Annotated in this window: 81 protein-coding genes, 2 tRNA genes and 4 pseudogenes (1 of these 87 running past the window's edge); 64 read left to right on the top strand and 23 right to left on the bottom strand. The window is 50.7% G+C overall.

The features are described 5' to 3' along the window. On the top strand, positions 1 to 605 hold the 3' portion of the coding sequence (locus F4Y64_08245; GenBank protein ID MXX97584.1) for a metal-dependent transcriptional regulator. 43 nt of this gene lie to the left of the window's left edge; only the last 605 of its 648 coding nucleotides appear in the window; its start codon lies off the left edge, out of view; it ends in the stop codon at positions 603 to 605. Here the strand turns inward: F4Y64_08245 and rocF are convergent. Then, positions 602 to 1495, bottom strand: a complete 894-nt coding sequence (gene rocF, locus F4Y64_08240; GenBank protein ID MXX97583.1) for an arginase — start codon at positions 1493 to 1495, stop codon at positions 602 to 604. The two genes, F4Y64_08245 and rocF, sit on opposite strands and share 4 nt — an antisense overlap. Positions 1496 to 1597: 102 nt before the next feature. Between rocF and F4Y64_08235 the strand changes: the two genes are divergently transcribed. The 11 genes from F4Y64_08235 to F4Y64_08185 all read left to right on the top strand — a co-directional run bounded on the left by F4Y64_08235 (position 1598) and on the right by F4Y64_08185 (position 13708). Beyond that, positions 1598 to 3400 carry an ABC transporter ATP-binding protein gene (locus F4Y64_08235; GenBank protein ID MXX97582.1) on the top strand — a complete coding sequence of 601 codons (1803 nt, stop codon included), beginning with the start codon at positions 1598 to 1600 and terminating at the stop codon, positions 3398 to 3400. Further along, positions 3315 to 4352: a ribonuclease Z gene (locus F4Y64_08230; protein MXX97581.1), complete on the top strand. Its 1038-nt coding sequence runs from the start codon at positions 3315 to 3317 to the stop codon at positions 4350 to 4352. The genes F4Y64_08235 and F4Y64_08230 overlap by 86 nt, the downstream gene beginning before the upstream one ends. After that, positions 4345 to 6129: an ABC transporter ATP-binding protein gene (locus F4Y64_08225; protein MXX97580.1), complete on the top strand. Its 1785-nt coding sequence runs from the start codon at positions 4345 to 4347 to the stop codon at positions 6127 to 6129. The genes F4Y64_08230 and F4Y64_08225 overlap by 8 nt, the downstream gene beginning before the upstream one ends. Positions 6130 to 6227: 98 nt before the next feature. Further along, the gene (locus tag F4Y64_08220; protein MXX97579.1) at positions 6228 to 6968 is read left to right on the top strand and encodes a methyltransferase domain-containing protein; all 741 of its coding nucleotides are present in this window, start codon (positions 6228 to 6230) and stop codon (positions 6966 to 6968) included. Positions 6969 to 6979: 11 nt separating this feature from the next. Next, positions 6980 to 7312, top strand: coding sequence for a 4-carboxymuconolactone decarboxylase (locus tag F4Y64_08215; protein MXX97578.1), 333 nt, complete (start codon positions 6980 to 6982; stop codon positions 7310 to 7312). Between the two features lie 26 nt (positions 7313 to 7338). After that, on the top strand, positions 7339 to 8430 hold the full coding sequence (locus F4Y64_08210; protein MXX97577.1) for a radical SAM/Cys-rich domain protein: 1092 nt from the start codon (positions 7339 to 7341) through the stop codon (positions 8428 to 8430). A gap of 226 nt (positions 8431 to 8656) precedes the next feature. Beyond that, entirely contained in the window at positions 8657 to 9541 is an 885-nt protein-coding gene (locus tag F4Y64_08205) for a T9SS type A sorting domain-containing protein (GenBank protein MXX97576.1), read from the top strand. 280 nt (positions 9542 to 9821) lie between these two features. Beyond that, complete coding sequence (locus F4Y64_08200; protein ID MXX97575.1) at positions 9822 to 10775, top strand: manganese transporter; 954 nt, start codon at positions 9822 to 9824, stop codon at positions 10773 to 10775. Beyond that, entirely contained in the window at positions 10750 to 11484 is a 735-nt protein-coding gene (locus F4Y64_08195) for a metal ABC transporter ATP-binding protein (GenBank protein ID MXX97574.1), read from the top strand. Before F4Y64_08200 ends, F4Y64_08195 begins: the two co-directional genes overlap by 26 nt. Before the next feature lie 2 nt (positions 11485 to 11486). Then, a complete protein-coding gene (locus F4Y64_08190) occupies positions 11487 to 12599 on the top strand; it encodes a metal ABC transporter permease (GenBank protein ID MXX97573.1) in 1113 nt (370 codons plus the stop codon). Continuing rightward, positions 12596 to 13708, top strand: a complete 1113-nt coding sequence (locus F4Y64_08185; protein MXX97572.1) for a metal ABC transporter permease — start codon at positions 12596 to 12598, stop codon at positions 13706 to 13708. Before F4Y64_08190 ends, F4Y64_08185 begins: the two co-directional genes overlap by 4 nt. A 21-nt stretch (positions 13709 to 13729) precedes the next feature. Here F4Y64_08185 and F4Y64_08180 read toward each other — a convergent pair whose 3' ends face one another. The 6 genes and pseudogenes from F4Y64_08180 to F4Y64_08155 form a co-directional block, all read right to left on the bottom strand. Continuing rightward, a complete protein-coding gene (locus F4Y64_08180; protein ID MXX97571.1) occupies positions 13730 to 16120 on the bottom strand; it encodes a cytochrome C assembly protein in 2391 nt (796 codons plus the stop codon). Continuing rightward, positions 16121 to 17584, bottom strand: a complete 1464-nt coding sequence (locus F4Y64_08175; protein ID MXX97570.1) for a UDP-N-acetylmuramate:L-alanyl-gamma-D-glutamyl-meso-diaminopimelate ligase — start codon at positions 17582 to 17584, stop codon at positions 16121 to 16123. A 2137-nt stretch (positions 17585 to 19721) separates the two neighbouring features. Continuing rightward, a pseudogene (locus F4Y64_08170) lies at positions 19722 to 21905 on the bottom strand (efflux RND transporter permease subunit). Next, positions 21905 to 23080 carry an efflux RND transporter periplasmic adaptor subunit gene (locus F4Y64_08165; GenBank protein MXX97569.1) on the bottom strand — a complete coding sequence of 392 codons (1176 nt, stop codon included), beginning with the start codon at positions 23078 to 23080 and terminating at the stop codon, positions 21905 to 21907. The pseudogene F4Y64_08170 and the gene F4Y64_08165 overlap by 1 nt, the downstream one beginning before the upstream one ends. 12 nt (positions 23081 to 23092) lie before the next feature. Then, positions 23093 to 24721 carry a TolC family protein gene (locus tag F4Y64_08160; protein MXX97568.1) on the bottom strand — a complete coding sequence of 543 codons (1629 nt, stop codon included), beginning with the start codon at positions 24719 to 24721 and terminating at the stop codon, positions 23093 to 23095. Between the two features lie 103 nt (positions 24722 to 24824). Then, positions 24825 to 25892 (bottom strand): mannose-1-phosphate guanylyltransferase, encoded by a 1068-nt coding sequence (locus F4Y64_08155; GenBank protein MXX97567.1) that lies wholly within the window; start codon positions 25890 to 25892, stop codon positions 24825 to 24827. Between the two features lie 319 nt (positions 25893 to 26211). Here F4Y64_08155 and F4Y64_08150 point away from each other — a divergent pair, with 319 nt between their 5' ends. From F4Y64_08150 to F4Y64_08135, 4 genes are all read left to right on the top strand, one after another. Beyond that, a complete protein-coding gene (locus F4Y64_08150) occupies positions 26212 to 27552 on the top strand; it encodes a UDP-glucose/GDP-mannose dehydrogenase family protein (GenBank protein MXX97566.1) in 1341 nt (446 codons plus the stop codon). A 25-nt stretch (positions 27553 to 27577) separates the two neighbouring features. Next, positions 27578 to 29341 carry an SLC13 family permease gene (locus tag F4Y64_08145; GenBank protein ID MXX97565.1) on the top strand — a complete coding sequence of 588 codons (1764 nt, stop codon included), beginning with the start codon at positions 27578 to 27580 and terminating at the stop codon, positions 29339 to 29341. 134 nt (positions 29342 to 29475) lie between these two features. Beyond that, positions 29476 to 31188: a bifunctional sulfate adenylyltransferase/adenylylsulfate kinase gene (locus tag F4Y64_08140; GenBank protein ID MXX97564.1), complete on the top strand. Its 1713-nt coding sequence runs from the start codon at positions 29476 to 29478 to the stop codon at positions 31186 to 31188. Between the two features lie 6 nt (positions 31189 to 31194). Beyond that, positions 31195 to 32532, top strand: coding sequence for a nucleotide sugar dehydrogenase (locus F4Y64_08135; GenBank protein ID MXX97563.1), 1338 nt, complete (start codon positions 31195 to 31197; stop codon positions 32530 to 32532). 481 nt (positions 32533 to 33013) lie between these two features. Here the strand turns inward: F4Y64_08135 and F4Y64_08130 are convergent, their stop codons facing one another. The 4 genes from F4Y64_08130 to F4Y64_08115 all read right to left on the bottom strand — a co-directional run bounded on the left by F4Y64_08130 (position 33014) and on the right by F4Y64_08115 (position 38631). Continuing rightward, positions 33014 to 34123 (bottom strand): hypothetical protein, encoded by a 1110-nt coding sequence (locus tag F4Y64_08130; GenBank protein MXX97562.1) that lies wholly within the window; start codon positions 34121 to 34123, stop codon positions 33014 to 33016. A 1-nt stretch (position 34124) separates the two neighbouring features. Beyond that, positions 34125 to 34952 (bottom strand): UDP-2,3-diacylglucosamine diphosphatase, encoded by an 828-nt coding sequence (locus F4Y64_08125; protein MXX97561.1) that lies wholly within the window; start codon positions 34950 to 34952, stop codon positions 34125 to 34127. A gap of 53 nt (positions 34953 to 35005) precedes the next feature. Further along, the gene (locus tag F4Y64_08120) at positions 35006 to 35368 is read right to left on the bottom strand and encodes a hypothetical protein (GenBank protein ID MXX97560.1); all 363 of its coding nucleotides are present in this window, start codon (positions 35366 to 35368) and stop codon (positions 35006 to 35008) included. 407 nt (positions 35369 to 35775) lie between these two features. After that, the gene (locus tag F4Y64_08115; protein MXX97559.1) at positions 35776 to 38631 is read right to left on the bottom strand and encodes an outer membrane beta-barrel protein; all 2856 of its coding nucleotides are present in this window, start codon (positions 38629 to 38631) and stop codon (positions 35776 to 35778) included. A 267-nt stretch (positions 38632 to 38898) separates the two neighbouring features. Here F4Y64_08115 and F4Y64_08110 point away from each other — a divergent pair, with 267 nt between their 5' ends. Continuing rightward, entirely contained in the window at positions 38899 to 42153 is a 3255-nt protein-coding gene (locus F4Y64_08110) for a T9SS type A sorting domain-containing protein (GenBank protein ID MXX97558.1), read from the top strand. Positions 42154 to 42292: 139 nt separating this feature from the next. Here F4Y64_08110 and F4Y64_08105 read toward each other — a convergent pair whose 3' ends face one another. The 3 genes from F4Y64_08105 to F4Y64_08095 all read right to left on the bottom strand — a co-directional run bounded on the left by F4Y64_08105 (position 42293) and on the right by F4Y64_08095 (position 43864). Beyond that, positions 42293 to 42490 carry a PspC domain-containing protein gene (locus F4Y64_08105; GenBank protein ID MXX97557.1) on the bottom strand — a complete coding sequence of 66 codons (198 nt, stop codon included), beginning with the start codon at positions 42488 to 42490 and terminating at the stop codon, positions 42293 to 42295. Positions 42491 to 42695: 205 nt separating this feature from the next. Next, positions 42696 to 43325 carry a PspC domain-containing protein gene (locus tag F4Y64_08100; GenBank protein ID MXX97556.1) on the bottom strand — a complete coding sequence of 210 codons (630 nt, stop codon included), beginning with the start codon at positions 43323 to 43325 and terminating at the stop codon, positions 42696 to 42698. A 5-nt stretch (positions 43326 to 43330) separates the two neighbouring features. Continuing rightward, the gene (locus F4Y64_08095; protein ID MXX97555.1) at positions 43331 to 43864 is read right to left on the bottom strand and encodes a 5-formyltetrahydrofolate cyclo-ligase; all 534 of its coding nucleotides are present in this window, start codon (positions 43862 to 43864) and stop codon (positions 43331 to 43333) included. A 190-nt stretch (positions 43865 to 44054) separates the two neighbouring features. Here F4Y64_08095 and F4Y64_08090 point away from each other — a divergent pair, with 190 nt between their 5' ends. The 8 genes from F4Y64_08090 to F4Y64_08055 are packed head-to-tail and all read left to right on the top strand — an operon-like array spanning position 44055 to position 50133. Beyond that, entirely contained in the window at positions 44055 to 45410 is a 1356-nt protein-coding gene (locus F4Y64_08090) for a signal recognition particle protein (GenBank protein ID MXX97554.1), read from the top strand. Between the two features lie 25 nt (positions 45411 to 45435). After that, positions 45436 to 46032, top strand: coding sequence for a 30S ribosomal protein S16 (gene rpsP / locus F4Y64_08085; GenBank protein MXX97553.1), 597 nt, complete (start codon positions 45436 to 45438; stop codon positions 46030 to 46032). A gap of 12 nt (positions 46033 to 46044) precedes the next feature. Beyond that, on the top strand, positions 46045 to 46590 hold the full coding sequence (rimM, locus tag F4Y64_08080; protein ID MXX97552.1) for a 16S rRNA processing protein RimM: 546 nt from the start codon (positions 46045 to 46047) through the stop codon (positions 46588 to 46590). Between the two features lie 7 nt (positions 46591 to 46597). Then, entirely contained in the window at positions 46598 to 47284 is a 687-nt protein-coding gene (gene trmD, locus F4Y64_08075) for a tRNA (guanosine(37)-N1)-methyltransferase TrmD (protein ID MXX97551.1), read from the top strand. Positions 47285 to 47301: 17 nt separating this feature from the next. Continuing rightward, positions 47302 to 47661, top strand: coding sequence for a 50S ribosomal protein L19 (gene rplS, locus F4Y64_08070; protein MXX97550.1), 360 nt, complete (start codon positions 47302 to 47304; stop codon positions 47659 to 47661). 8 nt (positions 47662 to 47669) lie between these two features. Then, the gene (locus F4Y64_08065) at positions 47670 to 48461 is read left to right on the top strand and encodes a hypothetical protein (GenBank protein ID MXX97549.1); all 792 of its coding nucleotides are present in this window, start codon (positions 47670 to 47672) and stop codon (positions 48459 to 48461) included. A 3-nt stretch (positions 48462 to 48464) separates the two neighbouring features. Continuing rightward, positions 48465 to 48920: an SsrA-binding protein SmpB gene (smpB, locus tag F4Y64_08060; protein ID MXX97548.1), complete on the top strand. Its 456-nt coding sequence runs from the start codon at positions 48465 to 48467 to the stop codon at positions 48918 to 48920. 1 nt (position 48921) lies between these two features. Next, entirely contained in the window at positions 48922 to 50133 is a 1212-nt protein-coding gene (locus F4Y64_08055; GenBank protein MXX97547.1) for a tyrosine--tRNA ligase, read from the top strand. Between the two features lie 105 nt (positions 50134 to 50238). Here the strand turns inward: F4Y64_08055 and F4Y64_08050 are convergent, their stop codons facing one another. From F4Y64_08050 to F4Y64_08040, 3 genes are all read right to left on the bottom strand, one after another. Next, positions 50239 to 52407, bottom strand: a complete 2169-nt coding sequence (locus F4Y64_08050; GenBank protein MXX97546.1) for a tungsten formylmethanofuran dehydrogenase — start codon at positions 52405 to 52407, stop codon at positions 50239 to 50241. Between the two features lie 242 nt (positions 52408 to 52649). Beyond that, positions 52650 to 54107, bottom strand: coding sequence for a HAMP domain-containing histidine kinase (locus F4Y64_08045; protein MXX97545.1), 1458 nt, complete (start codon positions 54105 to 54107; stop codon positions 52650 to 52652). Then, positions 54082 to 54852 (bottom strand): response regulator transcription factor, encoded by a 771-nt coding sequence (locus tag F4Y64_08040; GenBank protein MXX97544.1) that lies wholly within the window; start codon positions 54850 to 54852, stop codon positions 54082 to 54084. Before F4Y64_08040 ends, F4Y64_08045 begins: the two co-directional genes overlap by 26 nt. Before the next feature lie 516 nt (positions 54853 to 55368). On the opposite strand from F4Y64_08040, the gene F4Y64_08035 reads away from it, so the two are divergent. From F4Y64_08035 to nhaC, 8 genes are all read left to right on the top strand, one after another. Further along, positions 55369 to 56655 carry a dihydroorotase gene (locus F4Y64_08035; protein ID MXX97543.1) on the top strand — a complete coding sequence of 429 codons (1287 nt, stop codon included), beginning with the start codon at positions 55369 to 55371 and terminating at the stop codon, positions 56653 to 56655. A gap of 20 nt (positions 56656 to 56675) precedes the next feature. After that, positions 56676 to 57743 (top strand): D-alanine--D-alanine ligase, encoded by a 1068-nt coding sequence (locus F4Y64_08030; protein ID MXX97542.1) that lies wholly within the window; start codon positions 56676 to 56678, stop codon positions 57741 to 57743. After that, complete coding sequence (locus F4Y64_08025; protein MXX97541.1) at positions 57743 to 59044, top strand: UDP-N-acetylmuramoyl-tripeptide--D-alanyl-D-alanine ligase; 1302 nt, start codon at positions 57743 to 57745, stop codon at positions 59042 to 59044. The genes F4Y64_08030 and F4Y64_08025 overlap by 1 nt, the downstream gene beginning before the upstream one ends. Before the next feature lie 199 nt (positions 59045 to 59243). Further along, a complete protein-coding gene (locus F4Y64_08020; protein ID MXX97540.1) occupies positions 59244 to 60290 on the top strand; it encodes a bifunctional oligoribonuclease/PAP phosphatase NrnA in 1047 nt (348 codons plus the stop codon). Then, the gene (locus tag F4Y64_08015) at positions 60287 to 61786 is read left to right on the top strand and encodes a leucyl aminopeptidase (GenBank protein MXX97539.1); all 1500 of its coding nucleotides are present in this window, start codon (positions 60287 to 60289) and stop codon (positions 61784 to 61786) included. Before F4Y64_08020 ends, F4Y64_08015 begins: the two co-directional genes overlap by 4 nt. Before the next feature lie 28 nt (positions 61787 to 61814). After that, positions 61815 to 62807: a 4-hydroxythreonine-4-phosphate dehydrogenase PdxA gene (pdxA, locus tag F4Y64_08010; GenBank protein ID MXX97538.1), complete on the top strand. Its 993-nt coding sequence runs from the start codon at positions 61815 to 61817 to the stop codon at positions 62805 to 62807. Positions 62808 to 62844: 37 nt separating this feature from the next. Continuing rightward, complete coding sequence (locus tag F4Y64_08005) at positions 62845 to 64563, top strand: sodium:alanine symporter family protein (protein MXX97537.1); 1719 nt, start codon at positions 62845 to 62847, stop codon at positions 64561 to 64563. Position 64564: 1 nt separating this feature from the next. Then, positions 64565 to 66034, top strand: coding sequence for a Na+/H+ antiporter NhaC (nhaC, locus tag F4Y64_08000; GenBank protein MXX97536.1), 1470 nt, complete (start codon positions 64565 to 64567; stop codon positions 66032 to 66034). Positions 66035 to 66120: 86 nt separating this feature from the next. On the opposite strand, the gene F4Y64_07995 is transcribed toward nhaC, so the two are convergent. After that, positions 66121 to 67545: a sulfatase-like hydrolase/transferase gene (locus F4Y64_07995; GenBank protein MXX97535.1), complete on the bottom strand. Its 1425-nt coding sequence runs from the start codon at positions 67543 to 67545 to the stop codon at positions 66121 to 66123. 317 nt (positions 67546 to 67862) lie between these two features. Here F4Y64_07995 and F4Y64_07990 point away from each other — a divergent pair, with 317 nt between their 5' ends. The 5 genes from F4Y64_07990 to F4Y64_07970 all read left to right on the top strand — a co-directional run bounded on the left by F4Y64_07990 (position 67863) and on the right by F4Y64_07970 (position 76183). Next, entirely contained in the window at positions 67863 to 72176 is a 4314-nt protein-coding gene (locus F4Y64_07990) for a leucine-rich repeat protein (GenBank protein MXX97534.1), read from the top strand. 922 nt (positions 72177 to 73098) lie between these two features. After that, a complete protein-coding gene (locus F4Y64_07985; GenBank protein MXX97533.1) occupies positions 73099 to 73632 on the top strand; it encodes a 6,7-dimethyl-8-ribityllumazine synthase in 534 nt (177 codons plus the stop codon). Further along, positions 73629 to 75974 (top strand): regulator, encoded by a 2346-nt coding sequence (locus tag F4Y64_07980; protein MXX97532.1) that lies wholly within the window; start codon positions 73629 to 73631, stop codon positions 75972 to 75974. The genes F4Y64_07985 and F4Y64_07980 overlap by 4 nt, the downstream gene beginning before the upstream one ends. Before the next feature lie 49 nt (positions 75975 to 76023). Continuing rightward, positions 76024 to 76097, top strand: a tRNA-His gene (locus tag F4Y64_07975). Positions 76098 to 76110: 13 nt separating this feature from the next. Further along, positions 76111 to 76183: transfer RNA gene (locus F4Y64_07970), tRNA-Glu, on the top strand. Here the strand turns inward: F4Y64_07970 and F4Y64_07965 are convergent. Then, positions 76146 to 77333: a DUF4105 domain-containing protein gene (locus tag F4Y64_07965; GenBank protein MXX97531.1), complete on the bottom strand. Its 1188-nt coding sequence runs from the start codon at positions 77331 to 77333 to the stop codon at positions 76146 to 76148. The genes F4Y64_07970 and F4Y64_07965 overlap by 38 nt on opposite strands. A 15-nt stretch (positions 77334 to 77348) precedes the next feature. On the opposite strand from F4Y64_07965, the gene nth reads away from it, so the two are divergent. Together nth and F4Y64_07955 are read left to right on the top strand one after the other, a co-directional pair. Further along, the gene (gene nth / locus F4Y64_07960) at positions 77349 to 78200 is read left to right on the top strand and encodes an endonuclease III (protein ID MXX97530.1); all 852 of its coding nucleotides are present in this window, start codon (positions 77349 to 77351) and stop codon (positions 78198 to 78200) included. A 16-nt stretch (positions 78201 to 78216) separates the two neighbouring features. Beyond that, positions 78217 to 79731 (top strand): 2,3-bisphosphoglycerate-independent phosphoglycerate mutase, encoded by a 1515-nt coding sequence (locus tag F4Y64_07955; GenBank protein MXX97529.1) that lies wholly within the window; start codon positions 78217 to 78219, stop codon positions 79729 to 79731. A 199-nt stretch (positions 79732 to 79930) separates the two neighbouring features. On the opposite strand, the pseudogene F4Y64_07950 reads toward F4Y64_07955, so the two are convergent. Then, positions 79931 to 80926, bottom strand: a pseudogene (locus tag F4Y64_07950) (ATP-binding protein). Between the two features lie 213 nt (positions 80927 to 81139). Here F4Y64_07950 and F4Y64_07945 point away from each other — a divergent pair. From F4Y64_07945 to F4Y64_07925, 5 genes are all read left to right on the top strand, one after another. Further along, positions 81140 to 82696, top strand: a complete 1557-nt coding sequence (locus tag F4Y64_07945) for an SAM-dependent DNA methyltransferase (GenBank protein MXX97528.1) — start codon at positions 81140 to 81142, stop codon at positions 82694 to 82696. Next, positions 82693 to 83940, top strand: coding sequence for a restriction endonuclease subunit S (locus F4Y64_07940; GenBank protein ID MXX97527.1), 1248 nt, complete (start codon positions 82693 to 82695; stop codon positions 83938 to 83940). Before F4Y64_07945 ends, F4Y64_07940 begins: the two co-directional genes overlap by 4 nt. Beyond that, positions 83937 to 85091 carry an ImmA/IrrE family metallo-endopeptidase gene (locus F4Y64_07935; GenBank protein MXX97526.1) on the top strand — a complete coding sequence of 385 codons (1155 nt, stop codon included), beginning with the start codon at positions 83937 to 83939 and terminating at the stop codon, positions 85089 to 85091. Before F4Y64_07940 ends, F4Y64_07935 begins: the two co-directional genes overlap by 4 nt. Next, positions 85088 to 85582 carry a DUF4411 family protein gene (locus F4Y64_07930; protein ID MXX97525.1) on the top strand — a complete coding sequence of 165 codons (495 nt, stop codon included), beginning with the start codon at positions 85088 to 85090 and terminating at the stop codon, positions 85580 to 85582. The genes F4Y64_07935 and F4Y64_07930 overlap by 4 nt, the downstream gene beginning before the upstream one ends. Before the next feature lie 234 nt (positions 85583 to 85816). After that, positions 85817 to 88996, top strand: coding sequence for a type I restriction endonuclease subunit R (locus F4Y64_07925; protein MXX97524.1), 3180 nt, complete (start codon positions 85817 to 85819; stop codon positions 88994 to 88996). 222 nt (positions 88997 to 89218) lie between these two features. Here F4Y64_07925 and F4Y64_07920 read toward each other — a convergent pair. After that, positions 89219 to 89782: pseudogene (locus F4Y64_07920) on the bottom strand (hypothetical protein). Positions 89783 to 89970: 188 nt separating this feature from the next. Here F4Y64_07920 and F4Y64_07915 point away from each other — a divergent pair. Then, the gene (locus F4Y64_07915) at positions 89971 to 91983 is read left to right on the top strand and encodes a glycoside hydrolase family 3 protein (protein MXX97523.1); all 2013 of its coding nucleotides are present in this window, start codon (positions 89971 to 89973) and stop codon (positions 91981 to 91983) included. A gap of 50 nt (positions 91984 to 92033) precedes the next feature. Beyond that, positions 92034 to 93155 (top strand): hypothetical protein, encoded by a 1122-nt coding sequence (locus F4Y64_07910; protein ID MXX97522.1) that lies wholly within the window; start codon positions 92034 to 92036, stop codon positions 93153 to 93155. Between the two features lie 202 nt (positions 93156 to 93357). Here F4Y64_07910 and sppA read toward each other — a convergent pair whose 3' ends face one another. Next, entirely contained in the window at positions 93358 to 95232 is a 1875-nt protein-coding gene (gene sppA / locus F4Y64_07905; GenBank protein MXX97521.1) for a signal peptide peptidase SppA, read from the bottom strand. Between the two features lie 76 nt (positions 95233 to 95308). Here sppA and hrcA point away from each other — a divergent pair, with 76 nt between their 5' ends. From hrcA to F4Y64_07825, 16 genes are all read left to right on the top strand, one after another. Then, positions 95309 to 96415, top strand: coding sequence for a heat-inducible transcription repressor HrcA (gene hrcA, locus F4Y64_07900; protein ID MXX97520.1), 1107 nt, complete (start codon positions 95309 to 95311; stop codon positions 96413 to 96415). Next, on the top strand, positions 96408 to 97028 hold the full coding sequence (locus F4Y64_07895) for a nucleotide exchange factor GrpE (protein MXX97519.1): 621 nt from the start codon (positions 96408 to 96410) through the stop codon (positions 97026 to 97028). Before hrcA ends, F4Y64_07895 begins: the two co-directional genes overlap by 8 nt. After that, complete coding sequence (gene dnaJ, locus F4Y64_07890) at positions 97025 to 98182, top strand: molecular chaperone DnaJ (GenBank protein ID MXX97518.1); 1158 nt, start codon at positions 97025 to 97027, stop codon at positions 98180 to 98182. Before F4Y64_07895 ends, dnaJ begins: the two co-directional genes overlap by 4 nt. Positions 98183 to 98276: 94 nt before the next feature. After that, complete coding sequence (locus F4Y64_07885; protein ID MXX97517.1) at positions 98277 to 100874, top strand: leucine--tRNA ligase; 2598 nt, start codon at positions 98277 to 98279, stop codon at positions 100872 to 100874. Beyond that, entirely contained in the window at positions 100874 to 101614 is a 741-nt protein-coding gene (gene bshB1, locus F4Y64_07880) for a bacillithiol biosynthesis deacetylase BshB1 (protein MXX97516.1), read from the top strand. The genes F4Y64_07885 and bshB1 overlap by 1 nt, the downstream gene beginning before the upstream one ends. Positions 101615 to 101701: 87 nt before the next feature. Then, positions 101702 to 102268, top strand: coding sequence for an elongation factor P (gene efp / locus F4Y64_07875; GenBank protein MXX97515.1), 567 nt, complete (start codon positions 101702 to 101704; stop codon positions 102266 to 102268). A 96-nt stretch (positions 102269 to 102364) separates the two neighbouring features. After that, positions 102365 to 102811 (top strand): acetyl-CoA carboxylase biotin carboxyl carrier protein, encoded by a 447-nt coding sequence (gene accB / locus F4Y64_07870; protein MXX97514.1) that lies wholly within the window; start codon positions 102365 to 102367, stop codon positions 102809 to 102811. Between the two features lie 13 nt (positions 102812 to 102824). Beyond that, on the top strand, positions 102825 to 104168 hold the full coding sequence (accC, locus tag F4Y64_07865) for an acetyl-CoA carboxylase biotin carboxylase subunit (GenBank protein ID MXX97513.1): 1344 nt from the start codon (positions 102825 to 102827) through the stop codon (positions 104166 to 104168). A gap of 12 nt (positions 104169 to 104180) precedes the next feature. Further along, positions 104181 to 104564: a glycine cleavage system protein GcvH gene (gcvH, locus tag F4Y64_07860; GenBank protein MXX97512.1), complete on the top strand. Its 384-nt coding sequence runs from the start codon at positions 104181 to 104183 to the stop codon at positions 104562 to 104564. Positions 104565 to 104578: 14 nt separating this feature from the next. Next, complete coding sequence (gene guaA / locus F4Y64_07855) at positions 104579 to 106150, top strand: glutamine-hydrolyzing GMP synthase (GenBank protein MXX97511.1); 1572 nt, start codon at positions 104579 to 104581, stop codon at positions 106148 to 106150. A gap of 7 nt (positions 106151 to 106157) precedes the next feature. After that, a complete protein-coding gene (locus tag F4Y64_07850) occupies positions 106158 to 107567 on the top strand; it encodes an ABC transporter substrate-binding protein (protein MXX97510.1) in 1410 nt (469 codons plus the stop codon). 102 nt (positions 107568 to 107669) lie between these two features. After that, positions 107670 to 108470 carry an outer membrane protein assembly factor BamD gene (gene bamD, locus F4Y64_07845; GenBank protein ID MXX97509.1) on the top strand — a complete coding sequence of 267 codons (801 nt, stop codon included), beginning with the start codon at positions 107670 to 107672 and terminating at the stop codon, positions 108468 to 108470. 1 nt (position 108471) lies between these two features. Beyond that, entirely contained in the window at positions 108472 to 109107 is a 636-nt protein-coding gene (gene nadD, locus F4Y64_07840; GenBank protein MXX97508.1) for a nicotinate (nicotinamide) nucleotide adenylyltransferase, read from the top strand. Beyond that, the gene (locus F4Y64_07835; protein MXX97507.1) at positions 109107 to 109757 is read left to right on the top strand and encodes a hypothetical protein; all 651 of its coding nucleotides are present in this window, start codon (positions 109107 to 109109) and stop codon (positions 109755 to 109757) included. The genes nadD and F4Y64_07835 overlap by 1 nt, the downstream gene beginning before the upstream one ends. Positions 109758 to 109841: 84 nt before the next feature. Beyond that, complete coding sequence (locus F4Y64_07830; GenBank protein MXX97506.1) at positions 109842 to 110405, top strand: thioredoxin family protein; 564 nt, start codon at positions 109842 to 109844, stop codon at positions 110403 to 110405. A gap of 8 nt (positions 110406 to 110413) precedes the next feature. Beyond that, the gene (locus F4Y64_07825) at positions 110414 to 111835 is read left to right on the top strand and encodes a sodium:proton antiporter (protein MXX97505.1); all 1422 of its coding nucleotides are present in this window, start codon (positions 110414 to 110416) and stop codon (positions 111833 to 111835) included. Positions 111836 to 111964: 129 nt separating this feature from the next. On the opposite strand, the pseudogene F4Y64_07820 reads toward F4Y64_07825, so the two are convergent. Then, positions 111965 to 112188: pseudogene (locus tag F4Y64_07820) on the bottom strand (peptidase S51). A gap of 487 nt (positions 112189 to 112675) precedes the next feature. On the opposite strand from F4Y64_07820, the gene F4Y64_07815 reads away from it, so the two are divergent. Continuing rightward, on the top strand, positions 112676 to 115343 hold a 2668-nt coding region (locus F4Y64_07815; GenBank protein ID MXX97504.1), incomplete at its 3' end, for a hypothetical protein.

Raw genomic sequence — 115343 nt, 5'->3', positions numbered from 1 at the left:
TGATCCAGGAAGAGAATGTTGTGGTCACGACCACGGATATTGCTCGTGCAATGAATGTGTCAGCCGCATCTGTGACAGGTATGATTAAGCGCCTGGATAGAATGAAGCTAGTAGTGCATGAATCCTATAAGGGAGTCACGCTCACAGAGGCCGGAGAAAAAATTGCGTTGGAAATCATTCGCCATCACCGACTCCTAGAAACCTACCTCAGAGAAATCCTGGGTTACTCCTGGGAAAAGATGCATGATGAGGCAGAACATCTGGAGCATCATATATCTGAGGATTTTGAAGAGCGCATAGATGCTCTGTTGGGGTATCCAACCCATGACCCGCATGGGCATCCGATTCCGACACAGGATCTCAAGATGGTCCGTGCAAAGACCGTCGCACTCTCAGATGCTCCCACCGCTCAGCCGCTGGCGATTCATCACCTCTCGGATACAGATACAAGCTTATTGGGTTTGTTGGAAGATATTGGCCTAATGCCAGGATGTGAGGTCCGTATCGTTAGACGACAGAGGAATGGGATGATCGTTAGAGTCGAGAATCGGGGAGAAGTGTCGATCACGGAAAAAATTTCTGGCAGCGTATATGTGATGGCTTAGAGGATCGTTTTCCCCAAGAGGGATGCCAAAAGGTTGGCAGCCAGTTCGGCAGTACGGTTCCGCTCATCGATAATGGGGTTGATCTCGACGACTTCTGCCGAGGCCAAGCGACCATCTTCTGCAATCAGTTCCATCAGCAGGTGTGCTTCTCGTGGGCGGAGACCACCCTCAACGGGCGTTCCGACTCCTGGTGCAAAATATGGATCGACGCTGTCTACGTCAAAGCTGACATGCAGACTTTCACAGTGTTCAAGCTGGTTGAGGGCCGATTTTACAACCGCGGCAATGCCACGCTCATCAATGTCCCGCATCGTATAGATGCCCATCCGGGATTCCTGCAAAATGCGGCGCTCTGCTACGTCCAGATCGCGCAGCGCAATCATTGCAATATCTTCTGAGCGCAGTTTTGGGCCGGAGCGCCCCACGCTGGTCAATCGCTCGGATCCAGATCCGCAAAGAACTGCCATTGGCATTCCATGAATATTTCCGCTGGGTGAAGATGCGGGAGTATTATAATCTGCATGCGCATCAATCCAGATAATCCCTTTCGGTCCATCATGGGTTGCCCCTCCGATACTTCCAATCGCAATTGAATGATCGCCTCCCATGACCAGAGGGAATTGTCCCCGAGCGAGTGTACGGCGAACCTCTTTATACAACAGATTGCAGGTATCCCGGATCGGTTCAACATAGTCATCATACGCATCGAGCGAGGCCCGAAGTGCGGTAGGAATGTTTCCGCAATCAGTCACTCGATGTCCCAATCGGCGTAGACGATCTGCAAGCCCAGCATAACGAAGTGCACTGGGTCCCACATCTACTCCACGTAAATCTTGGCCCAGATCCATTGGGACTCCAATCAGACGGATATCTCGAAGTTGTTGATTCATGGATCTTAATTAGTTTGGTGTGATCAAAACCGGGCTTATTCTTTAGCTTTACGGATCCGAATTCGCCTACACTGCGTTTGCCGTCAATCCAGTTCCATTTCAATGCAATCCCTCTCCCGGCTAAACCACTACTTTATACGCTACTGGCGGTTGTTCGTACCGGGCCTCCTATTTACGATGATCTCTGCAATTTTTGCAATTGCAGTGCCCGTCGTGGTTCGGCAAGCCATTGATAGCCTTCCCCGTTTTGAGAGACTTTACCGGCAATTTGAAGCAACTGCCCTACAACACACATTGTACTGGGATTTTTTCTGGACGCTTCTGATTTTCGGTCTGATCATCATTGGCCTGAGTTTGGCAAACGGAGCATTTACGTTTTTGATGCGGCAGACCGTGATCGTAGCTTCACGCCATATCGAATTCGATATGCGCAATGCATTGTATGATCACCTGCAAAAACTCTCAGCCAATTTCTATCACCGGGCAAGGACTGGAGACGTAATTACACGTGCGACAAGCGATATTGAGCAGGTACGCCGCTATATCGGACCGGCGATCATGTACTCTACCAGAGCCCTCGTGATTGTGATTACTGCGATTACGGCCATGCTCATTATCTCGCCGACATTGACATTTTATGCACTCATGCCAATGTCTATTCTTGCCGTGTCAATGTTCATTATTGCACACTTTGTGCATAAGCGTAGCGAGGCACTTCAGCGTCAGTACGCACAACTCACAAGCCGTGTTCAGGAAACACTTTCAGGGATTCGGTTGGTGAAAGCCTATGCGCGGGAAGAGACGGAGACCCAGGCATTCGAGAAAGAAAGCCGTTCCTACAAGACGAGAATGCTCGGTCTTGCGCGAGTAGAGTCGGCGTGGAGACCGGCTTTTGTGATTGTCGTCGGGTTGTCGGAAATCGCGGTCGTCTGGATGGGTGGACGTCTGGTCTCCGAGGGAATTATTACAATAGGAAACATTGCAGAATACATTATCTATGTTGCGCTCATGACATGGCCGGTCGCTGCATTTGGTCTTGTTATTTCTATGATGCAGCGGGCTAGCGCTTCTTCAGAGCGAATTTATGACGTCTTGGATCAGGAGCCAGATATATCGGATGGTTCCCTTACGAATCATTCGATCAGAAAGATTGACGGACGAGTCACTTTTCAAAATGTATCATTCCGGTACGAAGAGCATCTTCCGTATGCACTTCGGGATTTATCCTTTGATGTGCCTGCCGGAAAGAGTCTTGCCATTGTTGGGAAAACAGGATCAGGGAAGTCAACCTTGATAGATCTGATTGGTCGTCTGGCGGAGCCAACGAGGGGGCGGGTCTTGATTGATGGCCGAGATGTACAAAAATTGCCACTCAGTGTGCTCAGGGAAAAGATTGGGTATGTTCCGCAGGATGTATTTCTGTTCAGCGATTCGATAGGGAATAATATTGCTTTTGGAACGGTGGATGCATCGGAAGAAGAAATCCGTCAGGCGGCATTTGAAGCGGAGCTTCTCGAAACCGTTCTGGAATTTCCAGAAGGACTCAATAGTGGGGTGGGGGAACGAGGGGTCTCACTCTCCGGCGGACAAGCCCAGCGAACGACCATCGCTCGTGCATTGATCCGGCAGCCACGAATATTCATTTTAGATGATGCGCTCAGCAGTGTAGATACAAACACTGAGTCTCGTATCCTTGAGCATCTGCGTAAAAGGCAGGGGCATCATACCATGGTCATGATCAGTCATCGCATTTCAAGTATAAAGGGGGTAGATCAGATCATTGTACTTGATCAGGGGCGTATTGTAGAGCGTGGGACGCATGAGTCTCTTATGCAGCAGAATGGACTCTATGCACAGATGTATCAGCGCCAATTACTTGAAGAAAGGCTCGAAGCATTGCAGTAAGTTGATGGAATTAATACCATTGGGGACATCTTCAGCGACGATTGTTCAGGATCGGGGATTATCTGCCTATGTGCTCCGAAGCCGGGGAAAGGTGCTCCTTTTTGATTGTGGGGACGGGACGCAGTTCCGTCTCCTGAAAGCAGGGATTCGTAGGAGTCGTATCCGGGCAATCTTTATTTCGCACTTGCATGGAGATCATTATCTGGGGATTTTTGGGCTCCTGATCTCAATGTCCCTGGAGCGACGCGAGCCCCCACTTACGATCGTAGCTCCCCGGGAGCTTATAGATATCATAGGAGCGATCCCAGGACTTCGACCGGGGGAAATTCATTTTCAAATTCAATACGTAGTACTGGAGGAAGACTGTAAATCGCAAGAAGTCTACCGGGGGCATGGGCTACAGGTCCGTGCTGCGCCATTGGATCACGGCAGATTCTGTGTTGGTTATCGTGTGGAAAAAATAGATGGGCCAAACCAAATTGATGGTGTGTTGGCACATGCGCACGGGATAGATCAGCAAGAACAGTTTCAAAGGCTAGCTGCGGGGCATACTATTCAGCTACCAGATGGGCGAACGGTTTCTCCCGATCAGGTGAAGAAGCGGTCACGGGGAGCCTTCGCATATGTCACTGATACACGTCCATGTGAGGGGGGATTGGATCTTGCCGGGGATGCAGATTTACTGGTGCATGATGCCACGTTCAGTCAGGAGGATACAGAGCGTGCCTCCTCCACCGGGCATAGTACAGCACGTGATGCGGCGTTACTGGCGAAGACAGCTGGTGCAGGTAAGTTGCTACTGACTCATTTCAGTGCCAGATATTCAGACGTGACGCTTCTCAGGCAAGAGGCAATAGCGGTTTTCTATAACACGGAGATTGCGGAAGAATATCGCGAGTATTCTATCGTTTTCGAAGGTGACACATCACAGACCGATTCCCCGAATGAATAAAGCAAAAGGTCTGGATCGGAGATTATTAAGGCGCATCATCGGATACCTGATACCCTATAAGCATTGGGTAATTCTTGCATTTTGCCTGGTGCTTCTGGCTTCGTTTTTGGGTCCACTCCGCCCGTGGTTGATTCGTTTGGCGATTGACCATCACATTGTCCCCGGCGAACTGGACGGTTTATCTTTATTAATCACTGCCCTGTTGGGAGCGATAGCATTGGAGGGGGCATTGGTGTATACGAATGCGTACTTCACCCAGTGGATTGGGCAGCAGGCGATTTACGATGTGCGTGTACGTGTTTTTCGCCATGTACAGAGGCAATCCCTCTCTTTCTTTGATCGGACGCCCATCGGGCGACTGATCACCCGTACGACATCGGATGTGGAGGCGCTAGCGGATGTACTTTCCGCGGGAATTGTAGTGATTATGGGGGATATGTTCAAACTGGTGTTCATTGCGGCATTCATGTTCAGCCTCAACTGGGTTCTTGCACTGGTTACGTTGTGCGTGATGCCGTTCATGCTGTTGGTGACGCTATGGTTTAAACGAAACGTTCGAGGACAATACCGGGAGACGCGTAAGCAGGTCGCACGTCTGAATTCGTTCATGCAGGAGCATGTAACGGGGATGCTGATTGTACAGCTTTTCGGTCGGGAGAAGGTGGAGATGGAACGTTTTGAAAAAATCAATGATGAGCATCAGACCGCGCAGCTCAAAACAGTCTTTTACCACTCACTCTTTTGGCCTGCGGTGGACATCATTGCATCAACCGCGATAGGATTTGTGCTATGGACAGGTGGGGTCAGTGCAATCGGCGGTGCACTGACCGTTGGGATTCTGATTGCCTTCATTCAATACTGTCGACAATTCTTTGAGCCGATTCGGAATTTATCAGAGCAGTTTAATACGCTTCAAGGTGCGATGGCGGGTGCAGAACGTATTTTCGACGTGCTTGACAATGATCAGTCACTGCCCGATGTGGAAGTGCAGGATCCTCCACAAAGGTTTGAAGGAGATATTGTTTTTGATGATGTCTGGTTTGCCTATAAAAACTTGGATGATGGAACGCCAGATTGGGTATTACGGGGGGTATCGTTTACGATTAGTAGAGGGCAGAATGCAGCAATTGTAGGAGCAACAGGTAGCGGAAAAACAACGATTATCAGCCTCCTCATGCGTTTTTATGATATTCAGAAGGGACAAATCCTTCTGGATGGGAAGGATATCCGTACACTCCGAATCAAGTATCTGCGGTGGCGTATTGGTTTGGTGTTACAGGATGTTTTTCTATTCTCGGGATCGATATGTCGCAATATTTCGCTGGGAAACCCTGATATTTCCCTCGCTCAGGTGAAGCAGGCTGCAAGCGCGATCGGAGCAGATCAATTCATTGAACAGCTTCCGAAACAGTACCACCATGATGTAGGTGAGCGGGGAGTATCCCTTTCACAGGGACAAAGGCAATTACTCTCATTTGTTCGTGTCCTAGCACATGATCCAGATATCTTAGTACTCGACGAAGCGACCTCCAGTATTGATACGGAAACGGAACATATCATCCAACACGCTCTTGAAAGGGTACTGGAAGGGAGGACCTCCTTGGTCATTGCCCATCGACTGTCAACAATCCGTCACTCGGATACCATCCTTGTGCTTCACAAAGGAATTTTAAGAGAGCAGGGAACGCATGACGAATTAGTTGCAGCTGGCGGCCTCTACCAGACGCTCTATGAATTGCAGTATCAGGAGCAGGAAAAGACCATGGAGGTATACTAGGGAATGAAGCGGGGGCTGTTATGAGATGGTAAAGCCATAAGGCTCTCTTTGGAGGTCACTGAAGAAATAAAATGAGGCTCATCAACAGATAAATGGAGATGTTACAGTCTGATCAAGCATGCTGCACAGTCAAAGAAACTGTGCGTGAAAAGTACGATGCAATTGCCCGGGGGGAGCGGGATTGTGGATGCCGCATGGTGGATGAATTTGCTTATCAGGATACTCCCGGTTACCAGGTAGAGGCTGACTTGGGATTGGGTTGTGGGACTCCGGTGGATTATGCAGACCTGAAACCGGGAGAGACCGTACTCGACTTGGGATCTGGTGCTGGCCTTGATGCAATGATTGCTGCACCACTCGTAGGAAAAAAAGGAAAGGTTCTTGGTGTCGATTTGGCTCCATCCATGGTTGCAAAGGCAAAAGAAAATGCAATTGCTGTGGAAATGGATAATACGTTTTTCCAAGAGGGGGATATTGAGGATCTTCCAATTCAAGATGCTTCCATTGATGTTGTCATCAGCAATTGCACACTGAATCTGGTCCCGGATAAAGAAAAAGCTTACTCGGAGATCGCCCGTGTACTGCGGCCAGGTGGCCGCTTCATCATCTCAGATGTGGTGACGGTTGGGAATCCAGATCCTGGACTGATAAGGAAGGCAGAGGAAGCTGCCGGTTGCGTTGCCGGGGCGGCGGAAAAAGACGCCTATCTGGAATTGATTGCACAGGCAGGATTCACGGAGCCGGAAGTCGTACGCTTCCGGCCTCTTGAAATTATTAACAAGCAGGATGGACTTGCAAGCCTTACCATCCGAGCCCGGCGGCAATCTCAAGACCTCTAATCACATCGTTCATGGATCATTATTATCATCGTTCACACCTACCCCGGTTCGGAGAGATTGCTGAGGGAAATCAGGAATTGGCCGACGCATTCTTCACCTACTACAACAAGGTATTTGAGGAAGGAGCCTTAACAGCCAGGGAGAAGGCATTGATTGCCTTGGCAGTGGCCAACACCGTTCAATGCCCATACTGCATTGATGCGTACACGACGGCATGTCTGGAAACGGGTTCGGATTTAGAACAGATGACCGAAGCAGTACATGTGGCGACTGCAATTCGAGGCGGTGCGGCATTGGTGCATGGAGTGCAGATGCTCGACCAGGTGAAGCGCTTAACGATGTAATTTTGGATGGGACTCAGATCTGAGAGATGATTGCTTTGAATACACTTCCTCAGGGCCCACGTGCCACGTCTTCGCTGTCTGCTCGGGTTGCTCCACTGGCACATCCCGAGGAGCAATTGAAGGTGCTTAACGCTGTACGTACGACCGGAGGGCCAACAAACAGCGGTCAGTTTGAGCTTGATTTAGCTTCCTGCGGGTGGCCACGGCTGAAGCCGGACAGGTTGGAGATTGTGCAGATCAACCTTGGTAAGCTTTGTAATATGACCTGCCGACACTGTCATGTTGATGCAGGGCCGGATCGTACCCATGAGAACATGGACCGGGAGACCGTTGATGCTTGCCTGCGGGCGATTGACCGATCTGGGGCCCAGGCAGTTGACCTTACGGGCGGAGCTCCTGAACTTAACTCTAATTTTGAGTATCTCGTTGAGGAATGTGTGCACCGAGGGCTTCGTGTTCTTGATCGATGTAACCTCACGATTTTGCTTACTCGCCCCTATGAACATTTACCTGAATGGTTTGCAGACCGGGGCGTAGAAGTTGTTTGTTCGTTGCCCCATTACCGCAAAATCGGTACCGATGCGCAGCGTGGAGATGGGACGTACCGCAAATCCATCCAGGCACTCCAGCGCTTGAATCAGGCCGGGTATGGGCAGGGAGACCCGCGTCGCAAATTGGTCTTGGTGACAAATCCTGTTGGAGCGTTCCTGTCAGGGAATCAGTCCTCCCTGGAAGCAGAATGGAAGACGGCTTTGGCACGCAATTACGAGGTCAGTTTTGATCAACTGCTGACGCTCAATAACTTGCCAATGTCACGATACCTGGAGTGGCTTGTAGACACGAATCAGGTAAAGCTTTACTTGAACAGACTGTTGCAAGCATTCAATCCTTCGACAATTGCAGGGTTGATGTGTCGAAATACACTCTCCATAAGCTGGGATGGATATTTATATGATTGTGATTTTAATCAGCAATTGGAGATGCGCATGGATATCCCTAGGCCGCATGTACGGGATTTTGATCTTGCTACTTGGCAGGACCATGCAATACGTACGGCACGTCATTGTTATGGATGCACAGCCGGGGCAGGAAGCAGCTGCGGTGGGGCGATTGCATAGTTTGAACCATAAATGTGTTTCTCACAGCTCGCTGGGATTCACGAGATGCAAAATTATGGGATTCAAGACGGCTATCTGATCAAGATGTGCGTCAGTAGGGCAGTGATTTTTACACACGAAATAGAATAAAATCCAGGAATTATCCTAACTAATAATCGGGCGTTTCAGATCATTGTTTTTGCCGATACTTTCGTATCCGGACTGATTTCTAACCTGACCGGACACCATGCACTACACGATTCTGCGATTCTTTCCTCACCTGCTTGTGTCCGTCCTTGCGGTGCACTGTGCGGCGCGAGCGCTCCAGGCACAAGCCGTACTGGACAGTTTAAATACGCTGAAGGTAGAACCTGAAAACTGGTGCACTGATTATGATCGTAGTGAATACTCGTCAGGTGTGAGAGATATTGAACAGCAAATCGTAGAGGAACAAGGGGGGATGTTTTCACCCTACGACGGCATGTGCTTTGAGTCTCTGAGAGAATCAGATATAGAGCATATCGTAGCAGTTTCAGAGGCACACAGTTCAGGTATGTGTGCACGGAGCAATGAGGAAAAGCGTTCTTTTGATGCCGACCTACTAAACTTGACTTTGGCAGAACCCTATCTGAATCGCTACCAGAAAATAGCGAAGGACTTCGCTGAGTGGCAACCGGATCAAAATGTATGCTGGTACGCTGCCAGAATCGTAGACGTAAAGAGCAAGTATGATCTAACGATTGATCAAGCCGAAAAAGATGCCCTTGCCCAAGCGCTGAATAATTGTATAGATTCAGGAAGTACCTTGGCGATGGAGGTTCCACAATGTAGAATTGGCACGAGTGTGGAGAATGCCCCACGTTATGCGGAATTCAGAGTCCCCACAAACTATCCCAATCCCATAACGGATCACACTACGTTTGTGATCGATTCACCAGTTCAAACGGTCGTGAGTATCCAGTTGCTAGACGTCTTGGGGAGAGAGGTTTTGTCGTTGCCAAATGTATCAGTGGCGGCAGGCAAGAAACAGTACATTCGCTTGACAGAATTAGATATACCCCCGGGAATCTACCTGTACCAGATAATGGCAGAATCTGGTGCCAGTAAGACAGGAAAACTGGTAAAGAAGTGAACTGAATAATCGACAATAACCGCATATACGGAGGAGAAAGAACCTCTAGATCCTCTTGGAAGCTCAAACATGGGGTAGGGCCTGAATAAATTGGGCAAAGTCAAGAGGTAGTACATTGGGTTGGATGTAGCACCACACACGTACGATGATACTGTTGTAGGTCCTAGCCCTCAGCTCGTAGAGCTCGTTGTGCTGTCGAATACCAAAATCGTAACGATCAACTCGGCAACAGTTTCGCCTTTATCAAGTTTTAGGCAAGACTAAATTTATAATTAGCCGAATGCGTACACTCATCGGATGCCTCGTAGGACTGAGTTTGTTGGCCTACTGTACTCCAATGGAGAGTTCAGATAATCTACTTTCTGATCGCGCAATCAGGGTTGTGGCTACGACAAGCATCATTGCAGATCTGGTTCGTGAGGTTGGCGGCTCGGAGGTGGTGGTGGAATCGTTAATGGGACCGGGAGTGGATCCGCATCTCTATAAGGCTAGTGCGCGGGATGTTTCGAGAATGGCCGAAGCCGATCTTGTTGTCTACAATGGGTTGCACCTGGAGGGGAAGATGGGAGATCTCTTTGAGGCAATAAAAGAACAAGGAAGAGCAACGATTGCAGTTGCCGAAGTCGGTGTACCCGATAGCCTCTTGATCACATCGGAACTCTTTCAGGGGAATTATGACCCTCATGTATGGTTTGATGCAACGCTTTGGGCCCAAGCTGCACAGGCTCTTGCAAATGCACTTGGAGCATTGGATCCCGGGCGTGAAGAGTTGTTTTCATCACATGGAGAAGCCTACGCCATTGAATTGATGGAGGTGGATGCGTATGTGCGAAGAAGGGTTGCCGAGATTCCCGAACAGAAGCGGGTACTCGTAACATCGCATGATGCATTTGGATACTTTGGGCAGGCTTATGGTCTCGAAGTGCATGGTCTTCAAGGGATTTCCACTGTGCTAGAAGCGGGAATGGCAGATGTGCAGGATCTGGCAACTCTGGTGGCTGAGCGAAGAATTCCAGCAATGTTTATTGAGTCTTCGGTTTCTCCACGTGGCATTGAAGCGGTACGGGAAGCCGTAAAAGCCAGAGGCTTTGAGGTAAGCATTGGTGGTACATTGTACGGAGATGCACTGGGAGGGGCATCTACCCCGGCATCGACCTATTTGGGGATGATTCGACACAACATTGATACAATCGTCAAGGCGCTTTCCAATGGTGAACGCAATAGAAGTTCGTGACCTTACCGTAGCCTATCGAGAACGTCCGGTCCTGTGGGACATTGATTTGGATGTTGCTTCGGGAGTATTGATGGCGGTTGTTGGTCCCAACGGTGCGGGGAAGACGACCCTGATCAAAGCAATTCTGGGATTGATGAAGCCGGCGGCTGGCCAGGTCCGCATCTTGGGGAAGCCGTACCGCAATGTAGCTTCGTCTGTAGGGTACGTGCCGCAACGTGGAACGGTAGACTGGGATTTCCCAACCAGCGTATTGGATGTGGTCTTGATGGGGCTGTACGGTCGGCTTGGTTGGATTCGCCGGCCCGGTCGTAGCGAGCGCAAGGAAGCGATAGCTGCGCTCGAAAAGGTTGATATGGCCGGGTTTGCTCATCGTCAAATCAGCCAATTATCCGGAGGGCAGCGGCAGCGCGTATTTTTGGCACGTGCCCTGATCCAAGACGCTCGTGTATACCTTATGGATGAGCCCCTGCAGGGTGTAGATGCGACGACCGAACGTGCGATTATTGACATCCTGCACTCTCTGCGCTCATCCGGAAAAACGGTTCTGGTCGTACATCATGATCTCCAGACGGTCTCAACCTATTTCGATGAAGTCTTGCTTTTGAATGTACGCCGCATTGCAAGTGGACCCGTCTCAGAAGCGTTCACAGATACGAATCTGGGACTTACCTATGGAGGGCGCATTGCAATCATCAAGGATGCACAATAAGCATGGAGCAGTTCTTCGACGACTATACGCTCCGCACGGTCACACTCGGTACTGCCATACTCGGTGCTGTAAGCGGTGCGTTGGGCACGTTTGCAGTGCTGCGAAGGCAGAGCTTGCTGGGAGATGCCGTGTCGCATGCAGCTTTGCCGGGAATTGGCCTTGCGTTTATTCTGACCAGCAGTAAAGCTTCTCTAGTTTTAATGGTGGGAGCAGGCTTGGCCGGATGGTTAGCCACAGCAGTTGTTTTACTTGTAACCACAAGTACACGCGTCAAGTACGACAGTGCCCTTGGGCTTGTATTGTCGGTGTTCTTTGGTGCCGGTCTGGTACTTCTGACCTTTATACAGAAATATCCCAATGCCAATCAGGCGGGACTTGATTCGTTTCTGTTTGGTCAGGCAGCATCCCTTGTTGTAGGAGATGTCATTACGATGACGGTCTTGGGTGGGATTGTGTTGGTGGCTTTGCTCTTGTTTTGGAAAGAGTTCAAGCTGCTTGCCTTTGACCCAGAGTTTGCGCACAGTCTGGTATTGCCAGTGCGCTGGTTGGATATCGGGTTAACGACACTTCTGGTAGTTGCAATTGTGATCGGGCTCCAGACCGTGGGAGTAGTTCTGATGAGTGCCATGATCATTGCACCTGCAGCAGCGGCGCGTCAGTGGACGGATAACTTGGGAGTCATGGCGTTGATCTCAATGGTTACAGGGGCTCTCTGTGGGGTCGGTGGGGCATTGTTGAGTACGACCACCTCGAATCTACCGACTGGTCCAACCATTGTGGTATGTGCTGGTGGGTTCGTCGTTGTATCCATACTAATTGCACCACATCGCGGAATTATTTGGCAGCAGGCTCGCCAAACGGTCCAGAATCGTAAACTCAAGAGCGAGGCAGTTCTACTGGACTTATTTGAGTTAGCAAGAAAGCATGACGATTTGGGATACCCGCATATGGAGACCGCCCTGAGAGTCATCCACCCAAAGAAAGGTACGCTTTATCGGCAGCTACGTAGATTGGAAGGCAGGGGGCTGGTAAAGATGTACGACAGCGGGGCGTGGGCGCTGACTCCAGATGGGATTCTGACCTGTAATAGGCTCTTAGGTGAGCGGATCCGATGAGTACGTTTCAGTTGGAAATCCAATTGGTAGCTGCTATCGTTGCCGCCGCGTGTGCGCTTCCCGGGACGTTCCTCGTTCTGAGGCGGATGGCGATGATGAGTGATGCGATCAGTCACGCAATTCTGCCTGGCATAGTGGTCGGCTTTTTTCTAACTGGAAATCTGTCGTCCCCACTACTCATATTGGGTGGGGCGGCAGCGGGCCTACTCACAGTCGTATTGGTTGAATGGATACGAAAGACAGATCGTGTGCGTGAAGATGCCGCGATTGGGTTGGTGTTCTCGAGTCTGTTTGCCGTCGGTGTGATCTTGATTGCACGGTTTGCTAGTGATGTGCATCTGGATACGGATGCCGTGCTGTTGGGGGAATTGGCGTTTGTGCCATTTGATCGTCTGGAAATTGCAGGATATGACCTGGGCCCCCAGGCTCTGTATGCGACAGGGGGCGTTGGGCTACTCTGCATGGGGTATATACTTCTGTTCTACAAAGAACTGAAGCTGGCCACATTTGATGGTGCTCTCTGTGCAACGCTGGGATTTTTGCCGGGGGTACTTCACTATGTGTTGATGGGACTGGTATCCATGACCGCGGTCGCTGCATTTGATGCCGTTGGATCAATTCTGGTTGTTGCCCTCATGGTTGGGCCTCCAGTAAGTGCTTACTTGGTCACCAATCGGTTTGGGCACATGATCCTCTACAGTGTAGCTCTGGGCATTACCGCCTCGATATCAGGGTACTGGGTGGCACATCTCTTTGATGCGTCAATTGCAGGGTGTATGGCGGTCATGGTCGGCTTACAGTTTGCCATTCTGTTTTGTGTAGCCCCGGAGCAGGGATTATTAGCTGCATGGAAACGAAGAAAGCGCCAGAAGTGGCAGTTTGCCATCAAGATGTTGGTCATCCATCTACTGCAACATGAGGCGACACCCGAGGCAGAGCAAGAGTGTCGTATTGATCACCTGCAGGGCCACATGGCATGGGAGGAGTCTTTTGCGCAAGGGGTAGTTACCCGGGCTGCATCGCAGAACTTGCTGCACACAGTTGGAGAGTATTTAGAGTTAACGCACACGGGTCGCGAGCTCGCCCGCGAAGCAATTGTTCATTCCTGAAGCCAGATTTCCCGGAGCTGGTTAACCCCGGGAAGCGTCCCAGTGCAGGTCTATAATCCGCCGGGATGCAGATAAAAGAAAACCACCACTGAGCAGGATAATTCCAATCCAGACAAGACTGATTGCCGGTTTTTCCTGTGCCTGTACCACGACATAGTCCGCTGCAGTCGCACCGTCGAGGGAGAGCGTGATCTCTCCGGTGTCGACATTCATACCCGTGAAATAGTACCCAATTCCTCCGAATCGTGCACCAATGGGGTTCACACTGCGGTCAGTACGAATCACATAAATCGGGATCACCTCCTCAATCAGATTGGTGCTCACCTCAACGACCTGCAGCACCGCACCTACGGCAATTTCTGTGCGTGCCACTTCTTTCTCACTCAGGACAGATTGTAAGTCCACTCTGGTATCGAATCCGATGAAGGTAACCTGATAGGCACCATTATTAATGAGGGTACTTTGTCCTCGGCGCAAAACAAGCTCATTCTCCAAGTCCCCATTGTCTAGCATTTGACGAGGTGTGACCGCAACGTAGACATCTTTTTCGAAGTAGGGTTTGAGGTCCGGGTGCTGTATCCATTGGCCCGTACTAGACTCATAGGCAACGGGTTTGAGGCGAAAGGATTGTCCGCTCGGATCGGTAAAATCAAGCACAAAGCGAGTATGTCCGCGCTCTCCAGGTTCGGTTCCGATGTAGGATACCTCATATCCTGCAACACGCGTAGGCTGGCCCTGCTCCACGACAAAGTTGTCCCGGTCACTGCCTCGCGGTGCATCCGAGATTGCTCGGCTGAATCCAGAGGATGCAATGATGCCGATGACCATCACGCCCAAGCCCACATGTGCAAGTGCTCCACCTGCTAATTTCAAGTTTCCCCGTCCGATCCGCCAGAGCACAGAAAAATTGCCGTAGAAGGCAAAAAACGCCATAAAAAGGAGCAGCATCAACTGAATTCCATAGCCGTGGCGCTGCCAGAAGGTCTGCCCCTCTAAAACTGTTTCTGCCGCAAATGGGGTCAGAATCAATACGATGACAGTGCTGAAAGTGGCCAAAAGTACAGGCCAGATCAGGACACGGTTTATCTTCTGGATGTTCATCTTGGTCCACCAGAAAAGTTGCCCCAGGCCGGCTAAGAATAAAATCCCTACTGTGATTGGCAGGGTCCATTCATTGTAAAAATCAATGGAGACTGTTGCCGGGTTGTTGTTGAACAGTTTTCCGAATATGGGGGCACTAGTACCTAGGATCACCACCGCTGCAATCACGACCAAAAGGACAGCCCCTGAGAATACCAGAAACTCACGTGACAGAAAATGAGCCTCCTGCTGCGCAGCAGGGAGATCGCGGTAGCGCCACACAAACAATCCAAACCCTAAAAGCCCCATCGCCAGAATCCAGATCAGGAGCTGGTTATAGAGCCCAAGATCAACGAATGCATGGACGGAAGCGTCTCCCAGAATGCCGCTCCGTGTCAAAAAGGTCGAGTAGACCACCAGGATATAGGCTAGGATAGACAAAAAGAGAGCTGCCTTATGTCCGATCCCCCCCTTGCGCTGAATAAGCATCAGATGCACCGCAGCGATTCCGACCAGCCATGGTACGAATGAAGAATTTTCCACTGGATCCCAGGCCCAGTATCCACCAAAGTTCAACGTCTCATAGGCCCAGTAGCCGCCCATGGCGATTCCGATACCGAGACACATGACGCTAATCAGTGTCCAGGGGAGTGCAGGTCGCACCCACTGTGTATAGCGCCGTTTCCAAAGCGCAACCACGGCAAAGGCAAAGGGTGCGATCATTGTGGTGAACCCGACGAAAAGCATCGGAGGATGGATTACCATCCAGTAGTTTTGCAGGAGATCATTAAGACCCGTTCCGTCTGCAGGCACAAAATCTGGGTTCGACTGAAAGATGGGAGCATCTGGGTTCGCTTCTACCAGTGTTGCAAAGGGGGCCGCACCAATCTCAATGGAACCAAGCCGGATCCCCACAATCATCATAAGAAGGAAAGCCTGGCAAAACGCCACAACCGTCATCACAGGGGCTTTGTAATCCGGTGCGGCCCACCGAATTAATGCAAACCCCATCAGGCAGTTCATGATGATCCAAAGCAGGAAAGAGCCTTCCTGACCCTCCCAACTTGCGGAAAACAGGAAATGAAAGGGTAAATCCCGGGATGAATGAGCCCAAACATAATTGTACTGGAACTGGTGGGTCGCAATAAGGACAATCAGAAGTAGCCACGCACTGAAAAGGCAGACGGTCATCACGCCCCACAGCGTTTTCCCTAGACGGTAAAAAGTCTGTCCATGATGCTTCCGTTCAGTAGCCTGATAGAATGCAAAGACAGACAGGATGCAGCTCACAAAAGCGATCAGGATCAGTATGTGTCCAACGATTCCCGACATTTACCGGTTGTGTGCAGATAGAGCAATCAGTAAATCCTGATGCAACCCACTAAAGCTTCCATTGCTCATGATCAAGATCACATCGTCAGAACATGCATCTTCGAGAAGCGCCTCAAGTAAAGAAGAGGCAGACTCAAAGGATTGGGCCTGCGTACCCATTGATCGAATCCGTTTCAGGACCGTCTGAATATCCATGAAGTGCTCCCGTACATCATTATGACGAAATGGTGGAGCACACAAGTAGGCTCTCGCTGCTCCCTGGAACGCTTCTCCATACGGAGCTTCAAATATTTTTCGGCGGCTGGAGTTGGAGCGTGGTTCGAACACGGCGAGTAATCGCCGGTTGGGCCAGCGCTCTGCTGCCGCTTGAATGGTTGCACGCACTGCAGTCGGATGATGTGCAAAATCGTCAACGACCAGGATACCGGCAGGTTCGCCCAGGATTTCCTGTCGTCGTTTTACACCAGGGAAAGAGGAGAGTCCATTTGCGATTTCAACTGCAGTTAATCCTTCATGCAGGGCAACGGCACTAGCTGCAAGTGCATTGCGAAGATTATAACTTCCACTCATGGGCAGCAGCATTTGTCCTAGATCCTGTCCGAGATAGTGCAGGTTGAATTCGATTCCCTTATCGGAGGTGTGGGTCACCTGTCCAGAGACATCATGATGCGGGTCCAGTCCATAGGTCAGTACAGGAGCCGCACTGGTGTTCAACTTCACGGTAGTGTCACCGGAGAGGACCAGTAGGCCATCGGGAGGAATCAATTTCGTGAAAGCTTCAAATGCTTCCTGATACTCTTCCCATGATGCATAGATATCCGCATGATCAAATTCCATGGAGGTCACAATTGCAACCTGCGGTGCATAGTGCAAGAATTTAGGATTCTTATCAAAATAGGCGCTGTCGTATTCATCTCCTTCAATCACGAATTGGGGAGCGGTTCCGATGGAGAAGCTTTGCTCAAGATCCTGTAGCACGCCTCCGATCAAAAAACCTGGATCCCGCCCAGCAGTTCGTAGCAAATGTACCAGCATTCCAGTTGTTGTTGTTTTTCCGTGCGTTCCAGCAACGACCAGGTTTCGGCGGTCTTTTAGGAAAAAGTGGTGGAGTGCTTCAGGAAGCGACAATTGTGGGATGGATTGTTCTCTGGCCAGGGTTGCTTCGGGATGGGTCGGTACACAGGCATTGCCAGGGATGACCAAGTCGGGCAGGGGAGTCAGGTTCTTATCTGAATATCCATCGTAGACGGGGATCCCCTGGTTCTGCAGGAACGTGCTCATCGGGGGATAGACCCCACTGTCAGATCCACGTACCGCGTATCCTGCCTCCCCCAGGAGGCCTGCCAGTGCTCCCATCCCTGTACCGCAAATCCCGATCAGATAGATATCCTTTGTATCGGGTTTCGGGGGTGGTCTGTCAAATATTCGCAGATTTGCATCGGCAAAATCCGCCAGAGCTCTCATTTGGCGGACTGCGGCGTTGCAGTTTCTTTATGAGAACTCAAATAGGAGGCTAAAGAGTTAGGCACTACCATGAACGAAGTGGATAAAGCTGGAATCGAGGAGAATGAGGCAGGATGGACTTCGATTGTATCTGTTCCAATCCATTAAACCATTCTGAGCAGAGTCAGATTCAAAATTGCAATTAAGGATACGACGACGTCCTCATCCGCAGGGGGAGCAACGTCCTGTACCGAGCAACCAGATTAAAACCACCAAATTTACTGCCGGGGCTTTCGAAATAGACAGCAGTGTGTTAACGCCACTTCCTTCGATCTCGGCGGACATCTTCTTTATCTCGTTGAGGTCTGAAAATGAATTGTCCACTAAAGAAGAGGAAGAACCAGGAGTCAAAGGCAGAGTACATGACCGGCACGATAACCAGAGTGAGGAATGTTGAAAAAGACAACCCGCTGATGATCGCAATGCCCATAGGCCCCCAGAATTGAGTATTCTGCGATCCAAACTGGATATTTGGCGCTAGATCTGCCAACAATCCAACAAAGTCAATATTCAGCCCGAATGTGAGCGGTACCAGACCAATCACAGTCGTCAGGAAGGTGAGCAGTACCGGTCGAAGACGTGTAGCCCCACCGTCAATGATCGCTTCCAGTTTACTTTTTCCTCGTTCACGTAACTGGTTGATGTAGTCAATCAGCACGATATTGTTGTTCACGACGATTCCGGCTAGGCTGATGAGGCCGATGAAAGTCATCAACCCGAAAGGAGTACGTGTGAGAATCAGTCCCAGAAGCACACCAATGAGTCCCAGCGTGACGGCTAACATGATAATAATCGGGACAATGATACTATTGAACTGTGCAATCAGGATAAGTGTGATCGCTGCAATCCCGATTCCCATCGCGACCTGGAGAAATCCAAAGGCCTCTGCCTGATCTTCACTCTCTCCCGTGTACGACAGTTGATAGCCGATTGGCATAGAGTCCTGATATCCCTGCAGGTGAGTTTGCACCTGCTGCAGTACCGCTGCACCATTGGCCCCTGCTACGACATCACCGGTCACAGTAGCTACGCGATTGAGATCCAAACGCGTGATGGATCCATACCCGCTAGCAATCTCAAAATCAGCAATAGAGGACAGCGGAATCTGAGTCCCTTCATGAAGGACGGTCAGCGCATCAAGCGCTTCAAGGCTGGCACGCTGATCTTCCTTCAGGCGCACAGTTACGTCGTACTCATCCTCTCCTGAACGATACTTGGTTGCCTCACTACCCTGGATGGCTGAACGAACGACGTTGCTGACCTTACGGGAGTCCAATCCAAATCGGGCTGCCCGTTCGCGGTCAATCTGAACCTGGATTTGCGGACGTCCGGTATTGAGGTTATTGTTGATGTCCACCAAGAGGGGAATCGTGTTGTCTTGTGATGCCTGTCGAAGTGATCCGGTGACTTCTTCCGTAATCCGTGTAATCTCCAAAAAATCGGGCCCCGTAATTTCAATGTTGACAGGTTTGCCTACGGGCGGTCCAGCATTGTCCTTGTTGATTTCGATAATGACTCCTGGAATCCCCTGAAGGGATTCACGGAGCCTTTGAAGTGTATTGCGACTTGTTTCCGGCCGATCCCCGTAGTCCACAACATTCAAGGTTAGGACAGAATTTTCTGGATTGCCGGGGCCACCCCCAATCAATCCCCCTCCACCACTACTAGTCCCCACGTTTACAAGAATATTCTTGATATTGTCTTGGTCCGACTGATTTTCATCCAGGAGGGAATTAATACTGGATTGTGCAACCTGGGTGATCTTGTTGGTTTCTTCCAGATGCGTCCCCAGGGGGAGTTCGAGGTCCACGGTGATTATATTTGGATCTGTATCCGGGAAGAACTCAACGCCAGTTGGAGCGGCTGCAAACAGTGCAATGATTGATACGAATCCGCCGGCTACACAGACTAACAGGCGAGCACGGTTATCGGTCAATAACAGCCTGGTACGTTGTTTCAGTACTCGTCCATTCAGTAGATAGCCGACGGCACCGATTCCCATGACAATCGCGGGCAAGCTGAGCAAGATCAGGATGGTCTGTAATTCTGCCCCGCGAATCAGCGCCATCAATCCAAGAATAGAAGACGAAAGTATCGCAAATACACCACCTGCCTTAACGCTAGCGAGACCATTGAGGTAGATAACTTCGAGGCAGTGGAGGAGGACCATGAGCAGTCCCATCACAAACAGAATAGCTGCAGGGTAAAGAAGTACGGTCCCGGCTGCTGCATTTGCCATTCCAAGTACAATCCCACCAGTCACTGCCAGGACGATCCCCAGCATCAGAGAGAGAAAGCAGAAAGAGTTTTGCAGATAGGGGTTAGGGGTGCGGATCACGGCGGTCATCGAAAGTACAATGACTCCCAACCCAAAGAGGGCAGAGATGCCGATAAGTGGTGAAGGACCACTTGGACCGCTTAGCAAAACGCCGGAAACGGCGGCTCCCAAACCAATGATAAATACAACTACGGCACTGATCCACAGACGTTTACGTAAAAGTATAGGGGCGTGGACCTCATAGTCACGTTGTAACTGTGTGTTCAGGAATCCACGATACCAGGTAATCAAATTTGGCAATGCCTGGCCAACAAACCCCTTGGTGATGGGGCTGAAGCAATACCGGTGTGCAAACATCAGAATTGGTACTACAATGGAAAGTACCAGAATCGTTTGCCAGTTCGCAAGTCCAATTACCAGAGCTACGCCAGCAAAGAAGGCAAACAGAATTGTCCGAAGAGCCAAAGAAAAACGCATTTTTGGATCTGTGTCCAGCCGAACGAAATACCCAGTGATGACAGGGTTAATGATGATGGCAACAAACAGCGAACACGACAGCGTAATGATGAGGGTCATGGGCAGATAGCCCATAAACTCGCCAGTAATTCCCGGCCAAAACAGCATGGGAATGAAAACAGCTACAGTGGTTGCGGTCGATGCAACGACGGCGCTACCGACTTCGCCAGTTCCCAGCTTCGCAGCTTCGAACCGGGAGTACCCCAGCTCCCGGTAGCGATAAATATTTTCAACGATTACCACGGCATTGTCCACAAGCATTCCGAGGGCAATGATCAGGGAAAAGAGGATAACAAAGTTTAATTCCTGTCCGATGATCTGGAATACCAGGAAGGTGAGGAACATGGAGAGGGGAATCGCGATACCCACCAGAGTAGCCGTACGGACCCCCAGGAAAAACAGTAGCACGAGCACGACGAAGATCAGACCACTGATGATGTTGTTTTCAAGATCGTTCACAAGCTCCTGAACCTGTTCGCTTTGATCGCCGGTAATCACCATCTGTGTTCCACGCGGTAAGGGGAATTCGTCAAGGACCGTTCGGATTTCGTCAGCAGTATCCAGGATATTCGCGCCACTGCGTTTCTTTACATTGAGGGTAATGACCGGATAGCTCCCCGTCTCCGCCAGACGGATCAGTCGTTTGCCTTCTTCTTCCTGAAGCAGTTGCAACCTGGAGTAGGTTGAGCGTTCTTTGAAGCCAAGGTATACCTCGGCTACATCTCTGACGTACACTGGGAAGCCATTCGGGCTTTTGAGAACCAGTTCTTCAATTTCTTTTTTGACATCCCGAAACTCTCCGTCAATCCGCACGAGATAATCTCTACTGTCCACGCGGATCGTGCCTCCTGGAGTATTAGAGTTTTCGAAACTGATCGTTTCAATGAGATCTGAGAACGTGAGATCATATCCCTGTAGTGCACGAATGTCCACATCTACTTTTACCTCTCGCTCAAGCGTACCAATGAGTTCCACTTCCAGGATGTCGGGGCTTTTCTCAATCTCTTCTCCCAGATCCTCCGCGATTTCTTTTAGTTGTGTGACCGTAAATGCCCCTGCAAGGTTAATACTCATGATGGGGATATCCTCGACGTCAAACTCACTGACAACGGGTTCTTCAATGTCACTGGGTAGGCGAGGCTTGGCAATCTGGACTTTGTCCCGAACTCGTTGATAGGCAAAATCTAGAGATACGTCAGTTGTGAACTCAATGACGATGGTGGAGACTCCTCGCACTGAAGTAGATCGAATTTCTTCAATGTCAGCCACGGATTGAACTTCCTCTTCAATGATCCGGGTTACGAGGGATTCAATATCGCTCGGACTGGCACCCGGATAAATAGTCGTGACGACGATCGTTGGAATTTCAATGGAAGGAAAGGCTTCCTTCGAAATCGTCAAATAGCTGACGAGCCCCCCCACCGTGAGCATGATCGTCAGGATCGCTACACTTGGTCGGTGCTTAATTGCAAGGTCAGTGATTTTCATTACAATTCGATCTCAGGGGTGGGGGTTGAGTCCGAGGAGTCCTCAATGATGATGGGAACCCCGTATTCGTCTAATCCAGAGAATGATTGGTCAATAGAGACCAGATCCTGATTTGCAAGAGTGGATTGTCCACGAACGACGACCTGCTCATTTGCAGACAAGCCGCTGGTGATGACCACCTGGTTTGCATACTCTGCACCCAGAGAGACCTCTCGTGATAGGGCAACGTGATTCCCATCGTGGTTTTCCACGACAAAAATCGAGAGGCCGTTTTCAGTTCGAGTCACTGCATTACCGGGAATCACAAGTGCATCTTCGATAGTCAATCGCACGATGGCCAGTTCTGCGATCATTTCAGGCTTGAGTCGTTCATCTGTATTTTCAACCTCAACATTGACTTCAAATGACCGACTAGCTGGATCAATGACACTTCCCGCAAAGATGACGCGTCCAGTGCGGGGGGAAATTCCGGCCGTCGGAAGACGGATTTCTACCAGCGTACCCACTTCAATGTCTCCGGCATAGCGCTCTGGAACGCCCGCTGCAATCCGAACATTGCGTGCATCGACTAGGCGAAGTACTTGTGTGCCGGGAACGACCTGCTCACCGGGTTCAACATAACGGGCCTCTACTTTTCCATAGATCGGTGCTTGAATGGAGGTATAGTCCAGTTGTCGTGCGACTTGTTCGTAGACAGCTTCGGCCTGTGCTAGTGCAGATCTCGCCTGCTCCAGTGTAGTTTCCAGACGGGCAAATTCCAGAGGGCTGATGATAGAATCTGCAAACAGGGGCTGCTGCCTAGTGTAGCTGTCCTCGGCTATTCTCAGGCCAGCTTCTGCGTTATTGACCTGTGCCTCCGCCTGTGCCACACTGGCACGAATCAGTTCATCTTCTGTGTTGGCGATTACTTGCCCTATACGGACCGTTTGTCCTAGCGCCGCGATAGCTTCAAGCGTGCCGGTAGTTTTAGACGAGACAATTACATCATGTTTTGCTTCAACCGTGCCTGTTAGCTCAATGATTTCATTGAATGCGGTTGGGGACAGCCGCAAAACCTCAACGTGCTTGGTTTCGAAGGGCAAGGCGGGGGATTCGCTACTGTCGGAATTGCCTTGTGGGCTTGCACACGCAAACCAAAAGATGCAGCCGAGCAGTAGGATGTATTGAATTTTCATGAACAGTTAGGGCTATTTGTTGGCGGAGGCCAATTGTATATCTGTTTGTTTTTCGATCGGTATGCCTAGCGCGACCTCTAGATTGCTTTGGGCAACGAGAAAGCCGTGGACCGCACGTAGGTAGTTGAGTCTGCTGGTATCCAGTTGAGAGGATGCGGCTCGCACCTGCAACGTGTTTGCAACTCCCTCATTTGAGCGGGCAAGTGTGTATTCATAATTCAGTTCTGCATTTGCGACATTTGCTTCCTGGCTATCGATCTGATGATACGCTGCATCAAGGTTGCGCAGCGCGACCTCAATTTCCATTTTGGTGGCAGCAGTTAACTGCTCAAGGCCTATTCCAGCTTGGCGGGCAGCAACTTCGGCCCGCTGTACGGTACGTCGACGCTGAAGTCCATCAAAGAGGGTCCACTGAAGGTTCAACCCGACATTCACAGAGGATTGCCAATAGGCTTTGCTAAAGTAAGTATTGCTCCCCTGGGAAAAGGAAAACGGGTTTGTCGGGCTTGTTACTGTAAATGTTCGATTATCTGGCACCCTGCCGGAGTAGTTGAAATTTGCAAAAGCGTTCAATGTGGGAAACCGGGACATTTTATTTGCCCGTACTTCATTTAGAGCGAGCCGGTGGGACATCCGTGCTTCCTCAAGGTCCGGCCGCTGAAGGGTCGCGTGTGCAAGTGCATCTGTAGTCGATATGGAGAGATATGGAGACATTTCATGAATCTCCAAGCTTCCATTCAGAATCAGTTCCTGCCCTAAATCCAGTCCGAGCAAATACTTCAGTTGGTCTAGACTGTTGGATGCTCGGGTCTGTGCCTGAACCAATCCTGATTTCTGATTCGCCAGTTCAACATCCATGGATAAGCGTTCAATCTTAGGCAGAATTCCATTGCTCACTCGTTGGGCAGTCTCATTGCGGGACGCCTGTGTTCGCGACACGCTTTGTGCTGCAACACGGGCTTCCTGCGTGGCAAGGAGTGCTCCATAAAATGCTTCACGGACCTGCCCAATTACAATCTGCTCCTGCCGCTCGGCGGCTTTGGATATTTGCTCAAGCGCAGTCCGGTATCCGTCTGGATGAAGCATCCTGTTCCAATTAGGTGCGTCCAGGATTTTTTGTGTGATGGTGATGGAGTTCAAATATTGATTGGCTACCGAAAACGGATTGTCGCTGGGTGCGGTAGGGAGAATGCCCGCAGCATCCAGTCCACGCCGCTGACGATCAGCAAACTCGGCAAAAGTAATTGGATTGGTCACATCAAGTCCATCGGTTCGTGCGGTTTCGTTGAAGCCAAGCCAGTCGATAAAGGCAAACCCCGAAAAAAAGTCTCCTGCTGAACTTCCTGCAAAGGGGTTGGCCTCTTTGATATTTCGTGTATAGGAACTTGCTCCTTCAATGGTCGGGAAGGCGGTACCGAACGCTGCTTTGATACCCAGCCTGGCATCCTCTTCGGCCAAGCGGCTAGCTTGGAGCGCGTAGTTATTAATCAAAGCAATCTCGATCGCTTCCCCCAGTGTGATTCGCAAGGGGGTCGTTGCATCTTGAGACTGAGCATTCGTGACAGAGGCAGACAGTAGAATGAAGGCAATAGCAAAACGCATATTAGCTGGCTTAAGAGGAGTTTCGGCGTGTTTGCACATCAAAGTCGGTCAATAAAGAAAGCTGATTGGAGCAAAGCGAATTTGTACGTGTATTTTTGCAGTGAGTTGAGGCCGACTTCATGATCGGTGGAGAAATGAGGGATCAAACAAAATCCTTATGTTGGTGCGCGTGTAGGTAATCCACGACATTCTTGACCTGTTGCGTGCTATTCTGATGACAGATCAGCAGCGCATCATCGGTGTCTACAACCACGACATCGTGGATACCGACTACGGCAACTAGGCGCTTGCCGGCATTGACCAGACACCGGCTGGTATCATGTACTATGACATTGCCTCGGAGGACGTTGCCATGGCGATTTTTGTCGCTCAAATCGTAGACCGCACGCCAATCTCCAATATCACTCCAGCCAAAACTTCCTGGAACGACATAGACGTTGCCCGCCCGTTCCATGATTCCGACATCAATCGAAATTCGTGTACTCTTATAGTACGCCTGGCGAATAGCTGAATCTTCCTGATTGGTTCCAAGGTGCCTGGAAGCTTCTTCGAAAGCACGCCATGTGCTTTTGAGATGGGTTTGCATGTTTTCCAGGATCGCGTCGGCACGCCAAACGAATATTCCACTGTTCCAGAGAAAATCGCCAGAATCGAGAAATCGCTCTGCGGTTGCTTCATCGGGTTTCTCCGCAAAGGTCCGCACCCGGTAGGCCCCGTCACGTTCGCTTTCAGAGGGGTCGTATTGGATATAACCGTATCCAGTGGCAGGATAAGAGGGTTGGATCCCGATGGTGACCAGTGCTCCGGGTTTGTTTGCCACCACAGTGGCCTGACGGAGGATGTTCAAAAAACGATCTTCCCTCTTAACCAGGTGGTCTGCGGGAAGCACAATCATGACTGCCTCTGGATCCATTGCACGCAATTTTATGGCAGCATAGGCAATGCACGGAGCCGTATTCCGACTAATGGGTTCTCCAAGGATATTTTCCTCTGGTATGGATGACAATTGCTCCCGTGTAAGATCCGCGTAACGCTCATGAGTCACGACCAGAGTCCGTTCCGGGGGAACGATGGGAGCCATGCGGCTCAGTGTCTGCTGAAGAAGGCTTTGTTCTTCAAAGACGTTGATAAACTGTTTGGGGCGGGCCTCCCTGCTCTGGGGCCAGAACCGGCTCCCAATCCCCCCTGCCATGATGACACTGTATATCATTGTAGATGTGCTGAGTCCGATACGATACAGATTCGGATTCGGTTGCGTTAAAGACACTAAAGTGAAGTCTCCTACGAAATTCTCCCCATAGAAGTTGGAGCTGCGTGATCTGGGGACATGAAAGAGTGCAACACGCCCCGTATACCGTGCGTGATTGGCATGTGTTCGCTGCTGTTCACCGAAAAATCGCCAATTCAGGGAGTTTTATGAGGGACTCGCAGGTTGATCCCATAGTGTCAATCCGTGCTCATTGCTGACCCAAAGCCGCTATCATTGCGTACAATCGAACTAATTTTGTGTGAACGAGGTTTTTGTTTTTATGAAAATTGGAATTGTTGGAACAGGTTATGTTGGGCTGGTTTCGGGGGTCTGCTTTGCAGAGATGGGGAACGATGTCTGGTGTGTTGATGTGGATGATACCAAAGTCGCAGATTTACGCCAGGGAAACATGCCGATTTACGAGCCGGACCTTGAGGTCCTACTACATCGGAATCTGCGTGAGAAGCGTCTAACATTTACGACCTCGCTCAGCGAAGCACTCGAGAACGCAGAAATCATATTTCTGGCACTGCCCACACCACCGGATGCAGACGGGGAAGCAGACTTATCCTATGTACTGGAGGTGGCACGTGAAATTGGCATCTGGCTTGGGACTCAGTCGGAAGCCGTCTATAGAATCGTCGTCAACAAGAGCACGGTTCCTGTAGGGACTGCGGAGAAGGTCCAAGAAGTGCTGGTTGAGCAAGGGGGAGATCCCGGTGTGGATTTTGACGTTGTATCCAATCCTGAATTTCTCCGGGAGGGTGCTGCGGTGGACGACTTCATGAAGCCGGAGAGAATTGTTCTGGGAACCTCAAGTGCAAAAGCTGGTGCTGTTATGCAGCGCCTCTATGAGCCGTTTGTCCGGCAGGGCAATCCAATTATCATTATGGACGAGCGCTCGGCCGAGGTAACCAAGTATGCGGCAAATGCCTTCCTGGCCTCACGTATCAGCTTCATGAATGAGGTAGCCAACCTGTGTGATCGGGTGGGCGCGAACGTAGACAAAGTGCGTATCGGAGTTGGAAGTGATAGCCGGATTGGCCGCCATTTTCTCTACGCAGGAATTGGATTCGGTGGAAGCTGTTTCCCGAAAGATGTGCAGGCACTTTTGCGAACGGCGCGCCGACAGGGCTACGACTTCAAAATTCTCCAATCGGTACTTGAGGTGAACGAAAAGCAGCGAATGCGATTGGTGGATCAAGTACGTTCTTATTTCGGCAACGACTTGCGAGGAAAGCATGCAGCAGTGTGGGGACTCGCATTCAAGGCCAATACGGATGATGTGCGGGAGTCTCCCGCACATGTCGTAATTCGGGGGCTTTTAGAGAGTGGGGTACGGGTCACTGCCTTTGACCCGGAGGCAATGGCGACCTCGCGTACCGTATTAGGAGAGTCAATCACCTATGCGGGGAGTGCGTATGAGGCTCTTTCTGGCGTTGATATGCTGCTTGTTTGCACGGAATGGCCGGAATTTAGACGTCCCGATTTTCAACGGATTAAGGGACTGATGCGCCGACCGCTTATTTTTGATGGACGTAATTTGTATAATACCCGCAGAATGCAGGAGCGGGGATTTGAGTATTATAGTATTGGTCGTCCCGGAGTCGCTCTGAAATAATCTCTCATCGTGTCTTGAGGCAGGAATGGATTGGCAAGCCTGGCTAACGATTGCCACAATTATTGGGATTGCCATTGCCTTGATCAGGGATCTTGCCAGGCCGGACGTGATTTTTTTGGGTGCGCTGGGGGTCCTATTGATGGCAGGGGTCATCACCCCCATTGAGGCCTTCGCGGGGTTTTCGAATGGGGCGGTGATTGCACTTGCATCCCTATTTGTGGTTGCTGCGGGAATTGAGGAGAGTGGACTTCTGCGTCGAATCGAATGGCGCCTCTTACGCAAGGTACATCATTTACCTCTGGCGCTTCTTCGCATGATGGTGCCAACGGCACTGGTTTCGGCATTTATGAACAACACGCCTGTTGTGGCAATGTGGATGCAGCCTGTGCAACGCTGGGCATATCGGTCCAAAATTTCTCCGTCGAAAATGTTGATCCCGCTATCCTATGCGTCGATTGCTGGGGGGATGGTTACTTTAATGGGGTCATCCACGAATGTTGTGGTTGCAGGTTTGGTAGAGGGGTATGATCTCCCTCCACTGGGGCTTTTTGATTTTTCCTTGATTGGGTTGCCGGCGGCAGTTGTCGTATTGATATTCCTGACCTTTTTTGGCGTGCGGCTTTTACCAGATCGGGCCAGTGAGCCTGTGTTCACGCGTTCTCGTCTTCAGCAATGTTTGTTTGAAATTCGTATTTCGGAGGGCTCTCCTTTTGCAGGGAAGACATTAGATCAGGCGAAACTGGACACCGATAACGAATCCACTATCGTTCAGGTGCGGCGGGGGAAGCACATTATGCCTGTTGATCGGCAATTCGTTCTGGGGCAGAGGGATGTGCTGTGCTTTAGCGGAGATGTCTCCATATTTGAAAACCTCCTGCTTAGACCTGGTTTAGAGCCTGGTGTAGCAATTGCCAAAGAGCGGACAAAGAATCTACTTCCAATGTATGAGGCGGTGATTAGTGAGACCTCCAATCTGGTTGGAAAATCACTCAAAGATGTAGATTTTTTGTCAACCTACGGTGGGGTTGTCCTAGCCGTACAACAGAGGGCAGGAGGGCTAGAGGGAGCAATGACGGATATTACCCTGAAAGCCGGAGACCTGATTCTGGTTGGTGCGGTGGCAGGTTTTGAGGATCGTTGGAATGCAAGCCACACAGAGTTCTACTATGTGTTGCCTCGCGGAGCATCTCACGGGAAGCCCCCCAAGAGACAACTTGTGTTGTCACTGGGGATTCTGGTCACGATGATTGTTATGATTGCGATGCAGCTGGCTCCGCTACCTACGGTTGCATTTGGAGGAGCGTTGGCCATGGTTGTGACACGCTGCATCGGGATTACAACTGCTCGTAATGCCCTGGACTTGCAGGTATTGCTGCTAATTGCAGCAGCTCTAGGGCTTGGTGTCGCGGCCGAGAAGACTGGCCTTGCAGAGGGACTCGCTCAGATTCTGACAAGTATGGCCACCGTGAATCCGATTTTGGCGCTGATAGGGCTATATGCCTGTACCAATATTATGACAGAGTTAATTGCAAACAAAGCGGCAGCGGTGTTGATGCTGCCGGTTGCCCTTGGAATGGCAACCACTTTGGATGCAGACCCCAAAGCTTTTATACTGGCCGTAGCTGTTGCCGCAGCCGCCAGCTTTATGACTCCGGTGGGGTACCAGACGAACTTAATGGTTATGGCAGCCGGGAACTACAAGGTCCGTGATTATTTACGAGTTGGTCTACCAATCAGTTTATTGATCATGATCACAGCAGTGACGATTATATCTGTGAAGTGGTTCTAAGCGGGGAGCAGTAATCCAGGAAGTTCAATCAAACAGAACAAATTTCTCTGTCAATAGTGAACCGGTTCGCTTTTAATTAAGCGGCGGAGCGCTCCTCCATATTTACCGATTGGACACAGAATTAATCTACGCTGATGCTGACGTTAATTGATCCTCATGGAGGTTCAATTTTGGAACTCGTTGTTGAGAACGAGCGTGCGGATGTTCTTAAAAACGAATCCGTAAACATTCCATCAATCACCCTGACGGGGAGGCAGTTATGCGATCTTGAATTACTGCTCTGTGGGGGTTTTTCTCCGCTGAGAGGCTTTCTGAATCAGCGTGATTACGATAGTGTATTGGAGCGTATGCGCCTCTCGTGTGGTACACTTTGGCCAATGCCCATCACCCTCGATATTACAGAAGCGGATGTGCAGCGGATTAGGGGGCACGATCGAGTTGCGCTGCGTGATATTACTGGGGTGCCTTTGGCAATCCTTCATGTTGGAGATCTATGGAAGCCGGATAAGGAGGCAGAGGCAGAAAAAGTATTCGGAACCACCAGCCCTGAGCACCCCGCGGTAGCATACCTGATGAACCAGGCAGGCTCCTATTATCTGGGTGGTGATTTGGAAGGGATCCAAATGCCGCCGCATTATGACTTTCTTGATCTTCGTCATACGCCCAGGCAGCTACGCAATTTTTTTCAGTCCCGCGGACGTTCCCGGATTGTAGCGTTTCAGACACGGAACCCCATGCACAGGGCTCATAAGGAGCTCACCGACAGGGCTTCAAGGGACATAGATGCACAGTTGCTAATTCACCCGGTAGTGGGAATGACAAAACCAGGTGACATAGATCATTATACCCGTGTAAGAAGCTACAGGAGGCTACTGGATTATTATCCGAAGGGGCAGGCATCACTGAGTCTATTGCCACTGGCAATGAGGATGGGTGGACCAAGAGAGGCACTCTGGCACGCAATTATTCGCAAAAACTATGGTTGCACGCATCTCATTATCGGCCGGGATCATGCCGGTCCTGGCAAGATGAAAGGGGGAACCCCTTTTTATGGACCTTACGATGCACAGGAACTGGTGAAAGCCCATACGGAGGAATTGGGAATGGAGGTCGTACCGTTCCGTTTGATGGTCTATGTACCGGCGTCAGATTCATACAAGCCGATCGATGAAGTAGCAGAGAATGAAACAACTTTGGATATTTCTGGAACAGAGCTGCGCGGCATGCTCGCCAGGGGTGAAGAGATTCCCGAGTGGTTTTCCTACCCGGGTGTCATTGAAGAATTACAAAAAACATATCCCCCTCGGGGGCAGCAGGGATTTGCAGTGTTTTTGACCGGATTATCCGGGTCGGGAAAGTCTACAATCGCAAATGCGCTGCAGGCACGACTTTTGGAGATCCTCTCTTGCCCGGTCACCTTGTTAGATGGGGATGTCGTTCGTACTTATCTTAGTAAGGGGCTTGGTTTTTCCAAAATAGATCGGTCTACAAATGTACAGCGCATTGGCTATGTTGCTTCTGAAATCGTCAAACACCGAGGAGTTGTTATTTGTGCTCCAATCGCTCCCTATGAAGAAGACAGAGCAATTAATCGCAGGCGGATTGAACGTGAAGGGGGATACATTGAAGTATTTGTTGATGCACCGATAGAGGTCTGTGAGCGTAGGGATGTCAAGGGACTCTACGCGAAGGCGCGTGCCGGAATGATCAAAGGATTTACTGGAATTGATGATCCATATGAGATACCTGAAATCCCAGAAGTTGTTTGTAAAACCGACAAGGAAACGGTCGAAGAAAGCACTGCTCTCGTCGTAAAGAAGCTGAGAGAATTGGAATTTTTGATTTAGATAGATATGAGTAAAACAGTGCAGCAATCCATAGAAGACAGGATCGCGTCACGTGATCTTCGTGTCGCTGTATTAGGATTGGGATATGTGGGGTTGCCGTTGGCGGCTGCCTTTGCCGAGGCAGGATTCAGTGTCATTGGGATTGATGTTGACGAAAAGAAGGTACGTCTGATAAATCGTGGTGCCTCGTATATAGAGGATATCCCCAACGACCGTTTGGCACCACTAGTGGCAAGTGGTTCGTTGAGTGCCACCAGCGACTTCAATATTCTTGATACATGTGATTCGGTCAGTATTTGTGTTCCCACACCACTTCGCAAAACGGGAGCGCCGGATATTTCACATATTTTGAGCGCTACGGATGCGATCGCGAGGCATCTTCATCCAGGGATGATTATCGTGTTGGAGAGTACGACGTACCCGGGTACTACCACAGAAGTAATCTTACCCCGCTTCCATCAGGAGGCCATGAATCTAGAAGTCGGAAAGGACTTTTTTCTATGCTTTTCTCCGGAGCGTGTGGACCCGGGGCGTAAAAACTGGACCACCAAAAATACACCAAAGGTCATGGGAGGTGTGACATCATCATGCCTTCAGGTGGGCCAAGCGCTCTACGAGTCCGCGATTGAGTCGGTTGTCCCCGTATCGAGTACCGAGGCGGCTGAACTTACCAAGTTAGTGGAAAATACGTTTCGAGCCGTCAATATTGGTTTGGCGAATGAAGTGCTTTTGATTTGTGACAAACTTGGGTTGAATGCTTGGGAAGTGATTGAAGCTGCGGCAACCAAACCGTTCGGGTTCATGAAATTTTTGCCTGGTCCCGGTTTAGGTGGACACTGCATCCCGATTGACCCGCAGTACCTATCCTGGAAGCTGCGTACACTCGGCTACACTGCCCGGTTCATTGAGTTGGCAACTGAAATCAACACCGCGATGCCGAAGTATTGGGTACACTGTATACAGGATATCCTTAATGAGGACGGTAAGCCGCTCCGTGGAAGTAATGTTCTGGTCATTGGTGTTGCGTACAAAAAAGATGTGGGTGATTTACGGGAATCTCCGGCATTAGATATCCTGAAATTACTCAGAGATAAGGGAGCGGAAATCAGTTATCACGATCCTCTTGTATCGGCGTTCACCTTGGATGAACTGGAAATGGTCTCCGTTACTGACCTGGATCGTGCTCTGGAGTTGGCCGATTGTGTGTTGATTGCTACGGATCATGCCAGTTACGATTGGGCGGAATTGTATGCACGGGCCCGATTGGTCGTAGATACGCGTGCTACATTGCATCGGGAACAGGATGAGATTCTGCAATATTCGCAGGAACAGGTGAAGCTGTAGTGGTTGCTATTGTGGTCCCTCTTGCAATGCACATGAGGGAGCGGTTCTGTGGGCGGGGTACTGCATGGGAGGTGCAGAAAAACGGTCAAAAGCAAGGATTGCGTTCATCGTAACGGGCCCGGCATGTGTAGATAGGGCATCAGAGCTGAAATCTTTTAACCTCCATAACTGCAAGGTGACTACGATGAAAAAGCGCAATTATTGGCATGTCTTCGGGATTGCGGGACTCATGACTGCAGCAATCAGTGTAGCTATCTGGGCACGCAGGGATCGGGAGCAACGGGAGCATCAGGTGCATCATTCTCTAGGAGGATAGTGCCGAATTTGCCGAGACTGGAAGGCTGTGGCACTTGTATTTGGCAATAGCGTCGATGTAGTCAAAAGACTGCCATGGCCCGGTGGACAGGGGTGAGTCGGGGATGCAGCCAGTAGTGGATGCAGGGTGGTAAGTAACGCGGATTTAGACGTCCAGAAAGTACGTCTATGAGACTTTCATAGACGCCACCATTTCCAGCTCACGAACGTACATTTCTTCTGCTTTTCCGATCCAGGATCGAAGTTCGGTCGCATCATAGTTGTATTTCGGAATAAATTCGACCAATCGATCTAGATTCAGGTCATCAGTTTGTATGGCCGCACCAAGATTTGTGCCGTCCACCCCGTTGCAGTGCTGTTCGAAATGTTTATGAAGGGGGTTGAGCATGAGGGGTTTACGAAGGTACATGGCTTCTGCCATCGTTTCGAATCCTGAGGTGGTGACAATACCCTGACAGCGTGCCATCATTTCCAGAAAGCGACTGCCATGCAGGCGATGGAAGGTGAGCGTATCACTGTGATGCGTGATTTCTTCGGCCTGGGCGTTATTCCAAAAACAGTGTAGCCGGTAAGTGGGGTTGCGCTCGTGCCAGGCGACTACATCTTTGCTGAGGCTGTGATGATACAGATAGATCAGGAAATAAGGTTCGGACACATCTTCGGGCAATTCGAACAACTCATCCCTGAGCAGGGGCGGCATCACGACGATTTTTTTCTCTGGAAGGGGCGGGGCATCATAGAGGGAAAGTGCCATTCGGCGCTCGGCACCCAATCCGGTTAAGCGCGTGAAAGTCATAGCTGAAATTTTCTGTACCTCGAAGCCAGCCGGGAACTGGTACTGGGGATGCAGAAACATAAATTGATGCCCCACTGCAACCATCGGGATTTTCGGGCGCTCACGTAACATGAAAAATCCAGCAAGTGGCTCAAAGAAGTTTACAATGATATCCGGATGTTCCGTCTGGAGTATTTCGCTAAGGATTGCAAAGCTGCGGTTGAATTCGTTCCATCGGAAGCTGTTATTGACCAACGTACGCCCCCAGTCAATGCTCCGGGTTTCCTGATTGACAAAGAAACGCCCGCTTGGCACCTGTATGACAGGGGTTTCTAGACATTCCTCAAAATAGTCGGGAAGGGCAAGATCTCCCCCTTGGCTTACCACTGCTTTGCAAACAGAGTGCCCTGATCTGCGGAGTATGGACGCAAGCGCGAGTGCCTGAGTCAAGTGGCCGCGGCCTTCCCCCTGCACAATGAAGAGAACACGTAATCCAGCCATGTTAAGGGGCCATTTCCGGCGCAGTATTGATCATCACATCAGTCGGTGCGCCATTCGTATTGCCCCGGGTCAGCTGAGGCTTATGATCCATCGTTACCCAGTGCAGGAGTTCCAATCGGCCATCAAAATGTTCGACCAGCCCTGTGCAACTTTCAATCCAGTCTCCTGAGTTTGCGTACAGGATGGATTCGATTTCGCGAATTTCAGCGAAATGAACATGACCACAAACAATTCCATCAGCGTGATTCGCTTTTGCAACTCCAACCATTGCATTCTCAAAGTCGGCAATGGCCTGAACCGCACGCTTCGTCCGATGCTTCATGTATGCTGAAAGTGACCAGTAAGGCATTCCAAGAAGCCGTCTTGCTCGATTGAGTCCGCGATTCGATACAAGCAGAGCGCGATATGCTTTGGAGCCAAGCACAGAGAGCCAGCGTGCATGCCGGATCATCCCATCGAAGACATCTCCATGCAAAACAAGCAGTTTACGACCATCGGCGGTCACATGCATGGCTTCTTGTTTTATATGGATTCTCCCCAACCGTAGCCCGAGGTAATCCCGGGCGAATTCATCATGATTTCCCGGTAGATAAATCACGCGGGTTCCTTTCCGAGCTTTGCGCAGAATCTTTTGGATTACGTTATTATGGAATTGATCCCAATGCCATGAGCGGGAAAGGGCCCAGCCGTCAAAGATATCTCCCACGAGGTAAAGCGTATCGCTTTCGTTGTGTCGAAGAAAATCAAGCAGATAGGCTGCTTTTGTATCTTTCGTGCCAAGATGAAAGTCGGACAGCCAAATTGTGCGATAGTGTTTTACACCGCTCATTAAGGGAATCGCAAGCTGTTGGGGCAGTACGAGTTGGGATGGACTGATACGATTCAATCTTCCGTCCCTTGTATACGATTGTTTTCGATAATTGCTGCACAGAGATCTTTGTAGGTCTCTCGGGAAGATTTGGAGTCAAAAAGAAGTAGTACACGAGAACCTTCTCCTAGAAGTTGGACATAGTGTTTCCCTTTTTTTTTCCCTGAGGTGATATGCTCCACCTCCTTGTAACGAGCGACGGTGAGTTGCAACCCCATTGGGGTTCTGGAGTAGAGCAATAGGCGTGAGGCTGTATGAAGGAGTGTAGATTTGCGTGGCTTACAGTCTAAAGCAACGTCGCTCAGCACACGATCTTTGTAGAGGATCGCCTCCTTGTTCAGGATCCGTTCAACTTCAACCTTATTTTTCTTGCGCATGCTTCAAAAATTGACCACGTGGGGAAAAGTCACGAAAGCGTCCATGGCTGATCTAAGGGTACTCCTGATTTATAGTCTCATAGAGTTTCCAACTGAGTTCATTCGTTGATCAGACATCTGCATAGAACCTCATTCCGGTCTCTGGTGTGCGCAAGATACGAAGAGGCAGAGAATCTGACATATGTGACGGTGATCAGGCTTTGAATAACGGTTGTACAAAGAGAACGAGCATCGTTACCGCTGTCACCACAGGAACCTCATCTGCGAGCGTGAATCTAGGCGATGCTTGAGCCATTCGCATCCGACTGAATATCCGCTTTGTGGATTACATCTGCATGAAGGAGAATGCACACGGCTCGGATGCCGCAGATGTTCATATTTCCCCAATGCAATGAAGTGGCTGGGAATTACAATCCAAAATTGCGAAAGCGATAGCTCAGATTCAGCAGGATATAGCGCCCAAGTACTTGGGTCTGACTATCCTCAACATATGCTTCCGTAATCAACCTGTTGATGCCCGTCTCTTGATTGAAGATGTCACCGAAGACTAGTTTTACTTCTGCCGCATCAGCCTGTAGAAATTTATACCCCACGCCGGCATTGGCAATAAATGTGGTTGGATACAGCTCTTCATCCAAGCCGAAATAATTATTGTAGGTCAGGCTATGCTCAAGCACCAACCCACCGAATGGCAGCCATACAAAACGAACTCCCAGATCCTGCTGGAAAAAATTCTCGTCAAGTGGGGAGTAGTATGAATTCTCTGCGGCTGTATAGGAGAAATTAGAGGTAAGCGTAAAATCTACTCGTTCGCTGATATTGCTTCCGAGGGTCAATCCACCATTGAAGCTGAGCTGAGTCCCCAGGTTGTCGACATTATTGATGAGGCTAGGGGTTTTGGAATAGGTAACACCACCTCTGAAATTCAGGTTACTGCGAAGCAGCGGAAAGGGAGTTCCAAAACCAATAAAGGAACGCACCGAAGTACTGGGGCTATTGAGATTTAAAGGTGCAGAGTACTGGGCACCTTGAGATAAGAGGATATTGTCCATAATCAATGTATCCCGAGAGGCAAGGAACGAGGATGTTCCAATCGCATTCGTCTCTCTGGTCCAACTGATATACGCGAAGATCATTCGACCAGCTCGACGATCTCCCCGTCTTCCTCGAATGCGGATCGTGTGACTATAGCTGGGTTCAAGGTCCGGATTACCGCTTGAAATGAAAAGCGGGTTGGTATTATCAATGACCTCCTGTAACTGGCTAATTGAGGGGGTATTGGTCCGTGTGCGGTAATCAATGTCCAGATCTAACGCCTCACCGAATTCGAATTCGATTTCTGCTTCCGGCAGGAGACTCACAAACGAGCGATCCAATTGAAAGGGGACAGGATACGTCTGATCGCCAATTAATTGCTCATTTTGAATTTCAAGGCCCAATTGAATAGAGTAACGGTCATCAATTCGCCGCTGAACGGAGAATCCACCTCGTTGCCGAAAAATATCATTATCAAACAGACTCGAGAAGGTAGGGTCCAGGATCGTATGTAATCCGGTTCTCAGGTCAAGCATGTAGGCGGAGCGGTCAGACACATTGCGATTATAGGTGGGGTTATAAGTGAATTGCAGTTGCCCGAATTCTCCCAGTGGTTCCGTGTAAGCAAGTCGGACAGAGTAGGATTGCCCAGCCGTTGCATTGTCAATATCCTGGTCATATGTTGAGTCACTGGTAGCCCCTTGCCGATCACGTTGGTTCTGTAGAAATTCGGTAACAGAAACCTGATTGGTATTTCCTTTTCGCCCGTCAAATCCCAAACGGAGGTCTGCGGAAACAGTCCGGCCCGCTTTCGCAAACCGGTGTCGGTACAGAATACTGGTTGAGGAGGTGAATCCGTGATTGTCAGTAATAAGATTATTGTCAGCTGTATTGAGTAGTCTTCCAGTCACAAGGGAATTAATGCCCGATTGCAAACTGGAGGAGGAGTTATTCTGAAAGCTGAGGCTGGGTCGGATGATCAGTGAGTTTGTTTCATTGATCGAATACTCAATCCGGGCGTTGAGTCGATGGTTGAAATTCGTACTGCTGGACTGGGTAGATTCATTGTAGAACTGAGACTGGTCTCCACTCAGAAAGAGCTCCCGATCAAGAAATGCGGTATTCTCATTGGATACCCGGTTAAAGAAATAGCTGGCACTGAGGCGAATCTTGCCACCGATCTCGTCACTATAGTTGATCCCGCTGGAGGTGGTATGATTCAGTCCACTTTGTGTCCCTACAAGGAAATTTCTAGGATCAAATCCACCTCCGCGACGCCCGCCGCCGCGACCTCTTCCACCACCACGCATCATCGCACCTGAATTCCCACGCATCCCTCTGCCGCCGCCACCCATCAGCCCCAAGAGGTCCTGAAAGGCAAAATTCTGTTGGTTGATATTATTGGACAGTGCGATAATTGAAATCCGCCGGTCATCGTCGAAAATATTTGTATTGCCTCCGGTGATATATCGCTGATTCTCCCCATATCCGCCATAGACCTGCCCAAACTGCCCATTACTCATTCCGCTTCGGGTGACCACATTGATGGTTCTTTCCTGGTTCCCATCATTGAAGCCTGTGAATTGGGCTTGGTCACTATCTCGGTCAAAGACCTCAATATTCTGAATCATATCTGCGGGAAGATTTCGAAGAGCGGCGGTAGGGTCCTGACCAAAAAATTCCCGTCCGTCAACCATTACACGTTGTACTTGCTCGCCTTGTGCCTCGACTTGGCCATCCTGCACGACCATGCCAGGTAGCTTGGCGATCAGGTCTTCCGCGGTCGCATCAGGATTGACCTTATAGGCATCTGCAGCGAAGATGGTTGTATCCCCGCGAATGATCATACGTTCTTGGGTCTCTTCCACGACGATTTCGTCTAATTGCAATCGATCAGATCTCAGTTGAATTGTGCCAAGAGATTTGTAGGGTCCAGTGATTGTAATCAATTGCTCATGTCGGACAAAGCCAACAAAGGAGAGGCGTAGCCGAAACTCCCCCTGCTTATTCGATTTGATTGCAAAGAACCCGTCTGTATTGGCTGTTCCAGCAGCAACAAGTACGGAGTCAGCGATGGTTTCAAGAATAACGGCAACCCCAGGCAAAGGTGTATTATCTGCCTGATCAACCACTTGTCCTGAGATAATATTTGCGGCATCCTGCTGTGCCAAAGCTGGAAACGCGAGGGTAAAGAGTATAAGAGTAGCTACAAGGACTCGGGTGGACATGAGAGAGTGATTTAGGAATGGTATTCTGTCGACTCCCAAAATAGACGCAATCAGTAATTGCTTTATTCCATGTGAAGCAGGATAAACTTGTAATATGGGATGAGAGGCATGATGGGAAGGGGGCCCGATTACCCCATTAAAGGCCTAAAAGGCCTTTTCCATCGAAAATTTGGTGATTATGCGCAGCAGGTATTGCATCGCCGATTTTGCAACATTGAGTTCTCGTTTCTGCGTATTATTTGAGAGCTCCCGTATAGTTATGGAATCGTGAAAACATTCAGGCTCATCGCTGTTACGCTCGTGAGCGTCGTATTTTTGCTACTCACCATCGTGCTCTGGCCCGATGCTCTAGTACGAACTACTCAGGTGAACCCACTGACTGTGCAGTCAGAAGAGTTTAAGCTAATGTCGGGCACACAAGGCCATCCTAACGAGTTCTTTCAGTATCACCATGACATCAGGGCATCCGCAGATGGGACGAATGATTACCCGATGGGCTATCGTCTTAAGGAGTTCAACAAGGTATCGGCAGCTGGAAAGATCTCCGGTACCAAACTTAACTGGGTTGAGCGAGGTCCAGGCAATGTCGGCGGGCGGACCCGGGCTATACTGGTTGATCCCCACGATCCATTAAACACATGGTGGGCTGGCTCAGTGTCTGGTGGTCTATGGAAGACAACGGATCGTGGATCGACATGGTACCCTGTGACGGATAATCTGCCGAATTTGGCAGTCGGTAGCCTGGCGATGGCTGAGAGTGATCCCAATGTCATCTACATGGGTACCGGTGAAGGTGTTGGCTTTTTCAGTTCAGTAGCCGGTGACGGTATATTCAGATCCGTGGACAGAGGCATAACCTGGAGCCACCTGCCTGCTACTGCTGGCAACACAAATTTCCGGTTTGTAAATCAGTTGGCCGTGGACCCCACAAACTCGGACGTGGTTCTGGCCGCTACCAATGGGGGTATTTTCCGAACGGTTGATGGTGGTGTAACTTGGACTACGGCATACAGGAGTACATCGGAGAGAGAACCGGTCCAAGATTTGCGTGTGCAATCAGACGACTTCAACAGGCAAGTAGCAAGTGTCGGTGGACGTGGTATACTCTATTCCACCGATGCCGGCATGACATGGGCGTTTTCATCAGTAGATTGGGCCTCTGAATTTTATCGCATCGAATTGGCATATTCGCCCTCCAGTCCGGATATCGCATACGCTGCCGTTCATGCGTGGAGCACCGAAGGGGATTTCAGGTTTCTGTCCGATCTCTATCGGAGTGAGGATGGCGGCGCGAATTGGGTGCGCACCGTTAGCCATTCTGGTATAAACTGGTTCGGGGGCCAGGGCTGGTTCAACAATACGTTAGCCGTGCATCCATTTAAGCCGGACACTGTGTTTGTTGGGGGAATAGAACTTTGGAGAAACAGAATTATAGGCGAAAATAGCTTGGTTGCGGTCAGCGAATTCGATTACGGCGGTTCGGATGAGTGGCTTGAATTCAAACCTGTTGTGGAGGAAGGCGTGTATCACAGGCTTGAGGGGAGAATCATTGTCCAACATCCACAGGCTGTGGGCGTTTTGCTAACAGACTATACTGACATTGAGATTCGCTGGGACAAAAACGGACAGTTGGCTCATCGCTTCTGGGTGCAAAAAACAGCTGGCATATTTCAAAATGGGGGTGCGGGCGTACCTTTTCCCGAATATATGTACGCCGACTATGTGGAAGTGCCTTTTCAGGTTTGGGATACCAAGAACAATCGCCAATTGATGGTTTCCTTCCGCGACCAGGCCGATGATGGCAAGTTCAATCTGATCCGCTATAACACTCATTATCTAAGTTCGCGTGAGGAGACCAGTATGGAGTACATGTTTATCCACAAGTACGATTACAATGCCACGGTTCCCCATGACAGTATTGCCCAAGATGGCGGCTTAGTGAGTGGGATGCTATATATGTTGCATCCAGTCCTCGTTGATGATCCTACTGCTACATGGGATCCTGCCAACCTGCCAAACCAAACTATTTCAGTCTCGCCTAAGCTCGTGGGGAATCCTCGCCGAGATTTGGATCTTCCCCGTCAAATTGATCCTGATCGCACGACACATGTGGATCACCATGCCATTGTGCCCATCCCAATCAATGAAGGCCGGAATGAATTCTGGATCCTGGATGCCAACGATGGTGGCGTAGCCTTATCTATGGACAACGGCCGGAGTTTCAGGGAGCTAGATCACGCAGGCGCAGGATACAACACTATGCAGGTCTACGGGGTAGCCAAAAAGCCTGGGGCTTCCGTGTACATGGCCGGTGCTCAGGATAATGGAACGTGGAGCTCTCCCGATAATTCGAATAACAGAGAGGGATGGATAAGACAGGGCGTCGGCGACGGTTTTGAGACAGTGTGGCATGCTACTGATCCTAACAAGATTTTGGCGTCGAATCAATTTATTTCAATAGGAAGAACAGTCGATGGTGGCGCAACTTGGGTATCGTCACTCAGCGTCGGCGCGGGCGATGGGCAATTCCTCACCCAGATTGCGAGTTCTGATAAGGCACCCGACAATGTATATACTGTCGGGCGTAAGGGTGTCTGGTATTCCAGAAACTTTGGGGAGACTTGGGCCTTGACATCCATTACAGAGGCCTGGGAGATCTGGTCGGGCTGCAGGGTCAGAGTTTCAATTGCCGATCCAAATGTAGTTTGGGCGGGATGTGGCTTGATTTCTAATCCAAGTGATACAAGACGCTTCAACAAGCTACAGGTCTCCCAAGACAGGGGCGAGTCGTTCGAAGCGACGGCCTTTCCTATCATGAGCCGGCCGCCGGAGGCCTATGTATCAGGGCTTGCGACGCATCCCACGCAAAGAGGCACTGCCTATGCGTTGTTTTCGCGCTACAGCCATCCGAAGATTTTGGAAACCAAAGACTTCGGGAAGACCTGGACGGACCTCTCCGGCTTTACTACCTCGGACGTGAGCACGAATGGATTCCCGGATGTAGCCGTGTTTGATCTGGTTGTGATGCCACACGCAACCAATGTTCTTTGGGCAGGCACTGAGATTGGCCTTTTTGAGTCCCGGAATTATGGTGCGGAGTGGAACTATGCAGACAATGGTCTGCCGGCCGTGGCTGTTTGGCAGATGAAAATCCGGGATGATGAGGTTGTCTTGGGCACGCATGGTCGTGGCGTTTGGACAGTTCCAATAGGAGAGGTTGCCACCGGGATAACCGACGAGCCAGATGAATTGCCGTCCGAATTTAGCCTTTTGCAAAACTACCCGAACCCCTTCAACGCGTCTACGACCATCCAATTCAAAGTACCCAAGAAAGTGCGGGTACGACTAACCGTCTTTGACGCAGTCGGGCGAAGGGTGTCTGTATTGACCGACCAAGTCTATTCTCCTGGAGCTTACCAATTGGATTGGGATGCCAGCGCATATGCCAGCGGCGTGTATTTCTATCGGATGAAGTCAGAAGGTAAGCTCATTCACACGCGGACGATGACGCTTCTGAAGTAACATGGCCTCAGCGTATCCAGAAGCGAAGCTCCACTTATTTGCGTGAAAGCCCAAATCCCGTTCCCGTGAAATCCTTCTGGGTCGTTAGTGAAAATAAGGGATGCTAAACTGGCCAAATGCAAATTCCAGGAGTTGGAATTTAGCCGTCACTTGGCATGATGATGACCGCCGCTAGGTAAGCGAGGAAGACTGTTCCGGCTGTACATAAAAAGGCGAAAAGAACTCCAATACGCAGCCAAGTGATATTCAGGTTGTAGTGCTCAGCAATTCCGCCGAGCACCCCAGCGACCATTTTGTCAGACGATGAACGGGTCAGGCGTTTTTTCTCAGGAGACATTGAAATTGCAATTCGTTGGGCACAACTGTGAAAGCAGGATAGACTATGGGATGGATGCTAATTCCATTTACGGTGAGGCTTCCACCATGGTTTCACTTATCTATCTCGCCTGGACGAGACTCTCATAAACCGTCACCTATGGGCGTTAAGCTTGTGTGACCAAGGGAAAAAAATTGTAACCGCGCGAAGACGATTTTGACTTAAGTTACGCGGAGGTCCTCGCTTTGTCATCGGCGGAAGGCATGAATATAGCCAAGAGAATATATGCGACCAAAATGACCGGAACTGCACTAGTGGCAATCAGTGCCAGGATAAAGAGCACCCGAAACAGGGTCGCATCCATTCTGATGTGTTGCGCGAGACCACCACAAACACCGGCTAGAATTTTCTTACGTGATTTAGCGGGGAAATTCCATTTTGGCTTTTCCAGTTTCCCTGAAATATCAGGGTCTATCCCGCGGGCTTTTCGTTCGCGTTTTTGACGTTTGAATTGTGCCTTCCTCGCCTTCCTGGATGCACGGTTCCTCCGTCTGCGACGTCCGGGGGATAATCCAAACAAGATCACCAGGACCAGACCGATGAGAGGGAATACAATAAATGCGTCCTGTAAACCACTTCCGGGCAGGATACCGATCTGTTGTAGCAAGAAGAGGATGACAGCTCCCAGTAATCCAAATCCTGCAATGAGTGGCAGGTTCAAAAATCGCCGCGGTTTCTCCGAGGTATCCTCGAAGAGCAGCTCTTCGACCTCAAGGTTGGCAACACTCTGAGACTCATGTTCTTCGTGCAGATCCGAAAACTCAGTCGTCTCTTCGAATCGGACTCGACGTGGCATACCGACTAATTAAGTTTGAGCGTTCTGTTGGCAGTGATCAAACAGTCTACAGCAATATCATGCGATTGAGTCGGAATTAGTTCAACAAAACAGCTATCCAGACTCAGGCCAATTTTGAACGCATTGACATACTCCAAGAGTCTGTCATAATAGCCACCTCCATAGCCAACTCGGTGTCCCAAACGGTCGAATCCGAGACCGGGAACAAGAACTAGATCAATTTCCTCGACAGAAATATCTGCACGATTCTCGGGTTCGAGAATGTTCCAGCGGTTCGGCATGAGTGTATGCTCGTGATCAAAATGACCCCATTGTATACGAGAGTTTTTTGAATTCGGTTCGATAATGGGCAATAGTACAGTGCATCCTCGGGCCCGCAGCCAGCAGTTGAGAGGTCGAAGATCGATTTCGCGCACCTCAAGTTTCGGCCAGTACGACAGGATGGTCTGGGCCTCCAGCAATTGAGGTACTGATGCGGCCTGGGAGACGATCTTCTGGCATTCCAAACGGTAGTCTTCCTCTGAAATGAGTTGCCGCATGGAACGACAATGGTCACGCAGCGCAGATTTAGTCAGTATTTCGCTGGGTTTGGACAAAATTCAGAAGAAAATATATAAAAATCAGGGCGGAATCCCTTTCTTCGTGATCAAGAACCGCTCTTCGGTAGTACAACTGTGCTGTCTTGAGTAAATTGCCTGATTCTATTGAGATTCAGGTGCTGAAATCTCCATGTTTGAAAATCTCTCCCAGCGGTTGGAAGGGGCGATCAAGAGTCTTACGGGACGGGGTCGTATTACAGAACTCAACATTGCAGAGTCAATGGGTGAGGTACGGCGTGCACTCCTTGAGGCAGATGTAAACTATCAGGTTGCACGAAACTTCACCAATCGAGTCAAAGAGAAGGCGCTTGGTGACCGGGTCCTACGATCTGTAGCTCCCGGTCAGATGATCATCAAGATTGTCTATGATGAGATTGCCCGCCTCTTGGGAGGCGATGCTGCGGAGATCAATCTCGGCAATAATCCTCCTGCAGTCATACTTATTGCTGGACTGCAGGGTTCAGGTAAAACCACCTTCAGTGCAAAGCTGGCCCTACATCTACAATCTAAAGGACATGTCCCTATTTTGGCTGCAGCAGATGTATATAGACCCGCGGCGGTTGATCAATTGAGTCGGCTTGGCGAAGAGATCAATGTACCCGTGTACAGCATAACCGCAGACGACGGCAGCGTCGTGCAGGATGCGCCACGCGTGGCCAGAGAAGCCGTGGTATATGCCCGGAAACATGCCCGTGATACCGTCATCATTGATACGGCGGGTCGACTGCATGTGGATGAGCGCATGATGACAGAAGTGGCAGAGATCAAACGATCAGTTCAGCCAACCGAGATACTTTTTGTCGCGGACAGCATGACAGGACAGGATGCCGTCAATACAGCACGCGAGTTCAATACCCGTCTCAATTTCGATGGTGTTGTTCTGACCAAGCTTGATGGAGATACTCGCGGGGGAGCTGCATTATCTGTACGTTCTGTCGTAGATAAGCCAATCAAGTTTGCTTCAACAGGGGAAAAGCTTGATCAGCTTACTCCGTTCTTTCCCGATCGGATGGCACGGCGCATTCTCGGAATGGGGGATGTAGTCAGTCTCGTTGAAAAAGCTCAGGAGCAGTATGATGAGGAACAGGCGGAAGTGCTACGCCGAAAAATCCAAAAACAGTCCTTTGATCTAGAGGATTTCTACCAGCAACTCCAGAAACTCAAATCCATGGGTTCGTTGACGGATGTACTGGGTATGGTTCCAGGGCTCGGAAAACAACTCAAGGATGTATCTGTCGAAGAGGAGGGGCTGACTCAGACAGAGGCATTGATTTTAAGTATGACACCATGGGAGCGCAGGCATCCCGATGGAATTGATAGTAGTCGTAGGCGCCGCATTGCGGCCGGAAGCGGCTTGGAAGTCAGAGATCTGAATCAGCTTTTGCGCCAATTTAGACAAATGCGCAAGCTCATGAAACGGATGCAGACAAAAGCAAGTAGGGGGAGATCGGTGGACTTGTCCGCGTTGCTGCAAGCAGCGCGATAATATTCAATAAAACGTAAATAAAAAGGTGGCAGTAAAAATTAGATTACGCCGTATGGGGCGAAAAAAGAAGCCGATCTGGGCCGTAGTTGCCGCAGACTCGCGCGCACCGCGGGATGGTAGATTCATCGAAGACCTTGGGCGGTATTATCCGCTGGAAGAGCCAGCACGTGTCGAACTTAAGGACGACCGTATAAAACATTGGCTTAAGGTAGGTGCTCAGCCGACCGATACTGTGCGAAGCCTGCTCAGTCAACAGGGAGTCCTTCTGGGGTTACATCTGGAGTACAAGGGTGGCGAACCGGATGCGATTGCTGAGGCTGTAGAGGCACATCAACAGTATCGTCAGGATAAGCTTAAGGCCTCCGCCAAGGTAACTGCATCTGAGCTTCGTCAGCAGGCACTGGACGCCGAAGAAAAAGCGGCTGCAAAGGTCGAGGCGGAACTACTTGAAAAACGGAAAAAAGCCGCAGTTGCCGCCGCAGAGGCGAAAGCTCGCGAGGAAGAAGCAGCGGCTGAAAAAGAAGCAGTTGCTGAAAAAGAGGTAGCTGCTGAAAAAGAGGTAGCTGCTGAAAAAGAGGTAGCTGCTGAAAAAGAAGACGAATCGTCTGAAGAATCGGCCTGAAAGAAATCGTAAATGTTTGATGGGACTCTTTCGCCAGACAACCTCCTGCTGGTTGGACGAATTGTTCGAACGCACGGATTAAAAGGTGAATGTAAAGTGGTCCCCGAGAGTGATGACCCAAACCGGTTACGAAACTTAAAGAGGATTTGGCTAGGAGATACACCACAGACCGCACAACCTTACAACGTAGAGAGTACCCGACTACAGAACTCCAGACGTGGTACGACAGTACTGATGCAATTTACGGGAATACATACAGTGACCGACGCAGAAGGCTTAGGGAAGCCACTAGTCTTTGCGGACCTAAATGATCTGCCGCCTTTGCAGCCGGGGGAATTCTTTCTGCACGACCTGATTGGGGTTGAAGTTGTGACCGATGAGGGGGAGTCAGTTGGCACCCTGAAAGATATATGGGATACGCAAAGTCATTCCCTGTATCTCATTGAGCGTCCAGGAAAGAAGGAAGCGTTGATTCCTGCAGTCCCTGCATTCATCGTGTCAACGGATGTCGACCGGAGGCGTGTGGTGATCCGAACTGTGGAGGGGCTCTTAGACTAGAGAAACCATGCGAATCGACATTGTAACAGCATTGCCGAATCAGCTCAAGAAAGCACTTGATCTGACTGTGATGCGCCGGGCAAAGAAGGATGTCGTATTACGTGTGCATGATCTGCGAACGTATGCCGAAGGGCAGCATCAGCAAATTGACGACTATCCTTACGGTGGGGGTGTCGGGATGGTACTGAAGCCAGAACCGATCTTTAACTGCATTGAGGCGCTGAATCATCGTCCAGATGAGGTGATTTATTTAAGCCCGGATGGTGAGCCTTTTACCCAGTCTTTGGCGAACACACTCTCGCTCAAGAATCATCTCGTTCTACTTGCGGGGCATTACAAAGGGGTGGATCACCGGGTGCGAGAAACGCTGGTGACTCGAGAGATATCGGTGGGAGATTATGTACTCAGTGGTGGAGAACTTCCCGCACTTCTGGTCATGGATGCGGTACTACGGCTAATTCCTGGGGTGCTTGGAGATGCACAATCCGCTCTGGAAGATTCATTCCAGGATGGACTTCTTGGTGCCCCAGAGTACACGCGCCCTGCTTCTTTCCGTGGGCTTCAGGTCCCGGAGGTACTTCGTAGTGGAAATCATAACAAAATTGTCGAATGGCGTGATCAAATTCGGCAACAGCGTACCCGGGAGCGGCGCCCGGATCTCTGGCAACAGCACGCCGCACAGGTTCAAACCTGACGTTAGCTCTAAGAATCATGTCTAAAGATCTGCTGAAAATCATAGAAACCACACAGTTACGTGAAGATTCGTTGCCGGATTTTGAAGCTGGAGATACGGTAGCCGTACATCTGCGGGTGACCGAAGGAGGGAAAGAACGCATACAGATTTTTCAAGGTACGGTCATTGCGATCCGTGGTGCAGGCGCCAATAAGACCTTTATGGTCAGAAAGATTTCCAGTGGTGTTGGGGTTGAGCGAGTTTTTCCGTTCCACTCCCCAAGAATCGCACGTGTGGAAGTCAAACGCTTCGGGAGAGTACGTCGAGCAAAGCTCTACTACCTCCGTGACCTGCGCGGTAAAGCCTCCCGTATCAAGGAACGCGTGCGAGATTCCTAGAATTGCCGATGCAATTGGCGTTCTGGGATTTTCCATCGACGAAATGCCTCGAAGCTGCTGCTCAGTCACTGTGCAGGGAGACGGAGAAGCATTCCGCCTCATATTGTGCGGATTTATTGCGTCAGCAACAGGTTGATATAGCACTGTTGCCGGTGACCACTGTATTCGCGGCGGTAGAGGAATTTGATATCATACCTGGTGGGGCAGTATCCTCATGGGGGTATCCGTTTGCACGGCTGCGCGTTCATCAAGGCATCCAACGCGCTAACGTACTGAAGTCCTCTCCTGGTCAGAAGCTTGAAGAATTCATGGCAAGAGTAATTCTTAAAGAGCATTATGGGCGGCAGGTTCAGGTTGTCTTTGATGGACGAGCCGATATTGAATTGCTCCCGGAATCAACTCCACTGCCCCGGGTCGATGATCCAGATATACTGGATCTTGGGCAGGAATGGTATGAGCTTGCTCAATACCCGATGGTGTGGGGCGTTTACGCTTGTTTGAAAGGGGCGGGGAACGATCTAATGACGCAATCGCTGATTGAACTCACAAGGGAGGCTGAAATCGTTGCGCAAGAGTGGGGAGCCAGGTCAGACTCGCCGGAAGACAAATTTTTCGGTGAAAGCCTTCGGCTGCGCCTGGATGATGTTACCATTGCCGGACTCACTGCAATCCGGGAGTACATGTATTATTATGGGATGACGGAAGATCTTGTACCACTGCCAATATTTGCATCAGAGCATGCACAGCAGTTGCCGTGGTGGGGGCAGGACATGGGGCAGAGTGGAGGAGAGAGGTCGTGAGAAATGGAAAAATCAAAGACAACCCTGGCAAGTAATCGCCGGGCCCGGCGACAGTATCATATTCTGGATACCATTGAGGCTGGAATGGTACTGGTTGGAACCGAGGTGAAATCAATTCGCGACGGGCGCGTGAGCTTGGCAGAAGCATGGTGCAAAATTGAGCAGCAGGAGATATTCCTGGTTGATGCACACATCTCACACTATAAGCATGGGAACCTGAATAATCATGATCCCCTTCGCCCCCGAAAACTTCTGTTGCATCGCAAAGAAATCGTACGTTTACAAAAAGCAGTTGAACAAAAGGGCAACACATTAATCCCGCTCAGATTTTACCTGAATCATGGCAAGATCAAGGTGGAAATTGGCGTTGCCCGGGGGAAAAAACTCTTTGACAAACGGGCTGACATGGCGGAGCGGGACACGAAGCGACAACTGGAACGAACTCTGAAGCAATACTGACATGCATTTTCCACCAGTAGCGGAGCAGATCCTGCACTTAAAGCGTGGCGTTCAGGAGATCATACCGGAAGAAGAGCTTCGCACAAAACTGCTCCGTGCAGAGGAAACGGGGAAGCCACTCACCGTGAAGTTAGGATGTGACCCCAGTCGACCGGACCTGCATCTTGGACATGCAGTTGTGTTACGGAAGCTTCGGCAATTCCAGGACTTCGGGCACGAGATTGTCCTGATTGTTGGGGATTTTACCGGAATGATTGGAGATGCGAGTGGTCGCTCAAAAATGCGACCGGCACTCTCACTTGAAGAAACCCGCCGCAATGGGGAAACCTACTTTCAGCAGGCTTTGCAGATTCTGCACTCTGATCGCATTCGCATCGTGTATAATTCTGAGTGGCTCGGAAAGCTGTCTTTTGAGGATGTAGTCCGGTTGGCGGGAAAATCTACGGTCGCTCGCATGTTAGAGCGCGATGATTTTTCAGGACGCTATGCAAAAGGAGATGCGATTGGGTTACATGAATTCCTCTATCCACTTGCTCAGGCCCAGGATTCGGTGGAGATAGAGGCAGATGTTGAGCTGGGTGGAACCGACCAGAAGTTCAACCTGCTAATGGGGAGGGCCGTGCAAAAGAGTGTGGGGCAAGAGCCTCAGGTCTGTATTACACTTCCAATCCTGGAGGGACTGGACGGGGCAGAGAAAATGTCGAAGTCGCTGGACAACTACATAGGACTCACCGAATCGCCGGAAACCATGTATGGCAAAGTCCTCTCCATCCCAGACACGTTGACCTATCGCTATTTCGAGCTTGCGAGTGATGAGGAGACGGCAGATTTACCGGCATTAAAAAAACTGTGTGCCACAAATCCGCGGGATGCAAAGCATCGGCTTGCATTCTCCATTACCCGACTTTATCATGGAGCCGAAAACGCAGCAAAGGCACGAGACCATTTCGAACGTACTGTCATACGTAAACAGGTCCCCGACGACGTACCATCGTTCCAGCCGGAGATTGATGGCCCAGTAGGACTCCTGAACCTACTTACAATGGCCGGTTTGACTCCTTCAAATGGTGTAGCACGCAGGTTGGTTGAGCAGGGAGCAGTCAGTATTGATGGACAAAAGATAACGGACAGTCGCCTAGTGCTGGATATAGCCGAACGAGCTCCCTTTCTGATCAAGGTAGGCAAGCGCAGGTTTGTTCAGATTATCCAGTGAGTACCTGGGAGCACTTTGTGGAATCTCGTTCGGACAAGAACATCAAGAAGAACACGTACCCCCTCTCATCGAGAGAAGATGCGTTGATTATTCTCTGAAGTAGGTCTACCAGGTAGCCAGCGAACGGGCTGCAGAGAGGATGTCCTCGCTTTGGGGGAGAACATCGCGTTCCAGTGGGTCGGCATAAGGGATGTAGGAGAATTTTGCTCCTATGCGTCGTACTGGTGCATCCAGGTGGGAAAATCCTGCGTCTGATATCTGAGCGGAAACCTCTGCGCCATAGCCAAGAAATTCATGGTCTTCGTGCACGATCAGCAGGCGATGCGTCTTCTGGACGGAAGCGAGTACCGCTTCAGAATCCAGTGGCATCAAAGTACGCAGATCAATTACCTCAACGGACAACTGGTTTTCTCTAGAGAGTTGTCTGGCAACCGCGAGACACTTGTGGACAAGGAATCCATAGGTGATGATCGTCAGATCCGTCCCCTCACGGACGGTACGTGCCTTTCCGAATGGGATCAGATAGTCTTCACCCGGTTCAGGACCTCTGGCACTCGCTGCCCGGTAGAGGGCTTTGTGCTCAAGAAATAAAACGGGGTCCTTACTACGGATTGCCGTCTTCAGTAGCCCTTTCGCATCTGCAGCCGAAGAAGGCATCACGACGCGGATTCCTGGCATGTGGCCGAAGATGCTCTCAATATTCTGAGAGTGACAAAGACCTCCGTGGATGTAGCCACCACACGGTACTCGGATAACCATGGGGCAGGACCATGCATTATTGGATCGGTAACGCAATGTAGCTACTTGATTGCGTAGATGTTGCATTGCTGGCCAGATATAGTCCGCGAACTGGATCTCAACAACGGGCTTAAAACCGGCAGAGCTGAGGCCAACCGCAGTTCCAATGATCGATGCTTCGGCTAAAGGGGAGTTGAAGCAGCGTTCGGCACCGAACTCTTCCGTCAATCCCCGAGTGGCTGTGAATACACCACCTTTCTTTCCTGCAACATCTTCTCCGTAGACAAGAATGGATTCATCACGTGCCATCTCTTCATGGAGGGCATGGTTGATGGCATCTACCATGACTACAGGCTCGCCCACCGGCTCATCAATGCCGTAGGTAAGGTTCAGACCTCCCTCAAAGAAAACATGGGTGATCGCGTTTTCAGGATCTGGATCTATTCGTTGTTCTGCAGAGCGGGCCACCTCGTCGATCTCGGTTTTGATCTCTTCCTGAAGAGCTTCTGCCTGCGCGGTAGTCAAAATGTCCGATTCGATCAGGGCATGTTCGAGTCGGGTAATCGGATCAGTCGTCTGGTCTTCAATCAATTCCTCTTCGGTACGATACTTGAGATGATTATCTGAAGAAGAGTGAGGCAAAAGCCGGACGACATCAGCGACTAAACAGACAGGTCCCTTTCCTGCCCGCAAATGAGCGATTGCTGCTTTGGCAACAGAGTAGATCTTGAAGAAGTCCGTTCCATCCACGCGGTATCTCGCCAAGCCCTCGTACCCTCCCGCAAGTTTAAAGGGGGTTCCTCCTGCGGTCTGTTCAGTGACCGGAACACTAATCGCGTACTTGTTGTCCTGTATTAAAAATAGAACGGGAGCTTGATTACGGGCTGCCCAGTTCAGAGCTTCGTGGAAAGCTCCTTGAGAGGTTGCGCCATCTCCGGCAGAACATAACGTGAATGCATCCGTGCCCCGCTTCATCGAAGCCATTGCAAGTCCCAGCGCCGGTAGGTACTGAGAACCAACAGAAGAACAAACACTGAAAATATTCTTGTCCCGCGCACCATAATGCGCAGGCATTTGACGCCCTCCTGAGTTCACGCTATCTGCTTTGGCCAAGTGATCGAGAAAGGTTTCTTCAATGGTCTGTCCAAGGGTGAGTGCAAGTGCAAGATCACGATAGTAAGGGCAGAACCAGTCATGGCCGGGCTTACTGAGGAGTCCAATAGCGGCCTGTGTGGCTTCGTGGCCGCTGCAGCCTATATGGAAGAAGCCTTTCCCCTGTTTGAGCAGGGTAAGCATCTTTCCATCAAGTAGCCGCGCCGTATACATGGTGCGCAGTACATGTAGGAGGGTTTCTTTGTCGAAGTCAGAAGGCTGGACCAACTCCACATCAAAGCCTTCTCCATAACAGCTCTCATCAATATCGGTGAGTGGGGTGTCCTGCTGAATGACGGAAGAATGGCCGTTGGTTTCCGTACGCGCGTCCAACTCGGCCGAGCCGATACCAGAAACAGTATGATCAGATGGAGGGTCAGCCATTTCTTTGCATGAAAAACTTGATAATGGGAAGCATGTCGCCCATTAGGTGCACGGATCGACCTTTTTGTCCTCGTGGGATTTTGCGTATTTCGCCTCCTTCGAAACGTGACAACAACCCAAGATAACAAAAAACCTCTCATACAGCAACGGGAGGTCCACTCGCGGCAACGCCTGCGTTCAGGATGGTAAAGTGTGCGAGTGCGTTCCGACCCAATCCTACTTCTTTATTTACCAGTAGTTCCTCAGGGTTCGGGCTCCTCAGGTGACAGAGGCAACTCAAACCAGAAGCGTGATCCTCGCCCAACTATGCTCTCCACATGGATTGACTCCCCATGTTTCTGCAGAATTTGTTTCACGATGGCTAGTCCCAGTCCAACTCCGCCATCTCGTCGGGCACGCGAGTGGTCAACCCGATGAAAGCGCTCAAAGATCAAATTCAAGTGATTCTCTGGTATTCCCTGGCCATCATCAATTACTTCCACGCGTACCTTATCAAGACGTTTGCGAAAGCGGCAGCGAACCGTTCCAGAAGTGCTGTATCGGATCGCATTGTGAATCAAATTCAGAAATACCTGTCGAATCTGATCTTCATCCGCCTGGACCCAGGTATGTTGCTCATCAAGTTCCAGCCGCAAATCCTTTTTCTGAGCCTGATAGCCCAGTATCTCTTTTGCATCAAGTGTGAATGTGGCCAAGTTGCATCTCGATATGTTCAGCGGCTGATCACGATTCTCAAGTCTCGCAATGTCTATGAGGGAGCCGAACAGATGATTGAGGCGCTTTAAATTTTGCAACCCTTTCGCAGAATATCTCTGACGATGTTTTTCCGAGAGTTTTGGAGATCCCAGAGCTTCGAGGAAGCCACCAATTGCAAAGATGGGGTTGCGGACTTCATGAGACATATTGCTGATAAACTCACGCTGCAGCTTTGTAACGTCTTCCAATTCATTGATCTTCTTCGTATAGATCCTTGACATATACTCGAGGCTATATCCCAGATCCTGGAATTCTGCGGCTCTGGAGGAGATTTTGATTGGGGTACCGTAATCACCCTCAACGATTCGCCGGGCCGTCCTCACAATCGTTCGCAACGGTTTTGTAACCTGATTGGAGGCAATCCAGGCACCGATCATGGCCATAAATAATGCGAGTCCAATTCCTGCAATCATGCGGTTTCGTATGTCTGCCGCCAAAGCATACAGAGCACTCACAGGTCGTACCAGCCCAATCACAACCTCGTCCCGCCGAATCGCTCCGATCTTGATTCTTTGATCATTTCCGATAGTAGTTACATCAAAAAAAGGCTCTTCAACGTAGGTGCGAGAGAGGATCTCAAGGATGACAGTGTCCTCTAAGGGAGCATTTTTCCAGTACAGAGAATCATTATGTCCAATAAATATGTATAGATCGTCGAGTTGCAGAACCGTGGCAGCTGCGGGGCCCAGGCTCTCAACCCATTCATGGGGTATTTTAGAGGTTAAATCCTCCGTGGATAGGATGAGCGAAGCAAGGTGCTCCGTATTAACGAGGTGGCTCTCATGGGCAGCCCTGCGAATGCGTTCACTTAAATTCAGGGCCAAATAAAAGGTGAAACCGCCAGCAGCGAGCCCCACAAAAAGTGCAAACGTGAGAAACATCCATGTTCGCGTGGGAGCCCGGGCTGGGAATCCCCATCTACGAGTGCGAGATGGCCAGACCATTCGGCCCTTTTGTTTGGTCAGGTTTATTCACTTCTCCTTCATAGGATATCGCATCATTGAAGCGATACCCGACCCCCCGAACCGTTTCAATATACTTAGCAAAGCTTCCCAACTTCTCCCGCAAATTTTTCATGTGCGTGTCTACGGTACGTTGTGTTACCATCTTGGAATCTGGCCAGATTATATCCAATAATTCTTTTCGGCGGTGGGCCTGTCGAGGATGCCGGATCAGGAAACTAAGTAACTCAAGCTCTGTCAACGTAAGGCCAAGATCAATTCCTTGAAACTCAGCCCGGTACTCATTGACATAAATTGTGAGTCCCATGGTTGTAATTGTTTCAACTTCTCCGATCTGAGCTCGCCGTAGACCAGCTCGTATCCGCGCAAGAAGCACTTCCATCGAGACCGGTTTTGTCAAGTAATCGTCCCCACCCAGCATAAGCCCACGGACCTGATCTTCATCTTCATCTTTTGCGGTGAGGAAGATGATGGGGATTTTTTCTGTCTCGACTTTTGATCGGAGTTGCTGGCATACCTCGAATCCATCAATCTTTGGGAGCATAACGTCAAGGAGAATCAAGTCTGTCCACGGGTGAGCCTTATTAAGAGCCTGCTGTCCATCATAGGCGATATCCACGTTGTAGCCAACGTCTCCAAGAAAGTGAGCGATGACTTCCGCGATATCTTCCTCGTCCTCAACGACAAGAATATTGATTTCGTGTTTTGCTTTAGATTTCTGTACCATGTATAGATCAAATTTTAAGCTCCGAAAACCGCGTATGTAAATCCTGGCAGCCCAATTATCACGAGGGAGGAAGAGGGTTCGTGATTCCCGGACTACACCCTAATTTACAGAACACACACGCGAATCATGATTCATCATGTCCATATTCGATATAAACATTTTAATGGACTGGAGATATACCGGCACACGTAGCCGGAGCAGAATACGATGTACTGCTTCCTTTATCTTCAATGAGACCATGCCCGTTTGGGGTTGTAATAAAAAGTCAGGTTGTTGTTCTTCCACAAGATTATATACGCGTTTGCGGGGTGGGATTGGAGTGGATCAGTATTTGGATGAGGTTACGGGTACTAAACGAGATCCGTGGATTGTTCTGATGTGTATAGGTTGTGTTTGAAGTAGATGTGCCAACTCCCGATTGTTTTGCAGAAGCAAGAAATCCCTAAATGGCGCTACCAACGGCAGAGTATCCTTCCAGTTCTATCAGATGGAATGTCTCACGAGACTAGGTAGTAAATGACATCAGATCTTTGCATTCAGAATGGAGTAATCCTAAATCCCTCGACGGGGAAGAGCCGGCGTGCAGACATACGTATTCGCGACGGCCTGATTGTGGAAATCGGCTCGAACCTTACGGTCTCTGATGAGCGGGTTCTGGATGCGAAAGGACGGATGATTTCCCCTGGATGGATGGACATGCATGTCCATTTACGCGATCCCGGCGAAGAGCATAAAGAGACCATCACAACAGGCTGCCGGGCTGCCGCCTTCGGAGGCTTTACGGCAGTTGCGTGTATGCCGAACACGAATCCGCCAATAGACAACAGGGAAGCCGTTCATTCATTGATTAAGCGAGCGGAAGAGTTGCCTGTGGATGTACATCCTATTGCCTGTGTATCCCGGGGGCGGCAGGGGAAGGATTTATCTGAGATGGCTGAACTGGCTGCCACCGGAGCGGTGGCATTCAGCGATGACGGATCGCCGGTTCAGAATGGAAGCCTCATGCGCCGAGCGCTTGAATATACCAGAGTTGTCGGTAAACCGATCATTAATCATATGGAAGATCTGTCTCTGGGGCCCAAGGGACAGATGAATGAAGGGATCATATCTACCAATCTAGGGCTGACACCGATCCCAACATTTTCAGAAGAGTCAATGCTAGGGCGGGATCTCATGTTGGCGGAGTTGACACAGGGACATTTACATGTAGCACATGTATCGACTGCACGTTCAACGGCAATGATCCGTGAAGCGAAAGCACGAGGAATCCATGTAACGGCAGAGGCATGTACACATCATTTTTCATTGACCGATGAAATGGTTGAGGAGTCTGGTTTTGATGTACAGACCAAAATGCATCCACCCCTCAGGACGGCCGAGGATGTAGAAGCAATTCGAGCCGGGCTTTGTGACGGAACCTTGGATGCGATTTGTACGGACCATGCGCCGCATGCTGCTTTCGAAAAGGAAACGGACTTTGTATCGTCCCCATTCGGGATCATTGGACTAGAAACAGCCTGGGGACTCACTGGGCAGCACCTGATCGCTACCAAGCGCTTGAGCGTTGCCGAGGCTGTAAACCGGCTTTGTGTCACCCCGCGTGAGATTCTGGGGCTTAATGTCCCGGCAATTGAAGCGGGAGCAAAAGCGAATTTGACGATCTTTGATGCGACAACCAACTGGGTATTTGAGTCCAGGCACATTCACTCCAAGAGTCGGAATACCCCATTCGTAGGCTCGCCCATGACCGGGCGCGCCTGGGCAATTTATAATAAAGGGCAACTGGTAGAGCATCAACCGTGACACTGCAACACATTCCTTCCGTGCCGCACCTCGTTCTTGTTTACGGAGGTCAGTCGGCTGAACATGAAGTTTCTCTGGTATCGGCACGTAATGTCTTTCATGCCATAGATCGAACGCGCTACGTAGTCACGCTGGTCCGTATAGATCGCGATGGTACATGGGTTCGCGTGGCAACCGTTTCCGGTACGCCATCCTCACAGATTGATTTCCAGGCTCCTGGGGAGTCGGTCTTCTTGAAACCGGATGGGGGATTGGCTCCGATCGAAAGCCCACAGGATGCGGTTCATGTGGATGTAGTATTTCCTGTTCTGCATGGGACAAACGGAGAAGATGGGGCCATTCAGGGGCTGTTTCAGATGTACAAGATTCCCTATGTGGGAGCGGGGGTTCTTGGCTCATCCGTTTGCATGGATAAGGATGTTTCCAAGCGCCTATTACGGGAAGCGGGGATCGCCGTACCAGACTTCAGGGTTCTCCATAACGGAGAGACCAATCTTCCCAGTTATGACTATCTGGCCAGAGTGCTCGGTAAAACACTCTTCGTTAAGCCAGCAAACACGGGATCCTCCATCGGGATTTCCCGCGTAGAGTCTTTGATGGAATACCAAGCGGCGATTGAGGAGGCGTTCAAGTATGATGAAAAGGTATTGGTGGAAGAAGCGATTACAGGGCGTGAGATTGAATGTGCTGTATTGGGCCGAAATCCAGTTCACGTATCTGTCTGCGGCGAGATAACTACAACGCATTCCTTTTACTCGTATCAGGCAAAGTATGAAGATGAATCCGCAACCGAGATCATCATTCCAGCATCAATACCGGAGGTAGTCATGACGCGCATACAGGATTTAGCCCGGCGGACCTGCCGGGTTCTTGATTGTTTCGGGATGGCCAGGGTAGATTTTTTTCTTGAAAAAGATAATCGGGTACTGGTCAATGAAGTCAATACCATCCCAGGGTTTACGTCGGTCAGTATGTATCCAATGCTCTGGGATTATTCCGGGATGTCATTTTCTGACCTTGTGGATGCCCTGATCCAGGATGCATTTGTCTCCCATCACCGACGCTCACAATTGATTCGCAGTCGGTAATGCCGTTTTCGATTGATACCCGGACGTTAAGAGAGGGGGATACATATATCGCAATCAAGGGAGAACGCTATGATGGGCATGATTTTGTGCAAGAGGCGCTCAGAAGAGGTGCCTCAAAGGCGATCGTAGAGCGGGCGATTGAAGGAGTAAATGAGAATAGGCTGAGCATCGTCCCGGACACGAGCTCACATATCGCGGAAGTTGCACACAACAAAGTCAAGCGTGCAAATGCGCGAGTAATTGCGATCACCGGCTCAATGGGGAAGACCACTACGCGAAAGGCTGTGACGCAGGTGTTACAGGCCGCAGGCCCCGTGGTCTCTTCGGTCGGCAATCTCAATACGGTACTGGGGTTATCCCTCACCTTGGCGAACAGTGACCTTGAGACCAATACGTACCTGGTCCTTGAAATGGGGGCGGCAAAGAGGGGAGATCTGAAAGAGATTTGCCAGTACTTCAAGCCGGATATTTCTATTGTGACGAATGTGCGGGGTGTCCATCTGGAGATGCTGGGTTCAATTGAGGGGGTTCAGCAGGAAAAGGGCGAATTGGTTCGGGCACTTGATGCCACCGGGATTGCCTGCCTGAATGCGGATGATCCACGTACGCGGGCAATGACCGCTGAATGCAAAGGTAGACATCTGCTGTACGGGATGGCTGCCGATGCGGATATAACGCCCAGTGAAATTACTGCTGAAGTTCCCTTATTGGGTGAACATGTCATTTACATCCTACTGGCTGCATTTGCAGCTGGAACCGCGGTCGGACTACCCCCAAAAGCAATTAATGAAGCTCTGTGCAGACTGAAACCTGAAAAAGGACGCCTTAATCCTCTTCCTGGGAAAAATGGCTCTACTTTAATTGACGACTCCTATAATGCCAGTCCAGACGCTGTAAAGGTTGCGCTGGATGTGTTGCGTCAGCAGACTGCTCAAAGACGTATTGCCTTCCTCGGTGACATGCTGGAGCTCGGCACAATGGAGCGTGAGGCGCACAAGGTGGTTTTGCTAAAGGCGATCCAGGATGCAGATCTAATTTATGGATGCGGTCCTCGTATGCAGACGGCGGCAGAGGAATTGCCTGCAGCGCTGAAGCGGCGAATGCATTGCCTTTCTGATTCAAAGGAGTTCGAACGCGAATTGACTCGCGGAAGGGTCTATCAACCGGAATCGGGAGATGTGATTCTGGTCAAGGGTTCACAGGGGGCGCGTATGGAGCGGATCAGTCGGGCCTTACTTTCAGAGTCAATCTCTCCAGAATCGGTACTTCCCCGCCAGACGGAAGCATGGCTTTCCATTTAGCAACACCGGATTCATCGAACAAGTCGCAAGAATTTCTGTTTAAGAGGCCAGATTAAGATTTTTTACCTGAAGATCACCGAGGCTTTATAACAAAGTCCTGTGGGTGGTCGCCGGTACGTCGCACTCTGCTGGCGGAGGTTGCCGTTAACGGAGGGTACGAACGAAACTTCTGGTTCTGACTGCGACATCTGTTGATGCCATGTTAAAAGACATTTTAGAGGTACTACTTGGCCATCATCGTTTTGTAATTACAACTCACCAGCGTCCTGACGGGGATGCAATCGGCTCACAGGTTGCGCTTGGCAGGTTTCTGGAGCATCTGGGTAAAGAGGTAGTGCTGTTTAATTCTGACCCCGTTCCGCCTAGTCTAGAGTGGATGCCAGGTTCGGAAGTGATACGAACCGGGAATACCTTGGAAAACTTAAATGCAGTTGCCCAGGCAGATCTCTTTATTGTAGTAGATACAAATTCAAGAGACCGGTTAGGAAAAACTGTAGACCGGGCCCTGGATCTCTACAAAGGGCCCGTATTACTGGTGGATCATCACACAGAACCGGAGTCTTGGTTTACCTGGATGATACGCGATGAGGGTGCAGCCGCGACTGGGGAGTTGATTTACGATTTGATCTGTACCTATGATCGGGATTTGATTGATTCAGACATGGCTACGGCGCTTTATACCGCACTCATGACAGACACGGGCTCGTTCCGGTTTTCTTCGGTAACTCCGAAGGTGCACAGAATGGCAGCAGATCTGCTTGAGCGTGGAAGTTATTCGCCTTTAGAGGTCTATGCCGGGGTCTACGAGAACCACAGCCCCGCCTGGCCTCGTCTGGTTTCGATGGTATTTCAGGGGTTAACTTTTTTATATGACGGAGAACTAGCGTATATCACAATCACCAGACACATGCTTGAGACGGCTGGGGTAGGGTATGATGAGATTCATGGGTTTTCGGACATGGTGATGTCTATTGCAGGGGTCCGTATTACGCTCATTTTCACGGAAACGAAACGAGGTGTAAAGGTGAGTTTCCGATCCAAAGGCAGTCATCGAATGGATACTTGGGCACAAATCCATGGTGGTGGAGGGCATCAGAACGCAGCGGGAGCATTCATCAGACGCCCAATCAGGGAGGCGGTCAAGGTCGTTCTCGAAGGTGTTTCTGGTTTATTTGAAGAAGATGTTGTGGTCTTGGCAGAAGAAGATCAAGCCTATCTAAAAGCATTATCCAGTCCAAAACAATGAAAGTTTCTGTCACCACACTTAGCCTCCAGGATTTGGATGTAGACCTGCTCATTATTCCGGTTGGACGCTCGCTTGCGCGAGCCCGTGCAGCACAGATCGGCGGACCAGTTGGGGAGGCACTCAACGCTGCGCTGATTGATTTTGAGGGTGATCTCAAAGAAACCCTTTTATGCTATCCCGCCTCTGGTCGTGCCCGCAGAGTTGCGGTCGTTGGGTTGGGATATCCGGAAAATATTGATCGCGAAGCGCTTCGCAGGGCAGCCGCGGCGGGCGCACACATGGCAATGAAGACCAAAGCGACCACTGTTGCTTTGTGTCTGCCCGATTCACAGCTTGACTCCGAAGCGACGGGACAATCTCTGGTGGAGGGGTACATGCTCGCCTCATACGAATACGACCGTTACAAGACACGGCCTAATGAGGAACGAACGATTACGGAACGGCTGGTCTTGCATGCGGGTCGTGATGAAAAATCGGCTAGGCGGGGAGCAGAGCGTGGACGAATTGAAGCCGAAGCAACGATTACAGCACGCGACTTGATTAATCTGTCTCCACACGACAAGACCCCGACCCTTCTTGGGAAGATTGTCGAGCGCTACGGTCGTAAATATGGCTATGAAGTGTCGGTCTGGGATAAGTCAGATATCGAGAAGGAGAAAATGGGGGGATTACTGGGGGTGAACCGTGGCAGTCTTGAGCCACCCGTCATGATTGAAATGACATGGAAGCCCAGTAAAGCGGGGAACTCCCGGCCGGTTGTGCTGATCGGCAAAGGAATCGTTTTTGATACGGGTGGACTGTCTCTTAAGCCGACAAAAAATTCCATGGACCACATGAAAGCAGACATGGCAGGCGCCGCTGCCGTGATCGGCGCCATGGAGGCCATTGCGCGCTTGGATGTTCCATTGTACGTGATTGGCCTGATTCCGGCAACAGATAACCGACCAGGACAGGATGCCTACGTTCCCGGAGATGTATTGCGAATGCATTCGGGGATGACTGTCGAGGTGCTGAATACGGATGCAGAAGGACGGCTGATTCTTGCAGATGCGCTTTCTTATGCAAAGCTGTACCGGCCGGAAATCGTGTTTGACCTCGCTACGCTTACTGGTGCACAGGTCGTTGCGCTGGGGAGTCAAGTTGCTGCCGTCATGACCCGAGAGGATTCGGGGGCAAGCGAACGCTTGGAGCCGGTGATGGAAGCAGCGGAGCGCAGTGGAGATCTATTACATCCAATGCCGATGCATGCCCATTATGCGGAGGCGCTCAAGAGCGATGTTGCAGATATCAAAAATATCGGTAACCGCGAAGCGGGGAGCATTACTGCTGCAAAATTCCTCGAAAATTTTGTTGATTATCCGTGGGTTCACATTGATATGGCAGGTCCATCATTTCTGAAGTCCGAACTGCCATATAGGCCGACTGGAGGGACGGGCTTCGGGGTTCGGCTTTTGACCGAATTTATTCGCGATTACGCACACCCGAAGAAGCGTTAGACTCTTGACCGCGGACTCTAAAGAGCGCATGCGCATTGCCATCACGCTGGGCGACCCCAATGGGATTGGTCCAGAAGTGGTGTTGAAGTGTCTGGATGACCCGCTGATAATGAAGCGGATAGAGCCGGTGGTCATTGGCGCAAAGAAGGTCTTGCAGGTTCATGCGAAGGCTTTGGGCAGGCGGCCGCCCGCTCTCATCGAAAACCTGACTGCCTCTCTTCCCAAACGTGGCATCCGGCTTGTAGATACGAGCAAGGGCCAGGAAGTGTCGGTGGAGATGGGGAAACTGACTCCTAGAGCTGGTAGCATGGCAATGAATGCAGTGGATGAGGGGATCCGCCTTGCGAAGCAGAGAAAGGTGAGTGCACTGGTTACCGGGCCAATTTCAAAGCTGGCAATTGTTCGTGCTGGCTATAATTTTCCGGGGCATACAGAGTATCTCGCCAAGAAGACGAAGGTTAAGGATCAGGTCATGATGATGGTGTCCAGAGAGCTGCGCATTAGCTTGGCTACCGGGCATATTTCCCTGAAACAGGTACCAGAAAGGCTGACAATCAATGGGCTTGTCGCAAAGCTCAAGCGTGTACGATTGTCTTTGATGCGAGATTTTGGAATTTCACAGCCCAAGATCGCCGTCCTTGGACTCAATCCACATGCCGGAGAAAATGGCGTACTTGGCAGCGAAGAGGACGAAGTGATTATCAAAGCCATCAAGGATGCCGGAAATCGCGGTATTATTGCACTGGGGCCATTCCCGGCGGACGGATTTTTTGGGAGCGGACAGTATTGTGGGTACGATTGTGTTCTGGCCATGTACCATGACCAGGGATTGGCGCCATTCAAGATTCTTTCATTTGGAAGTGGTGTGAATTTCACAGCAGGATTACCCATCGTACGCACCTCCCCAGACCATGGGACTGCGTTTGATATTGCAGGGAAGAATCAGGCCAATGAAGGGAGCATGGTCCAGGCTGTACTCCAAGCCGCTTCCATTGCAGAGCAAAGACGAAGCAACCAGTGACTATATTTATGTCTCATTTCCTAATTCTACCGTTGACATGGACATTCTTATAAACGTACAACAGTTCATCGATAACCTGCTACAATATCCGCTGCTTGTCATATTGGTTGGAGGGGGGGTATTTCTGACCTTCAGGTTGGGATTTATTCAGTTTCGACAGTTTGGGCATGGTATCAAAGTCGCAACGGGTAAATACGATGATCCAGACGATGCGGGAGATGTTTCGCACTTTCAGGCTCTCACCACTGCATTGTCGGCGACGGTAGGGATTGGGAATATTGCAGGAGTTGCTTTGGCCATTCACTGGGGAGGCCCAGGTGCAGTCTTCTGGATGTGGGTCACGGCACTGTTAGGTATGTGTACCAAGTATACCGAGGTAACCCTGGCGCAGCGATACCGCATCGTAGATCAGGAGGGGTCTAAACTTGTTGGCACGGTGTCCGGTGGCCCGATGTACTATATCGAGTATGGGTTGGGGAAAGCATTCAAGCCACTTGCGATGCTGGTTGCAGGTGCCTTGATCCTGACGGCATTCATGACGGGGAATGCGATCCAGGCCAACACAGTTTCGGATCTGATGAATGCGGAGTTTGCAATTCCGACCTGGGTGACTGGAGGTCTAACTTCGGCGGTTGTTGCAATGGTGATTCTTGGTGGGATTTCACGGATTGGCCGGGTGACGGGGATTTTGGCTCCCGTGATGGGATTACTCTATGTCGCTGGTGGCGTGGTGATCCTAGCAATCAATTACAATGGTGTCTTTCCGGCATTGGCAAGTATCTTCACGGAGGCGTTTAATCCCACTGCAGGTGTAGCCGGTACTGGGATCGGAATCCTGCTGCAGACGATTCTATGGGGCGTGCGGCGCGGCTTATTCTCAAATGAAGCGGGACAAGGATCCGCACCGATTGCACACTCTGCCGCCAAGACGCAAGAACCTGTTTCGGAAGGTGCCGTTGCGCTACTGGAGCCGTTTATTGATACGCTTGTCATCTGTACGATTACGGCACTGGTGGTGCTCACCACTGGGGTCTGGAAGGATAAGACAGATACCGAACTATTGATCGGGGAGGGGGATCTCTCCTATGTCGAAGAAATTGGAGGGCGCTATCAGTCCACGGACGATATCCCCGCGGAAATTGTGATCGATCAAGGTACCCCGGTGCCCTCGGAGAGTAATGGTGTCATGTATGCATGGCATGAGGTTCCCGTAGAGGAGTTCTTTATTGATGAGGCTCAAACCGTGCCCTTCACTGGCATCATTGATACGCAAGAGGGGGTCGCTATCGCCTCAGACACCACCGTGTACACAGAACTTTACGGGATGGCTGTCGAGAACGGTGCCCCGATGACAGCACTCGCATTTGAACAGGGATTGGGAGATGTTGGGAAGTATCTCGTGATCTTCTGTGTATTCCTGTTTGCAATCTCAACGGCAATTTCCTGGAGTTACTATGGAGATCGATGCTCTATGTATCTCTTTGGGCAATCTTCAATTCTTCCATACAAGTTGATCTTTGTAATCATGCACTTTGTTGGTGCCGTGGTTAGCTTGAATACCATCTGGGCGATTGGGGACACGGCCCTAGCATTTGTGACGATTCCAAACGTATTGGCACTGATTCTACTCTCGGGTATTGCAAAGAAATTGACGGACGACTATTTCAATGCGTTCAAGCCGGGAATGACCAGAGACGAATATCTATCGGTCGCGCGTTCACGCGCAAAGTCACACAAATCCGGTTCTGAGGTTTAGTTTGCAGGAAGCCCAATCGAACCCGAGCATCTGGCAGTCCCTGCTTCCGGTAGGGGTACTGATCCTATTGCTGGTCGCGTCCGTGAATTTTTTTGGAGAGGATGCGTCATATGGCCCGAACCAGATCGCGCTGATTTTGTCCGCCATGGTCTGTGCGCTGATCGGTCTGCGGCTTGGGTTTACCTGGAAGCAGATGCAGGAAGCCATGGTCAAGGGAGTCTCCTTATCTATGGGGGCTATATTTATTCTTTTGGTTGTGGGGTCCTTGATCGGAACATGGATTTTGGGAGGTGTGGTTCCAACCATGATGTATTACGGCCTCCAAGTCCTGAATCCTACGATTTTTTACACGGCTTGTTGTATCATCTGTGCAATTGTGGCCATCGTATCAGGGAGTTCGTGGACGACCGTCAGCACGATCGGGATCGCTTTAGTAGGTATTGCTGCAGCATTTGGTCTTCATCTGGGGATTGCAGCGGGAGCAATTATTTCCGGTGCATATTTCGGGGACAAGCTTTCTCCGTTATCGGATACGACCAATCTAGCCCCTGCAATGGTGGGGACCGAGTTGTTTACTCATATCCGGCACATGCTTTGGACGACGGTGCCAAGCATTTCGGTTGCCTTAATCCTGTTCACAATCATTGGGTTTGTGTGGCGACCGACCATGGATCTTTCGACGGGTCTGGATGAAGTATTGAGTGCCCTGGAGAACGGTTACAATCTGGGGGTACATCTCTTGATTCCTGTGGTGGCGGTACTGGTGTTGATTTATAAGAAGATGCCGGCGTTCCCAGCTCTTCTTATTGGAGCATTGTTGGGAGGGATCACGGCAATGATTTTTCAACAGGAGGTGGTCATCGCATTTGTAGGCGAGTCGGATTTGCCACGTGTTCTGGTTCTCTTTAAGGGGTTCTGGATGGTCATGTTTGGGGAGTTTATCGCCAATACCGGCAATGCAGCCCTGGATGATCTTCTGACACGAGGAGGAATGTCCAGCATGTTGGATACAATCTGGCTCATTGTTTCGGCGATGATGTTTGGTGCTGCAATGGAGAAGACGGGGATGTTGATGGTAATCACAAAAAAGATTCTTGGTGCAGCGCGCAGTACAGGTACTCTCATTTTAGCAACGCTCGGAACCGCTTTTGGGATGAATATTGTAGCAGGTGACCAGTATATCTCCATCGTGATTCCAGGTCGCATGTATCGTGCAGAGTATGAAAAGCGCGGATTGCATCCAAAGAACCTTTCGCGTGCCTTGGAGGATTCAGGTACGCTTACATCTGCCTTGATTCCCTGGAACACATGTGGCGCGTTTATGGCCGCTACACTTGGTGTACCGACGTTGTACTACCTGCCATTTGCATTTTTTAACTACATGAATCCGGTCATCAGCGCAATTTATGGCTTTACGGGATTTACCATTGTTCCGTTAGATGAAGATGGAAATGCTCCTACGGAGGGATAGGAAAGGCTATTGCTCACCTACGCAGCTCAGCTGGGATAATCCTTCCCGGCAAGATCGTTTCTTGCGGCAAGTAGATTTAATCCTGATTAGTAATCAGCTTCATTTGCACTGGCCTCCTGGGATGTTTTCCATTGATTCCATTCCGTAACCATTGCATTCAACTGATCGGGATGGGAGGTGGCTATGTTGGTTGACTCATAGGGGTCTTCGACAATGTTGTATAGTTCAAATGCGTTGCCTCCATCATTGCTGTAGATTTTATAGACTTCACCGATCAAGCTGGCTTGTTGATTGATTCTAAATGCCAAATTTCGTTCTCTTTTTTCCATGGTTCCGTGGAGTAGGGGGAGCAAGTTCATCCCATCATAAGGACGGTTGTATTTCTCCAGGTTGATATTGAGGATACTCGCAATGGTGGGAAAATAGTCTGAAGTAAAAGAAGGGGACTCCAAGGTTGTGCCCGGTAAGATTTCACCAGGCCACTCCATAATACCGGGGACACGGATGCCACCCTCATAAAGACTTCGTTTTCTCCCTCTGAGCCCTTTCGTGCTACCTTGGGTCCTTCCCGCTATATTTTCGCCTTCAGGACCATTGTCACTGGTGAAAAACAATACGGTATTATCGGATACGTCTAATTCCCGCAAGGTTTTTCTTAGCCGCCCCACCTGTTCATCCATGGCTGTTAATGCTCCGTAAAAATGTTGCTGATCTTCGGACAACTCGGAGTACGGTTCTTTATAACTTTCCCCTGCAACGACAGGAAGATGTGGTGTATGAAACCAAACAACACCAAAGAAAGGCTGATCTTGTTTCACCGCATCTCGAATGAAAGGGATGACTCGGTCCATAATCACCCGGGAATCATCCCCATCAAGATTTATGGTTTCAATTTCACCGCGATTGGACCAATAGAATGTATTGAATGGCCTTCCCTCCTGCTGAGACAGCGATACATCGCCTGCTGAGCGAGGGGGTGTAATCATAGGGTCCCAGGTAGGCACCTTTGCTTCCGTCACGAAGTATGTATCAAAGCCATGTTGGGAAGGTGGCGAATAATGGGCATCATGCTGAAGCCTGCCTCCCCGATTGGAGTCAATCGTGTCTCGAGTCAATGTCCCTAAATGCCATTTGCCAAAAATCCCTGTTGTATACCCTACTTCCTTAACCAGCTCTGCAAGTGTCACTTCTTCGATTTTCAAATGGCCGCAATTTGCATGGCAGATACCATAGCGGAGAGGGTGACGGCCAGTCAATACACTGCCACGGGTAGGTGAGCAGACTGGTGAAGCAGCATAGAAACGACTAAACACAACCCCGTTGGATGCCATTTCATCTAGATGGGGTGTCTTTAAATGCGGATGCCCGTTGTAGCTCGTATCTCCCCATCCCTGGTCATCGGTCATCACCAGAAGAACATTAGGATAGATGAGGGCCTTTGACCAATTGTGGCATGATGCGGTCAAGAACGAAAGTGCCAAAATAATCAGTGATTTAACTAAATGATGCATCGTCGAGCATCTTACAAAACTCTCCCCAAAGATACAATCTATCATAGGTTAACAGTATTATAACAATTGCTTCTCGTTATATAACAAATAAAGAATATAATTGACTGAAAAAATACTTGAGGTGTCACTATCTTTGCAAGAAACGTTTTCTGTCCATAGTGACCTGTTGGTGGACAATTATTCACGAGGCGAGTGCTGTGGGCCTGTGCGCCCGAAGGACAAAAACCGCATGGACTTGGAAACTGTACCGTAAGGTTCGCGGAGCTCTATTCGTGATTTGCTCCCGGTTTTAGATCTTGGAATTTCGCGAGGGGCTCATGAGCAAGATCGTTTTTCAACTCATTGCACGGGTTTCTCTGAGCATCCCACTGCTCCTCTTCTCATTGAATTCTCAGGCCCAGGAGTTTAAAGATATTTGTGATCGCACCAGCCAAATTGAAGCAATAATTCTTAAACAACTAAATCTAAGCGAGTCGGATTGTAAGAGCGTACCTACCGAGAGTTTAGCGGGAATCAAGGACATTAATGCGGGTAGAGGGGGAATTACATCTCTGAGTGTGGGAGACTTCGAGGGGCTCGACAGCCTAGAAGTTTTATCCTTATTTGGTAACGCTCTGAACAGTGTGCCGGATGAGCTCTTTGATGGACTCTCCAGTCTGGTAGGTTTGAACTTATCTGAAAATGACCTGACCAGTTTGCCCGACGGGCTTTTTGACGGACTCGACAGCCTGAAATCTCTGTACTTATTTGATAACGATCTGACCCGTCTACCTGAAGATCTCTTTGATGATCTCTCCAACTTGAGACGGTTAGACTTGCACCGTAACCCCCTGACCAGTGTGCCGAAAGATCTCTTTGATGGTCTCTCCAGCTTGAGATCTTTATCGCTGTATAACAACGCCCTGACCAGTGTGCCAGAAGAGCTTTTTGATGGACTCGACAGCTTGAGACATATACGTCTGAATGATAACGCCCTGACCAGTCTGCCTGAAGATCTCTTCAATGGACTCTCCAACCTGGAGTATTTAGGTCTATCTGGCAACGCCCTGGACAGTCTGGGAGCGGGGCTTTTTGATAGACTCTCCAGTTTACGAATACTATATCTACATCAAAACGCCCTGACCAGTGTGCCGGAAGGTCTCCTCGATGGACTCTCCAGTTTACGAATACTATATCTACATTACAACGCCCTGACCAGTGTGCCGGAAGGTCTCCTCGATGGACTCTCCAGTCTGGAACACATTTGTTTGGATAATAACAGACTGAGAACTTTGCCGGAAAATTTCTTTGGTCATAAGAATGGTGTTCCGCTACTTCATGTGTGGTTGCAGAACAATCCGATTGAATGTCTTCCTTCAACCATCCTTGACCATCCCTATCTCACGTTTCTGCCTTCCAGAAACACTTTCAAGGTATGTGGCGCTGCGTCGACCGTCACGCTGGAATTATCTGCCCCGCGCATCAGTGAAAACGGAGGATTCACGAGGGTTACGGCAACGATGAATCATACCTCCAGCGCAGCGACGACGGTAACCATTTCGGCATCTGTCCAACTCCCGGCATCGGCATCGGCATCGGACTATCGACTGAGTGAGAACAAAATCCTGACGATTCCGGCGGGACAGACCAGCAGTACGGGTACCGTGACGATCACCGCGGTGGATAATGACATTTATGGTCCGCCGGAAAAATGGATCACAGTCTCGGGTACCCGTTCAGGTGATGCCGACAACCCTGCAGATGTCCTACTTACGATTGAGGATGATGACAATCCGATGGTACATCTGGTCCTGGATCGCACCTCTATTGAGGAGGCCGGTGGGGTTGCGGAGGTCACGGCCGAATTGGACGCAATTTCGGAGGAAGAGACGACCGTATCACTTTCCTTTTCGCCGTCACCGTCGCCGTTGGTGTATCGTCTGGACGGGGATCGCACGCTCACGATTGCGGCGGGGGAACAAACGAGTACGGATCGGGTGACGATTACCGCGGTGGACAACGATGTAGTCTCGCCAGACCAGACGATCACCATTGGGGGATTCGCCCGCAATACGCGGGGAGTCACCGATCCCGCAGCTGTCGTGCTCACGATCACGGACGATGATCTGGCTTCGTTAAGGGCGCCGGCGTCGGTGGTAGTGTCCGAAGGGAGTTCAGAAGGCCTGCCGGTCGTACTTTCGTCGCAGCCAACAGCACCGGTAACCGTCACAGTCACCGGACATGCGACCACGGACCTGACGTTGAATCCGGTGGCGCTGATCTTTACGCCCACGAACTGGAATGTCGCACAGAACGTCATCCTGACGGCGGCGGAAGATGAGGGTTTTACAAATGACCAAGTGGCGCTGACGCTCACGGCCTCGGGCGGCGGCTATGTGGGGGTAACGCATTTGGTCGCGGTGACGATCACCGACAACGATGTCGCCGCGATCACGGCACCAGCATCCGCCATCGTGCCCGAAGGCGGTACAAAGGACCTGCCGGTGGCGCTTTCATCGCAGCCAACGGGAACTGTAACGGTGACGGTCACTGGACATGCGGGCACCGACCTGACGATGAATCCGGTGGCGCTGACCTTTACGTCCACAAACTGGAATGCCGAACAGAGAATCGTCCTGACGGCGGCGGAAGATGAGGATCTCACGGATGATGTGGTGGGGCTGACGCTCACGGCTTCAGGGGGCGGCTATACAGGCGTGCGGCACGCGGTGGCGGTAACGATCACCGACAATGGCCTTGCGCCGCTGTCGGTGTCCATCCATGACCTCACGCGCCGAGAGGATGCGAAGGCAGCACAACTGCGCGTGGAACTAAATCGTCCTTCGGACAAGGTGGTGATGGTGCAGTATGCGACGTCGGATGGGACGGCAGAAGCACCTTCGGACTATGTGTCGTCACAGGGATTCGTGGTGTTTGGTCGGAATGCGACCAAAGGAGTGATTTCGGTGGGGATTGTCGATGATGCAGTTGCAGAGGGGGAGGAGCAGTTAACGGTAACGCTTTCGAAGCCGCGCAATGCGATCATCCAACGGGCGGTGGGGATGCTGACAATCGTGGATGATGATGGCGGGGTGACGCTTCGCGTTGAAGACGGAGTGGAATCGGCGGAGGTGATCCGGTTTACGGTTCATTTATCTGCGCCGAGTTCTGAACCGGTCTCGGTATCCTACCGAACCAGAGATGGGACGGCGAAGGCGGGCGAGGACTATCGCGCCGTGGCGGGGATGTTGGAATTTCTCCCGGGGGCGGTCGCCGCCACGATTGCGGTGCCGCTGCTGCGGGATGATCTGGATTGGCGCGGGGAAACGTTTTCGGTGCATCTGGAGCAGTCAACACATGCGCAGATCGCGAATGCAGTGGCGGTGGCCACGATTCGCGAGGCGGGTTCGGTCACCCGGAATGTGCTGGCCGCGTATACGGCTCGGTTTGTGCGCACCTCGTCAGTACATGTGGTCGAGGCGCTGCAGGAGCGGGTGCAGTCCAGAGTGGATGCATCGGTGTGTGCGGCGGGGGATCGTGCAGATCTGATGCGTCTTTGGCAGACGGTGTCCAACTGGCGGCCGTCGCTGGGCGAGTTGCTTGGGGGGTGTCATGTATCGAGGAGCACGGGGGGATTTGGGGTATGGGGCCGCGGGGCCTATCGGCGGTTCCGGGGCCGGGACGCGGGAGCGCTCCGTCTGCGCGGGTCGGTGGCGACGGGATTGTTTGGAATGGATTACCGGTGGAGTGGGAGATGGATGGCGGGGCTGGTTGTGGCGCACAGCCAAGGAAATGGATCGTTTGTCGTGCATCAGGACACGGGAGTGCTGGAATCCGGACTGACCGGAGTGTATCCGTATGTATCCTATCAGCACCAAAGAGGCGGCATCTGGGTGAGTGGCGGCTATGGTCGAGGCCGGGCGGAGGGAGTGGACCTGTCGGGCCGGCTGACCTCGGGGTTTGGGGCACTGGGGGTGCGGGGGAGTCTGGTGTCGGTGCAGGCGCTGCGACTGAGCTACCATGGAGATGTCTGGTATGCGGATGCCACGATGTCGGATCTGGATGTGACAGCAGAGGTATACCAGACACGATTGGGGATGGAACTGGCCCTGGATCTGGGGGATCGGATTCGTCCGTATGTGGAGGCGAATGTGCGTCGGGATGGCGGGAGTGCGGAGACCGGACTGGGGATGGAGCTGGGAGGCGGGGTCCGGGTGTCGGTTCCGGCGTGGCACCTGAAGGGAGAGGTGCGTTCTCAAGGGTTGGTCCTGCATGCGGAAGACGGGTTTACGCAGTGGGGGATCTCGGGATCGGTGCAGGTTGGGCGCGAGGCGGAAGGGCTGATGCTCCGGGTCCGTCCCTCCTGGGGGGCGAATCAGGGGCTGACCCTGCATCACCAGCAGACGGTGCTGGATGCCGTTCCACAACGGAATCTTCACCGGACGGAGATGGAAGTGGGGTATGGGATTCCGATGCAACAGGGCACGGCCCGATCCGTCCTGGGGGCCACCTGGCAATCCGGGACTGCATTGATGCGGCTGGGGGGAGAGCTACAGCCCCGAGACCGGTTTACCGTGGCCATCTATGGACTAGTGCACGCCCACGCAAAGGGAAATGTAGGACTGAATCTGCGGGGAACGCTGCAGTATTGAAAAGCGGTATGGCAGAAGGGGACTTGAATCCGGTCACATGAACCTCTGTACGACAAAGGTGTGCCATCCGATGAGTTTACCAGAACGTAAGTTTCTCCACCGCGGACTGATGATTGTTCCGGAGATCCTGTGCAGTCATTCAAAATGGAAGACGTATGATGCATTTTGGTCTGATTTCTTGAGAGGATGGATCGCGCTCTAGACTGTTCCCTCAAATGGGATTTTGCCGGAGTCAACGAGATGGTAATTAATTTATAGAATGCATGTTGATCCCAACTAGGCGGACCCAGTAGCACTGTAGAGTCAAGGAGAGATGCACCAGCGCGTCGTAATCTTTGCATGTTATAGCATTCAGATTGCTGTTGTCGGGAGCGTTGAGGATCCTAGGTAATGACTTCATAAATCGTGCGAGCCTCTTGCAAGATCCCTCGAGTTGTGGATTGTTGTTGTCGTAGAGCACTCAAGGCATCCATTTCGGAGAGTAGGACTGGTTTTGCAAAACTCATGCATCTTTCCGAGGAAAATAAAAGGGGATCTTCTAAGAAATGGATGCAGGGTGCTTCATGCCCTGTATCCGTTCACGCGTCCCAGAGGCGGTGAACTAACTCAGAACGTCCCTCGCCATGCAGCTACCCTATTCCTGGGGGTTGATGATGACGGTGAAGTCAAACTGTATGCTGTAGACAAGATATTATAGCGTGGGATGATTCGGCGGCCAGACCCTATCATATCTTGCGTAAAGTACTGCTGGAATCTTTTTCCAGCAGTAGTTCATGGCACTCGGACAAAATTCCTCAAATAATTCGCGAGTACCATTCTCTGGTCCAAGGGCAGAGAGGATTTCGGTTACGTGCAGTAATCTATCTGGGGGTAGGACCAGAAAACATCGGATCAAGTATACAGTCTCTTTAATTTATAAAAGATGGCTTCAAGGTTGGAAGAGACGAAAAGGCGTCAAAGTGCAGAGAAATTGGAGAAGGTGACGGAATTCACCGGGCTGCTTGAGCAGCCCGAGGGGGCCAGATTTGGAATTGTCGTAAGTCGGTTCAATGAAGTCATTACCAGAAACCTGCTGGAGGGCTGCGTTGCGACGCTCTCTGCACACAAGGTCAAAGACATTGATGTGGTCTGGTGCCCTGGGGCATTCGAATTACCACTTGTGGCTCAGCAGATGATCAACTGTCGCTGCTATAGCGCTATTATTGCCTTGGGAGCGGTCATTCGAGGCGAAACCTATCACTTTGAAGCAATTAGTGATTCGAGTATCGGGGGGTTACAGAGGGTGGCACTCAAGACCGGAGTTCCGATAGCTCTTGGAGTCATTACACCTGAAAACCTTGAGCAGGCAAGAGTGCGCTCAGAGCCTGGTCCAAATCATAAGGGAAGAGAAGCAGGGCTTGCTGCTCTAGAGATGGCTGGCCTGTTGCGAAAATTTTCCCAGAAAATGTCTGCATGAAATCGCTCGAGTGCATTTGGGTGGGGCTTTTTGTGTTTCTATTTGCCCTCCCGGTTTATGCCCAATCTGCACGATCATGGACAGCGCATACTAGCGCACGCGAGGTGACGGGTCTATCGGCAGGGCAGGAGATGGTTTGGGTAGCTTCTACGGGAGGGATTTTCGGCTATGATCTAAGTAGTGGTGAGATAGAGCGGTATACCGCAGCTGAAGGCCTTTATGATGTGAATGCGCAGGCGATCGTATGGGATTCTGCGCGGCAACTTGTCTGGATCGGATACGCAGATGGTGTATTTGATCGCCTGGATATATCATCCGGAGAGGTCACCACTTATTTTGATATTTACCGCAGTGAACGCTTTCCTTCCAAGATCATCAATGCAATGGAAGTATGGGGAGACAGCCTTCTGATTGCAACGGGATTTGGGGTGGTGGTCTTTGATCCGCTCCGTGATGAGGTCCGTGACACGTATAGCAGATTTGGCTCGCTCCCAGCAGCGACCGCTGTCAATGATATTGAAGTGGACACTGTCCCTAGCGGAGAGACTGGAGTATGGGTTGGTACAGACGTAGGCATTGCCTATGCGCCACTTTCAGGAAGAAGCCTCCAGGATCCAAGCAGTTGGACATCCGAAGACGCAATCATTCCAGTCCCGCAGGTCACGAATATTGTGTACCACCACGGACGCCTGTATGTGGGTACGCCTCTTGGCCTGGGAAAGCGAATGCAGGATGGAAGCTATGAACGGGTTGGGTCCAGTGCACGCGCGATCCTGGATTTTGGGATTCTTGATGACCAAGTTCTAGCTGTAACGCGATTTCGACTGCGTGCCTACGATGCGCGAGGGACAGAGACCACTCTCGTAAGCGGGTACGAGGATTTACGTGCAGTATCAACGAACACGACTGGGGATGTGTGGCTTGGAGATGCTGATAGTGGGCTGAATCATTACACAAAAGCAAGCGGAACCCTCTCCTTGGACCTTGTCAGTAATGGTCTTTATCCCGAGGGACCATTTGATTCTCCTTTTGGGGATTTGGTGATCGGTCCAGATGGGAGCCTCTGGGCTGCCGCTCAATTGGGTATCCCCAGATCCGGGTTTTATCGTATGGATTCAAACCAGGAGTGGACGAATTTCACGGGGCGATTTTTCGAAGGATTGCGTGACAGGGGGAGTTATTGGCGCGTACATGTTGACGGCCTAGGAGTAGCATGGGCCGCTTCTCGCGGTGCTGGCCTGGCACAGGTCTCCCCAGAAGATGTGGTTACGACTTATGACCGAATCAACTCGACTCTACTTCCGGCAGCGGGAACGCAGGATTATATCATCGTTGGGGGGATGGCTAGCGAAGAGGATGGAACGCTTTGGGTGACAAATACAACTTCGCCCTACCCATTACATGTACGTGCACCGGATGGGACATGGGCCCGACTGCTACCGCCCAGATGTGAGGGAGCACCCCAAACCAACGCATTGGGGGATATCTTTATCGATTCGAACGGAATTAAGTGGATTATTTTGTTGGACCGGGGGAACCTGAACATTACCCGGGGGCTACTCGTTCTGGATACCAACGATACGCCCGAAGATGCAACGGATGATGCATGTGCCTATTATGCAACTCCCGGGTCCAATGGTACGGGGCTACCGGGTACTCAGATTCACGCACTCGCGGAAGATTTAGCCGGACGGGTCTGGGTTGGTACCAGTGGCGGTCCTGCATATTTTCGAAGTGGCTCTTTTGCCGCAAATGATCCCACTTTGCAAGCAGTATGGCCTGTTTGGGCGGATCGCACATTTGGATCCTATGTATTGAATGGATTGAGTGTCAATGACATCGCGGTTGATCCGTCAAACCGGCTGTGGATGGCGACCCCCGGTGGTATCTATTTGCTTTCGGAGAGCGACGGATTCACGCAGGTTGCGCACTATAGGTCTGATAATTCTCCCTTGTTTTCTGATATGGTGGTCACAATCGCTGTCGAAGGATCCAGTGGTCGTGTCTTTTTGGGGACCGATAAGGGGCTCATCAGTCTACTCAGTGATGCGATTCAGCCTTCGGAACGTACAAGGGATTTGTTTATTTACCCAAACCCAGTCGAGATTATTTCAGACGCAGAACCTCAAATTTATATTGAAGGTCTGGTTGCCGAAACGGAAATATCTGTCATGGCAGTGCACGGAGAACTGGTCCGACGCATGCAGGCACGTGGTGGACGGGGGATTTGGGATGGTCGCGATCAGGATGGCAGACTAGTCCCTTCTGGAATGTACTTGATTGTTGCCATGGGAAAGAATGGTGAAGGTGTGGCATATGGCAAGGTTGCAGTCATTCATTGACGAGATCTTTTATAACCGTGGCTTGTTCAAGCTGGGATTCGCCAAAATGGTGACCGTAGCTCAGGCGGTTAGAGCGCCAGGTTGTGGCCCTGGAGGTCGGGGGTTCAAGTCCCCTCGGTCACCCTCGTAAATATTTGCCGCGTTCGTCTAGGGGTCTAGGACGCCGGCCTTTCACGCCGGTAACACGGGTTCAAATCCCGTACGCGGTACTCGGGCAAGGATAAAGCTTCTAAGTGCTACTGCCAGTGCCATCGGGATAGTTGCAGGCGGAAGAGATTGTGCCCACCAAGGTGCTCCGAATACAAAAACAGCAGCAGCACACGTTGCAGCATACCAGTACACGGTTGTCCAGGATTTTCGGGAGAGGAAAAGCGGGAGGATATGCAGAGGCCAAGCCCACAGAATGTGCAGATTTGGACGGGTGATTTCGTGAAGGGAGACGAACCAGAAAAATGTGATCAGGAGTCCGATTATAGTCACGACTCCCAATAGGAGGGTGTCAAAAACCCGTCTGCGAGGATGAGGAATATCGCGCACAAAGAGAAAGAGTGCCACCAGGAGGATAAGCCATCCTATGATAGTCGGGTAAGACATGGTGCGCCGCGGTTCAGGAGTAACCGGATTCCCAAAGAGTGTATCGGTTTGCACAACCAGTGGTGTCCCAGTACGTGTTTGCGCATTTTCTAGCAAGACTTGCAGGTCGATTGGCAGGAAACTCAGTTGTCGTTGGGTCGCATCCCGGTCTACAGGAATCCCCATTGCAAGATTAATCGCCAGATCCAACCCGGCATGTTCTCGTAGGTATGGTCGAATCAGATTGCGGAATGTGACTTCCGCAGAGGTTGAGTCCGCTATTTCGGTCTGGAGTGCATCTTCCAGAGCATCAAGGATTCGCGTTGCACAATTGTCATAGAGAAAATCGTAACGGTAGACACGGTTCTCTGGTAGTGCATTAGTGGATAAATATTCGTAAAGGGCGCGAGTCTCTTCCGCGGTCATATTTAGCCGCTGCTCGACAACGCCGCGTCCCAGCGAAAGCCAGGAATGCTCAAGCAAGGCGGGAGAGTAGTGCAAAGACAGTCGATAATCCAGCTTTCCATAGGCAAAGCGAAGAATGAAGGATAAAGGATTCCTAAAATCAAAGGTCCCATAGTTGTAGGAGGTATCAATGTTTGTAATCGGATCCTCGATTCGTAGTGCGCTATGCCCCCACAGAGTGTAGATAACATCTCCAGGGTAGGTGGTTAAGATGGATACACGTGCTGAATCCGAAATCTGCGCATTTGTATTGAATCTGACTCCAGCAGAAATCAGAACTGAGAGGATGAACAGTATGAGTCTTGAATGAGTTAACCGCATACCCTTTACAGGTCTATGCACTTAGGCAGAAAGAAGCGCGCGCATATTGTGATTGACGCGCTCTCAGAAGTAATTTCACGCCCAGAGACAGAACTCAGATTCTCAAGTGAGTATGAGCTCATTGTTGCTGTCATTCTCTCTGCACAGTGCATGGATGCGCGTGTTAACCTAGTCACGCCGGACCTGTTCAAAGTATGGCCTACATTCAAAGAACTCGCGGAGGCAACTCCAGAAGAAGTTGCTCGCGTCATTGCATCCATCTCCTATCCGAATAACAAGGCTAAACATTTGGTGGGGATGGCAGCGCAGGTTATGTCTGAGTATAAGGGGAAGCTTCCTGAGGATCAGGCTTCGCTCATGAAGTTGCCGGGAGTTGGCAGGAAGACGGCGCAGGTCGTTTCCTCAGTTGCATTTGGGGATCGGGATGCATTACCCGTGGACACGCATGTATTTCGGGTCACCAACCGGATTGGTCTTGTAGACCAGGCGGAAACACCTCTCAAGGTGGAGTTGGGGCTGAAGCGGGTGATTCCCCGGGATGACTGGGGACGGGCCCACCATCTTTTGATCCTTCACGGAAGGTATACCTGCACTGCCCGAAGCCCCAATTGTTCAGATTGTGTCGTGAAAAGTGCATGTAAATACTACGAAGCTCTTCAAGGGCTCCCCAAGCCAATTAAGGGTTTGGACCCTAGGAAGGGAGACTACTACTGTGCAACCCGGCGTCAATACTTTGATCAGCCCATTTCTAGGCTTGACCGCACCGGAACGGTGCAGTTCGCCTGTCCAAAGTGTAATTCCATGAACGTGTATCTATCCAAAACTGGGCTGACGTTAAAGATTGTTCGAGATTACCGTATTGATTAACCTATTTGCAGAGACGATCAAGATGCCGAAGAAACATATTCTCATTATTCTGGACGGCTATGGTATAGCCGTTGACCCATCTGTGAGTGCGATAGATCAAGCTCGTAAACCATTTTTGGATGATCTGTTTGCGAGGTACCCACATGGTACTCTGGAGGCTTCGGGCAGGGCGGTTGGCTTGCCCCCCGGGCAGATGGGCAATAGCGAGGTGGGACATATGAATTTAGGGGCGGGGAGGATTGTGAATCAGGATATTACACGAATTGATCTGGCAATTGAAGACGGATCAATCTTCGAAAACAAGGTGCTCGTAACCGCTGCACGACATGCCCGAAATACGCGCTTACATCTAATGGGACTGTTTTCTGATGGGGGAGTGCACAGTCACATCAACCATCTCATTGCCCTTTGTGAGTTAGCAAAGCGTGAGGGCCTTTCCCGTGATCAGGTCTGTATACATGCATTTACAGACGGCAGAGATGCAGACCCTCACGGTGGTGCTCACTACGTCCAGCAGTTTGAAGAGCGCGCAGGACATTTGGCACGAATCGTTACAGTGATTGGTCGCTACCATGCGATGGATCGTGATCGGCGGTGGGAGCGCACGCGAAAGGCTTATCAAATGCTTGTACATGGGGAAGGGGAGGTTTGTGAGAGTGCAGCAGCGGCCTTCAAATCGAGCTATACGGTCGGCATTACGGATGAATTTATTGAGCCATACATCGTTGAACCGATACGTATCACCGATGGCGATGCGGTTATTTTCTTCAATTTCAGAGCAGATCGTGGGCGTCAATTGGTCAATGCATTTACCCAAAGCCCAACGAGCGCCGAGTTCGAGGTAGTTCCATTTGAGCGGCTATATTTTTCTACGCTTACTCCATATGATAAGAAGTTTGGGCTGCCGGTGGCATTTGACAAGGTGGATCTTAATCAAACGTTGGGGGAGGTTGTAGCGAGTGCCGGATTACGGCAGTTGAGGGTGGCGGAAACGGAAAAATACCCACACGTCACTTTTTTCTTCAGTGGAGGGCGTGAGGAATTATTCGAAGGGGAGAAGCGTTTGCTGGTCGCGTCTCCGAAGGTACCTACCTACGACCTGCAGCCGGAAATGAGCGCGCCCGAAGTGGCAGATCGTGCAGTCGAAGCATTGAGGAAGGAGGAGTTCCATTTTGTGTGTCTCAATTTTGCCAATCCAGATATGGTTGGACATACAGGCGTATTTGAGGCAGCGGTCAAGGCAGTTGAGGCGGTTAATGAAGCTGTACGTATCGTGGTGGAAGCCGCTCGTGCGGCAGGATACAGTGTCAGTATCATTGCGGACCACGGGAATGCCGACTGTATGCGGAATCAGGATGGATCCCCGAATACGACTCATTCTACTGCGCTCGTGCCACACCTGATTATTAGGGATGGCTTTAAGGGATCGATCCAATCGGGCAAGTTAGGGGATGTTGCTCCCACGATTTTGCGGTTGATGGGGTTAGGAATTCCGCAAACGATGACGGGACGAGTGCTTATTGATACTTGAATATCGCTGCGCAAGGATACAAAGAGATCATAGACGTGCATCACGGTGCGCAACATCTGCACCGCAATCTATAAGTCCGAGATCACCGAACCGAAGGTTGAGTTCAGCTAATGTTCGTGTCGTTTCCTGACAGGGAGTTCGTTAGCATTGCACATGTAGCCCCGCAATTCAGCTCGACCCAACACTGAATCCACTTCCACTACAAATCAGCAAAGGGTATGGCGGTTACATGTTGCCCCAGTGACAATCGTATATCACCTGGATGTACCACATACCCAGGTAGCACAGTTTCTCCTAGATCACGTTGAAAAATCCGAATCGTAGATGCGATCGCAGGACATGGAGTTGCAGACGGTTTTACTTCAATTGGAACAAGGCTGTGGTCCGTATTTACGATAAAATCAATTTCCGAACCACCCACAGTCCGCCAGAAATATATTTGTGGTTGGATTCCCCTGTGAGTTAGCGTTCGAACCGTCTCGGACAGAACAGCAGTCTCGAAAATAGCACCGCCCATCGGACCGGCCGCTGCGTGTGTAGGGTCCTTCAAGCCAACAAGGTGACAGAGTGTGCCCACATCGGAAAAAAATACCTTGGGTGTCTTAACAAATCGTTTGCCAATGTTGGCATGGTACGGTCGCAACATTGTTACTTGATACGTAGCTTCAAGGATGGAAAGCCATGCCTTGATCGTGTTTACTGCAACTCCAAGGTCACGACCTAAGCTGGTCATATTCAGCATTTGACCACTCCTTGCGGCTAATACGCGCAGGAATGACTGGTACTGCGTGAGGTCACCAACCTGGCGCAAGGTACGTACATCTCGCTCAAGGCATGTCTGGATATAGCTTGCATGCCATAATGATAAATCCCGGCTGGGGCCAATTGCCAGCTCTGGGTAGCCACCGCGAAGAAAACTTTTCCAAAGATCTCCAAATCCACCCAAGTTTTTCGAACTCGCAACCTGCACGTGTTCCCAAACGGTGGGTTGCTGGGGATATCCCTCCTCTTCCCGTCTTGATAGAGGGAGGAATCATAGGAGTGCGGCACGCCCGGCCAGTGATTCGGTGACCTTCTCGGCAAGGAGAAGATTCTGAGATCCAGTTAGGAGGAACTGGCCGGCACGATTTCGGTCAGCATCAATGTTTTCCTTGATGTAAGGAAGCAGGTCCGGTATGTATTGCACTTCGTCAATATAGACTGAATCGACGACCCTGACTCTTCGCGTTCATCCAGAAGTGAAGGAGGGACTTCCGGGTCGCTGCTGAGTACGAGCGGAGCAGTCTGCAAACATGATCAAGGTGATATTTCGCCACTACTGTGACCAAGCGGAGGAGTGTATTGCGGAAACTGACAATGGAACAAATGCCGGGTTGGTCGGTTGGGGAGTTGCCACATAGGACAGACTATGAGTGCGAGCAACAACCAACTCGAAAGCCGTCTATGGAAGGCTGCCGACGTGTTGAGAGCCAACTCCAAGCTAAAGGCATCGGAATACTCCATTCCGGTGCTCGGGATGATCTTCTTGCGCTATGCCGAAGTGAAGTTTGCCTTGGCCGAAAAGCAGATTGACGAGCAGGTCAGGAGACGCCGCCGCAGTAAGGACACCAAGGAGCGGTATCAGGCAATGGGCGTACTTTATCTGCCCAAGAAGGCGCGGTTCGGCAACCTGCTCAAGCTGCCTGAGGGGGAAAACATCGGCAAAGCGATTAATGATGCCATGCGGGCTGTCGAGCAAGATAATCCCGACCTCAAGGACGTACTTCCCAAAACCTACAACCGACTGGAGAACTCCAGCCTAGTGGAGCTGCTCAAACTGATGGGCTCAATTCCCATGGACGTCGAAGGTGACGCCTTCGGCAAGATCTATGAATACTTCCTTGGCAAGTTCGCTATGAATGAGGGCCAGAAAGGCGGCGAATTCTACACCCCCACCAGCTTGGTTAAACTGATCGTTGAAATCATCGAACCCTTCCACGGGCGTATCTTCGACCCGGCCTGCGGTTCCGGCGGCATGTTCGTTCAGTCCGCCCGCTTCGTGCAGGAGCATAAGAAGAATGCGGCTGCCGAAATCAGCGTTTACGGGCAGGAGCGGGTGGCTGAAACTGTGCGCCTAGGCAAGATGAACCTCGCGGTGCATGGCCTCGCTGGGGACATCCGTCAGGGCAATACATATTACGAAGACCTGCACTGCTGCCCTGGAAAATTCGACTTTGTGATGGCCAATCCACCCTTCAACGTGGGCCGGGTAGACAAGGAGCGCCTGAAAGACGATCTGCGTTTTCCCTTCGGTATGCCCCTGGTGGACAACGCCAACTACCTGTGGATTCAGAACTTCTACAGTGCTTTGGGTGACACTGGTCGGGCCGGGTTCGTCATGGCCAACTCAGCCTCCGATGCCCGCGCCTCGGAGCTGGAGATCCGCAAAAAACTCATTGAGGTGAGAGCGGTCGATGTGATGGTTGCCGTTGGCTCCAACTTCTTCTACACCGTCACGTTGCCTTGCACCCTCTGGTTCTTGGACCGGGGCAAGCGCGGTACCGGGCGTGAAGATACTGTGTTGTTCATCGATGCTCGCCAAATCTACCGCCAGATCGACCGCGCCCACCGCGACTTCGAGCCGCAGCAGCTCGAGTTTCTCGCCAACATTGTGCGGCTCTACCGGGGCGAAGAGACAGAGAACCGGCACGATAAAGCCGGGATGCTGACCGAGAGATTTCCGGAAGGCGATTATCATGATGTGCCCGGCCTCTGCAAGGTGGCGACCATTGAGGAGATTGAAGCCCAAGGCTGGAGTCTCAACCCTGGCCGCTATGTAGGTGTAGTGGCGCGGGAGGAAGACGACTTCGACTTCTTCGAACGGCTGGAGGAGTTGAACGAGGAGTTGGGGGTGTTGAATAGTGAAGCGCGGGAGTTGGAAGAGCGGATTGCGGAGAATGTAGTCTCATTTTTGGAGGCACAATGATGCAAACCGCACGAATAAATAGCCTTTGCAGTAGAGTTACCAGCGGGGGCACACCATCACGAAAGCACCGGAAATATTATGCTGACAGCAATAATGGCCATTTGTGGGTTAAATCAAAGGAATTACTAGACCGGGCAATAGATGATACTGAAGAGCGGATTTCTGATGAAGGCTTGCAGCGATCATCTGCGAAGTATTTACCTGCCAATACCGCTTTGATGGCTATGTATGGTGCCAACGTAGGCCAGCTTGGATGGCTGAAGTGTCCTGCAACAGTTAATCAGGCTGTTTGTGGAATGGTAGTAGATGGAGAGATAGCTGATCCGAGATACGTGTTTTACGCACTGTTGTATTCTCGTCCTGCCCTCACAGCAAAGGCTCAAGGTGCTGCTCAACAGAATCTTAATCAAGGCTTAATCAAAGAGTTTGAAATTCCTACTCCCCCACTAAAGGCGCAAAAGCAAATCGCCGCCATCCTCTCCGCCTACGACGATCTGATCGAGAACAACTTGCGACGTATCAAGATATCGGAGGAGATGGCGCAGGACCTCTACCGCGAGTGGTTCGTCAAGTTCCGCTTCCCCGGCCATGAGCAGGTGCGCATGGTAGATTCCCCGCTGGGGAAGATTCCGGAGGGGTGGGAGGTGATGTCGGTTAGTGAGGCCGTAGATCTAAACCCCAAACTGAATATTGAGAAGGACAAGGAAAAGTTCTTTGTACCAATGAGTGGTCTTTCCACAGACTCAATGGTGATTACGGAGTTCAAATATCGAACGGGAAACAACGGGGCGAAATTTCAGAACGGGGATACACTGTTTGCGCGGATCACCCCTAGCACTGAACATGGAAAGACCGGCTTCGTTCAGTGTCTAACGTCAGATGATGAGGTGGCATTCGGGTCTACGGAGTACATCGTGATGAGATCCAAGTATCTCAATCCCTACGCCGTATATTTTCTGGCTCGCGAGCTTGACCTGCGAGAACACGCCATTAGAAGCATGACGGGAGCTTCCGGTCGGCAAAGGGTTCAGGTTGGATGTTTCGATAACTTCTTTATTGCAACATCTGCTCAGGATGTATTGGAAAAGTTTGAGCAAGCCGTAGCTCCAAACTTTCGCCTGATTCAGAAACTTTGGGACAAAAACCGAGCTCTCAGCCAAACCCGCGACCTACTCCTTCCCAAACTCATCTCAGGCGAGTTGGACGTTTCGGAACTGGACATCAACATCGAGGAGACGGCATGAGTACCCGGATTCAGGTCAATCCCGATCTTCTTCACTGGGCTCTGCAACGTGCCGGTGTTAGTGCTGATGCACTTGCGGACAAGTTCCCGAAACTGAACGACTGGCTAGGGGGCGTGCTTGCACCCACCTTAAAGCAACTGGAAGCCTTTGCCAACACCACCCATACCGCTATCGGTCTGCTGTTCCTACCGCACCCACCCGAAGAACCTTTGCCGATTCCAGATTTTCGCAAGTTGCCTGGGGGGCAGTTTTCCCGCCCGAGCATCAATCTTCTGGATACCATCTACCTCTGCCAGCAGCGCCAAGCTTGGTACCAGGAATATCAACACCTACATGGCATGGAGCCTGTTGCGTTTATTGGTTCAGCCTCGACGGCAGACGAGGTACCAGAGGCAGCAGCCCGGATCGCCCAAGCCATTGGTTTTGACCTTATCGAGCGACAGCAGTCGCCGAATTGGTCCGAAGCCATGCGCCGTTTTATCTCTCAGATCGAACAGACCGGAATATTGGTAATGGTCAGTGGTGTGGTGGGTAGTAATACTCATCGCCCCTTGAATGTGGAGGAGTTTCGTGGTTTTGCTCTGGCTGATCCCTTTGCGCCGCTGATCTTCATCAACGGCAAGGATTCCAAGGCGGCGCAGATGTTCACTCTGGCACATGAGCTGGCCCATCTTTGGCTGGGTGAGAGTGGCGTATCGGATACCCAGGCCGCAACTCAGCACGATGAGCAAATTGAGTGCTGGTGCAACGCGGTGGCGGCGGAATTGCTGGTTCCGCTCAAACAGTTGCGTCCCGTTTACGATCCAGAAAATGAGCTGAATGAAGAGATGCAACGTCTCGCCCGACGATTCAAGGTCAGTACGCTAGTTATCGTCCGCCGTTTGTTTGATCTAGGGGTGATTGACCAGGAGGTGCTTTGGGTAACCTATCGCGCTGAGCTTGAACAAGTCAGGGCGCTGGGTTCCCGGGAGGGAAGTGGTGGTGATTTCTACAACACACTGTCCGCTAGGACCGGAAAGCGGTTTATAAGGGCGCTTGTAGCCAGCACTCTGGAGGGGCAAACCCAGTTTACCGATGCGTTCAGGATGCTGGGCATCAAAAAAACCGCCACCTTTTACGAAAAGGCACGACGTTTGGGATTGCACGGATGAAATATTTGCTGGATGCCAATGTCTTTATGGCGGCAAACAATCTTCACTATGGACTAGATTTCTGTCCCGCATTTTGGGGGTGGCTGATTATGAGTAATGCGCAGCAGAAGGTGTTCAGTATTGAGAAAGTAGGAGATGAAATCTCAGCAGGTGACGATGCTTTGACCGATTGGGCTGAAGGACCAGGTAAACGTCTGTTTCTCAAACCAGACCCAGAAGACCTGAGGGATATGACTCAGGTCAGTAAGTGGGTGATTGAGAACGGCTATACCCCCACGGCAGTGAACAACTTCTTGCAGGTGGCGGACTATTGGCTGGTATCCCATGCATTAACGCACGGTTTCGTAGTGGTCACCCACGAGAAACCCGCGGATACACCCAATAAGGTAAAAATTCCCAATGTTTGCGTCGGGCTGGGCATAAAGGTGATGACGCCATTCGAAATGCTGCGCCGTGAAAAGGCGTGTTTTGTCTTGAAGACTGAGATATGAATGGCCACCTGAAAGCAAAAGGCCAACGCAGAACCTCGGCCCAACTCCTTCTTCAATAGATGGATGAGATGTGCGCAGTATCGGAAATAGGGCATGAAAGGTCAAATATTTCTAATGGCAGTGAGGCTTGAGTCAGGGGTTTATGGTTAGAAATGTGAACAAAAACAAAGAGATAATGCCTTACAGTTTGGCGTTTGTCGTCGTGAAGATGAAACGGGGATAGAAGGAAAACTGATGTCCGACTACTCCGAAGATACGCTGGTCGAACAACCTGCCATCGCACTGTTCGCGGAGATGGGATGGGAGACGGTCTACGGATACCATGAGTTCAACCAAACGGACGGCAACCCCTTGGGGCGGGAAGCGCAATCCGAGGTGGTGCTTGAGGGGCGGTTGCGATCTGTACTGGAGCGCCTGAACCCCGATCTACCAGCGGACGCTTTCGACCAAGCCATGGAGGAATTGATTCGCGACCGCGGCGCTATGGCCCCGGCGCAAGCCAACCGCGAAGTCTATCTGCTGCTGAAGAACGGCGTGCGGGTGAAGATCCGCACTCCTGATGGTGAGGGCGAGACGGTGGAGTCAGTCAGGCTGATCGACTGGAAGGCACCAGCTAACAACGATTTTCTGCTGGTCAGTCAGTTTTGGGTAACCGGGGAGATGTACACCCGGCGGGCCGACTTGGTGGGCTTCATCAACGGCATTCCACTGGTGTTCATCGAACTAAAGGCGACCCATGCCCGGCTGGAAAAGGCCTACACCGAAAATCTTAGTGACTACAAGTGCACGATTCCGCAGCTCTTTTGGTACAACGCCCTGATCGTACTCTCAAACGGCAGCCGCAGTCGTATCGGCAGCATAACAGCAAGCTGGGAGCACTTCACCGAGTGGAAGAAGATCAATAACGAGGGCGAGGAGGGGGTGGTTTCGCTGGAGACCATGATCCGAGGCACCTGCGATAAGGCACGGCTACTCGACCTGGTTGAGAACTTCACCCTGTTCATGAAGGCACAAGGCGGATGGATCAAACTACTGGGCAAGAATCACCAGTACCTAGGGGTGAATAACGTAATCGACGCGCTGCGGCGCATTGAGAGCCGTGCTGGCAGGCTGGGTGTGTTCTGGCACACCCAAGGAAGCGGCAAGAGCGTGTCAATGATCTGTTTCGCACAGAAGGTACTTCGCAAGATCCCCGGTAACTGGACCTTCGTCATTATCACTGACAGACAGGAGCTGGATCACCAGATCTACAAGAACTTCGCGGCGAGCGGGGCGGTGACCGAGGAGGAGGCACAAGCCACTTCAGGCCGCCATCTGCGACAGCTTTTGATGGAAAATCACCGCTACGTTTTCACACTGATCCACAAGTTTCGCACTGAACGGGGCGAGAAGCATCCAGTGTTATCGGAGCGTTCCGACATCATCGTAATTACCGACGAGGCGCATCGCAGCCAATACGACACTCTGGCACTGAATATGCGTACTGCCTTGCCCAATGCCTCATTCATCGCTTTCACCGGTACGCCGCTGATCATCGGTGAAGAAAAGACGCGGGAGGTCTTCGGCGACTATGTGAGCGTGTACAACTTCCGCCAATCAATGGAGGACGGCGCGACCGTCCCGCTGTATTACGAAAACCGCATCCCCGAATTGCAGCTCATCAACGAGAATCTTAACGAGGACATGGAGCGCCTGCTGGAAGATGCGGAACTGGACGCGGCCCAGGAGAAGAAGCTGGAGCGGGAGTTCACTCGTCAGTATCACCTGATCACGCGGGAGGAGCGGTTGGAGACCATTGCCGAAGACTTGGTGAGCCACTTCACCGGGCGTGGGTTCCCAGGCAAGGCGATGGTGATCAGCATCGACAAGGCCACGGCAGTGCGCATGTACGACAAGGTGCAAGTGCACTGGAAAGCGGAGATGTTGCGTCTGATGGACAAGATGGCCGAGGAGGTAGATGACGAGAAGCGTCAAGCCATCAGGGAGCGGATTCAATTCATGGAATCCAGCGATATGGCAGTGGTGGTCTCCTCGTCACAGAACGAGATTGAGGAGATGAAAGCCAAGGGACTGGACATCGCGCCGCACCGCAAGCGCATGGTCAGCGAAGACCTGGAAACCAAGTTCAAGGATCCAGACGATCCCTTTAGGATTGTTTTCGTTTGCGCCATGTGGCTGACCGGCTTTGATGCGCCTTCCTGCTCCACGCTCTACCTTGACAAACCAATGCGCAATCACACTTTAATGCAGACGATCGCAAGGGCCAACCGGGTGTTCAAGGAAAAGGTCAACGGTCTTATCGTCGATTATGTCGGGGTGTTCCGCAATCTGGAAAAGGCACTGGAGATTTATGGGACTGGGAGTAGTGCTGGTGAAGATTCTCCGGTCAAGGACAAGGCGGCACTTGTTGCCTTGTTACGGCAGTCAATTGTCGAGATGGAGGAGTTCTGTTCCAGAATGGGCGTTAATCTGGATGCCATTGAGGCAACCAGCGATTTCGAGAAGATCAAGCTGCTCGATGATGCAAGGGAGGCCCTGATTGCCAATGACGACAGCAAAAAACGGTACTTGACGCAAGCTGCAATGGTCGGGAGGCTCTACAAGGCCATACTGCCCGACAGCGAAGCCAAGTCTTCCGCCGCACGGTACCAGCTATTCGACGTGCTGGCGAAGAAGATCCGGGCACTTACCCCACCGACAGACATCTCCGAGGTAGTGGGCCAAGTAGAGGAACTGCTGAATGAGTCCATTGATGCCGAAGGATATGTTGTACGAACAACGCCGCCGGTCTTCGGGGCCGCGAATGATGTTGAGGAGCATTGGGTCGATCTCGCGCAGATGGATTTCGAGGCATTGAAGGAGCGATTCGCCAAAGGCAAGAAGCGCACGGAGATGGAAATACTCAGGGGCCAAGTGAACAGCAAACTGAAGCAGATGTTGCGCCTCAACCGCACCCGTATTGATTATCAGGAACGCTTCCAGAAGATGATCGATGAATACAATGCCGGAAGCGTGAATATCGACGAGTATTTCCAGCAACTGCTGGCTTTCGCTAAAAGCCTTAACGATGAGGAGAAGCGAAGTGTCGCGGAGCAACTATCGGAAGAAGAGCTGGTGGTGTTCGATATCCTGACCAAGCCTCGGATTGATCTTTCCAACAAAGAAACCAAGCAGGTGAAGAAAGCGGCTAGGGGCCTGTTGCAGGCGTTGAAACGTGAACAGCTAGTTCTGGACTGGCGCAAGTTCCAACAGTCCCGGGCTGCAGTGAAAATCCACATCGAGGATGTGCTGGAAGAGGGATTGCCGGAGAGTGTCTCGCCGAGGCTGTTTCAGCAAAAGGTCGAGGCCGTGTACCAGCACGTCTATGATTCTTACTACGGCGGTGGTAGAGGAGTGTATGCGGCTGCGGCTTGATCGTTAGGACCGGGGTGTCTTCGAATTCTCAAATCGAGTCAGTGCTGAATTTCTGAGTGCTGTGGTTTGGTAGAGAGCAGAAGATCGAAATCAGATTTGTAGAACTTCTTCATAGATACCCCTCATTTCCGTATCAAAGCAAGTGAAGATCACTTCACTCACAAAACTTGACGGGGCCGCACGGATTTCCTCGACCGAGATACGCGTGGTGTTCCGCTTGGGTTATCGGAAAATGCCCGCGCTTATGGCTGGGAAAGCGAAACTTTTGAATCCGTATTCTGCTGCCAGTCTAATGGAATTTCTGTAACAGGCCCGGAGAAGGTCTGCTTCGCCCTTCCCGCCTCCGCGCCAGACCGCTCCGACCGTGTGAATGATGTGCTTGGTTGGAGGACTGTAGCCGCGAGTGACCACGGCTCTGCGGGTTGGGCAGTGACCAAAAGTTCGGCATTCAGCCAGCAATTTCGGTCTGGCGGTTTAATGGATGGCCCCATCCACGCCAAGTAGCGACTAGCCTGAATTTCCGTGTGCCACGTAAACAAGAATGGAGATAAGTGATGACTTAGCCAACACTATACTGTAACTGTATGAGGGATGGAGGTAGGTACTCCACAATCGCCGTACAGGCGGGGGTTGTAAACCACCCACAGCTGCGACATTCAAGCGGTGTCGTGGTGAGCGAGTCGGGAAAGGTAGGTGTAGGAATCTATAATGTATCCGTACTGCATGAGTGGATATTATGCATTCTGAATGCACAATATTCACTAAATCGCATTTTTGTGTTTCCATAGAGCCGTTCCATGATCTGGTCCGGGTGTTCGTTCAATCAGTCCAGCATTGGTAGAGCGCATTCGGGCGTGATAGATCCAGGTTCAGGTGGTCCGGCCAACAGGGATTTCTAGACGTACACTTTGGTATCGTAATACGTATCTTCTTGGCGAATGTAATTCATAGATCTGCTACGGGGAGGAATTCTCATGCTACGAGTTGTCACCATTATCGTGTTAGGGGTGTTGATATTGGCCGGTGCTGCCGTACTGGGTTTCTATGCCTACTACGGCATAGCGGCCAATAACGCCAAAGCAAGTCTCGGGGGGGAAGCTCTCATTTTGGAGGCCAACGGTATTCAATATCGGGATTTGAACAAGAATGGTGTGATGGACCAATACGAAAATCCTGATGCGCCTGTGATGGAGCGGGTTCAGGATGTGTTATCGCAAATGAGTCTTGAGGAGAAAGCGGGGATGATGTTTATCAATATGATAGGCACGCTACCTGATGGCTCTCTGCAGGAGCGACCGCTGCCGAGCAATCCTTTCACATTCATGATTCCCACCAATTCCGAGATGATTGTGCGGCGCCACATGAATCACTTCAACATTATGCAGAGTCATGATCCTGCTGCTATGGCAGCCTGGTACAATAGCGTACAGAATCTTGCAGAACGTACGCGTCTGGGTATTCCGATCACTATTGCCTCAGATCCGAGACATGGCTTTCCGAGTAGCGAGGCTGCATCGATGTTTGCCGGTGATTTTTCCGCTTGGCCAGAACCCATTGGCTTGGCTGCGACGCGTGATACACTTCTCGTCGAGGAGTTTGGCAATATTGCACGACAAGAATATCTGGCAGTGGGTATCAGGCTCGCACTTCATCCCATGTTAGATCTGGCAACTGAACCGCGTTGGTCACGTGTTTATGGTACTTTTGGTGAGGATGCGGATCTGTCAGCCAGTATGGGGCGTGCATACATTCGCGGGTTGCAGGGTGACACAGTCGGCACTGAAAGTGTCGCAACGATGTCCAAGCATTTTCCCGGTGGCGGGCCGCAGGATGACGGATGGGAGGCGCATTTTTCCTATGGTAAGGATCAGGTCTATCCAGGCGACAAGTTTGACATGCATGTGTCGCCGTTCGTGAAGGGTGCTATGGCGGCGAACACTGCGCAAATCATGGTGAGTTACGCCGTAGGTGTGGGCATCACCGAAGATGGTGTCGGATTTGCCTTTAGCCCTTCCATTGTCACCGGACTGCTGCGCAAGGAACTTGGATTTGAAGGCGTTATCAGTACGGATTGGGCTGTCCTAAGTAGTAAGCGCTTGCTAGGTTTTACCATGTTGGAATCTCCGGGATGGGGAGTTGAAGATTTGGCTCCTATTGATCGGGTAGAGATAGCACTGGCAGCTGGAGTTGATATATTCGGAGGAGAATCCAATCCAGAGTGGATTGTTGAGCTGGTAAACTCAGGCAGGGTTCAGGAGGCACGCTTGGACAGCTCCGTGAGCCGGCTGCTCAGGGATAAGTTCCTGCTTGGACTGTTTGATGATCCATACGTTGACGAAAGCGCGGCGGATAGAATCGTGGGATCTGCCCCCTTTATGGAGGCGGGCCGAATTGCCCAACGGAAGTCTATTGTACTTTTGAAGAATGGAGAAGAAGACGGCCGTTCCGTATTGCCTCTCGGGCCTGATGAGCGGATATTTGTGCAGAATGTAGACAGCAGTTTGGCATCTCGCTATGCAACGGTGGTTAGCAATCCTACTGAGGCCACTGTGGCGCTCCTTAGAGTTCATGCGCCCTATGAACCTCCGCGCGGTGGAGGCATATTGGAGGGGTTATTTCACCAAGGTGATCTGGATTTTAAGGGGGCGGAGTTGGACTCGATTTTATCGGTTACCCAATCCCTTCCGACAATCGTTGATATTTACCTTGACCGTCCTGCCGTCATTCCAGAGATAGCGGAAAGTGCTGTGGCAGTATTGGCCAATTTTGGAGCATCGGATGAAGTGATCCTGGATGCGGTTTTCGGGCGGTTTGATCCTTCGGGGCGTTTACCGTTTGAATTGCCATCGTCTATGGACGCTGTTCGTGCACAGTTGGAGGATGTGCCCTATGACAGTGAAGATCCCCTCTTTCCGTTTGGATTCGGTCTGAGCTACTCCCGAACGGATACATCTAGCTCAACACAAATCGCGGAATTACCGGAGTGACTCAATTTGATTAACTTTGCGAGTTACTTGCAGGAATTGTATTACATGCCATGGAGTTGAAAAACGATCTAGAAGACCTGGGTATTCTTTATAGAAAATACGAAAACAAAAGCATCTCAGAAGCTAAGACTGAAGCTTGGTTCATTCGTCCTTTTTTAAAATCACTGGGGTACGACTCGAGCAATCCCGAACTGGTAGATCCCCAATATCCAGCCGATCCCAAGGACATTAAGCCAGGAAAAGTTGACTACGCCCTGCTCCGAAATGGAAGCCCAATTATTTTTGTTGAAGCGAAGAAGTTGCACGAATCCCTAGACCATCATGTGACCATCAATCAAATCAAAGGGTATTTTCATTTCGTACGGGAAGTGGATTTTGTGATATTGACAAATGGGAATGAATACCGTTTTTTTACGGATATGGATCATGAAAACATGCTTGACGAAGAACCATTTCTTGTATTCAGACTAAGTGAATTAGACCAAGAAACGCTAGAATATTTAGAGCAGTTTTCACGTAGGAATTTCGACTCAACGAAACTCCGGGCACTAGCCTACAAGCTCTCTCATGGAGACAAGATCTACGCTTTCCTCAAGGAACAATTGTTGTCTCCAAGTGACGAATTTGCTGGCTCAGTATCAAAGATGCTTTTTGGTACAACGAAGCGTAAAATCCGAGATCACGTCAAAAAAAGCCTTCCAGATGCATTTTCGAGACTGATAAACGCGAAAATACAGACTCCCATTATGGTCACGCCCGGTGAGGAGCAAGATCCAGTCGAAACAAGAGACCCCAACAGTACTGAACATCCGATTATAGCCGAGCAAAGTAAAGAACAAGATCCATTCAAAATAGAAACCAAGTTTACAAAACTTGACTACTTTCGATTTCAAGATGAAATTGTTTCCGGTACCTGGACAGACATGTTTGTCTACATACTCAGTGCCCTCTGCCAGCGGGATCGTTCAAGACTAATATCTTCATTTGCAGCAAAGAAAACTACCATAGTCGCACGTGATCCAAAATTGATCAAGCGTAACTGCATATCAATAGGCAATGGTCTCTTCACTACGACGAATAATGGTACTCGGGAGAAGATTAGATATTTAAGGACTGCTCTCACATCTTTCGACATGAGAGACACTTTACGAGTCAAATTAAAAGAGAAATAAGAACGTTAACCCAGATCCAATAGGTTCTCATCTTCCGATTCTATTTTTTGGGTTTTTCGTTGCAGACACCAGCTTCAATGATGACTCAGATATGCCAAATTACGTGTGGTAGCTAAGAATCTATATCGCTATGGATACAAGTTCTACGTATCTCCTCCATGATTGGGGCTATGAGTTAATCTGGCTGAGCTAGGGGGACATGTCAGTCATAACCTTCGATGTCCAAAGGCAGGCGGGCTATGGGAGTTCCCTGCAATTGAGCTGCCTCCTCAATTAAACGGGCCTCCGTACGAAGTTGCGTCTCAATTGGTGACTCCATAAAGGATTGGATTCGTGCCAAGAAGAGTTCCAGGTATTGATCCATCAAGGTCTCGGGAACGGGCAATTGTTTGATTCGATAGGCACCTTCTTCTAGGTTTGCCATCTCAGCGGCGAGAGCGATCGCATCATCAAGGTTCCCAAGTTTGTCAATCAGTCCAGCTTCCAAGGCAGCCTCTCCAGTCCATATCCGGCCTTGGGCCACTTCATGAACAGCTTCAATCGACATGTCTCGATTCTCGGAAACACGTTCAAGAAAAGTAGAGTAAGTTTCGTTCAGAGAGCGCTCAAACAGTGCACGCTCGGAAGGACGAAGGGGGCGCATCCCAGAAAACATATCTGCGTAGTCGCTGGTGGCTACATGGTCTGAGGTAATACCTAGTTTGGTTTCGAGCATCTGACCAATACTGAAGTGCATGCCGTAGACGCCGATGGAACCAGTCACTGTGTGAGGAGAAGCCACAATCGTGTCTCCCGCCGTTGCGAGCCAGTAGCCACCGGATGCAGCGAGGTCTCCCATGGAAATAATGACCGGTTTTTTCTTTGTCGTTTCCTTGACTGCCTGCCACATGGATTCACTGGCAGTGGCACTGCCGCCGGGTGAGTCGATCCGCAGTACGACCGCCTTGACATCATCATCCTCTCGGAAATCTTTCATGTCCCTCTGGAAACTGACGGCCCCCAGGATTCCATTTAGATCACTACTGCTCCCACTCATGATGGTGCCGGAGGCATGTATGATCCCAATTGTGCTGTCATGGCTGGACGATGATCTGGGCATTGAGGGAGCATAGCGGGATAAACTGCTGGTTTTCAGCCTGCCCTCTATACCAGTCAATTCACCGATACGCGACTCCACCTCTTCACTTTGCAGTAATCCATCAAGGAGCCCAGCCGCATGTGCATCTTCGGTAGTCAGGAGTTCTCCCGCTCCCATAAGGTTTGCAACCTCCTCAGTACTCAGATCCCGCGCCTGAGCGATTGTACGGGTCATGAGTTCGTTCCAGTTCTCAAGCACGGCAGTTAACTGTGTCCGGTTTTCGCTTGACAGGTTTTCGCGAGTGTAGGGCTCAATGCCTCCTTTATAGCTTCCAACCCGCAAGACCGTTGGTTCGATATTCAGTTTATTAAGGAGCCCTTTATAAAAGGATACACCCAAGTAGAAGCCATTGAATTCAAAGAAGGCTCTCGGCGAAGCATAGATACTGTCTGCAACAGATGCGAGGAAGTAGTCCGATTCACGCATCGCAAAATCCCCGGATGCAGATGCCACAATTGGTTTGCCACTTTCCTTGAATTCAAGCAAAGATTGTCTGATTTCCAGGAGTGTTGGCCATCCTGCAATGGCCCCCTGTGGTTTCAGCCACACCGCTTCAATACGCTCATCGGTTGCAGCACTCTCGAGAGCCGTCCTGATTTGGTTCAGGCTCTGGGGTTGTGGCATGTCGAAGAGGTCATAGATCGGGTCTGCTGTCCCGGATTCTTGAATAGGGCCTGATAGTTGTAATACCAGCACAGATTCTGATGAAATAGGGGCTTCGCTGGTGGAAACTGCTGATGCAATGATTCCTGCCATGATCAGGCTACCAAGAAAAATCAGCACACCAACTGCGATGAGTGAGCCAAGAACGCTGGCAATAAGGGTCGAAAAGAAACGCATCGGATTTGAGTAAGTAGAGTACAAGGTACGCAGTAAGCGACATGCGGTTGCGTCATACGGAGACCGTACATGAATCGGGCGGCATCCAGCGGGCTTCATCGGACATAATGACAGTCTTTATCAGGCTGGTTTGTACTTTGTTGGTGCGGCAAGGATTTTGCGATTGAGATTATCTATGAGTAAACGCAGGCCTACATATCATGGGGTTTCATCCTCAACACTGACGGATCGTGAGCGTGCGATTCTGCGCCTGGTTGTGCGTAATTTTATCGATACTGCAGGGCCGGTGGGATCCCGAAAACTGGCCAAGCAGTCTTCTCTTGGTCTGAGTGCGGCCACCGTTCGCAATACGTTATCCGATCTGGAAGAACAGGGGTATCTCAGACACCCACACAGATCTGCCGGGCGTATGCCGACGGAGTTGGGGTATCGCGCATTTGTGAATGAGTTAATGGAAACCCCGGAGCTATCCGTACAGGAGCAGAAGCTGCTCAACGAACGGCTCGACCGGCTCATGGGGGATGCAGATACGCTCTTCTGGGAGACTTCCCGTTTACTGGGGCGCATGTCGAACCTTCTGGGGGTGGTTCTCAGCCCAAAAATTTCAACCGGCGTGCTGGAGCGACTGGATGTCGTGCAACTTTCCGAGTCTAATATTATGATCGTGATCAGTGTGCGGAGCCTCTTGGTGAAAACGATTGTTTACGAGACGAATATGGAGATCCGGCGCCAAGATCTGGATCGAATTGTGTCGATTTTGAATGAACGACTGGCAGGCTTGCGACTTGAGGAAATTCGGCGGGACTATGTTGCGCGAACCAAAGATCTGGATCATGACCCGACCGGGATTGTACAGTTGATTCTCGGTGAGTCAGCAGTACTGTTCAGTGACCCAGTAAAAGGCCGACTGACCCATTCAGGAACGCGAGGACTGCTCGCACAGCCGGAATTTCAGAGTACGAATGAGGTACGGCAACTCATCGATCTTATTGAGGACGAGGGGTATGTCGTTCGACTCTTCGAGCAGGCACCCGGCAGTCAACTTGACACCAATCACTGGGTGTCTGTGGGGATTGGTAGTGAGATTCAGGATGAAACCGTAAGCCCCTACTCCATTGTGACCGCACGGTATAACGTGGGACAGAGCACGGGAACGGTTGGATTACTCGGCCCGATGCGTATGGATTATGGTCGCGCAATTTCTCTCGTAGAAACGATGGCCTCTCTGCTTGATCGGCCCGCCATTACAGGTTCAAGACAACAAGTACATACGAATGGCTGAAGAATTTTCAGAGGAAAAAGACGAATCCCTTGGGGAATCGATACCTTCTGAGGCAAGTGAAAACGAGCCTCAGAACGGGGAGGGATCCGTGAATGGTTCTGAGACAGAGGAGATACAGGATCCCTTGACGCAGTGCGTCGAAGAGTTGGCTGCGGAGAAAGATCAGCGACTCCGGGTTGCAGCCGAGTTTGCCAATTATCGTCGACGCATGGAGAATCAGCGCGCCGACTGGTCGCTCCGTGCCAAAGCCAATGTGATTCGAACGCTGCTGCCGATTCTTGATGATCTGGAGAGATCCCTGACTGCAGCTGCAGAAGCCGAATCAGAAGACAATGCCTTCTCGTCCCTACAGTCTGGAATTAATCTTGTATTCGAAAATTTTCTTAGTGAACTTGAGAAACTGGGACTCAAACGGATTCAGACTGTTGGGGTGGCGTTCGACGAGCATCTTCATGAGGCGGTGGGGCAGGCACCTGCCCCCGAAGGCGAAGAAGATGGACATATACTGTACGAAAGCCAAGCGGGGTATCGCCTGGGGGATCTGGTGCTCAGACATGCGAAGGTGATTGTGGGGATTGCACCAGCGGTTCCAGCTGAGGCTGATGCGCAATGAGTGATTACTACGACATTTTGGGTGTGAACCGCGATGCGTCCTCAGAAGAAATCAAAAAAGCCTATCGCAAGGAAGCATTAAAAAATCACCCAGATCGAAATCCAGGTGATAAGGCGGCGGAAGCCCGCTTTAAAGAGGCAGCGGTAGCGTACGAGGTGTTGAGTGATCAGAAGAAGCGTGAGGTTTATGATCGTTATGGCGAAGCTGGTTTACGCGGATCAGGTGGAGGTGGGCAGCCGGGGTTTGACAATGTAAATGACATTTTTAGTGCATTCAGCGATATCTTCGGAGGAGGATCAGGTGGGGGGGTGTTTGATGACTTCTTCGGAGGAAGGCGCCAGCGTACCCGGGAAAGGGGACAGCCAGGGGCTACTATTGCTCAGCAGTTGGCTCTGACACTAGAGGAGATTGCGGAAGGGACAGAAAAGCGTGTAAAAGTTCGCCGGTTGACCCCATGCCAGACTTGTGAGGGGAGTGGGGCAAAGGGGGGAGCGAGCCAATTAAAAGTATGCATTGTATGTAATGGATCTGGGGAAGAACGTCGGGCACGGCAAACACCACTAGGCCAGTTTGTGAGCGTGTCCGAGTGTGGAAGGTGTCGTGGCGAAGGGCAGGTTATTGAGGAAAAATGTTCAGAATGTCGAGGGGAGGGGCGGCTGGATGGGGAGTCGTCCATAAAAGTGAAAGTGCCAGCCGGCGTTGAGGATGGGATGGTCATCAACTTGCGTGGCCAGGGCCACTCTGGGGCTCGCGGAGGAAGATCGGGAGATCTGCGGATCGAGATCCGTGAAAAGGCACACGAGTATTTTGTCCGTAGAGGTAGTGATTTGATCTACAATATAGAGATTTCTTTTCCCGATGCAGCGCTGGGGACAGACATCGAAGTACCGACTCTCACGGGGCGGGCGAGTGTCAAGATTGCCCCGGGAACCCAGTCCGGAAAGGTTCTGCGTATGCAGGGGCGAGGATTGGGTCAACTCAGAGGTTCCAGAAAAGGCGATCAACTGGTCCGAATTCGTGTATGGACGCCGCAGAATCTCTCTGATTCGGATAAGAAGGCGTTGGAAAAACTTCGGGACTCTAATGCATTTCAACCGGACCAGACAGGGAAGAATAAATCATTCTTTTCGAAAGTAAAAGATGCCTTCGCGTAAGATGAATCTAGAGCGGAAGCGATGAAGCAGCATATCCACGGCCGATTCCACAATCCTTGGAGAGCCCTCTACAGTTGTAGTTTCTGATTGAGAAATGGCGGTATACCCTTTTCGGGAAATTGAAAGTCAGTGGCAGGCGTATTGGGAATCGAATAAGACATTTCGTACACCGATTACGGTAGATACGTCCAAACCCAAGTATTATGTACTGGATATGTTTCCCTATCCCAGCGGCGCAGGGTTACATGTGGGGCATCCCGAAGGGTACACAGCGACAGACATTGTGGCACGGTACAAGCGGATGCGCGGATTCAGCGTCTTGCACCCGATTGGATGGGATGCGTTTGGGCTCCCAGCCGAACAGTACGCACTTCGAACGGGGACACATCCGCGCATTACGACTGAGCGGAATATTGCCCGATTCAGGAAGCAGCTAAAATCTCTAGGGTTTTCCTATGACTGGGATCGAGAGGTTGATACGACAGATCCAAGTTATTTCAAATGGACACAGTGGATTTTTCTGAAGTTGTTTGAGAGGGGACTTGCGTACGAGGCAAAGGTGCCTGTGTGGTGGTGCGAAGAATTGGGGACAACACTCGCGAATGAAGAAGTTGTAGATGGGAGGAGTGATATCGGTGGGCACCCTTGCGAGAAACGGATGCTGCGCCAATGGGTCTTGCGTATCACTGAATATGCGGAAAGGCTGCTGGATGGACTTGAGCAGACAGATTGGCCCGTGAGTACCAAGGAAATGCAGCGTAACTGGATCGGGCGCAGTGAAGGGGCAGATATTGACTTCCCGGTTCAGGGAGTAGAAGGCGCTAGGATTCGAGTTTACACTACGCGTCCTGATACGATCTTTGGAGCGACCTACATGGTACTCGCTCCTGAGCATCCAATGGTAGATCAGATTTCTACGGAAACTCAGCTTGATCAAGTACAGAATTACAAGGAGTTGGCTTCCCATAAAAGCGATCTGGAACGGACGGAACTTCAAAAAGATAAGACGGGGGTATTCACAGGAGCATATGCCATAAATCCTGCAAACGAAGAAGCAATTCCCATATGGATCGCAGACTATGTACTGTATTCCTATGGGACAGGAGCGATCATGGCGGTTCCAGGTCAGGATGAGCGCGACTGGGCGTTTGCGGCAAAATATGACCTCCCCATTCGGCGTACAGTTCAGCCGCCCGCTGGATTTACAGGACTAGCCTACACGGGAGATGGTGTAGCCATCAATAGCGACTTTTTAAATGGTCTCCAAATTAAGGAAGCAAAAGCACGAATTATTGACTGGCTCGAAGAGCACAATGTGGGACGTCGCAAGGTAAATTATAAGTTGCGCGACTGGCTCTTTTCCAGACAGCGTTATTGGGGCGAACCAATCCCAATGATTTTCGAGAGTGAAAAAGTACAAGCGTTGCCAGAGGATGTGCTTCCCATCAATCTGCCAGAATTGGACGAATTTAAGCCGAGCGGAACCCCGGAAGGCCCTCTTGCTTTGGCCAAAGATTGGTTGATGACCACGAATCCCGATACGGGTAATTTAGCCAGACGCGAGACCAATACAATGCCTCAATGGGCAGGATCCTGCTGGTACTTTTTGCGCTACATTGACCCCCAAAACTCGAAACGACTAGTAGATCCAGAACTGGAAAGGTACTGGATGCCGGTGGATCTCTATATTGGCGGAGCCGAGCATGCGGTCCTTCATCTGCTCTATGCCCGATTTTGGCATATGGTGCTGTATGATGCCGGTGTAGTTTCAACGCCAGAGCCCTTTGCGAAACTTGTTCATCAGGGAATGATCCTGGGTGAACTTGAATACACGGCTTGGAGGGACACTACGACGGGAAAATGGGTCAGTGCCGAAAATGTAACCGATGGGAAGGAAATCTACACCGGGGCAACCGTGGAAGCGATTCAAATCGACGAGGATAAAGTCGCGAAAAGTATGGAACGCTTTGTGTTGAGTGAAGCACCGGATATTCAGTTGGATGTGCGCGCATTCAAGATGAGCAAGAGTCGTGGGAATGTGATCAATCCCGATGAGATCATTGAGCAGTATGGTGCAGATGCATTCCGGCTCTATGAGATGTTTATGGGCCCCCTGGAGCAGGTGAAGCCGTGGAGTACCCGTGGAGTTCACGGGACCTTTCGATTTCTTAGTCGTACGTGGCGGCTGATCACGGAAAATCCTCTGAGCGAGAAAGAACCCGATCAGGATCAACTACGCATCCTGCATCAGACGATCGATCGTGTGACAAGCGATATCGAGGAGTTACGCATGAATACCGCCATCGCTGCCTTGATGGAGTTTGTGAACGCAGCGTTCAAGTGGGAAGATGTCCCTCGCAAGGTTGCAGAGCCATTTGTCCTTTTACTTGCCCCGTTTGCACCTCACATTGCGGAGGAGTTATGGTCTCGCTTTGGGTATAAGGACACATTGGCCTATGTTCCCTGGCCGGAACTCAAGCAAGAATATCTGACTGAGGAGGTAGTTGATTTACCGGTACAGGTGAACGGGCGGGTTCGGGCGACCATCCGTATTGCACCAGAGGCAGATAAGCAAGAAGTCATCCGGGCGGCGATGCTGGAACCGAATGTTCGACGATTCTTGGGAGAAAATCCTCCCCGCCGGGAAATTTATGTACCTGGACGTATTCTTAATCTGGTCGCTGCAAAGTAATGTCGGAGCAACTAGATATAATGGCGATTGCTGCACACCCGGATGATGTCGAATTAGCGGTGGGGGGGACCTTGATTTTGTCGGTGATGCAGGGGCTTCGTGTTGGCGTCATAGATTTGACTCGCGGTGAATTGGGCACGAGAGGGACGCCGGAACTAAGAGCTAGAGAAGCCAGTGAAGCGGCATCAATCCTCGGACTCTCCGTACGTGAAAACGTTGGACTGCCCGATGGAAATATTACGTCCGATGGATTGAGTACTCTCATTCGTGTACTACGCAAATGGCACCCCCGTATCGTGATGACGCATCCCGCTGTATGCCGACATCCAGATCATGTGGCTGCACATCATCTTGTTCGTAATGCATGTTACTATGCTGGATTGGAGAAACTGGATCAAAGTGCGGATGTCCCGGCGTGGCGCCCTCAGCATTTATTGTACTTTGCAGAGGTACGGCATTTTGAACCGGATTTTGTTGTGGATGTGACCAGTACGTGGAAGAGGCGCACCGAAGCACTCCGTTGCTATGGCTCCCAGATCCACAGCCCAGCGTATAAGGAGCACAGCGATGAGTCGGAAACCTACATCTCCAATGCTCAATTTTTTGAGTGGATTGAGGCGCGTGCCCGCACGTACGGGCAGCTGGTTGGCTGCACGTATGGAGAGCCCTTTCAATATAGCGGGACGTTGGGGGTTTCGGATCTCAGTACATTTTTGCACTTGGAGGCAGCCTTTCAGTAGGTAACAGGGATATTTTGCAGTGCAATAGACGTGTAGGTAGTATATAATTCCCTATATTTTCGCGACCCACGCGTCGTGCATAGAGTCATGGCAGATACGACAGACTTTCGGAATGGCTTTACCATGCAGATTGCGGACGAGCTGTGGCAGATCGTCAAATTCCAGCACGTCAAGCCCGGAAAAGGGGGAGCCTTTGTTCGGACGACACTCAAGAATGTTCGAACCGGGCGTGTAGTAGACAAGACATTCCGGGCAGGTGAGAAGGTGAAGGGTGCGCGGATTGAGCGCCGAGAGCACCAATTTCTGTACGAAGACTCGCTCGGGATGCATTTTATGAATATGCAGGATTATGAGCAGTTTTCGTTACCTGCAGAAAATGTAGCAAAACGGGAATTTCTAAGGGAAGGGGGGGCGATTGATATTTTATTTCATGCAGAAAACGAGGAACCTCTCTTGGCTGAAATCCCCAAGAGTGTAGAATTGCGGGTGACTCAGTCAGATCCTGGTGTTCGGGGAGATACTGCTACTGGAGCTACAAAACCGGCAAAGTTGGAGAGTGGGGCCACGATCAATGTTCCACTCTTCATCTCGGAAGGGGACTTGATTCGGGTCAATACGGACACGGGAGATTACATTACAAGGGTTACAGGATAGCCGATTCATCAAGAAACAACCATTAAGTAAGTGCCTAAATTTTTTTCTAAAAACTGGTCCAAGAGGGATTTTGATCGTATTCGAGAGTTGATCTCAATGGCATCCGAAAGCGAAGCGGCGGAGGTCGAGATTGAGGCAGACGGTGTACGTGTTCTGGTTCGAAAGTATGCATCACCGGCGATACAGGCAGCCCCTCCGGCACAGGTTGTTATGGCGGAGTCTATGCCAGTTACCGATGTATCCCAGCAGGGCAACCAATCGCCTGTCGCATCTGAGTCATCGCCGGAACCTCCAGTCGCAAAGGGTTCGCCTGTACTGTCCCCCACGCCGGGGACTTTTTATGCCAAACCGGCACCGGATGCAGATCCGTTTGTTAAGGTTGGAGATCGCATTCAGAAGGGCCAGACCGTGTGCATTGTAGAGGCGATGAAGCTGATGAATGAAGTAGAAGCGGAAGTGGACGGGACGGTGCTGGAAATCCTTGTCAGCGATGGTGATGCGGTTGAGTACGATCAGCCGTTGCTAATCGTTGATCCCGCATAATTTGGATCTTCGTATGAAGAAAATTCTGATTGCGAACAGGGGAGAAATCGCTTTAAGGGTGATCCGTGCCTGTAAAGAGATGGGATTAGAATCCGTAGCAGTCTACTCCAAAGCAGACGAAGATGCATTGCATGTTCGTTATGCAGATGAAGCGGTGTGTATCGGACCGGCAGTATCCACGGAGAGCTATCTCAAACCGGATCGAATTATGGCAGCTGCAGAGGTTACAGGGGCAGATGCGATCCATCCGGGATATGGGTTTTTATCTGAAAACGCATTGTTCAGCGCGATCTGTGCGGATCATGATATAAAATTCATTGGCCCTTCCCCGGAGACGATTGCGATCATGGGGGATAAGAGTCGTGCCAGAGACCAGATGCGTGCTGCAGGGGTTCCGGTAGTCCCAGGCTCGGACGGGGTCGTATCGTCTCTGGAAGAAGGAAAACAGTTTGCAGATTCCATTGGATACCCGGTCATGATCAAGGCCAGCGCAGGGGGTGGCGGCCGCGGGATGCGTGCCGTGATGGATGGTGACGATTTTAAGCTTCATTTTCAGTCTGCACAGGCGGAAGCGGAAGGAGCATTCGGGAATTCTGATATCTACATCGAAAAGCTGATCCAGAATCCGCGGCACATCGAACTTCAGGTCATGGGGGATGGAAAGGGGAATGCACTGCACTATGGAGAAAGGGAATGCTCAATCCAGAGACGTCACCAAAAATTGCTGGAGGAAGCTCCCTCCATTGCCGTAGATGAGGATTTACGTGCCCGAATGGGAGCTGCAGCAATCGCGGGTGCAGAATCGGTGAATTACGAAGGCGCAGGTACGGTTGAATTTCTGCTCGATTCAAGCGGTGAGTTTTACTTCATGGAAATGAATACGCGGATTCAGGTCGAGCATCCGGTCACGGAAGAAGTCACGGGGTTTGATCTGATCCAACAACAGATCCGTGTAGCAATGGGAGAAAGTCTCTATAAATCTGATTTTTCAATCAAAGGGCACGCGATTGAGTGCCGAATTAATGCAGAGGATCCCGATAAAAATTTCTGCCCCTGCCCAGGCAGGATTGAACAGTTCCATGCTCCCGGAGGCCCGGGGGTCCGGATTGACACTCATGTGTATGCCGGATATGTTATTCCGTCCCATTACGATTCCATGATTGCCAAGCTCGTTACGTATGCGCCCACCAGAGAATGGGCGATCCGGCGGATGCAGCGTGCTTTGGACGAATTCATTCTGGAGGGAGTAGCTACGACGATCCCATTTCACAAAGAATTGTTACAGCATCCCGCATTCCTCTCTGGCGAAATTGATACACATTTCGTGGAGAATCAGATGCTACAACAGCCACACTGACATAATTCATTGATGAAACTTCCTGAAGAGTTGAAATATACCGCAGAACATGAGTGGGTCCGCGTACATTCAGACGGGGTGAGCGTAACGATTGGGATTACAGATTTTGCACAGGGAGAGCTTGGGGATATTGTATTTATAGAGTTGGAACCTGAAGGAGAGACGTTGGAGCAGGGGGATGTATTCGGCTCCGTAGAAGCGGTCAAGGCAGTATCGGATCTCTTCCTTCCTGTAAGCGGGACCATCAATCAGCATAACGCAGAACTTGAAACGAATCCAGAGCTTGTAAACAGTGATCCGTTCGGTGAGGGTTGGATCATTGAAGTCAGCCTATCTGATCCTACCCAGATCGAATCTCTATTGTCTGCCCAAGAGTATGCTGATCATGTGGCATAAGCTCTTCAGTTTGCATGAATGAGCGAATCATTGTTCTTGATTTTGGGGCACAATACACCCAACTGATTGCGCGGCGTATACGCGAGGCCGGGGTATTCTCGGAGATTCTTCCCTGCACGACTTCGATTCAGCAGTTAAAGCAGCTAGCTGGCGTGCAGGGGATTGTTCTTTCCGGGGGGCCGAGTTCGGTCTACCAAGAGGGAGCACCCCAATTGGACCCAGAGCTTCTTCAATTGCGTCGGGAGGATGGCTCACCAATGCCTTTGCTCGGGATTTGCTATGGGTTACAGGTTATGGTGCATTCGATCGGGGGGAGGGTGCAGGCGGCAAAGCATCGGGAATTTGGACGTGCTCGGATCAATGTCCTCCAGGATGATGATCTATTGGAAGGGGTTAAAGATGGCTCACAGGTTTGGATGAGCCATGGGGATCTACCCGTAGATGTTCCAAAGGGGTATGAGATCATTGCAGATACGAGAAGTGCGCCCATTGCAGCTCTGCGTCATGAGACGCTCCCCCATTACGGTGTGCAGTTTCATCCCGAGGTGGTACACACCGAGAGTGGTCGTCATATTTTCGAGAATTTTGTCCGCAACATTTGTGGCTGCCGTGGTGATTGGTCGCCGGCTTCTTTCCTGGAGCAGAAGGTTGCCGAGATCAGGGATGTCGTGGGGAAAGACAATGTGATTCTGGGGCTGTCGGGAGGGGTGGATTCTTCCGTTGCCGCCTGCCTGATTCACAAGGCGATCGGCGATCAACTTACCTGCATTTTTGTCAACAACGGGCTACTGCGACATGGTGAATGGGAGAGTGTACAGCGGACATTTCGAGATCATTTCCATATACGCTTGGAAGCAATTGATGCCAGTGAACGTTTTCTGAAGCAACTGCAGGGAATTACGGATCCCGAACGTAAGCGAGTCGTGATTGGGAACACGTTTGTACATGTCTTTGAAGAAGCTACGTCAGCGATCTCATTTGCACTGGGGGCAAAACCAAGATTCCTGGCACAAGGAACACTTTATCCAGATGTGATCGAAAGCGTGTCGTTCAAGGGACCGAGTGTGACCATCAAGACACATCATAATGTTGGTGGATTACCCGAAGATCATCCATTTGAGATCCTTGAGCCCTTTCGGGAGTTATTCAAAGACGAAGTTCGCGAGATCGGTACATTGCTTGGACTGCCAAAAGAGATGATTGGTCGACATCCATTCCCAGGCCCCGGGCTTGCTGTTCGAATTCTTGGTGAGGTATGTGATAAAACACTGGAGCTTGTTCGGGAGGCAGATCGAATATTTATTGAAGAACTGCATACCCAGGGGTACTATACTTCAGTATGGCAAGCCTTTGCAGTTTTGCTTCCCGTTCAAAGCGTGGGGGTCATGGGGGATGAGCGTACCTACGAGCAGGTCTGCGTACTTAGAGCCGTGACCAGTAAGGATGGGATGACAGCGGACTGGGCAAAGCTCCCCCTAGAGTTTCTGGGGCATGTGGCCAATCGGATTGTGAATGAAGTGAGAGGGATTAACCGTGTGGCATACGATATCAGTTCGAAGCCTCCAGCCACTATTGAATGGGAATAGGTCTCAAATGAAAGTTCTCCAGATAGGAATCTTGATTGCTCTGTTCGTAGCTGAATTGGTGCCAGTTGCGCAGGCTCAGCCAATCAGCGTGTCAGATACAGAGCAGGTATTTCAGTCTGCGTTGGATGCGTTTGAATCAGGAGACTACTCGGGTGCTTATGTCCAATTCAGGGATGTATATGAGCGGGAGCGTGTGCAAAAGAAAACAACCGCTGCGTACTTGATGGCAGGGAAGTCGCTTCACCGGCTGGGTGAATATCTTCGAGCGATTCAACTGATGGATGAGTTCCGGGATCGCTACCCCAACAGTCGCTATTTCGCGGAGGCTACACGTCTGATTGCGGTGGCTCGGCGGGATATACAATATGCGCAGTGGAATGATAATGCAATTCGACTTGGTTTAGCCTTGCCGCTTTCCTCCGGTGAACTGGCGATAACACGCTCAATATTTTCTGGAGTTCAGTTGGCTGTTGATGCTTACAACCGGAGGAATGAGCAGAAGGTGAAAATTATTTTTAGAGACACCGGAAACACTTCTGAAGGTGCACGTTTCGCAGCAAGTTCTCTGGTGGAGGAGGGAGTATCTGTCATCATTGGGCCACTTTTCAGTGAGCAGGTACACACTGCTGCTCGTGTGACAGAACAAAACGGAACGGTCCTGATTGCTCCATTGGCTACGGATAAAACACTTACAGAAGGTCGGCGCTATGTTTTTCAGGCGAATGCCACGTTGTCTGAACGAGGGCAGGCCATAGCGCGTCAGGCGATAGAATACCTGAGCTTGGAAGCCATTGGCATTGTGGAAGAGGTGGGAAATGATGTGAGCCGGGAAATGGCACAAGGATTCATAGAAGAGTTGGCGGCAAGCGGCTTAACTCCCAATTTCACATATAAGGTTGGATCGTCTTTTGATTGGTCCAGACTGTCACAATTGATCGGACGTGATTCGCTCTCGGCTGCGGAAGGGATCTTCTTCTCCGTTTATCACGATAATCAAAGAGAGGCGTCCCGTCTTGTCCAGAGCGGGGTAAGCAGCATTCAATCGACGGGGCTTACCCCTTACATACTAGGGCCATCCCCTTGGTTTTCCCTCAATATAGATAGGCTGGGAACGGCGATGAGGGTATTCTATGTCGGTGTTGATTATCAGAATACCAGGATGGAAGCACGCAGGTTTATCCGAGCATATCGGCAGTCCCATGAAGGTGTTGAGCCGGATCAGCTTGCTTGCATAGGATATGATATAACCGGGTTGCTACTGGAGAACCTGGGCCGGGGGGGAGACTTGGCAGATCATCTACTGAATGCACCACCCTATGAGGGGGTACGGATGCGCATTCAATTCGGGGAGAAGCGACATAACACGGCATTGTATTTGTTTGAGCATACTCCCATTGGGCCACAGCTTGTTCACTAGCAGGAACAGAACCGGGCTCATTCAGGTAACTACGCAATGATCCCAGGAGGGGATACGTTTCAAGATACCGGATTCGCCGACACTGAATTATCGCATTTCTCGATGAAAAAAGTTTTGATTATCTCCTTCCTGCTACTAGCGGGATGTTCAGGATCTGGTCGTCTTAGCTACGATTCGCCCAGTGATGCATACGAGAAGGGATTGGCTCACTATGAGGCTGGTCGTTACAGTCGGGCGGCGCAGTATTTTCAGGGCGTATTCGATTTTGGACGAACCCACGAGTGGGCGGCTAACGCACAACTCTACCTTGCACGTTCATACCGAAAGAACAGGGACTACATTCTAGCGGCAAGCGAATACACGCGATTTTCGGAGCTTTACAGAGCTGATCCACGGGCCGCGGATGCCGAGTTTGAGCGGGCGATGACATTTTTTGAGAGGTCTCCGCAAATTGAACTGGATCAGACGGACACACGGAGAGGTGTGGAAGCCTTCAACTTATACATCCAGCTTTATTCAGATCATGACTCCGTGGGGGTTGCCATTCAGCGTGTGGGGGAATTGCGGCAGAAATTGGCTGACAAGCAGTTCCATGCTGCAATGCTCTATGAGCGGCGAGGACTTTACCAGGCAGCAGCTTTGTCTTATGAGGTGGTCTTTGACAAATTTCCTGATACCCCACTGGCAGATGATGCCCTGTTGGGTGCAATGCGATGCTACATAGAATTCAGTGCACAGAGTATCGAAGCGCGCCAGCCTGAGCGGCTTCAGAAAGCAATCACGCATTACCAGAGGCTGCTGGACCTCTTTCCCGAGAGTGAGGTTATGGATGAAGCAAGGGAACTCGGTGACTTGGCAGAGGGGAGACTGGATGAGTTGATTGCGGATAGCGCAACCTTATAGTATGCATCCGATGAAGGTGGGGATCTTCGGGGGTAGTTTCAATCCACCGCATATCGCACATTCCATTGTTGCTGAGACGATTCGGTCACAGTTTAATTTGGATGTGGTTTTATGGGTACCCACTTATGCTCCACCTCATAAGTCGACGATTCAGCTCACGCCATACAAGTACAGGCTCGGTATGGTGCGTGCTGCTGTGGCAGAGCATTCATTTTTTCAGGTTTCCGACATAGAGAAAACACTTGATTCGCCGACCTATACCATACGGATGCTGGGTGCGCTCAGGAAGCGGTATCCTGATGCGGAGTTTAATTTGGTTCTCGGGGGCGACAGCCTAGCGTATTTTGACACTTGGACACAGCCGGAGGAGATTGCCAAAGAAGTGAAGCTATTGGTTTATCCTCGGATGAATTATCCTGTCACGTATACGGCTTTAGCTTTGCCTGACTATTTGTCGGGGCGGGTTGAGTTTGCAGATGCCCCGGTTATGTCCTTGAGTGCTGAATATATCCGCAAGAGGATTTTCGAAGAAAAATCGGTGCGCTATTTGATCTTGGAAAGTGTACGGGACTATATTAACGAACATCGTCTCTATAAGGATAAAACCAGGACCGAAAATCATTTCCGTTTGAGATAATGGGCTTTTTAGACTTTCTCACGGGCAACCAGCCACCGCTAATCAAAGATGCCTTGGATGATATCAAGGTTATGCTGGATACGGGGCGCAATTTATTCGCGGCATCGAGCGGGCGATTGCTGGAAAATGAAATTCTTGACGAAGATCTGTCGGCGCAGGAAGCTGTAATTTGTAAGCGTGAGCACTCGGTGCGTCGAGCAGTATTGGAGCATTTAAATATTGACCCGAAGCGGGAGTTGGTTCTGTGCATGAAACTTTTGACCGTTGCACAGGAAGCAGAGCGGATTGGACGTATGGGGCGCGTCATGGAATCGGCGGCTTTGCTGGCAACCCATCCTCGCATTGGCTCTACTGTAGATGAAATTCGTGAACTGCGGAATCAAACACTTGCACAATTTGATGCTGCTCGGGATTGTTTTTTGGAAGGGGATATAGAGAAAGCGAAGGCGGTTCAGGATGAGCAAAAGAAGATCGCAGAAGTATTGCGGGGTATTTTTGATCTGTTGGCCAGCTCGGAATTACCAGCAAACAGGGCCGTAGTATGCACGATTGGTGTTTGCTCGATTGGGCGAGTTGGAGAGCATCTAGCAAGTATTGCCCGCTGCGTAACGGAGCCGCTTAATCGTGTTCGGGAAAGAGATCAGGTGTAGAAATTTGATGAGACTTTGTCTTTCAGAAGTGGGAGGTATGGACTATTTCCCTATTTTCGAACCATCACAAACGATCAAACAGTCATGGCACTGACATACTCAAAAATGACAGAACTTGGGTCAAAGGCCCCAGGATTCGAATTGCCCGCCAGCAATCCCCAGATTGCCGGGAGTGATATCCTCAGTCTTGAGGACCTGGAAGATGATGCTCCGTTTGCGATTGTGTTCATGTGCAATCATTGTCCATTTGTCATCCATGTTGAGGATGCATTGATCCGCGCCGCTCAGGTCTGTAGGGATAAGGGCGTGAATCTGGTTGGAATCAGCAGCAACGATACCATCCAGTATCCGGAGGATTCATTCGAGGCAATGGGGCAGCGTGCAGCGGAGAAGGAGTATCCTTTTCCCTATCTGTATGATGAATTCCAGTCGGTGGCCAAGGCCTATGGCGCAGAATGTACTCCAGATTTTTTCTTGTACGATGCAAATCATTGTCTTGCTTACCGGGGACGGTTTGATGAAACTCGTCCGGGAATGGGGCAGTCGACTGGAGAAGAATTTCTGCAGGCTGTGGACGAACTCCTAAACTTGGGGGTCGTCACAATGCCACAGCGTCCCTCTATGGGCTGCAATATCAAGTGGAAATAATCCAGGACATGGATTGGATTGTGCTATTGCCTCCACTGGTGGCGATTGGTCTTGCGTTGTGGACCCGACAGGTCTTTCTGTCACTGGTTGCAGGCCTTTGGGTTGGAACAACCATATTGGCCGGGGGAAACCCAGTCGAAGGGTTAGCCCAGGTGGCCAATGTGATGGTTGCCGTATTTGCTGAGCCATCAAACACCAAAATCCTGCTCTTCAGCCTTTTGGTCGGAGGGTTGATCGCATTGGTACAGGTTTCGGGGGGAGTCGCAGCTTTTGTGCACGTTGTGCAGAAGGCAGGACTTGCCAAGACACGTAGAGGAGTGGAGTTACTTGCCTGGTTTACAGGTCTTCTTATCTTCGTGGAATCCAGTATTACGTCCTTGGTTGTAGGTACGCTTAGCCGACCGTTTTTCGATCGTCTGAAACTGCCACGGGAAAAACTGGCATACTACTGTGATGCGACCAGCGCTCCTGTTTGTATGGCGATTCCTCTCAACGGCTGGGGAGCATTTGTGTTAGGATTGTTGCTGGTTCAGGGATACGAGACGACTGCAGTGAATACATTGGTTGCTGCATTGCCCTACAATTTTTTTTCACTTCTGGCGATCTTTTTTGCACTGCTGCTTGCTTTGACCGGATGGGGATTCGGACCAATGCGCAGGGCGGAGCGTCGGGCGGCTACGACCGGGGAGTTGATTCGTCCTGGATCCAGTCCAATGATTGCAGATGAGGTGGCCGGTTTGGAGCCGATTCACCCAGACCGGGGTCGAGTTTATGACTTTTTGGCCCCGATCGCTGTAATGATAGGTATGATCTTCGTCAGCCTCTACGTAACGGGGGACGGTAATCTGATGGAGGGAAGTGGCTCAACTGCGGTATTGTGGGCTGTAGGGATTGCAGTGATAGTAGCGATGGTCATTTACATGATCCCACGCAAGGGAGAAATATTGTTAACTCCCGCAAAATCCACTGATTATGTCATTAAAGGAGCGTCAGGTTTGGTTGGTGTGGTTGCGCTTTTAGTTCTGGCCTTTGCGCTTGGCAAGGTGTCACGTGACTTGGAAATGGGACCCTATATTGTTTCGATTTTGGGAGAGGATATCTGGACCTGGTGGTTGCCGGCGTTGGTTTTTGCAATAGGATGTATTGTATCCTTCACTCTGGGGTCATCCTGGACCACGTTTGCAATCCTGATTCCCCTAGCATTGCCATTGGCTGAAGGGCTGGGGATCTCTGAACCACTTATGCTCGGAGCGATCCTTTCAGGGGGAGTCTATGGAGATCATGCATCACCGTTATCGGATACATCCATCATCTCCTCAATGGCATCTGCTTGCGATCATGTCGACCATGTGAATACGCAGCTGCCTTACTCCGCACTCATTGCGGGCGTGTCATTTTGTGCGTTTCTGGTTGCTGGAATCTTGGCCTGACTACTAGGTGTGTTTGATCACGCGTTCAAGGGGCTCATTATTGCGATAGGGACTGCGTTCGGGGAGGTGATAGGTATCTCCGGGGCTCAAAAAATAATAATGGCCTCCCCCTTCAATCATGTGCTGTCTATCATAAATCACGACATACGAGGATCCGATCACTTCAAACCAGTCCTGCTGCACGACAATGGCGGTGTTTTCGTCAATTCCAATACCGAGTATCTCAGGATGAGCATGGAGGATTTCAAGGAGGTCCCACTGGCGGTTACGTCGTGCAGGTGTTGATCGATGGCTGTGTTTTGCAGAACTCTGAAACCTTCTTCACGATCGCCCATCATAATGGTATTTGTTTGCTTCTATCAGCAATTCCCACTAACTCGTTTTTGGCTCATCCAAATTAAGATGTTCGGGGTAATCGCCTGTGAGTTGTTCGTATTTCTGCTGCTTGAATCATGATTCCATTACAAAAAACAGGTGAGAGAGCATGAATTTTGGCTGAAAACGGTCTCGAATTCTGCAAAAACAAAAGCAAAACATCCCATTTTACGGGGAGTTACGGCTTAGTGGGAGCAGCTGTGCTTCTATCCCCATTTTTATGGAAGTGACTCATTGTTAGGTGAACCGAGATAGGCAATTCCATCAGGGGTTGACATTGTACAGACGATTACTTACATTGACTGCGATGGTTCTTGTACTGTTTCATTGAAACTCGGATAGTATGACGCGAAAGTAGTTAGCTTTCTCTTCGGTGAACGGAATCGTTTCAGGGTCCGCATTCGACATGCCCTGAACTCCGTTGGCCTTGGGGTATTGTTTTTCCCTGCTTTGGTGCTCGGTCAGGTGCGTACACCGAACGTTGAAGTCCATTCTGGCGTATCTCCTTGGGAGTTGCTGGATCCCCATGTGCATGCTGTTGAAGAACGCGAGCAGGACGTTGTCGCGACTACGCTATTTTCTGCTGAACCGCGTACCGCTCCTTTCGAAGCGATTCGCGTGAGCGAAGGCGAATTTTCCCAACGCAGCCCCGCCTTTGTTTTTCCATTTTTTCCTCACGAGGGATCAGGCACGAGCGTCTACGTGTCAGCCGTAGATTCAATAGGTAACCGGTGGAGCGATTTTGAACAGTTACTGGGCAATGCCCAGAATTTCTCGATGGTTTCGGGAGGAGATTCAAAACCATTTACGATCCCCCTTGAGGATTCAAAAACCAAGACAACTGAATTCCAAGTCCCTGTGGATACACACTACAGGAACTTTGTAGTGGTGATGGATGAATTGCCCCCGGGAGTAGATCTCGGAGGTCTTACTCCAGTGGCGATCCAGGGTAGCGATGCGACGCCAGAGGTGTGTTTGAGACTTTCGTCTGGATATATCGGTATCGGAGATTCGGTTATCGTCAGGGCAGTGGTCACTCCGGTACAGGCACAGGATATCAAGGTTGAGCTTAAGTTCTCTGAGAAGGTTCGAAAATTAAGCGATATAAATCAGGATCTGATCACAGTCACGATCCCGGCGGGGAAAGAGATGTCCGACCCATTCAAGTTCAATATTATCGGGGGGTACAACAGTCATGTTTCAGGGTATGTATTAGGAGTTCCAGATGTGGCACACGCACATTCTGACTGTTTGTGTCCTATTTTGGTGTTAGATCCTGCCCCGTCGATCACGCTATCGGCCTCTCCGAATCCAGTGGTAGAAGGCCAATCGGTGACGATCACGGCTGCAATGTCGTACGGAATCCCTATTGATCAGACGGTACCGTTGCACTACCCCAATCCTCAGGACACGGCCGTTGATCCTGGCGACTATACTTCATTAGCTTCGATAACGATCAAAGCATATAATACGAAGGGTAGCGGGCAGATTCAGACCCATAAGGATAATGCTGGCGGCGGGTACAGAGAGTTTACGGTGGGGATTGATGAAGGGAACTTGCAAGGTCCGGTGTACCACCATGTGGGTGATCCCGAAAAGGTCAAGATTACGATCATCGACGATGATTTGCCGGCCCTTCACTTTGTTTCGGCCAAAAGTAGCGTCTATGAAGATGTTGGTACGCACTATGTGAGCGTGGACATTGATCCTAAACCCGTGGCTGATTTTACATTTAGTTACACGCTGGGCGGTACGGCGACCAATGGTAAAGATTACAAAACCGTTAATTCCGTGACGGTCTCGGTGCCCGCGAATGTGGGCTCGGTGAGCATCCCGATTAAGATTGTTGATGACGGGGAGCATGAGCATGATGAGACGGTCATCCTGACACTTGTCAGTGGTGGCACAAAATATAGGCTGGAGAGCCCGAGCGAACATGAGATAACGATCGTGGACAACGATGAGCCATTGGCCCGTTTTGTTTTCGAAAAGGGCAGGGTAAAAGAGGATGTTGGCACACACAACATAGATGTAACCATCGATCCTGTCCCCGTGTCCAGTTTCAAATTGTGCTTTGAGGTTAGCGGCACGGCGTCGTCGGGCCAAGACTACATCATTCCTTCTTCGTGGGAGATTCAGGTCCCTGCGCATGCATCTTCGGCGAAGATCCCCGTTGTGATTAAGGATGACCATTATGACGAGCATGAAGAGATGGTCATCCTCACGCTGATCCCTAGTGCGGGGCACAAGCTGGGGAGCCCGAGAAAACATGAGTTAACGATCGTAGATAATGATGTGCCAAGGATCGGTTTTTCCTTATATAGTAGCAATGTGACGGAAGATGTTGGCACGCACGATATGAGCGTAGTCATCGCTCCTGCACCCGTGTCCGATTTTACGTTTAGCTACACTCTAGGCGGCACGGCGACTGCAGATTCGGACTATACAATCACAAGTTCCGGGTCGGTTAAGGTCTCTGCGCTTGCGACCTTAGCGAATATCCCGGTCAAGATTATTGACGACCAATTGGGTGAGTTGGACGAGACGGTGATTTTGACATTCACCGCTGGCACGGGCAACGGGTTGCTAAAACCAAGCATACATAAGCTGACAATCATGGACGATGACCACCCGAGAATCCGTTTTGTTTCGGCGAAGGGCAGTGTGAATGAAAACGCGGGTACATACGACACAAAAGTAACCATTGATCCTGCCCCGGTGTCCGGTTTCACATTGAACTACAGCGTTTTAGACGGCACGGCGACCGGAGGTTCGGACTATACCATTAACAATTCCCGGACGGTTTCAGTGCCTGCGCTTGCGACCTCAGTGAACATCCCCGTCAAGATTATTGACGACGCCGAGATTGAGCCGGACGAGACGTTGCTTCTGCAACTGGAATTAGGTGTGGGATACAACATGAGAAATCCGACCGAACATGAGTTGACGATCGTGGACAATGAATATACTCCGTATGCCCGCTTTGCTTCGGCGGCATCGAGCGCGCTGGAAGATACGGGTACGTACGAGATCGAGGTTCTCATACATCCTTCGCCCGCGAGTGATTTCACGTTGAGTTATACGCTGGGCGGCACGGCAGACGAAGATTCGGACTATACCATCACCGGTTCTG

This window comes from Rhodothermaceae bacterium (genome assembly GCA_009838195.1).
Taxonomy (GTDB): domain Bacteria; phylum Bacteroidota; class Rhodothermia; order Rhodothermales; family Bin80; genus Bin80.
Note: the sequence above shows the minus strand (reverse complement) of the source record. Positions and strands in the feature narration are given on the sequence as shown.

What these genes read in the sequence shown, in the direction of transcription:
- F4Y64_07965 (MXX97531.1), bottom strand. Translation starts at nt 77,333, where the DNA reads ATGCGGTTAACTCATTCAAGACTCATACTGTTCATCCTCTCAGTTCTG.
- F4Y64_07885 (MXX97517.1), top strand. Translation starts at nt 98,277, where the DNA reads ATGGCGGTATACCCTTTTCGGGAAATTGAAAGTCAGTGGCAGGCGTAT.
- F4Y64_07995 (MXX97535.1), bottom strand. Translation starts at nt 67,545, where the DNA reads ATGCATCATTTAGTTAAATCACTGATTATTTTGGCACTTTCGTTCTTG.
- smpB (MXX97548.1), top strand. Translation starts at nt 48,465, where the DNA reads ATGGAAAAATCAAAGACAACCCTGGCAAGTAATCGCCGGGCCCGGCGA.
- accB (MXX97514.1), top strand. Translation starts at nt 102,365, where the DNA reads ATGGCATCCGAAAGCGAAGCGGCGGAGGTCGAGATTGAGGCAGACGGT.
- F4Y64_08055 (MXX97547.1), top strand. Translation starts at nt 48,922, where the DNA reads ATGCATTTTCCACCAGTAGCGGAGCAGATCCTGCACTTAAAGCGTGGC.
- F4Y64_08155 (MXX97567.1), bottom strand. Translation starts at nt 25,892, where the DNA reads ATGATATACAGTGTCATCATGGCAGGGGGGATTGGGAGCCGGTTCTGG.
- F4Y64_08035 (MXX97543.1), top strand. Translation starts at nt 55,369, where the DNA reads ATGACATCAGATCTTTGCATTCAGAATGGAGTAATCCTAAATCCCTCG.
- F4Y64_08190 (MXX97573.1), top strand. Translation starts at nt 11,487, where the DNA reads ATGGAGCAGTTCTTCGACGACTATACGCTCCGCACGGTCACACTCGGT.
- F4Y64_07985 (MXX97533.1), top strand. Translation starts at nt 73,099, where the DNA reads ATGGCTTCAAGGTTGGAAGAGACGAAAAGGCGTCAAAGTGCAGAGAAA.
- F4Y64_08225 (MXX97580.1), top strand. Translation starts at nt 4,345, where the DNA reads ATGAATAAAGCAAAAGGTCTGGATCGGAGATTATTAAGGCGCATCATC.
- F4Y64_08165 (MXX97569.1), bottom strand. Translation starts at nt 23,080, where the DNA reads ATGAAAATTCAATACATCCTACTGCTCGGCTGCATCTTTTGGTTTGCG.
- F4Y64_07990 (MXX97534.1), top strand. Translation starts at nt 67,863, where the DNA reads ATGAGCAAGATCGTTTTTCAACTCATTGCACGGGTTTCTCTGAGCATC.
- F4Y64_08145 (MXX97565.1), top strand. Translation starts at nt 27,578, where the DNA reads ATGGATTGGCAAGCCTGGCTAACGATTGCCACAATTATTGGGATTGCC.
- efp (MXX97515.1), top strand. Translation starts at nt 101,702, where the DNA reads ATGGCAGATACGACAGACTTTCGGAATGGCTTTACCATGCAGATTGCG.
- F4Y64_08065 (MXX97549.1), top strand. Translation starts at nt 47,670, where the DNA reads ATGCAATTGGCGTTCTGGGATTTTCCATCGACGAAATGCCTCGAAGCT.
- F4Y64_08195 (MXX97574.1), top strand. Translation starts at nt 10,750, where the DNA reads ATGGTGAACGCAATAGAAGTTCGTGACCTTACCGTAGCCTATCGAGAA.
- F4Y64_07910 (MXX97522.1), top strand. Translation starts at nt 92,034, where the DNA reads ATGGAGTTGAAAAACGATCTAGAAGACCTGGGTATTCTTTATAGAAAA.
- rocF (MXX97583.1), bottom strand. Translation starts at nt 1,495, where the DNA reads ATGAATCAACAACTTCGAGATATCCGTCTGATTGGAGTCCCAATGGAT.
- F4Y64_08210 (MXX97577.1), top strand. Translation starts at nt 7,339, where the DNA reads ATGATTGCTTTGAATACACTTCCTCAGGGCCCACGTGCCACGTCTTCG.
- F4Y64_08140 (MXX97564.1), top strand. Translation starts at nt 29,476, where the DNA reads ATGCTGACGTTAATTGATCCTCATGGAGGTTCAATTTTGGAACTCGTT.
- F4Y64_07930 (MXX97525.1), top strand. Translation starts at nt 85,088, where the DNA reads ATGAAATATTTGCTGGATGCCAATGTCTTTATGGCGGCAAACAATCTT.
- bshB1 (MXX97516.1), top strand. Translation starts at nt 100,874, where the DNA reads ATGTCGGAGCAACTAGATATAATGGCGATTGCTGCACACCCGGATGAT.
- rplS (MXX97550.1), top strand. Translation starts at nt 47,302, where the DNA reads ATGTCTAAAGATCTGCTGAAAATCATAGAAACCACACAGTTACGTGAA.
- F4Y64_08040 (MXX97544.1), bottom strand. Translation starts at nt 54,852, where the DNA reads ATGGTACAGAAATCTAAAGCAAAACACGAAATCAATATTCTTGTCGTT.
- F4Y64_08025 (MXX97541.1), top strand. Translation starts at nt 57,743, where the DNA reads ATGCCGTTTTCGATTGATACCCGGACGTTAAGAGAGGGGGATACATAT.
- bamD (MXX97509.1), top strand. Translation starts at nt 107,670, where the DNA reads ATGAAAAAAGTTTTGATTATCTCCTTCCTGCTACTAGCGGGATGTTCA.
- F4Y64_08105 (MXX97557.1), bottom strand. Translation starts at nt 42,490, where the DNA reads ATGTCTCCTGAGAAAAAACGCCTGACCCGTTCATCGTCTGACAAAATG.
- F4Y64_08120 (MXX97560.1), bottom strand. Translation starts at nt 35,368, where the DNA reads ATGCGCAAGAAAAATAAGGTTGAAGTTGAACGGATCCTGAACAAGGAG.
- F4Y64_08015 (MXX97539.1), top strand. Translation starts at nt 60,287, where the DNA reads ATGAAAGTTTCTGTCACCACACTTAGCCTCCAGGATTTGGATGTAGAC.
- F4Y64_08215 (MXX97578.1), top strand. Translation starts at nt 6,980, where the DNA reads ATGGATCATTATTATCATCGTTCACACCTACCCCGGTTCGGAGAGATT.
- F4Y64_07835 (MXX97507.1), top strand. Translation starts at nt 109,107, where the DNA reads ATGGGCTTTTTAGACTTTCTCACGGGCAACCAGCCACCGCTAATCAAA.
- F4Y64_08045 (MXX97545.1), bottom strand. Translation starts at nt 54,107, where the DNA reads ATGGTCTGGCCATCTCGCACTCGTAGATGGGGATTCCCAGCCCGGGCT.
- F4Y64_08230 (MXX97581.1), top strand. Translation starts at nt 3,315, where the DNA reads ATGAGTCTCTTATGCAGCAGAATGGACTCTATGCACAGATGTATCAGC.
- F4Y64_08135 (MXX97563.1), top strand. Translation starts at nt 31,195, where the DNA reads ATGAGTAAAACAGTGCAGCAATCCATAGAAGACAGGATCGCGTCACGT.
- hrcA (MXX97520.1), top strand. Translation starts at nt 95,309, where the DNA reads ATGAGTAAACGCAGGCCTACATATCATGGGGTTTCATCCTCAACACTG.
- F4Y64_08175 (MXX97570.1), bottom strand. Translation starts at nt 17,584, where the DNA reads ATGAGAGCTCTGGCGGATTTTGCCGATGCAAATCTGCGAATATTTGAC.
- dnaJ (MXX97518.1), top strand. Translation starts at nt 97,025, where the DNA reads ATGAGTGATTACTACGACATTTTGGGTGTGAACCGCGATGCGTCCTCA.
- pdxA (MXX97538.1), top strand. Translation starts at nt 61,815, where the DNA reads ATGCGCATTGCCATCACGCTGGGCGACCCCAATGGGATTGGTCCAGAA.
- F4Y64_07935 (MXX97526.1), top strand. Translation starts at nt 83,937, where the DNA reads ATGAGTACCCGGATTCAGGTCAATCCCGATCTTCTTCACTGGGCTCTG.
- F4Y64_07980 (MXX97532.1), top strand. Translation starts at nt 73,629, where the DNA reads ATGAAATCGCTCGAGTGCATTTGGGTGGGGCTTTTTGTGTTTCTATTT.
- F4Y64_08160 (MXX97568.1), bottom strand. Translation starts at nt 24,721, where the DNA reads ATGTGCAAACACGCCGAAACTCCTCTTAAGCCAGCTAATATGCGTTTT.
- F4Y64_07830 (MXX97506.1), top strand. Translation starts at nt 109,842, where the DNA reads ATGGCACTGACATACTCAAAAATGACAGAACTTGGGTCAAAGGCCCCA.
- F4Y64_08130 (MXX97562.1), bottom strand. Translation starts at nt 34,123, where the DNA reads ATGGCTGGATTACGTGTTCTCTTCATTGTGCAGGGGGAAGGCCGCGGC.
- F4Y64_08180 (MXX97571.1), bottom strand. Translation starts at nt 16,120, where the DNA reads ATGTCGGGAATCGTTGGACACATACTGATCCTGATCGCTTTTGTGAGC.
- F4Y64_07825 (MXX97505.1), top strand. Translation starts at nt 110,414, where the DNA reads ATGGATTGGATTGTGCTATTGCCTCCACTGGTGGCGATTGGTCTTGCG.
- F4Y64_07895 (MXX97519.1), top strand. Translation starts at nt 96,408, where the DNA reads ATGGCTGAAGAATTTTCAGAGGAAAAAGACGAATCCCTTGGGGAATCG.
- guaA (MXX97511.1), top strand. Translation starts at nt 104,579, where the DNA reads ATGAATGAGCGAATCATTGTTCTTGATTTTGGGGCACAATACACCCAA.
- F4Y64_08125 (MXX97561.1), bottom strand. Translation starts at nt 34,952, where the DNA reads ATGAGCGGTGTAAAACACTATCGCACAATTTGGCTGTCCGACTTTCAT.
- nadD (MXX97508.1), top strand. Translation starts at nt 108,472, where the DNA reads ATGCATCCGATGAAGGTGGGGATCTTCGGGGGTAGTTTCAATCCACCG.
- F4Y64_07940 (MXX97527.1), top strand. Translation starts at nt 82,693, where the DNA reads ATGATGCAAACCGCACGAATAAATAGCCTTTGCAGTAGAGTTACCAGC.
- F4Y64_08185 (MXX97572.1), top strand. Translation starts at nt 12,596, where the DNA reads ATGAGTACGTTTCAGTTGGAAATCCAATTGGTAGCTGCTATCGTTGCC.
- F4Y64_08095 (MXX97555.1), bottom strand. Translation starts at nt 43,864, where the DNA reads ATGCGGCAACTCATTTCAGAGGAAGACTACCGTTTGGAATGCCAGAAG.
- F4Y64_08050 (MXX97546.1), bottom strand. Translation starts at nt 52,407, where the DNA reads ATGGCTGACCCTCCATCTGATCATACTGTTTCTGGTATCGGCTCGGCC.
- rimM (MXX97552.1), top strand. Translation starts at nt 46,045, where the DNA reads ATGTTTGATGGGACTCTTTCGCCAGACAACCTCCTGCTGGTTGGACGA.
- nth (MXX97530.1), top strand. Translation starts at nt 77,349, where the DNA reads ATGCACTTAGGCAGAAAGAAGCGCGCGCATATTGTGATTGACGCGCTC.
- F4Y64_08150 (MXX97566.1), top strand. Translation starts at nt 26,212, where the DNA reads ATGAAAATTGGAATTGTTGGAACAGGTTATGTTGGGCTGGTTTCGGGG.
- F4Y64_08020 (MXX97540.1), top strand. Translation starts at nt 59,244, where the DNA reads ATGTTAAAAGACATTTTAGAGGTACTACTTGGCCATCATCGTTTTGTA.
- F4Y64_07925 (MXX97524.1), top strand. Translation starts at nt 85,817, where the DNA reads ATGTCCGACTACTCCGAAGATACGCTGGTCGAACAACCTGCCATCGCA.
- sppA (MXX97521.1), bottom strand. Translation starts at nt 95,232, where the DNA reads ATGAAGCCCGCTGGATGCCGCCCGATTCATGTACGGTCTCCGTATGAC.
- F4Y64_08205 (MXX97576.1), top strand. Translation starts at nt 8,657, where the DNA reads ATGCACTACACGATTCTGCGATTCTTTCCTCACCTGCTTGTGTCCGTC.
- gcvH (MXX97512.1), top strand. Translation starts at nt 104,181, where the DNA reads ATGAAACTTCCTGAAGAGTTGAAATATACCGCAGAACATGAGTGGGTC.
- F4Y64_08220 (MXX97579.1), top strand. Translation starts at nt 6,228, where the DNA reads ATGTTACAGTCTGATCAAGCATGCTGCACAGTCAAAGAAACTGTGCGT.
- accC (MXX97513.1), top strand. Translation starts at nt 102,825, where the DNA reads ATGAAGAAAATTCTGATTGCGAACAGGGGAGAAATCGCTTTAAGGGTG.
- F4Y64_08090 (MXX97554.1), top strand. Translation starts at nt 44,055, where the DNA reads ATGTTTGAAAATCTCTCCCAGCGGTTGGAAGGGGCGATCAAGAGTCTT.
- F4Y64_07915 (MXX97523.1), top strand. Translation starts at nt 89,971, where the DNA reads ATGCTACGAGTTGTCACCATTATCGTGTTAGGGGTGTTGATATTGGCC.
- F4Y64_07850 (MXX97510.1), top strand. Translation starts at nt 106,158, where the DNA reads ATGAAAGTTCTCCAGATAGGAATCTTGATTGCTCTGTTCGTAGCTGAA.
- F4Y64_08115 (MXX97559.1), bottom strand. Translation starts at nt 38,631, where the DNA reads ATGTCCACCCGAGTCCTTGTAGCTACTCTTATACTCTTTACCCTCGCG.
- F4Y64_08005 (MXX97537.1), top strand. Translation starts at nt 62,845, where the DNA reads ATGGACATTCTTATAAACGTACAACAGTTCATCGATAACCTGCTACAA.
- F4Y64_07945 (MXX97528.1), top strand. Translation starts at nt 81,140, where the DNA reads ATGAGTGCGAGCAACAACCAACTCGAAAGCCGTCTATGGAAGGCTGCC.
- F4Y64_08200 (MXX97575.1), top strand. Translation starts at nt 9,822, where the DNA reads ATGCGTACACTCATCGGATGCCTCGTAGGACTGAGTTTGTTGGCCTAC.
- F4Y64_08235 (MXX97582.1), top strand. Translation starts at nt 1,598, where the DNA reads ATGCAATCCCTCTCCCGGCTAAACCACTACTTTATACGCTACTGGCGG.
- F4Y64_08100 (MXX97556.1), bottom strand. Translation starts at nt 43,325, where the DNA reads ATGCCACGTCGAGTCCGATTCGAAGAGACGACTGAGTTTTCGGATCTG.
- trmD (MXX97551.1), top strand. Translation starts at nt 46,598, where the DNA reads ATGCGAATCGACATTGTAACAGCATTGCCGAATCAGCTCAAGAAAGCA.